At 52.4% G+C, this 115,343-nt stretch carries 79 protein-coding genes, 1 tRNA gene and 1 pseudogene (2 of these 81 cut by a window edge); 41 read left to right on the top strand and 40 right to left on the bottom strand.

The window, feature by feature from the left end; translation table 11 throughout:
- Window positions 1–238 carry the final stretch of a hypothetical protein gene (locus ABD971_RS01400; RefSeq protein WP_345318701.1) on the top strand. The gene continues 1,370 nt to the left of window position 1, outside the view, so the window shows 238 of its 1,608 coding nt (coding positions 1,371–1,608); its start codon lies off the left edge, out of view; its stop codon occupies window positions 236–238.
- 69 nt (window positions 239–307) lie between these two features.
- Window positions 308–2,398 carry a CehA/McbA family metallohydrolase gene (locus ABD971_RS01395; protein WP_345318699.1) on the top strand — a complete coding sequence of 697 codons (2,091 nt, stop codon included), beginning with the start codon at window positions 308–310 and terminating at the stop codon, window positions 2,396–2,398.
- Window positions 2,399–4,241: 1,843 nt separating this feature from the next.
- Here ABD971_RS01395 and ABD971_RS01390 read toward each other — a convergent pair.
- A complete protein-coding gene (locus ABD971_RS01390) occupies window positions 4,242–6,494 on the bottom strand; it encodes a redoxin domain-containing protein (protein WP_345318697.1) in 2,253 nt (750 codons plus the stop codon).
- Between the two features lie 1,147 nt (window positions 6,495–7,641).
- On the opposite strand from ABD971_RS01390, the gene ABD971_RS01385 reads away from it, so the two are divergent.
- The gene (locus ABD971_RS01385; RefSeq protein WP_345318695.1) at window positions 7,642–7,944 is read left to right on the top strand and encodes a hypothetical protein; all 303 of its coding nucleotides are present in this window, start codon (window positions 7,642–7,644) and stop codon (window positions 7,942–7,944) included.
- Window positions 7,945–9,279: 1,335 nt separating this feature from the next.
- Here ABD971_RS01385 and ABD971_RS01380 read toward each other — a convergent pair.
- The 16 genes from ABD971_RS01380 to ABD971_RS01305 all read right to left on the bottom strand — a co-directional run bounded on the left by ABD971_RS01380 (window position 9,280) and on the right by ABD971_RS01305 (window position 40,445).
- A complete protein-coding gene (locus ABD971_RS01380; RefSeq protein WP_345318693.1) occupies window positions 9,280–10,695 on the bottom strand; it encodes a sulfatase family protein in 1,416 nt (471 codons plus the stop codon).
- A 369-nt stretch (window positions 10,696–11,064) separates the two neighbouring features.
- A complete protein-coding gene (locus ABD971_RS01375; RefSeq protein ID WP_345318691.1) occupies window positions 11,065–12,573 on the bottom strand; it encodes a sulfatase family protein in 1,509 nt (502 codons plus the stop codon).
- A 4-nt stretch (window positions 12,574–12,577) separates the two neighbouring features.
- On the bottom strand, window positions 12,578–14,053 hold the full coding sequence (locus ABD971_RS01370; protein ID WP_345318689.1) for an alpha-L-fucosidase: 1,476 nt from the start codon (window positions 14,051–14,053) through the stop codon (window positions 12,578–12,580).
- Window positions 14,054–14,093: 40 nt separating this feature from the next.
- Window positions 14,094–15,605 carry an alpha-L-fucosidase gene (locus ABD971_RS01365; RefSeq protein WP_345318687.1) on the bottom strand — a complete coding sequence of 504 codons (1,512 nt, stop codon included), beginning with the start codon at window positions 15,603–15,605 and terminating at the stop codon, window positions 14,094–14,096.
- 105 nt (window positions 15,606–15,710) lie between these two features.
- Complete coding sequence (locus ABD971_RS01360; RefSeq protein ID WP_345318685.1) at window positions 15,711–19,262, bottom strand: GH116 family glycosyl hydrolase; 3,552 nt, start codon at window positions 19,260–19,262, stop codon at window positions 15,711–15,713.
- A 105-nt stretch (window positions 19,263–19,367) separates the two neighbouring features.
- The gene (locus ABD971_RS01355) at window positions 19,368–22,091 is read right to left on the bottom strand and encodes a GH116 family glycosyl hydrolase (RefSeq protein WP_345318683.1); all 2,724 of its coding nucleotides are present in this window, start codon (window positions 22,089–22,091) and stop codon (window positions 19,368–19,370) included.
- A 4-nt stretch (window positions 22,092–22,095) separates the two neighbouring features.
- Window positions 22,096–23,523: a sulfatase family protein gene (locus ABD971_RS01350; protein WP_345318681.1), complete on the bottom strand. Its 1,428-nt coding sequence runs from the start codon at window positions 23,521–23,523 to the stop codon at window positions 22,096–22,098.
- A gap of 205 nt (window positions 23,524–23,728) precedes the next feature.
- Window positions 23,729–24,670, bottom strand: a complete 942-nt coding sequence (locus ABD971_RS01345) for a family 43 glycosylhydrolase (RefSeq protein ID WP_345319046.1) — start codon at window positions 24,668–24,670, stop codon at window positions 23,729–23,731.
- Between the two features lie 581 nt (window positions 24,671–25,251).
- Window positions 25,252–27,762, bottom strand: coding sequence for a glycoside hydrolase family 95 protein (locus tag ABD971_RS01340; protein WP_345318679.1), 2,511 nt, complete (start codon window positions 27,760–27,762; stop codon window positions 25,252–25,254).
- 170 nt (window positions 27,763–27,932) lie between these two features.
- Entirely contained in the window at window positions 27,933–30,335 is a 2,403-nt protein-coding gene (locus ABD971_RS01335) for a glycoside hydrolase family 95 protein (RefSeq protein WP_345318677.1), read from the bottom strand.
- 76 nt (window positions 30,336–30,411) lie between these two features.
- Entirely contained in the window at window positions 30,412–31,794 is a 1,383-nt protein-coding gene (locus ABD971_RS01330) for a sulfatase-like hydrolase/transferase (RefSeq protein ID WP_345318675.1), read from the bottom strand.
- A 140-nt stretch (window positions 31,795–31,934) separates the two neighbouring features.
- Window positions 31,935–33,458, bottom strand: a complete 1,524-nt coding sequence (locus tag ABD971_RS01325) for a sulfatase family protein (protein WP_345318673.1) — start codon at window positions 33,456–33,458, stop codon at window positions 31,935–31,937.
- Window positions 33,458–35,095: a sulfatase family protein gene (locus tag ABD971_RS01320; protein ID WP_345318671.1), complete on the bottom strand. Its 1,638-nt coding sequence runs from the start codon at window positions 35,093–35,095 to the stop codon at window positions 33,458–33,460. Before ABD971_RS01320 ends, ABD971_RS01325 begins: the two co-directional genes overlap by 1 nt.
- A 119-nt stretch (window positions 35,096–35,214) precedes the next feature.
- Window positions 35,215–37,083 (bottom strand): glycoside hydrolase family 97 protein, encoded by a 1,869-nt coding sequence (locus tag ABD971_RS01315; RefSeq protein WP_345318669.1) that lies wholly within the window; start codon window positions 37,081–37,083, stop codon window positions 35,215–35,217.
- 246 nt (window positions 37,084–37,329) lie between these two features.
- Window positions 37,330–39,321, bottom strand: coding sequence for a hypothetical protein (locus ABD971_RS01310; RefSeq protein ID WP_345318667.1), 1,992 nt, complete (start codon window positions 39,319–39,321; stop codon window positions 37,330–37,332).
- A gap of 185 nt (window positions 39,322–39,506) precedes the next feature.
- On the bottom strand, window positions 39,507–40,445 hold the full coding sequence (locus tag ABD971_RS01305; protein WP_345318665.1) for a hypothetical protein: 939 nt from the start codon (window positions 40,443–40,445) through the stop codon (window positions 39,507–39,509).
- Window positions 40,446–40,924: 479 nt separating this feature from the next.
- Between ABD971_RS01305 and ABD971_RS01300 the strand changes: the two genes are divergently transcribed.
- Window positions 40,925–41,674 (top strand): oxygen-binding di-iron domain-containing protein, encoded by a 750-nt coding sequence (locus ABD971_RS01300; protein ID WP_345318663.1) that lies wholly within the window; start codon window positions 40,925–40,927, stop codon window positions 41,672–41,674.
- Window positions 41,675–41,795: 121 nt separating this feature from the next.
- Here ABD971_RS01300 and ABD971_RS01295 read toward each other — a convergent pair whose 3' ends face one another.
- On the bottom strand, window positions 41,796–43,220 hold the full coding sequence (locus ABD971_RS01295) for an AAA family ATPase (RefSeq protein WP_345318661.1): 1,425 nt from the start codon (window positions 43,218–43,220) through the stop codon (window positions 41,796–41,798).
- Between the two features lie 411 nt (window positions 43,221–43,631).
- Here ABD971_RS01295 and ABD971_RS01290 point away from each other — a divergent pair, with 411 nt between their 5' ends.
- The 4 genes from ABD971_RS01290 to ABD971_RS01275 are packed head-to-tail and all read left to right on the top strand — an operon-like array spanning window position 43,632 to window position 46,705.
- On the top strand, window positions 43,632–44,081 hold the full coding sequence (locus tag ABD971_RS01290) for an AAA family ATPase (protein WP_425571229.1): 450 nt from the start codon (window positions 43,632–43,634) through the stop codon (window positions 44,079–44,081).
- Window positions 44,071–44,850 carry a tRNA(His) guanylyltransferase Thg1 family protein gene (locus ABD971_RS01285; RefSeq protein ID WP_339946124.1) on the top strand — a complete coding sequence of 260 codons (780 nt, stop codon included), beginning with the start codon at window positions 44,071–44,073 and terminating at the stop codon, window positions 44,848–44,850. Before ABD971_RS01290 ends, ABD971_RS01285 begins: the two co-directional genes overlap by 11 nt.
- Window positions 44,850–45,590: an RNA ligase family protein gene (locus tag ABD971_RS01280; protein ID WP_339946125.1), complete on the top strand. Its 741-nt coding sequence runs from the start codon at window positions 44,850–44,852 to the stop codon at window positions 45,588–45,590. Before ABD971_RS01285 ends, ABD971_RS01280 begins: the two co-directional genes overlap by 1 nt.
- Window positions 45,587–46,705, top strand: coding sequence for an AAA family ATPase (locus tag ABD971_RS01275; protein ID WP_345318658.1), 1,119 nt, complete (start codon window positions 45,587–45,589; stop codon window positions 46,703–46,705). Before ABD971_RS01280 ends, ABD971_RS01275 begins: the two co-directional genes overlap by 4 nt.
- A 292-nt stretch (window positions 46,706–46,997) precedes the next feature.
- On the opposite strand, the gene ABD971_RS01270 is transcribed toward ABD971_RS01275, so the two are convergent.
- Entirely contained in the window at window positions 46,998–49,400 is a 2,403-nt protein-coding gene (locus tag ABD971_RS01270) for an ankyrin repeat domain-containing protein (RefSeq protein ID WP_345318656.1), read from the bottom strand.
- Between the two features lie 365 nt (window positions 49,401–49,765).
- Between ABD971_RS01270 and ABD971_RS35965 the strand changes: the two genes are divergently transcribed.
- The 11 genes from ABD971_RS35965 (at window position 49,766) to ABD971_RS01225 (ending at window position 58,017) form a co-directional block, all read left to right on the top strand.
- Window positions 49,766–50,269 (top strand): ArsI/CadI family heavy metal resistance metalloenzyme, encoded by a 504-nt coding sequence (locus ABD971_RS35965; RefSeq protein ID WP_425571228.1) that lies wholly within the window; start codon window positions 49,766–49,768, stop codon window positions 50,267–50,269.
- 1 nt (window position 50,270) lies between these two features.
- Window positions 50,271–50,843, top strand: coding sequence for an RNA polymerase sigma factor SigZ (gene sigZ, locus ABD971_RS01265; protein WP_345318654.1), 573 nt, complete (start codon window positions 50,271–50,273; stop codon window positions 50,841–50,843).
- A gap of 398 nt (window positions 50,844–51,241) precedes the next feature.
- Window positions 51,242–52,036 carry a PhzF family phenazine biosynthesis protein gene (locus tag ABD971_RS01260; protein ID WP_345318652.1) on the top strand — a complete coding sequence of 265 codons (795 nt, stop codon included), beginning with the start codon at window positions 51,242–51,244 and terminating at the stop codon, window positions 52,034–52,036.
- Window positions 52,037–52,785: 749 nt separating this feature from the next.
- Entirely contained in the window at window positions 52,786–53,154 is a 369-nt protein-coding gene (locus tag ABD971_RS01255) for a hypothetical protein (protein ID WP_345318650.1), read from the top strand.
- Between the two features lie 917 nt (window positions 53,155–54,071).
- Window positions 54,072–54,821 (top strand): hypothetical protein, encoded by a 750-nt coding sequence (locus ABD971_RS01250; protein WP_345318648.1) that lies wholly within the window; start codon window positions 54,072–54,074, stop codon window positions 54,819–54,821.
- Between the two features lie 581 nt (window positions 54,822–55,402).
- A complete protein-coding gene (locus ABD971_RS01245) occupies window positions 55,403–55,717 on the top strand; it encodes a hypothetical protein (RefSeq protein ID WP_345318646.1) in 315 nt (104 codons plus the stop codon).
- Between the two features lie 383 nt (window positions 55,718–56,100).
- Window positions 56,101–56,226 (top strand): hypothetical protein, encoded by a 126-nt coding sequence (locus ABD971_RS01240; RefSeq protein WP_339946131.1) that lies wholly within the window; start codon window positions 56,101–56,103, stop codon window positions 56,224–56,226.
- Between the two features lie 293 nt (window positions 56,227–56,519).
- Window positions 56,520–56,801, top strand: coding sequence for a hypothetical protein (locus tag ABD971_RS01235; protein WP_345318641.1), 282 nt, complete (start codon window positions 56,520–56,522; stop codon window positions 56,799–56,801).
- On the top strand, window positions 56,743–57,090 hold the full coding sequence (locus tag ABD971_RS35960) for a 50S ribosome-binding protein YggL (RefSeq protein WP_425571227.1): 348 nt from the start codon (window positions 56,743–56,745) through the stop codon (window positions 57,088–57,090). Before ABD971_RS01235 ends, ABD971_RS35960 begins: the two co-directional genes overlap by 59 nt.
- 50 nt (window positions 57,091–57,140) lie before the next feature.
- Window positions 57,141–57,539 carry a cytidine deaminase gene (locus ABD971_RS01230; RefSeq protein WP_345318639.1) on the top strand — a complete coding sequence of 133 codons (399 nt, stop codon included), beginning with the start codon at window positions 57,141–57,143 and terminating at the stop codon, window positions 57,537–57,539.
- Window positions 57,540–57,666: 127 nt separating this feature from the next.
- Window positions 57,667–58,017, top strand: a complete 351-nt coding sequence (locus tag ABD971_RS01225; RefSeq protein WP_345318637.1) for a hypothetical protein — start codon at window positions 57,667–57,669, stop codon at window positions 58,015–58,017.
- 485 nt (window positions 58,018–58,502) lie between these two features.
- Here the strand turns inward: ABD971_RS01225 and ABD971_RS01220 are convergent, their stop codons facing one another.
- The 4 genes from ABD971_RS01220 to ABD971_RS01205 all read right to left on the bottom strand — a co-directional run bounded on the left by ABD971_RS01220 (window position 58,503) and on the right by ABD971_RS01205 (window position 61,389).
- Complete coding sequence (locus ABD971_RS01220; RefSeq protein ID WP_345318635.1) at window positions 58,503–58,649, bottom strand: hypothetical protein; 147 nt, start codon at window positions 58,647–58,649, stop codon at window positions 58,503–58,505.
- A 264-nt stretch (window positions 58,650–58,913) separates the two neighbouring features.
- A complete protein-coding gene (locus tag ABD971_RS01215) occupies window positions 58,914–59,306 on the bottom strand; it encodes a hypothetical protein (protein ID WP_345318634.1) in 393 nt (130 codons plus the stop codon).
- Window positions 59,307–59,649: 343 nt separating this feature from the next.
- Window positions 59,650–60,357 (bottom strand): hypothetical protein, encoded by a 708-nt coding sequence (locus ABD971_RS01210; RefSeq protein WP_345318632.1) that lies wholly within the window; start codon window positions 60,355–60,357, stop codon window positions 59,650–59,652.
- 192 nt (window positions 60,358–60,549) lie between these two features.
- Window positions 60,550–61,389, bottom strand: a complete 840-nt coding sequence (locus ABD971_RS01205) for a hypothetical protein (RefSeq protein ID WP_345318630.1) — start codon at window positions 61,387–61,389, stop codon at window positions 60,550–60,552.
- An 833-nt stretch (window positions 61,390–62,222) separates the two neighbouring features.
- On the opposite strand from ABD971_RS01205, the gene ABD971_RS01200 reads away from it, so the two are divergent.
- A complete protein-coding gene (locus ABD971_RS01200) occupies window positions 62,223–63,287 on the top strand; it encodes a hypothetical protein (protein ID WP_345318628.1) in 1,065 nt (354 codons plus the stop codon).
- A gap of 164 nt (window positions 63,288–63,451) precedes the next feature.
- On the top strand, window positions 63,452–65,314 hold the full coding sequence (locus tag ABD971_RS01195; protein WP_345318626.1) for a hypothetical protein: 1,863 nt from the start codon (window positions 63,452–63,454) through the stop codon (window positions 65,312–65,314).
- A 628-nt stretch (window positions 65,315–65,942) separates the two neighbouring features.
- Here the strand turns inward: ABD971_RS01195 and ABD971_RS01190 are convergent.
- The 12 genes from ABD971_RS01190 to ABD971_RS01135 form a co-directional block, all read right to left on the bottom strand.
- Window positions 65,943–66,386 carry a hypothetical protein gene (locus ABD971_RS01190; RefSeq protein WP_345318624.1) on the bottom strand — a complete coding sequence of 148 codons (444 nt, stop codon included), beginning with the start codon at window positions 66,384–66,386 and terminating at the stop codon, window positions 65,943–65,945.
- Between the two features lie 68 nt (window positions 66,387–66,454).
- The gene (locus ABD971_RS01185) at window positions 66,455–67,096 is read right to left on the bottom strand and encodes a hypothetical protein (protein WP_345318622.1); all 642 of its coding nucleotides are present in this window, start codon (window positions 67,094–67,096) and stop codon (window positions 66,455–66,457) included.
- Between the two features lie 112 nt (window positions 67,097–67,208).
- A complete protein-coding gene (locus ABD971_RS01180) occupies window positions 67,209–67,463 on the bottom strand; it encodes a hypothetical protein (RefSeq protein ID WP_345318620.1) in 255 nt (84 codons plus the stop codon).
- On the bottom strand, window positions 67,447–67,581 hold the full coding sequence (locus ABD971_RS01175; protein WP_345318618.1) for a hypothetical protein: 135 nt from the start codon (window positions 67,579–67,581) through the stop codon (window positions 67,447–67,449). Before ABD971_RS01175 ends, ABD971_RS01180 begins: the two co-directional genes overlap by 17 nt.
- A 3-nt stretch (window positions 67,582–67,584) precedes the next feature.
- The gene (locus tag ABD971_RS01170) at window positions 67,585–67,863 is read right to left on the bottom strand and encodes a hypothetical protein (RefSeq protein ID WP_345318617.1); all 279 of its coding nucleotides are present in this window, start codon (window positions 67,861–67,863) and stop codon (window positions 67,585–67,587) included.
- A 77-nt stretch (window positions 67,864–67,940) separates the two neighbouring features.
- Window positions 67,941–68,354, bottom strand: coding sequence for a hypothetical protein (locus tag ABD971_RS01165; protein ID WP_345318615.1), 414 nt, complete (start codon window positions 68,352–68,354; stop codon window positions 67,941–67,943).
- An 82-nt stretch (window positions 68,355–68,436) separates the two neighbouring features.
- On the bottom strand, window positions 68,437–68,862 hold the full coding sequence (locus tag ABD971_RS01160; RefSeq protein ID WP_345318613.1) for a hypothetical protein: 426 nt from the start codon (window positions 68,860–68,862) through the stop codon (window positions 68,437–68,439).
- Window positions 68,863–68,911: 49 nt separating this feature from the next.
- Window positions 68,912–69,316, bottom strand: a complete 405-nt coding sequence (locus tag ABD971_RS01155; protein ID WP_345318611.1) for a hypothetical protein — start codon at window positions 69,314–69,316, stop codon at window positions 68,912–68,914.
- A 93-nt stretch (window positions 69,317–69,409) separates the two neighbouring features.
- On the bottom strand, window positions 69,410–70,345 hold the full coding sequence (locus ABD971_RS01150) for a tyrosine-type recombinase/integrase (protein WP_345318609.1): 936 nt from the start codon (window positions 70,343–70,345) through the stop codon (window positions 69,410–69,412).
- A 58-nt stretch (window positions 70,346–70,403) separates the two neighbouring features.
- Entirely contained in the window at window positions 70,404–70,814 is a 411-nt protein-coding gene (locus tag ABD971_RS01145) for a hypothetical protein (protein ID WP_345318607.1), read from the bottom strand.
- A 113-nt stretch (window positions 70,815–70,927) separates the two neighbouring features.
- Window positions 70,928–71,893 carry a Holliday junction DNA helicase RuvB C-terminal domain-containing protein gene (locus tag ABD971_RS01140; RefSeq protein WP_345318605.1) on the bottom strand — a complete coding sequence of 322 codons (966 nt, stop codon included), beginning with the start codon at window positions 71,891–71,893 and terminating at the stop codon, window positions 70,928–70,930.
- A gap of 435 nt (window positions 71,894–72,328) precedes the next feature.
- On the bottom strand, window positions 72,329–73,231 hold the full coding sequence (locus tag ABD971_RS01135) for an ArdC family protein (protein WP_345318603.1): 903 nt from the start codon (window positions 73,229–73,231) through the stop codon (window positions 72,329–72,331).
- A gap of 431 nt (window positions 73,232–73,662) precedes the next feature.
- Between ABD971_RS01135 and ABD971_RS01130 the strand changes: the two genes are divergently transcribed.
- The 17 genes and pseudogenes from ABD971_RS01130 to ABD971_RS01055 all read left to right on the top strand — a co-directional run bounded on the left by ABD971_RS01130 (window position 73,663) and on the right by ABD971_RS01055 (window position 103,961).
- Entirely contained in the window at window positions 73,663–75,171 is a 1,509-nt protein-coding gene (locus tag ABD971_RS01130) for a sigma-54 interaction domain-containing protein (protein WP_345318601.1), read from the top strand.
- Window positions 75,172–75,249: 78 nt separating this feature from the next.
- Window positions 75,250–78,645, top strand: a complete 3,396-nt coding sequence (locus tag ABD971_RS01125) for a DEAD/DEAH box helicase family protein (protein WP_345318599.1) — start codon at window positions 75,250–75,252, stop codon at window positions 78,643–78,645.
- Window positions 78,646–78,647: 2 nt separating this feature from the next.
- Window positions 78,648–80,246 (top strand): type I restriction-modification system subunit M, encoded by a 1,599-nt coding sequence (locus tag ABD971_RS01120; RefSeq protein ID WP_345318597.1) that lies wholly within the window; start codon window positions 78,648–78,650, stop codon window positions 80,244–80,246.
- Window positions 80,243–81,484 carry a restriction endonuclease subunit S gene (locus ABD971_RS01115; RefSeq protein WP_345318595.1) on the top strand — a complete coding sequence of 414 codons (1,242 nt, stop codon included), beginning with the start codon at window positions 80,243–80,245 and terminating at the stop codon, window positions 81,482–81,484. Before ABD971_RS01120 ends, ABD971_RS01115 begins: the two co-directional genes overlap by 4 nt.
- A 3-nt stretch (window positions 81,485–81,487) precedes the next feature.
- Window positions 81,488–82,429, top strand: a complete 942-nt coding sequence (locus ABD971_RS01110; protein WP_345318593.1) for a CBASS cGAMP-activated phospholipase — start codon at window positions 81,488–81,490, stop codon at window positions 82,427–82,429.
- Window positions 82,430–82,451: 22 nt separating this feature from the next.
- On the top strand, window positions 82,452–83,927 hold the full coding sequence (locus ABD971_RS01105) for a nucleotide-binding domain-containing protein (RefSeq protein WP_345318591.1): 1,476 nt from the start codon (window positions 82,452–82,454) through the stop codon (window positions 83,925–83,927).
- Window positions 83,928–84,045: 118 nt separating this feature from the next.
- A complete protein-coding gene (locus tag ABD971_RS01100) occupies window positions 84,046–84,957 on the top strand; it encodes a hypothetical protein (RefSeq protein WP_345318589.1) in 912 nt (303 codons plus the stop codon).
- 150 nt (window positions 84,958–85,107) lie between these two features.
- The gene (locus ABD971_RS01095; RefSeq protein WP_345318587.1) at window positions 85,108–85,416 is read left to right on the top strand and encodes a hypothetical protein; all 309 of its coding nucleotides are present in this window, start codon (window positions 85,108–85,110) and stop codon (window positions 85,414–85,416) included.
- A 106-nt stretch (window positions 85,417–85,522) separates the two neighbouring features.
- A pseudogene (locus tag ABD971_RS35955) lies at window positions 85,523–86,410 on the top strand (DEAD/DEAH box helicase family protein); the annotation flags it as partial.
- Window positions 86,411–86,425: 15 nt separating this feature from the next.
- Window positions 86,426–87,691: a type I restriction-modification enzyme R subunit C-terminal domain-containing protein gene (locus ABD971_RS01090; RefSeq protein ID WP_345318585.1), complete on the top strand. Its 1,266-nt coding sequence runs from the start codon at window positions 86,426–86,428 to the stop codon at window positions 87,689–87,691.
- Window positions 87,688–91,848: an N-6 DNA methylase gene (locus ABD971_RS01085; protein WP_345318583.1), complete on the top strand. Its 4,161-nt coding sequence runs from the start codon at window positions 87,688–87,690 to the stop codon at window positions 91,846–91,848. The genes ABD971_RS01090 and ABD971_RS01085 overlap by 4 nt, the downstream gene beginning before the upstream one ends.
- Window positions 91,841–93,445, top strand: a complete 1,605-nt coding sequence (locus tag ABD971_RS01080) for an AAA-like domain-containing protein (RefSeq protein WP_345318581.1) — start codon at window positions 91,841–91,843, stop codon at window positions 93,443–93,445. The genes ABD971_RS01085 and ABD971_RS01080 overlap by 8 nt, the downstream gene beginning before the upstream one ends.
- 44 nt (window positions 93,446–93,489) lie before the next feature.
- A complete protein-coding gene (locus tag ABD971_RS01075) occupies window positions 93,490–96,558 on the top strand; it encodes a DEAD/DEAH box helicase (RefSeq protein ID WP_345318579.1) in 3,069 nt (1,022 codons plus the stop codon).
- A gap of 3 nt (window positions 96,559–96,561) precedes the next feature.
- Window positions 96,562–99,801 carry a sacsin N-terminal ATP-binding-like domain-containing protein gene (locus tag ABD971_RS01070; RefSeq protein ID WP_345318577.1) on the top strand — a complete coding sequence of 1,080 codons (3,240 nt, stop codon included), beginning with the start codon at window positions 96,562–96,564 and terminating at the stop codon, window positions 99,799–99,801.
- Window positions 99,802–99,824: 23 nt separating this feature from the next.
- Complete coding sequence (locus ABD971_RS01065) at window positions 99,825–101,453, top strand: DUF3696 domain-containing protein (protein ID WP_345318575.1); 1,629 nt, start codon at window positions 99,825–99,827, stop codon at window positions 101,451–101,453.
- A gap of 8 nt (window positions 101,454–101,461) precedes the next feature.
- The gene (locus ABD971_RS01060; protein WP_345318573.1) at window positions 101,462–102,445 is read left to right on the top strand and encodes a hypothetical protein; all 984 of its coding nucleotides are present in this window, start codon (window positions 101,462–101,464) and stop codon (window positions 102,443–102,445) included.
- Window positions 102,446–102,656: 211 nt separating this feature from the next.
- Window positions 102,657–103,961, top strand: a complete 1,305-nt coding sequence (locus tag ABD971_RS01055; RefSeq protein WP_345318571.1) for a hypothetical protein — start codon at window positions 102,657–102,659, stop codon at window positions 103,959–103,961.
- A gap of 275 nt (window positions 103,962–104,236) precedes the next feature.
- Here the strand turns inward: ABD971_RS01055 and ABD971_RS01050 are convergent, their stop codons facing one another.
- The 3 genes from ABD971_RS01050 to ABD971_RS01040 all read right to left on the bottom strand — a co-directional run bounded on the left by ABD971_RS01050 (window position 104,237) and on the right by ABD971_RS01040 (window position 108,025).
- Window positions 104,237–105,733, bottom strand: coding sequence for a hypothetical protein (locus tag ABD971_RS01050; protein WP_345318569.1), 1,497 nt, complete (start codon window positions 105,731–105,733; stop codon window positions 104,237–104,239).
- Window positions 105,734–105,988: 255 nt separating this feature from the next.
- Window positions 105,989–106,061: transfer RNA gene (locus ABD971_RS01045), tRNA-Ala, on the bottom strand.
- A gap of 422 nt (window positions 106,062–106,483) precedes the next feature.
- Complete coding sequence (locus ABD971_RS01040) at window positions 106,484–108,025, bottom strand: sulfatase family protein (protein WP_345318567.1); 1,542 nt, start codon at window positions 108,023–108,025, stop codon at window positions 106,484–106,486.
- A gap of 265 nt (window positions 108,026–108,290) precedes the next feature.
- On the opposite strand from ABD971_RS01040, the gene ABD971_RS01035 reads away from it, so the two are divergent.
- Window positions 108,291–109,583: a 3-keto-disaccharide hydrolase gene (locus ABD971_RS01035; RefSeq protein ID WP_345318565.1), complete on the top strand. Its 1,293-nt coding sequence runs from the start codon at window positions 108,291–108,293 to the stop codon at window positions 109,581–109,583.
- Between the two features lie 249 nt (window positions 109,584–109,832).
- Here ABD971_RS01035 and ABD971_RS01030 read toward each other — a convergent pair whose 3' ends face one another.
- Window positions 109,833–110,798, bottom strand: a complete 966-nt coding sequence (locus tag ABD971_RS01030; RefSeq protein ID WP_345318563.1) for an ABC transporter permease subunit — start codon at window positions 110,796–110,798, stop codon at window positions 109,833–109,835.
- Window positions 110,795–111,835 (bottom strand): ABC transporter ATP-binding protein, encoded by a 1,041-nt coding sequence (locus ABD971_RS01025; RefSeq protein WP_425571233.1) that lies wholly within the window; start codon window positions 111,833–111,835, stop codon window positions 110,795–110,797. Before ABD971_RS01025 ends, ABD971_RS01030 begins: the two co-directional genes overlap by 4 nt.
- 192 nt (window positions 111,836–112,027) lie before the next feature.
- Between ABD971_RS01025 and argJ the strand changes: the two genes are divergently transcribed.
- On the top strand, window positions 112,028–113,221 hold the full coding sequence (gene argJ / locus ABD971_RS01020; RefSeq protein ID WP_345318561.1) for a bifunctional glutamate N-acetyltransferase/amino-acid acetyltransferase ArgJ: 1,194 nt from the start codon (window positions 112,028–112,030) through the stop codon (window positions 113,219–113,221).
- A 172-nt stretch (window positions 113,222–113,393) separates the two neighbouring features.
- On the top strand, window positions 113,394–115,343 hold the 5' portion of the coding sequence (locus ABD971_RS01015) for an NADP-dependent isocitrate dehydrogenase (RefSeq protein WP_425571232.1). 288 nt of this gene lie beyond the right edge of the window; 1,950 of the gene's 2,238 nt are visible here — the first part of the coding sequence; the start codon lies at window positions 113,394–113,396; its stop codon lies beyond the right edge, outside the window.

The raw sequence follows: 115,343 nt of genomic DNA, 5'->3' as shown, positions 1-115,343 counted from the left end.
TGATCGCAAAGTCTATATCCGCAGCTATCCCGAGCTGAAGCCGGTCGGTGAGTTGAACATGCATCTGCCGCCGTGGAACGAGAATACAGGGACTCGAATCTGGCCCAACATCATCCCCCTTCCCGACGGTTTCCCGGCGCCGTACATCGCGCTGATGATGGATCGCCAAAACTATCCTGGGATGCCGAAGAGCAACTGGACGTACGGTGCGATGTATCTGTACCACGCCCATCCCTAGCAGAATCGCTCAGACTTCTCGCTCGTACACGAGCCTGGAAACATCACCTTGACCGCAGATGGAACGAACATGCAGCTCAAAACAAATCTACTCTTCCTTGTGGCTCTGGTCGTCCTGCCGTGCTCACGCGTCCACTGCGAGCAAGTGTTAGTCAGTGGCCTTCGACATGTACGGATCGAAGGGCCGCCAGAATGGACAGAGTTCCCCAATTCACCCGATGAAAGATTCATCGACGTCAAATTCAAATCCTCCGAAAACAAGAGCGAACGAACGCTCGTTGTTCAGCAGCAGGATGTCAAGCAGCGTTGGGACGTGACAATCAACGGCACACAGATTGGCCGTCTTCGTATCGATGAAAACGACATGCGGGTCTACTTTCCCGTACCCGCAAACGTGTTGCGACAAAGCGAAAACGTTTTGCAAATCGAGCAAGCGGCTCAGCGAAATACTGTGACCGACGACGTCCGCATCGGGAATATCCGATTATTGGATCGAAAGGTCGACGACGTCCTTTCGGCGGCGTCTTGCGAATTGACCATCGTCGACGCGGTATCTGGCTTGTCGCTACCGTCGCGAATTACGGTTCTCAACTCGGACGGCGCTCTGCAGTCAGTGGCCGCATCATCAGGCGATCATCTTGCTGTCCGCCCCGGTATCGTCTACACGTCTAACGGATCCGCACGATTTGGTCTCCCCGTCGGTCGCTACACGATTTTTGCAGGCCGCGGTTTTGAGTATTCTGTTGACCGGATCGAGATCACTGTGACGCCAGGTCAATCGGTCCAGCGAACATTGAAGCTCACTCGGGAAGTCGACACGGATGGTTTGGTCGCTTGCGACACGCATGTTCATACGCTTACCCATTCTGGTCACGGTGACGCCACTGTCGAAGAGCGAATGATCACGTTAGCTGCCGAGGGTATTGAAATGCCCATTGCCACCGATCACAACTCGCATGTCGACTATCGCCCTTTCGCTCGACAAGCGAACGTCAGCGAATATTTCACTCCGGTCATCGGCAACGAAGTGACGTCCCGCATTGGGCATGTAAACATATTCCCGGTTGCGGCCGGTGAGCCGATTCCTGACCACACGTTGACGAGCTGGCAAGCTCTGTTGGACAACATTTATGCGACGCCCAACGTCAAAGTCGCTATCCTCAACCACGCTCGCGACCAACATTCCAGCGTCACTCCGTTTGGTCCACTCTTGCACAACGCGGTGGTTGGAGAAAATCTCGAAGGTTGGCATTTCGGTTTCAATGCGATGGAGGTTCTTAACTCGTCAGCCACACAAACGGATATCTTGCGACTGTTTCATGATTGGATGGCTGTCCTGAATCGCGGCTACCGTGTCACTCCTGTCGGTAGCAGTGATTCCCATGACGTCGGCCGCTATATCGTTGGACAGGGTCGCACCTACATTCGTTGCGACGACCGCGATCCCGGAAACATCGACGTGGATGACGCGGTCGATAAATTCCTGCAGGGCGAAGTGTTGGTCAGCTATGGACTTCTAACCAAGCTAGTTGTCGAGGATTCATTTCAGTCGGGACAAACTGCAACCGCCGGCGGAGAAACGGTTCGTTTGAAGGTCCATGTTTTGGGTCCCCACTGGACCGAGGCCAGTAGGATCATTCTCTACTGCAATGGTCAGCAAATTGAAGAGCGAGGCATTTCCGAGCGACGCCCCAATTTAGCGACAGGCGTAAAGGCGGTCGAGGAGTTTCGCGTCCCGAAACCGAAGCATGATGTGCATTTTGTTGCGATCGCGATTGGACCGGGAATCGACGATCTGTACTGGAAGACCGCCAAGCCCTATCAACCGATGTCCCCGGATTGGCAACCGCACGTTGTTGGATGCAGTGGTGCCGTCTGGCTTGATGCGGACCAAGACGGAAGCACAACGTCGGCTCATGAATATGCTCGTGATATTTTCATGAACGCAGGCGGTGATTTGAACACGATTCTAAAATCACTAGAAAACTTCGACGAAGCGACCGCGATCCAAGCCGCCCATAGGGTTCAGCAGGCGGGCAACTCGCTGTTAGATGATTCAAACCAAGCGGCCATTCGGAACGCGGCTCCCCAGATTCGCCGCGGGATTGCTCAGTACCTCAATGCCTGGCGAGAGACTCAGATGGCGAAGTTCAGACCGTAGAATCAATCGCCACTGAACCGCTCAGCACGAACGGAACCGGGGACTGTGGCCGCCCTTATCTACGGCTTCCGCCTATTTAAGAAATTGGGTGACACAGGGGACAGTGACACAGGGGACAGAGAGGGACAGGGACAGAGCATGTTTCTGAGGTGGGCGGCGATGCCTCCTGAGGGCTGGGGCAAGTGTCGTGGTCGGTTTCCGGTGTGCGCGTCCGATGACCGTCGCCGATCTCGAATCACTCGGCTGTGGTTCTCAGCGAACGTCTTAGTGCTTCGCACCATGTTGGTATCGACTGCGAGAGTCCGCTCGCAGTAATGAAAAGATGTATCGCCGGAGTAAGCAGAAACGATAGCGGCGGTGCACGGTACGATGCAGCGAATGAACCATCTACGAGCATGCTAGCAACCATAGAAAAAGGCTCGCCAGTCTCGCGTTGATCACGCCCGCTGCCCCGAGTTAGTGAGCGAGCATGGAGTCATGCTTGTGCTCTGTCCCCGGGCATCGGTCACCGGGCATCGTCGTTTTACCGAGTGCACTGTCGGTTACTGAATTGGGCAGGAAAATGATAGGGGCAGGAAAATGATAGGGGCAGGAAAATGATAGGGGCAGGAAAATGATAGGGGCAGGAAAATGGGACACCGCAGATGGTCTTTCAATCTGAATATTTTTGCCCCCCATCTTTTTGCCTTCCGGCGGTGCGGGCTTAGTGGATGTCGCGGAACGATGAGTCGGCTGAGCAGCGGTGATGTATCGCCGACGCCAACGTTGGTTACTGAAAAGGGCAAAAAAATGAAGGGCAAAAAATGGGACACCGCACATTGGTTGTACATTCTGAATATGTTCCTGCCCATCTCATCTTCCTGCCCGCCGGCGAGCCGGCGTTTGGTGGACGTGGTGGAATCATGAGTTGACTGAGCAGCGGCGTTACGTCACCAGTGGCAGCGTTGGTCACTGATTTTGGCAGAAACATGTAGGGGGCAAGAAAATGAAATGGGATGCCGCAGAGCGGTCCTGCTTTCTTGATATGTTCCTGTCCATCTCATCTTTCTGCCCGCCGGCGATCCGGCGTTTGGTGGACGTGGTGGAATCATGAGTTGAGTGAGCAGCGGCGTTGCGTCACCGGGGGCAGCCTTGATCACTGATTTGGGCAGAAACATGTAGGGGGCAGAAAAATGAAATGGGATGCCGCAGAGCGGTCCTGCTTTCTTGTTATGTTCCTGCCCATCTGATCTTTCTGCCCGCCGGCGAGCTGGCGTTGGGTGGACGTGGTGGAATCATGACTTGACTGAGCAGCGACGTTGCGTCACCGGGGGCAGCCTTGATCACTGATTTGGGCAGAAATATGTAGGGGGCAGGAAAATAAAATGGGATGCCGCAGAGCGGTCCTGCTTTCTTGATATGTTCCTGCCCATCTCATCTTTCTGCCCGCCGGCGAGCCGGCGTTGGGTGGACGTGGTGAAACCATGAGTTGACTGAGCAGCGACGTTGTGTCACCGGGGGCGGCGTTGGTCACTGATTTTGGCAGAAACATGTAAGGGGCAGGAAAATGAAATGGGATGCCGCAGAGCGATCCTGCTTTCTTGACATGTTCCTGCCCATCTCATCTTTCTGCCCGCCGGCGAGCCGGCGTTTGGTGGACGTGGTGGAATCATGACTTGACTGAGCAGCGACGTTACGTCACCAGTGGCAGCCTTGGTCACTGATTTTGGCAGAAACATGTAGGGGCAAGAAAGAAGGGATACCATACCAATCGGTATCAAATTAGGTGAGGCAACACGAAGTGAAGTTCTAGTTGACGCCGAACAAGCTAGTGTCCCTGCTGCGGACTCAACCTTGTGCGAGATCACTCGTCAAGTAACGCCACAACTGCCGCTTCAAGATCGTTCATCGAGGGATTTGCAATTCGTAGCACGCCATTTCGATCGATAAGATAGAACGATGGCCAATGCGGCACTGCATACGCGGTAGATGTCTGCTTTTTATCGTCAAGTCCGATTGCCCAAGAGATATCGTTTGCTGCGATGTACTCATTTGCCTTCTCCGCTGCTTTTGTGGAATGCAGACCGACAATCACGAGTCCACGTCCAGCATATTTCTCGTGTAATCCTCGCACTTTGGGCATTTGTCTCCGACACGGCCCACACCATGTTCCCCAGAACTCAATCAAGACCACCCGGCCGTGAAGCTCAGCCAAATCAAGACTTTGGTCGCGGTTCAACCAGTCTGTGACAGCCAATTTGGGAGCCGTCTCACCTTCAAGAGCGTTGAGCTTCACCCTCTCACTTTCGGTCCCCATTCGCCAAAACTTGTCCGCGTTGTCCTTGGCGCGAGAGACAGGAGAATCGCGGAGCAAGATTTCTGTCCGACGGATTGTAACCATTTGGGGATGACGGTCGTGAACTCGCTGCACGATCTCATCCGTCAAGTTAGGCGATCCTATCGTCACGTGTCGAATGCTTGAGGCCCGAGCTAACGCCTCTAATCCCTTCTCGGTCGCAAGGGAATTGATTCGAAGCCGACGAAGCGCCGGCCGTTTCATGAGCTCGGTTAATCCTTCGTCCGTAATGACGGTACTTGTAAGTTCAAGATAATCGAGTTTAGTGAGTTGCTTGAGATGTTTTACGTCTTCGTCAGTGATAGCACGGCCGCCTTCAATTCGAAGCGTTTTCAAATCTCGGAACTGAGCCAGTTTTGCGAAATCGGCTTTATCCAAACTGGGGCAACCGAAAAGCCATAACTCTGAAAGCGATGGCGCGAGCGTTTCGAGGCTCTTCCATATCGGTTCGCCATCCGCTCTTGGCTCAACGGCCATCAGTCCGAGTCGCCGCAGATTTGGCATGGTTGCTAGTGTTTCGATGCAGCGGGTCGTTACTTGGTTTCCAGTGATCTGTACATGCTCAAGCTTCGCGTTATCGGCAAGCAACGCAAATCCTTCATTGGTGATCCGAGTGTGTTCAAGAGCAAGATCTCGTAGGGAGGGCATCGCAGCGACCGACGCCATGCACGAATCGTCACACTTGCCCGAAAGTTTCAGCTCCTCCAGGCTTGGCAAGGCGGATAGAGCCCTGACTCCATCGTTGCTAATCTGCAGGTCTCCCCCGAGCTGGCGTAAGTTTGTGAGAGTTCCAAATTGCTTGACGACAGAGTCGTCGAGAACGGTTCCGTAACATTGAAACTGTTCCAATTGTTTGAACAATCCAATGTGACGCAAATCGTCCGTGGAGAGTGCACAATGGCTGACCACCAAACGCCGCAACTTGGGACAGTCGACGGCAAGACGTTCGAGTCCGCTGCCTGTGATCTCTGCTCCGGTGACATCGAGTTCTTCCAGATTGGGAAACCGCTTTAAGTGGGCAAGTCCGACATCACTGATTGAAGGGTTTGGAGCATCACCGCGAAATTCAGGATCACCTGCGTAGAGGTTTAGCGTCCGAAGGTTTCCAAGCGATGCGAGATTCGCAATTCCAGAGTCTGTGACTTGTGTGGAGCCGGCGTAAATAGCTTGCAGCGATGAACTACGCGACAGCGTCTCGAGCCCTGAATCCGTCACTGCCGTGCGGTCGAGACCGATCGATTGCAAGTGTGGCAGTGCAGCAATTGCGGCCATTGCGTCGTCCGACAATTGCTCATTCGATCTGAGCGACAGATATTGCAAGTTGCTGAGTCGGGGAAGGTCTGACGCAATTTCCGAGGAGATTCCGCCATCGGCCACAGACAGGTGTCGCAGACCGGTAAATCGTGTCAGCCGCCTAAATCCGTCATCGCCCAACGAGACATTTTTGGTGCGAATGTCGCTAATCAGACTGTTCGGTAATTCACTTAGCCAATCCAGATTGTTCGCTTCCACGTGCGAAATCTCCAGCCGAACGACAAATCCTTCTGGGATCTCCACTTCGCCTGCGGCCGGACCGAGGACTTGCCATCGATTGCGGCCAGACTCGTCAAAACCCTGTTCACCATAAACAGCTGATTCCTCAGGACAGATCGAAATTGAACCGACGGACTGATCGGGAAATCGCAAAATGTTTGCCGCGTAATTGGGTGTCGCGATCAACATCAAAGCAAGCGATAAACATCGGGATGTGAGAATCGGCATGTTTCATTCAACCTCTTACGAAGTAGCAGTGCATTTTTTCCTTCGAGCGATTGTAACGGGCATCCAAGACTGAGATCCGCAATTGGGAAGAAATATCATCCAACAAACGGCAACTTGTTGCACTCGTGAAAGCGGTGAGCGGGAGGTTGGCCGTTTTTCTTCTTGAAATGGGCCGCCGAGTCCGCCTATCTCGCTCTGCAAATGCAAATTCTTCCGAAAGGCCACCTGAGGACAGAGCATCTTATTTCAGCCTCCATCCGACCGAGGTGTTCGCGCATGAATCATTAATGTGTCATGTCGCCATGCTGGCCGCTGTATTGTCAAAATCTTCCTGCCCAACCCATTTTCCTGTCCGCCAGTTATCTGGCGTTTGGTGGAAGTGGCGGCACCATAAGTCGACTGAGCCGCCGCGTCGTTTTACCGAGTGCACTGTCGGTTATTAAATTGGGCCGGAAAATGATAGGGGCAGGAAAATGGGACACCGCAGAGTGGTCCTGCATAATTGATATTTTCCTGCCCTCTGCATTTTCCTGTCCGCCAGTTATCTGGCGTTTGATGGAAGTGGCGGAACCATAAGTCGACTGAGCCGCCGCGTCGTTTTACCGAGCGCACTGTCGGATATCGAATTGGGCAGGAAGATGATAGGGGCAGGAAAATGGGACACCGCAGATGGTCTTTCAATCTGAATATCTTTGCCCCCCATCTTTTTGCCTTCCGGCGGTGCGAGCTTAGTGGCTGTCGATGAATCGTGAGTCGGCTGAGTAGCGGTGTTGTATCGCCGAGGCCAACGTTGGTTACTGAAAAGGGCAAAAACATGAGGGGCAAAAAAATGGGACACCGCAGAGTGGTCCTGCATTCTTGATATTTTCCTGCCCAACCCATCTTCCTGTCCGCCAGTTATCTGGCGTTTGGTGGAAGTGGCGGAACCATAAGTCGACTGAGCCGCCGCGTCGTTTTACCGAGCGCACTGTCGGTTACTGAATTGGGCAGGAAAATGATAGGGGCAGGAAAATGTGACACCGCAGATGGTCTTTCAATCAGAATATTTTTGCCCCCCCATCTTTTTGCCTTCCGGCGGTGCGGGCTTAGTGGAGGTCGCGGAACGACGAGTCGGCTGAGCAGCGGTGTTGTATCGCCCACGCCAACGTTGGTTATTGAAAAGGGCAATAAAATGGGACACCGCACATTGGTTTTACAATCTGAATATTTTCCTGCCCAACCCATCTTCCTGTCCGCCAGTTATCTGGCGTTTGGTGGAAGTGGCGGAACCATAAGTCGACTGAGCCGCCGCGTCGTTTTACCGAGCGCATTGTCGGTTATTAAATTGGGCAGGAAGATGATAGGGGCAGGAAAATGGGACACCGCAGATGGTCTTTCAATCAGAATATATTTGCCCCCCATCTTTTTGCCTACCGGCGGCGCGGGCTTAGTGGATGTCGCGGAACGATGAGTCGGCTGAGTAGCGGTGTTTTATCGCCGAGGCCAACGTTGGTCACTGAAAAGGGCAAAAATAGGATACCGCACATTGGTCCTGCATTCTTGATATTTTCCTGCCCAACCCATCTTCCTGCCCGCCAGTTATCTGGCGTTTGATGGAAGTGACGGAACCATAAGTTGACTGAGCCGCCGCGTCGTTTTACCGAGTGCACTGTCGGTTATCGAATTGGGCAGGGAAATGATAGGGGCAGGAACATGGGACACCACAGATGGTCTTTCAATCTGAATATTTTTGCCCTCCATCTTTTTGCCTACCGGCGGTGCGGGCTTATTGGATGTCGCGGAACGACGAGTCGGCTGAGCATCGGTGTTGTATCGCCGATGCCAACGTTGGTCACTGAAAAGGGCAAAAAAATGGGACACCGCAGAGTGGTCCTGCATTCTTGATATTTTCCTGCCCAACCCCTCTTCCTGCCCGCCAGTTATCTGGCGTTTGATGGAAGTGGCGGAACCACAAGTCGACTGAGCCGCCGCGTCGTTTTACCGAGTGCACTGTCGGTTACTGAATTGGGCAGGAAAATGATAGGGGTAGGAAAATGGGACACCGCAGATGGTCTTTCAATCTGAATATTTTTGCCCTCCATCTTTTTGCCTTCCGGCGGTGCGGGCTTAGTGGCTGTCGATGAATCGTGAGTCGGCTGAGTAGCGGTGTTGTATCGCCGACGCCAACGTTGGTCACTGAAAAGGGCAAAAACATGAAGGGCAAAAAAATGGGACACCGCAGAGTGGTCCTGCATTCTTGATGTTTTCCTGCCCAACCCATCTTCCTGTCCGCCAGTTATCTGGCGTTTGATGGAAGTGGCGGAACGATATGTCGACTGAGCCGCCGCGTCGTTTTACCGAGCGCACTGTCGGTTACTGAATTGGGCAGGAAAATGATAGGGGTAGGAAAATGGGACACCGCAGATGGTCTTTCAATCTGAATGTTTTTGCCCTCCATCTTTTTGCCTTTCGGCGGTGCGGGCTTTGTGGATGTCGCGGAACGACGAGTCGGCTAAGCAGCGGTGTTGTATCGCCGAGGCCAACGTTGGTCACTGAAAAGGGCAAAAACATGAAGGGCAAAAATAGGATACCGCAGAGTGGTCCCTCATTCTTGATATTTTCCTGCCCAACCCATTTTCCTGTCCGCCAGTTATCTGGCGTTTGGTGGAAGTGGCGGCACCATAAGTCGACTGAGCCGCCGCGTCGTTTTACCGAGCGCACTGTCGGTTATTAAATTGGGCAGGAAAATGATAGGGGCAGGAAAATGGGATACCGCAGAGTGGTCCTGCATCCACCGCGGCAGGCCCTAATCTTTCGAATTTGGATTGATCAAACCATGAGGACGCTGGTCTGAGCCGGTGGCATTAACATCGCCGATCTCGGCTCGGATACGCTCGACTTGGCTCATCAATTTAGAAGCGACTTCCGGGTGCTGGGACAACACGTTCTTCTGCTCGCTGACGTCGTGATCCAGGTCAAACAATAAAGGTTGGTCTAGTGAGAGCAGTTTCTTCTTGGGGTTTCCTCCCGCTTTCTTTGCCCAATATGGTTGATCTGCAATTGTGCGTGGTAGATGCAGTTTCCACCTCTCATTCCGCACCGCTTGCAGGTTCAAGCCGTTGTAGTAGTAGAAATAGTGGTGAGGACTTTGGTTGGTTTTTCCCGTCAGCAGATCGATGATGTTCTTACCATCGATCGTTCGGTCGCTCGGCGGCTCAATGCTCGCCACATGACAGAACAACGGCAACAAATCCATGCTGGTGATCATTGCACCAGAGACTTGCCCCGCCGGAATACGACCGGGCCAATAGAAAATCGCTGGCACGCGATGTCCACCCTCCATCGTGACATACTTGCCACCGCTCAGCGGCTTGGCAGACCCATTTTTGGCGGGCCCATTGTCCGATAGAAAAATGACCAACGTGTTGTCCGCAAGTCCGGCGTCCTGAACAGCGGTCCGCACACGGCCGACGCTATGGTCGAGTTCCAGTAGAAAGTCAGCGTAGGCGGACGCACGACCTTTTCCGGAGGTGCCTTGGAAGGGCTTGCTGGGCAATATCGGTGAATGAGCAATGTGATGCGAGAAGTAGATAAAGAACGGCTCGTCTCTTTTCTCGTTGATGAAATCCACGACTTCGTCAGTGTAGAGCGTCGTTACTTTTTCAAATTTGATCTTGGCTTCCTGGACCTCGCGGTTCCGGTACAGCGTGTCGGCATCGCCGTGGCTGTCGGAATAATTGCTGTGCAGTCCCAAGTATTCATCGAAACCAGCGTCCAGCGGATGGGAACCGTCCACGTGAAATCCGAGGTGCCACTTGCCAACCATCTTGGTGTGATAGCCGGCCGATTTCAGTAGTTCCGCGAGGGTTAGCTCCTCAGCAGCGATCCCGTATTTTGCATACTTGGGGGTATTGTGCCTGGAGATCGGATGCCCACAACGCATTGGATAACGTCCGGTCATCATCGCTGCCCGCGAAGGACCGCACACATTGGCCGCCACCAGACAATCGGTCGATCGAAAACCCTCACGGGCCAACCGGTCGATCTCTGGAGTACTCAGAGACGAACCATAACAACCCAAGTCACCAAAGCCGACATCATCGGCAAAGATCAAAATGATATTGGGTTTTTGAGCTGGGCTCTCCGCAACGACTTGGCTCACAGCGGCCATTGATGCCAACAGGAAGCCACTGTAAATCAGCTTGCGAATCAACGTAAACATGGTGACTTCTTTTTCTTGTGTTTCGATGACGTGTGCGTGCCCTTTTATTTTTCGTCCCATTTTCCCATGGTAGCCGTGTCATCCGAGCGTCGGGGAGGAAGGATTAATTTAACAGGTCACCAAAACGTGTTTCCCACGTTCGTGCCGGCTGCTCGTCGGCCAAACGCTACCGTTGGTAGTAAAACTCTGATTGGCATTCTCGCCCACTTCCCGGTTGGGAGCGAGAAAAGTATTGCATACCGTGAACCCTCGCTGCGTCGCATCGTCAAGGCTCTCGCCGGAGTCACGATCTCTATCAGTTTTTTCACGATTGGGGGTCTTTGCTGTGATAGTGGCAAGCCGCATTAAATGATTCCTCAAACAAAATGCTTACTTGCCTTTCTTGCTCAAGCCCGACATTTTCAGTTTCACCGGGACGTCGTTCGAGAGTTCAGGCCCGTCGGTGCTGCGGCCTCGTTTTACATCCGATTGCAACTGTGCGAGCAACCGCTGGGCGACCTCTGGATGGCTGTTGTAGAGATTATTCTGCTCACCCGGATCCGCCGTCATATCGTAAAGCTGCGCTACGGTGCCAGCAGGCATTTTCTCTTTGGTCCATCCCCCGGAACCGGTTGCCAGCAGAAGTTTCCATTTGCCTTGACGATAAGCGAATTTTCCACCGATGGAATGGTGAATCACTCCCTTTCGAGAAGAGTCCATTGGTTCTCCTTTCAGAGCGGGCGCAAAACTGACACTGTCCTCACCGGCGGTCTCGGGCAACTTCGAACCGGCCAGCTCGGCAGAGGTAGCTATCAAGTCGGTCAAGCAGATCGTCTGATCGCTGACGCTTCCAGGATCAACTTTGGCCGGCCAGCGAACGATGAAGGGCACGCGATGACCGCCATCCCACAAATCCGATTTGTAACCACGGAATTCAGCACTGGAATAATGACCCTGCTGTTCTAATTCCTTGGCCTTTGATGGCTTGGCGGAACAACCGTTGTCGCTGGTCACGACGATCATCGTGTTTTCAGCAAGCCCCGATGCATCCACCGCAGACACAATCTCGCCGATCACCGCATCGGTTTGCATCACAAAATCGCCATACACTCCCAGCTCACTGTTGCCTTTCCAGTCGTCCGAAGGGGCAATCGGGGTATGCGGTGAGGTCAGCGCGATGTACATGAAGAACGGTTCGTCCGCGTTCTGCTGCTGAATGTACTCGACCGATTGCCGTCCGATTTCCGGCAATACGTCGACCGCCTCAAAGTCGGCATGAGCCGGCCCCTTACGATGAAAGGCTTTGGTGGTCGTGCACTCACCGACGAACCGATCGTTCTCGATGTAGATATAGGGAGGCATATCGAGCGAAGCGGAAATCCCGTAATAGTAGTCAAACCCCAGTTCGACCGGTCCGCCGCTGATGCGTCCCTTCCAATCCACATTCGTGGCCCGTTGCCCGCGAGTGGTTTTCCCATGAGTGGTGGGCAGCCCCAGGCCAAGATGCCATTTGCCGATTGCAGCCGTGCGGTAGTCCTGCGTTTTTAGAAAGCCGGCAACGGTCAATCGATCAGGGGGAATCAACGGCTGGTCAAACCCATACAGCACACCGTTCTGCAGCCGGGAACGCCAGTTGTAGCGTCCGGTCAAAATGCCATAGCGGGTCGGTGTGCAAACCGAGGAACTCGAGTGGGCATCGGTAAACACCATGCCTTGTGCCGCCAATTGATCCATCTGCGGTGTGGCGATCTTGCACCGCTCGGGATTCAGACAATGCACATCGCCGTAGCCCAGATCGTCGGCGAGAATAAAGATGATGTTGGGTTTATCCGAAGCGGCATGCGCCGCACCTGTAAAGCAGCAAAGCGTCAGCAGCAATGGTTTTAATATGCTTTTCATCATGTCAGTCTCCGGTCACGGCTTCTGGTAATTCGTGTCGGCCCGCATTCGCACTTCGGCGAATCTCGGTGTGGCGTTTACTTCGCGTGGTATACCAGTGGTACTTGCCCTTTGCATTGGGATCGACCACAACCGCTGAGTCGTATTCCACAGCGATCACTGTGTTCCGCTGGTCCGGCGCCGTTTCCGGCACCTTCACTTTGGTGCTATGAGCATCGGCGTCATAGGTCACCGGTAGAGGCGTCCGCTTTGGATCTGACAGGAAGTAAGCCTTCACCGGCTTACCCACAATTCCATTGAACTCGATGCCATTGGGTTTCCATTCCAAGACGTGTAGATACAGCGTCTGGTCCTTTTGAGTCATCGCGCCCCACCAGAAATCGAAATCAACCGGAGAAGAGGTGGTGCCGTAGATCGACTCGCCGTTTGCGTCCATCCACTGACCGACTTCTTTCAAACGTTCGATCTCTTCCGGAAGCAAATTGCCTTTAGGATCTGGACCCACGTTGAGCAGCAGGTTCACGCCTCTTGCGCCGCACAGCGCCAAGAATTCGATGATATCCTTTGTGCTTTTCCAGTGATCGTCGTTCTGGTCATAGCCCCAGTTGTGACGCATTGTCATGCACGTCTCGGTATCCTGCGTCATTCGCTCGGCCGGAAGCATGCGGTCTGGAAGCGATTCGAAATCAGCGTACTTGCGTTCGTCCTCAGGGACTTTGCGGCTGTACAGTCGACTGCAGATCACGGCATTTGGCTGTAGTTCGCGAACCCGCGCCCCCTGCTGATCCGCTTCGATCACGTTATTGCCGCCGACATCAAACCACAGGACCGCCATCTCGCCGTAGTTGGATAGCAGCTCGTCGAGGTTTTTCTCAACAAGCTCTAGGTATTCGTCGTTGCTCAACACGCCTTGTTTCCGCTGGAACGAACGGTGATACCAATCTTTGAACTGCGAATAGTAGACACCAAACTTCAATCCCTGTTTGGCACATTCTTCGGAAAGTTCCTTGATGATGTCACGTTTGAACGGAGTCGCGTCCATCACGTTGTAATCCGTTGCGTCGGTATCAAACAGACAAAAGCCGTCATGGTGTTTGGACGTGATGACCACGTATTTCATACCGGCTTGTTTGGCGATCGACACCCATTCTTTTGCATCAAAATCGGTTGGATTGAATTGCGGTGCGAGCGTGTCTCGGTATTGCTTTCCAGGGATCTTCGCGCTGTTCATTAACCATTCCGCGCTGGCTCCGCCTTGTTCTTTTCCATAATCCTTGCCCTCCCATTCTCCGCCAGCGACCGAGTAGAGCCCCCAATGAATGAACATGCCGAAGCGGGCGTCACGCCACCACTGCATGTGGGAATCGTCTGCGTGGTTGGAGGTGGTAGTGCCGTTTGCTGGCTCGCCGGCGACCGCCGTAGGAGCGATGAAGAGGCACGCCTGAAGCACTGCCAGCAAGATGAATTTGTTTGTTTTCATTTGTTTTCCTATGTTGATATTTGTTCGTTTAGGTCGGACGTTATTGTTTTTGCTCGATAGAAAATCCGACAACCAAAGTGTCCGGCAGTTCGTTGGGAAGGGTGATCGTCAAACCATCGGTCGAACGTTCCCATTTCATTTTCTCGTCGCTGCCCAACAGCCGAATGTCGACGATCTCACTCTCGAGCAATCCGCCGCTGGCCAGCGTTTTGATCACGATATCTTGGGTCGGCCGAGACAGCACGAACGCATACAAGACTCCGTCTTTGGTCGTGAAACGGATGTCCTGTTGCGAAAACTCTTTGCGGTTTTCTCCCTGACGCCCATCTTTCATCTCTAACGGCCCTTCGCCGAAGGTCTTCCATGGCCGGGTGCCGTAAATGCCTTCGCCACTGGTTTTCAGAAAATCGCCAAAGGCCGTCAGATAGGCAGCCTGCTTTTCCGGGATCGTGCCGTCCCCCTTGAGCGCGACGTTCAGCATGACCACTCCATTTTTGCTGATGGCGTCCACCGCGTTGCCGACCATTACCGGGATACTCATTCGGTTGACGGCGGTCGCGCGGTAGAACCAGCCTCCCGAAAGATCAGTTGCCCACATCCACGGCTCAGGCTTGATGTCCCCCGCAGCACCCCGTTCGAGGTTGTAGGTAAACGCGGCACGGTCCGCATTTGCATCCTTGCAGGAGAAAACAACCGTTTGCGTCCCGTCGTTCTCTTCGAGATCGCGGTTGATGAAAGACGAGAACAGTTTGATGCCCAATCCTTTGCCACCATTCTCCTTCTCGTTCGGAAACGGAGCATCGTTGTTGAACATGTCGGGATCATACTTCTCGATGATTTCCCAACAGCGGGCGTACCAATGTTCGTTCCAGCTGTCTTGCGTGGCATACCCTCGCGGATCGAAATCCATATTGAACAGCGTCCACTCGGGCGTGCCGGGTTTCTGGTACTTGCGGGCATTGGCAAAGAAGCGAGGCGACCAATAGAGATGGGTGGACACACCGAATTTGAGTCCATGTTTCGATGCGGCCGCCTTCCATTCCTTCAGTGTATCTCGCTTCGGTCCCATCTTGACCGAGTTCCATGGATGGAAGGAGTCGTACATGTCGAAGTTATCGTGATGGCAGGCCACTGGCATGATGAAACGCGCCCCGTTGTCTTTGACAAATTTTACCAGAGCATCCGGATCCCATTTCTCAGCTGTGAACAACGGAATCAGGTCCTCGTAACCAAACTCCGACGGATGCCCGTAACGCTCGGTGTGCCACTTGGTCAGGGTCTCGGACATACCCATCTCGCCCGAGTAATCGTCGGGGACCACGGAATACATGCGGCGTCCATAGTGAGATCCATCGTTGGGACGGTTCTCATCGGCGGCCGATGAAATTCCCCAATGAAACCAGACGCCGATTTTGCCGTCTTGGAACCACTCGGGCACGCTGTAATGTTCCGCCATCGATTGCCACGTTGGCTCAATTTCTTGGGCCACGGTTGTTCTGGCCAGCAGTCCGACGGCCAACAAAGCGAAGAGTATTCTGTGGATTCGATTCATCAATTTCGCAGTCCTATTTTCGTGAGGTCGATTAGCACGATTTGTATCATTGGAATGAGTGAATTTGGTTTGAGCTCTGCGATTGGCGCTACGGCGGGGCTTCGCTTACAAGGACGTGGGATTCGTAACCTGGATATCGAGACGTTGGGTCGGCTTTAATACAAGTGGGCTGCTGAATACCAATCGGAATTCCCCGTTCATGGCAACAAAACGGGCTTCAACCTCTTTGTCTGCCAATTGCGCCTCTACGGACTTAGGATTGTTCCCATCCGTGATTGCCAGTACCACCTCGTTCAGTCGCAGCTGTCCTTCTTTCAAATCAATGGACACTTTCAGATGATTCGTATCGCGAGTTTGGGTAAAGAGCCCATAGCCTTCGGCGGCGGTAAAGAAGCTGGCGTGGTCTTCGGGATTCAACACAGGCCGAAAGCCGATGCGTCCCGCCGGGCCGTCGTAGATGAAACCTTGTAAAGCGATCAAGGCCGACCAAACGCTCAGCGAGCGACCGTAAAATTTGCCACATTCATCGTCGCCAAACGGATTGCCGGAGTAACCCCAGGCACCGTTCGCAAAATCGCTGACTCCCTCAGTGCGCAAGCGGCCGTTGTAGCGATCGGCAATCACCTTCAGCACCATCAGTCCCTGACGCAACATGCCGTTCTGAATCAGGGCAACCGCCGCGCTGTATTCGAAACCGGTCATCACCTCATCGCCGTATTTCATGCCGGGAATCGGTTGCGGGTTCCTCGGCCATGTGATCATCTTCATCCCGCCATCGTCGACTTCGCAGTACTGACGCGGCTTGAGCGATTGACCGTGGAAATCGGCGAGGAAATTGTATTTTAATAACGACTCCATCGCTTGGCGGGAACGATCGGCGGGGAAGTTGCGGTCGATGCCAACTTGGTCGGCCCACCACTCACCGAGGATTTGATCGATGTGGCAGCCGTCCAAATAGTCCTGGATCCGCTTCTCTCCAACTTCCTGGATGTAATATTCGCCGTTCCACAATCGCTCGTTCTGCAGCTTCTTGCCGGACTCACGAATTCTGCGGTATTCGGCTGCAGCGTCCGGATCACCCATGATTTCCGCCATGCGAGCACCCGCTTCGAGCGATGACAGATACAAGCTACCAATCCACGAAGAGCAGCCCGTCATGTCGCCATCGAGCGTGTTGTGTTGAACGGTCTGCAGAAAGCCGTCGCGTTTGGGATTCCAATGATCGATCCCCCAGTCGATCGCTTTCTTCACCTTCGGCCACTGTGACTTGAGCCAACGATTGTCGGCAGCGCACAGGTGCTCACGATAGGTATTGAGGATCGTCCCAAAGTGACCGTCCGCAGCCGCATTCTGATTAGTATGTCGATACGGCGTCAGCCCGCTGGGAAGTTGCATCGAGTAATCCTGCTCACGCATTTTGCGACCAAGCTCAGGCAACAGCCGAGCATGTGCCTGGGCATAGTGCCAAACGTGTGTGCAGTTGCCGGCGCAACATCCTTTGGTTGGATTACAGCCTTCCCAAACACCGAAGTAACCATCGGCAGCCCACCAGCACGTTTGGCTACGTAAGACAGCCAGTTGAGAGCTGATTCGATCCAACAACCAAACCGGAAGGTTGGATGCATAAAGCGTGTCGTGAAAGAGACGGGTGCGATTCGTCAACTCATCTAGGTTGTCCCGCAGATACGCCGCCACGCCCATGGCGCTGGGCCACCAGTTGGTATAGTTTTGGCCCGCGCGATTCCATTTGCCTCCTTGCGTTCGGCCTTCTCCTTCCAGATTTCTGGTCGCTTTTCCTTCGCCATGTCGGCCGCCTTCAAAATACCAGGCTAGCACAAAGGTAACCGACTTGGTCTCACCCGCCCCGAGTTCCAAAGGTGCCGAGAGTGCGCCGTTGACCGATTGTCCAGCGGCGGAAACTTCTGACGTTGCGGGCCCTTTGCACTGGCCGTCGGCGTCAAACGCACCGTGAAGTTCCGGCAATGAATCCCAAGTGGCACATCCCGATGCACCGGATGCCATTGTCATCAGCACCATGTCCGAACCGGCGACTCCACTGCGGGTCATGTGCAGCAGGGTCGATTCCGTCGTGGGCTTTGCCGGAAGTCCTTCGGGGTCGTGGGGACTCGTTGCCTCGTCCACTACGTTGTCATCGGAGCTGTGGGGACTCGTAGCCTCGTCCACTACGTTGTCATTTGCCGCTTGGATTAGAATCTGGTTTTGATTCTTGCCAAAATTGCCATTTTTGCCTTCGGCGTAACCGAGTGCATTGCGCTGCGTGGCCAGGACGTCGACCTGGACGGCGGATGACGATGGATTGGTCACCGTCACGGTATAGATCGCACAGGGGATCGCCGAGTTCTTGAGGTCCAGCGGTATGAACGGGTTGAAAACTTCTAGTTCCACTTCGACAGGTAACGCCGGTTCTACAAAGCGGTATTTGGCCAGCGGATATTCGCCTTCGAATTTCAGTGATGATATCGCCTTGAACGGTCCGACTGGTTCGGTCTGCAACACGCGAACAGTAGGCGTGCCGCCTTTGGGTTGCGCCCGTACCGCAAGGAAGCTGTCGGCGATGCGTTCTTCGGAGTAATTGCACGCGATCTGCCAAATCGCAGGCTCAGCCTTGCCGTTGAACTGGATGCCGCCGGCACCGATGCCGCCAACGGTGAAGTTGATCGCACCGAGATTCTCGCCTTCATAGACACGTGTCTTGCCCGGAGCTGTCAGTGCGGGATCATTCAGGATCGCCTGCTCTTTTCGCGCACGACGAGCGGTGCGCTCCGCTTCGACGCGGGCGACGATCTCGCCGGTCTCTTTCAGACGTTGTTCCCATCCCGCAGCCTTCAAATGCTGATGGAAATCAGCCAGCGTCAAACCTTCCGCGTAGCAGGCGACTTCGTCCAAGCAAATATCCGCCGAACCCCATCCATTGACCGTGGTTGACCCAAAGGTCATGGTCGATTTATTCGGCCCTCGCCGCGTGAATTCAAACGCACCGCCGCGCAGACTGCACTCGTATCCATCCACGTAGGCCCGCAGGTCGAGATCAAAACTGGTGATCGCCAAGTGATACCATCGCCCCACTTCGATCGGCTGGTCGGTGGGCAGATGGATCGTCGTCAGCACGTCGCCATTGACGTTGCGATAGATCAAAGCGGATAGGTCGTTTTTGATCCCGACGATATAACGAGCCTGTTGTCCGGCGGTTTGCGCGATGATCACCGCATCCTCGTTCCCCTTGAGCGGCGAGGCAAGTTTGAAGAACATTTCGAGCGTCGCCGAGCGGCCTCGCAAGTGATTCGTGTTCTGTACCGAAACCGCCGGTTTCGATAGAGGCTGTTTTGGGATGAGGCAAATCGCTTGTCCGTCGACGACACCATCGACATAGGATACAGATCCGCCGCCCTTCCCGTGGGCCTTGCCCATCACATCGGTCAAGTTGCCATCAAACCGCCAATAGCCACGCAACGAATCGTGCGACTGGATCGCGTCGGCATAGCTTTCCCGTCGACCGGCAGCCAATAGCGGTTTGCCAGTGAGCGCGGTGCTCAAGACGCCCGCCGCAATCAAGAAACGTCGCCGTGACAAGTCGAAATCGGAAGCGGGCTGACAACAGGATTCTTCCGACGGATTGTTGATGATGTTGAATTGCATAATGAATGAATCGGTTGGCGGTTGGCCTGAGTTGCTTTCGCTTGTGGCCCAAACGGCATCTTTCTCGTCACCATGAAACGATCATTGAAACTTCCGATGCCTTGCTTACGGCGTGTAATCAAGCGTCAATTTATCTCCGGCACTGACGATCACCGGTTTAGCGAAACGCAAAACGTACTGGCCTGCGTTTGAATGAAACGTTGCAGGAATCTCGTTGCCGCCGAGCTTCACAATGGCGCCGCTTGCCGTCGTTCCCGGGACCGCATCGAGCGTCAACTCGTTCAGGGTGAGTTTGCCGTAATGCAGTTCAACGGCGGCCGACTGTTCGCCCGATTCGACTTTTTGGGAAAAGCGGCCCCAACCTTCCGCCGTCGTAAACGCTGCCCGGAAATTCTCGGGACTCAGCCGCGGGCCGAAGGCCAACTTGCCTGCAGGGCCGTCATAGCGATAACCGCACACCGCCAAGTAGGCACCGTAACTGGCCATTGCACGCGAGTAGTGATCGCTGCATTCGACTTCGTTGTAAGGGTTGCGAGCGTCCGGCGAGTAGCGGTCATAGATCGCTTTGCCAATCGCCAAACCTTCTTGGAGCATTCCTTCGCGGATCATGTGCGCGGCGACTTGCCATTCGAATCCGGTCATGCACTCGTTCAGATAGCCAGCATAGCTGGCCTTGCCGCTTTTGGGTTCAATCTTGCCATTTGGGAAGCTGCACATCACTAGCCCCGCATCGCCAGCCGCAGCATACCAGCGGCCATTCGTCATCACTTTGCGGAACTCGCCCACGTTCGGTGCAAAGTTGTACTTCCACAGCGATTGCAGTGATTTTCGAATCTTGTCCTTCGGCAGGATCGGATCGAGCCCGACTTCGTGCAGCCAGCTTTCGCCCAGAACTTGGTCGATATGACAGCCATTGGTCGAACCGTGCTTTTCACTATCCGCATCCCCGGGAATGTGAATGAAGTAGCCGAAATCTTCCTTCCACAGCAGATCCACCATCGCCGGTCCGCCCTTGGCGACAATCCGTTCATAACGCTCGGCCACGACCGGTTGATTCATCTGACGTGCCATCACCGCCGATGCCTTCAGCGCGGCGTGATAGACGTTGATCAGCCAATGCACCTTGCCGTACCAAGGCTCGTCCAAAGTGTTGTGCTGGGCACCGGCCAATAACCCGTCTTCATCCGGATCCCATTCCTTGATGACAAAATCCATCGAACGTTTGACCCGGTCCCACATGCTCTCGAGGAAGCGGTAGTCCGTCGTCATCTGGCTCTCGCGCAGCACGCGAATGATCGTGCCGCAGGTGCCGTCCAGGGCATCGTCTCTGCCGTCCTTTCCTGCTCTCATGGAATAGCGGAAGTAGATCATTCCGGTGGACTCATCGAAACCGAGACCATATTCGATCTTGTCGCGGCACTCGCGTTCGATTTCTGGAAAGACCCGCGCCAAACCTTGGGCGTAGTTCCACACGTGCGTACAATTGCCGGGACAGCATCTGACGCCTTCTTCTAGATTGTAAATCTCGGTGTCGTTGCCACGCGGATAGACTCGCTGTGCGACTTGGGTTTGCATGCAGTTGATGGGAATAAACGCACGCTCCAAAAACCAATACGGCAAGCTGGAATCGTACCAAGTATCGACCCATTTCTTGCTGGTGTCGTACAGCTCGCTCTCACGGCTGGCTACTTGACTGGAAGCTTCCGCAGCGTTTGGCCAAACCGTCGCGTAGTGATTGCGGCCGGGCGAGGTCGACCTCGGTCCGACACCAAAGGCGGTGCCATAGCGAACCATCGGGAACCTCCAGGAGACCGCGAAGGAGACGGTCTTGGATTCACCGGGGCCGAGCGAAAATTTGCGGCCGATCGAAGCGAGGGCGGGCCGTTTGGCATTCATCTCGGCTCGGACACCATCCTCTGGACTGGAACCCGAGTCAAAAATGCCGTTGGGACCCGGAGTGGTTTTTGCCAAATCCACCAGCTCCGGCTTCTCGTTGCCAAAGACACCAAGTGCCATGGAATTGGCGTTTTCGAAATCTGCCGTGCACTCGACGGTGGCAATCTCGTTCAGTTCACGATACACACAGACTTTCTTTCCCTTCGAGCCATTGGTGCTGTTATCGATCCAGCCCGCGATCGCCACCTCTTGGGAATCCGGCGAGTGGTTGATCACCGTGTACCGCATCACGATGACCGGATAGCTGGACTCATCACGGCGAAGCGGAATGAAGGGCGTGTAGGCTTCTAGTTGAACGTTTAGCGGACACGATTCATCCGCGTAGTCCACCCGCCCCATCGGATATTGATTGGTGAACTTGACCTCCTTGAATCCGCCGGCGTCCAGCGTGTGGACCTTGCCACCGACTTGCAGTGCAAACCCTTGATCCTTCGACGAACGGGCCACATCGGGTTGCAGGTAGCGAGCGCCTTTTGGGTTATTCTTTCGGTCCTTCGCGGCGGTGAGGTTCCAATACCAAAGCCTGCCATCGCCGGCGAGATAGACTTGCCCGGTACAGAGTCCACTGATCGGCATGCCGATGTATTTCAGAGCGTCGCCGGTCGCGGTCAGCGGCTCGCCCCGTGCATACAGACTGGCGATCCAATCTTTGCTCAGCTTCTTGTCGGCAGGAATGACGTGATCGATTTTCGCCGCTTCAAATGGCCCGGCCATCACATCGCTGCGAACCGCCATCATCATCGCTGCGGTCAATCCGGTTGCTTTGACGAATTGGCGACGTCCCACCAAGGCATTCGCGCCTGCGCAGCAGCCGGACGTGGAACTGCAGTCGTCGAGAACGTTAGAGGCTTGATTGTTCGTTTCGTTTTGCATGGTGTTATTTCGCTAGCTTCAGTGGTGTGGGGGCGTCCACGAATGCCGCGGACCGGCTGTTTTCAGCTAACCTCTTTTCGAAGGCTTCGACAGACGCACGAAGACGCGCCACCACCTCGGGGTGTTCCGCGATGACATTTCGCTTTTCGCTGATGTCCGATTCCAGGTCATACAACGCCGATTTCGGTTGACCCTTGGCACCATTGGCTTGCGGCAGCGCTAGGTGCAGCTTCCACTTGCCCCAGCGGACGGCCTTCAAGTCGTTGTCTCGATAGTAGAAAAATGTGTCGTGCGGACTCGGTTCATTGCCGGTCAGGACGGGCCAAATGTCCTTGCCGTCAATGATGCGATCCGCTGGCAATTCGGCTCCGGCAAGCCCCGCAAACGTCGGCAGCAGATCCATCGCGGTCATCAATTCATCGTTCTCGCGACCGGTCGGAATTTTGCCAGGCCAACGAATTACCGCTGGAACGCGAGGGCCGCCTTCGAACGTGCTGCCTTTCTTGCCTCGCAGCGGATGAGCTTTCCCCGTCGCAGGGCCGTTGTCGCTTGTGAAAATGACGAGGGTGTTTTCATCGAGTCCGTTGGCTTTGATCACATCAAGAATCTGGCCGACGGACCAATCGATTTCATCGATCGCATACTTAAACAGTTTGGTGCGAGTCCCGTAATCGACGCGTTTCCCTTCCTTGGCCAACTTCGCTTTGATGGCATCGGGCGCGTCCTTCATAAACGGCGGCGACACATGCAACGGACCATGAGGCAGCGGGTGCGGCACATACAAAAAGAATGGTTCGTCTTTGTGTTGTTCGATAAATTGAACCGCACGCTGCGTGAACCGTTTGGTTAAGAAATCCGCGTCGGGATCCTGCTCGACAACCGTTTCCCCGTCCAGCAGTGGCAGCGGAGGAAATTGGAAGTGTTTCTGCCGCGGATGTTGCGGATGGATATCATGGCTGTAGGGCAGCCCAAAGAACTCGTCAAAGCCCTGACGCGTGGGCAGGAATTCTGGCTGATCGCCGAGATGCCACTTGCCAAACATGCCGGTGGCATACCCCGCCTCTTTGAGCACTTCTGCGATTGTCACTTCCTCTGGATTCAATCCCTTGCTGTCGCCGGCCAATAAAACGGCAAAGTCAGAACCGTACGCCATATCAATCCGACGTGGATAACAACCGGTCATCAACGCCGCCCGCGAAGGCGTACATAGCGGTGCCGCCATATAGAAGTTGGTCAACCGCGATCCTTCGGCCGCCATTTGGTCGATCCGCGGAGTATGCACATGGTCTCCGCCGAAGCAACTCAAGTCCGCATATCCCTGATCGTCAGTGAAAATGATCACAAAGTTGGGACGCGCCGGGGACGCTGCCAACAAGGCCGTTGCTCCCCAACACACGCTCGCGATCAAACCGATGATGTTTCTTGTATTCATCTACTAAGATCCGTTTGTGGATGTTGGCCAGCGCCGTTTAATCCCATTAGGCAACGCTGTGAAGCATTTTCTGGTAGCGACCTTCGCCAATGGGGTGATTCGCATTTGCGCGGCAACCATCCACGCTCTGGCGAGCGTAGCTACAAAACGCAAATGTCGTAATTTGCCGCCTCTATCGGGGCCTACTCCATGATCGAACACAACATCAGGGGGCGACGTTGCAATCAAAACGTCCGATGAACGGCAGCTGCCCCTTGGCTCTACCAATTTCGACGCCCCACTCGGGAATCTCTCCGGTGCCGCTTTGTGTAAACGCTTCTGGCCGATAGGCTCCACCGGCCCATGGCCCGTTTTTCACATCATGCGTTTTGGAAAAATGGATCCCGTCTTCGGCGTACTGAATCGTGTTCGTGATCTCTTTTGGCCCGGTTGTTCCGATCATCGCGGCCACGCCGTTGCCCTGTGGCCAAACCAAAACTTCGTGGTTGCCGGGGATCACGGGATTCGATTCGTGTCGGACATACGGACCTTGCGGATGCTCGGCGATCGCCAATCCCATCTGCGTCTGGCCTGGACCTTTGCCCAATTGACGCCCCTTGTAGTAAAACCAGTATTTGCCTTCACGGACGATCAGACACGCGTCGTCAACGAGGTGGCTGTCAAAGGCATTGGGATCGTCACTATTTTTCAGCGCCGGGTTGGTGTCCAGTCGCTGCCAGGGACCATCGGGCGAATCCGAGACTGCGATGCCGATTTTCGAATCTGGGTTGAATCCCTTGCCGTAATCTTTGGAAGTCCCTGTGTAAAACAGCCAATACTGATCTTCGGCAACGAGAATATTCGGAGTGAATACACTCGCCCCTTCCCAGCTCCCTGGCTCGCCCTTGGCCAACGCTTGACCTTTCTCCGTCCACTCGCGGCCATCGGTTGACGTGGCATACCAAACGGTCGCATCGTAGCCAGGTGAAATCTTACCTTTGGAATACCACACGTAGTAAAGGTCGCCGACCTTGATGATGTCGCTCGGATCACGCCGCATCACTCCCTTTTCGGCACCAATGCCCTGCAGTGCAGAATGGGTCACTTTGACCGTGGCGGTTTCCTCCGCAGCAACCACGGTTGGAATGACAAGTAGTGTGAACAGCATCGCAACTGTTTGCAGAAGTTTTTGATGAATCGTTCCAAGCGTGATTCCGTGTTGGTGATCACGTTGTTTGCAAAATCGTCTTGTCAATTTAGGACTCCCATTATCTTTTGCGATGCGTCAATCAAGTGTTGGCTGATCGGGTTAAAGTCCATCGACCGCACCCTTGGTATCGAGTGGTTTGCCAGCGTTCAATTTAGGGTAGTGGACGAGGCGACGAGTCTTTTTGTGCTAATTTGGCGTAACGGAAGTCGTCAAGACTTTCGTTTTCATGACGTATGCCCCCGAAACTCTTGACGAGTTCCGCTACAGGAAATACTCCACGGCGTTGGCCCAAACGGTTAACGGGATTTCACCTAATGGTTCCTGCCTAACTGCTTAGCGGAGCGACTCATCGCCTCGTCCACTATGGATAACCCTAACGTTGCTTCGTGACGAACCACGAGTTTAGGTTGGGTGAGTGGCTGTTAGGTGACCTATTCTAGTCCCTTGAATGGGGCGGTTGTTAACGATTTGCGACACGCCGTTGCGGCTTTGCGGCATGGAGTTGCGATCGAAAAAATGGACTTAGCCTATCCGTATTATTATCGACTTGGCGGCCAATCCAGCGACTCTCCTTCCTCGAGCGAAATCACTTCGCTCAATGTATTTCCCGCGTAAATACGAAACTCTCCGCTCCGAGAGGCCCGAATCGTCGCCTGAACAAGACGGCCGTCGCTCCACTGCATATCGACTTCGAATCCGCCACGTGCCTTCAGCCCTTTGACTTCTCCACTCGGCCAAGCCGATGGAAGCGCAGGCAATAGGTGCAGGATATAGGGGGCATCTGCGAGTCGTTCGTCTGGAACGACCGGGACAAAATGATTCGGTTGCTTCGGATCCTTCTGGTACGCCACAAACGCGGCCTCTTCGATCGTCTTTGCATCGGCATTCACGCTGCGCAAGTGGCTTTGCAGCAACATTTCGCAGACGCCGGCTGCGCCGCCAAAATTACCATCTATCTGGAACGGCGGATGGAAATCAAATAGGTTCGGATATGCCCGTTTGGAGGTCAGAAATTGATAGATTTTGTGCGCGCGGTCACCGTTGTGTAGACGTGACCAAAAACACGTTTTCCATCCGGTGCTCCAGCCCGTGGATTCGTCGCCGCGATGCTTCATCGTTACCAAGGCCGCCTGATGCAACTCTTTCGTTGTCAGCGGCGAGATATCGCGACCGGGATGCAGCGCGATCAAATGTGAGATATGGCGGTGCGTGTCTTTGGGGTTGTCCCAGTCTTCGGGCCACTCCTGCAGCTGACCATACTGACCAATTTTTTGAGGGCAGAGATTCGGGATCATTTCCTGCAGGGTTTCGCGAAACTCTTCATCGCGCCGGAGGATCGTGGAAGCTTCGATACAGTCTGTGAAGAGATTCAGCACGAGCTGCTGATCCCAAGAAGCTCCGTAAGCCTGCTTGTTCAGTTTGCTGTACTGTTTGACAAGGTAACTGTTTTCGGGTGACCAGGTGGGATAGACGACCAGGGTGCCATCCTTCCACGGAGCGAGGTACTCGACAAAGAATTCTGCCGAGCCTTTGAGGATCGGATAGATCTCTTCGAGATATGCACGGTCTTGGGTGAAGGCATAATGATCGAACAGGTTCTGACAAAGCCAGTGCCCACCCTGTTGGTTGCGGCGTCCATGTTCGTTCTGCGCGGTGAAGCCAAACACATTGCCGTTCAGCCCCATGCTCCAACCTTTTTCAACACCAAAGGTCTCGCGTGCCGTATGCGAGCCTGATTCAGCAAGAATCTTCGTCCACTGGACAAACGGATGAAACGATTCCGATAAGTTCGCTGGATCGACCATCCAGTAGTTCATCTGCACGTTGATATCGGTGTGATAATCGCAGTTCCACGCCGGTTTGAGGTCAGCGTTCCAAAGCCCCTGCAGGTTGGAGGGAACCGGTGCACTACGCGAACAGCACAATTGCAGATAGCGGCTGTAATGGAAGTACAGGTTTTCCAGTTCCACACTTCCATCACCGGATACCAGCTTGTCGGTGGTCAATCCGGACGGTTTAAAATCGAGCTCCAACTGACAGCGGTTCACCATCGTCGAAACATCGTCGACATGCGATTTCTTGAGCGAATCAAAGCCAAGTTTTGTTGCCGCGGCGATCGTTTTTTCGCAATCCGCTTGATAGCCGCGTCCTTTGAAGGACGGATAGATGGGCAGATAATCGCAATAGCCCGCCAGTACAATCGTCACATCGCTTGCGCCAGCGATTTTGAGCGAGCCATCGGGCTGCGGCGTCACGTCTGCGTCGCCGGCATCGATCTGTACGATCTGCATGAACTCGACATCGTCTTGAACCATCTTCGCTTTGCCGCTCAGGATGATCCGGTTGTCGGCTGCACTGACTAGCGCCCCCTTGTGCCGGGACGTGGTGTGAACCGTTAGGTTCAACTTTGCACCCTCGGCCGTATAACGGGCCACCACCACATCGTGCGGATAGCTGCAAAAGAATTCTCGGGTGAACGTTCCCTCGCCGATCGAATAGCTGACGGTTCCCAGCCCCGTCCGCGAATCGAGAGAGCGGCGATAGTTGCGAACCTGTGCCGGATCGTGACCCGAGGAAATCATCAGGTCGGTGAAGGGGGCATAGTTCCCCAGTGGCTCGGTACTGCTGAGATACTTCGTGGACAGGCTTTCCATACTGTCCGGCTTGGTGCCGTATTTCCCCTCGCGATAGGCTTTCCGAACCGTCTCGAAATCATCCGAAGCAACGTTTCGTGTGCCGGACTGCGCCGCCTCGTCCAACCCACGTTTGGAATTCATCCACAGCGTGATGTCATTGATCAGCAGATGTTCGGTATCGATACCGCCGGAAAACATGGCTCCCAGTCGACCATTGCCCATCGGCAGTGCCGTCTGGATGTAGCCGATTCCCTTGGCTCTTCCTTTGGACGCCTCCAGCAAATTGTCTTTGGCCGGCGCGTCATATCGCAGTACATAGCGTTCATCGGCCACGGCTATCGCATCGGCGTTTACGCACAAGAACACTCCTAGCAGCCATGCAAACTTTACAGTTTTTATATCGCGATGGTTCATTGATTGGGTTCCGTATTCTCGATCGTGGGCGCAGCCAGAGTCGATAACGCCATGACGGCACTGATGAAATAGGCGAGTTTTACGATCATATGCATCGTCTTGTTGCGTAAAGTCAAATGTGGGGCAATCCAGTGAAACCTGTTTGCGAAGTCATAATTCCACCGTGCTTTCTATATTCCATCCCAGTCGAAACTTTCTGCCTTGGCGAGAACCGGCTCGCGAGTTTCACTGCCGTAGCGGACCTTCAATGGATTTCCATTGAGCGAACGAATCGTTGCCTTCGTCAGCTGGCCATCCTTCCATTGCATGTCGACTTCAAAGCCGCCGCGAGCACGTAGGCCCTGTACGGAGCCTTCCTTCCATACACTTGGCAAAGCAGGTAAGAGATGCACTTCGCCGTCATGGCTTTGCAAAAGCATTTCTGCGATCGCTGCCGTACCGCCGAAATTGCCGTCAATCTGGAACGGTGGATGCGTGTCAAACAGGTTGGTCAGCGTCATCTTGCTCAACAGGTTGCTTAACAACTTATGAGCGCGGTCGCCGTTATGAAAACGGGCCCAAAAATTCACCTTCCACGCCATGGACCAACCCTTGCCGCCATCCCCACGTGCTTCCAGTGATTTCCTCGCCGCTTCATACAACTCGGGTGTCGCGTTCTTCGTGATCTGCTTGCCCGGATGAAGTCCATACAGATGCGAGGTGTGGCGATGATGTGGATCTTTTTCCTTGTAGTCTTCAATCCACTCCTGCAAGCGACCTGTTTTGGGGCTGATCTGTAGCGGCTGCAGTTTGGCTAGCGCCGTTTCAAGCTCGTCACGGAACTCTTTGTCAAAATTGCCCGTCGGATCGATCGCCTGATTCGCTTCAAGCAGACCGGTAAACAGGTCGTGAATAATTTGCAGGTCCATTGTGGACGCATAGGTGAACAACGATTCCGTTCCGTCCGCTTTGATGAACGAATTCTCGGGCGAGTGAGATGGATTGGTGACCAATCGACCCGCCGCCGGCGTCCCTGCAGGTGCTTCGACCAAGAAATCCAACAAAAACTCGGCGGCACCCTTCATCATCGGATACGCCCGCTCGGTCAAAAACTGTTTGTCGCCATTAAAGCGGTAGTGCTCCATCAGACCGCGGCTGGCCCAGGCTGCGCCCATTGGCCAAATGCCGTGCACGCCATCGGCCGGCGCCGTCATGCCGAAAATGTCCGAGAGGTGATGCAGCGTCCAGCCGTCCGCGCCGTAGTGCACCTTGGCCGTTTTCTCACCAAACGGCACGAGGCTTTCCACGTAGTCGAAGTACGGCTGGTGGCATTCAGACAGGTTGGTGGTCTGTGCCGGCCAGTAATTCATTTGGAAGTTGATGTTGAAGTGATAATCGCTGTTCCAAGCCGCGTTGTATTGCTGTGCCCATTTGCCCTGCAGGTTGGCGGGCAGATATCCGGGACGAGAACTGCTGATCAACAAGTAACGCCCAAATTGGAAGTACAAAACTTCGAACTGCGGATCATGTTTCCCTTTCTTGATTTCCTGCAACCGCTGGTCGGTTGGTTTGTTGACCGCGTCGGTTGTCCCTAGGTCCAACTGCACGCGATTGAACAGCTTTTGGTAGTCGGCGACATGCGTAGCACGCATCTCCGCGTAGGACTTGTTGCCGATCGCTTGCAGGTATTGCTCGCAGCGTGCGGTCGCGTCACCGGAAATGTCCGTGGCACTGTTGTAGCTCGTCGCTCCCACCACCTGCAGCGTGACTTCATCGGCATCGGAGACCTTCAGTACTCCGTCAGCGAAACGGACGCTGCCGCCACTCACCACAGGACGGAGCTGCGCCTCGTAATCAACACCGAGTTTGCCACGCAGGATCAAACGGTTGTCCGACGCAGATTGTGTGGTGGCGTTGTCGCGAGAAAATCGGGCCGTGAAGTTGATCTTTCCCGGCCGGCTCGCGCTGAGGTGGATGACGATGGCTTGATCCGGTGCGCTCACAAACACTTCACGCGTGAACTCGATCCCATCCACGCTGTAATGCGTCCGGTTGATGGCCGTTGTCAGATCCAGGTCACGCCGGTAGCCCGAGACCTTTTCGGCGTCGGGAAAGTCCAGGAACAAATCGCCCAGCGTCTGATAGGATTTGATTCGATGCGGACTCCCCATCATCGTCTTTCCCGCCAACCGAGTCGCCTCGGCGTTCTTACCCTCGAAAAGCAGGCGACGAACCTCCGGCAACGCTTTCAGCGCCCCGGGATTGTTGTAATCGGTGGGCACGCCATCCCAGACGGTCTCTTCGTTGAACTGGATCCGCTCGTTATTCACCCCGCCGAAAACCATCGCGGCCAACCGGCCGTTTCCCACCGGCAACGCTTCGGTTTCCCACTTGGTCGCCGGTTTTCGGTACCACAGCGTCAACGGCTCTTCGGGAGCAGCAGCCTCGTTGACAAACGCCATGTCCGCCTTTGGGTTGTTGCTCTCGTCGACATCGTGACGCGCTGCCAGAGATGATTCCACGGCAATCCAGCCCACCATCACAAGGGCCAATAAAACTCGATGCATGTTGATTTCCAATTTTGTAAATTTCATCGTGTTCTTGCTAGAATTTGAGCTGCGAACTCGGCGTGCCAAGATCATCAGCGAGGATGAAGACAAAGTTGAGGCGTTAGTAACTCAGCTTGCCGCCTTTGGCGGGTTTCTGTCGTTCGTTCTCCCACCACTCATTGGGGCCTTCCTCTTCGATGTCCGCCCAAAGTTTGAAGAGAACGTTTTTCATCTCCTCGGTTTTTTCAGGCATCTTGGCAGACAAGTCGTTCTCTTCTTTCCAGTCCTTTTGGATTTCAAACAGCTGAAACTCGGTCAGCGTTTCATTGCCGACGATTTTCCAGTCGCCGATTCGCATCGCAACACGATCGGATGGCGAGGAAACGTGGGTACGCCAAAACAGCGGAATTTCTCGCTCGATCGGTTTGCCGGCGAAGGCGGGCAGCATGCTGACGCCGTCGATCGTACGATCCGTGGGCAGCGGAATGTCAACGATGTCCAACAGCGTGGCAAACAGGTCGGTGCCGATCACCGGCACTTCGCTGGTGGTGCCCGGTTCGATATGCCCCGGCCAACGCGCCAGCCCTGGCACCCGGATGCCGCCTTCGTGATCGCTGCGTTTGTTGCCTCGCAGGCCGCCAGACGAGCCGCCAAATGCGGGCACGGGACCGTTGTCCGATGTGAAGAATAGAAACGTATCATCACTGACTCCTTGGGCATCCAGGGCATCCATCACCATTCCCAAGGCGTTGTCCATTTGCGTGATGTTCCCCATGTACTTGCTGTTCTCGTGTCCCTTGTACAGGTCCGAGAATCGTGGGTCGGTGGCGATCGGCGAATGCGGCTCATGCACCCACACCGTCATCGCAAACGGCTTTGCAGGATCACGGATATCTTTAAGCCAATGTGCCGCTTCGGATGCAACCAGCTGAGCGGAATAGCCTTCGAGCTTTCCCACCGGCTCGCCATTGCGAACAAAGTTGTCGGGGTTCTTGTGGCTGGGGCTGGCGTTGTTTTGTGTGCACATCCAATAGTCGTAGCCATGATCGCCCGGCTGAGGAAACTGGGATGTGTTGAATTGTTGTCTCGAGAGTAGATGCCACTTGCCGACATGGCACGTTTCATAGCCAGCATCTTTCAACAGCTCGGGAAAGGTGATTTCGCTCTCACGCAGGTGAGCTTCATGGATTCCCGACAAGTGTCGCCAAACACCATTGCGATACGGCGTCCGCCCGGTAAGAATCGCCGACCGTGATGGCGAACAGACACCACATGCCGAATAGCACTGTGTGAACTTCACGCCCTGCGACGCAAGCTTATCCATATTCGGCGTCTGAATCAGTTCATTGCCGTACGTTGCCGAATCACCCCAGCCCATATCGTCGGCGACAAAGATCACGAAATTAGGTCGACTGGACTTCGGTTCTTCCGAATGGGCCGCTGCCGGCCAAGCGATCGACAGCAGCAGTACAAGTACGAATTGTTTTCTTATTGATAAGCTCATCGTGTTTCCTTTAAGTACATTCTCGAAAATGTCTTCAGAGTAGTGATGGTTCACACCGCATTTCGTAGAACCATGGCCCTACCATTTCACGACCCACTTCGATCGTGTGGCAACCTTACCGAGGCTTTGGCTACAGGGAATTAATTCGCTGCTTCCTGTTGTTTCCGCTTCTTGTTTCCTGCTTTCTTCGTGGCAGGTTTCTGGTTCAATTCAGGATGTCGCTTCAGCCGCTCTGCGTGGATCGCGTCGCGGGTGTCGGCGTCGACGGTCGGCCAATCTTTGCCGTGACTGATGATCGGAGCACCCGGGATCGCGGACCCGGTGGCCCGTTGGCCGCTGCCACGCTGCATGAATTCACCCAGCTCTTTGCGAGTCTCGTCCGCCATGCGAACCATCTGCTGCACCACTTCGGGGTTCGCAGCGGCAACATCGGTTGATTCGGCGATATCCGATTCCAGGTTGTAGAGGACTGGCGATTCGATGTTGGTAAAGGTCTTGTTTTTGTCCCAAAAGGGAAGCTGTTTGGTGGTGCGCGGCAGATGTAGCTTCCAATTACCATGACGAATCGCTTGCAGATTCTCGCAGTTGTAATAGTAGAAAGGTTCATCGTCGGGACGCGCCAGCGGTTTGCCTTGCAACAGTGGCAGCAAACTCACACCGTCGAGTTTTCGTTCCGCTGGCAGAGGCTCGCAAATGATTTCGGACAAGGTCGGGAACAAGTCCATCGCGACCACGGGGGTGTCGGATTGCACGCCTTGCTTGATCACCGCTGGCCAATAAATGATAAATGGCACTTGGTGGCCACCTTCGAAGGTGACATATTTAGTGCCTCGGTAGGGCGCGGCGTATTGCGGCTTCACAGGTCCGTTGTCCGACGTGAAGATGACGATCGTGTTCTCAGCGATGCCGGCCTCTTCGATCGCCTTCATCATTTCACCGACACCCCAATCGAGTTCCTGGATCACGTCGCCACGGACGCCGTCCTTCGAGGACCGCACAAAATCCTTGCCAGCTTTGTACGGTGTGTGGGGATAGTTGTGGGCAAGGTACAGGAAGAACGGTTGGTCGCCGTGGTCGTGGATGATCTCGACGGCGCGGTCGGTGTACAGTTTGGTTAATTGGTCCAACGGCGTTTGCGTATAGATTTCTTTCTCGCCGTCATAGAAATGGGATGAATGGCCGGCGTTGTTGGGCATGCCGTAGTAGTGATCAAACCCGTGCCGGAAAGGATGGAACTCGGGCTCCTTGCCGAGGTGCCACTTGCCAATCATGAAAGTCTGGTAGTCCTGTTTCTTGAACTGTTCAGCCAATGTGACTTCATCAGGATTCAGTCCCAGAAACCAGTGCTCATCACGGATGGGGTTGATGCCCATGTAAAGTCCGCATCGCTGCGGATAGCTACCCGTCAAGAACGCCGCCCGCGACGGCGAACAAATCGACGCACCGGTGTGGAAGTCAGTGAACTTGACTCCGTCGGCCGCCAGCCGGTCGAGGTTCGGTGTCTTGACCTTCGTCGCGCCATAACAACCAATGTCCGAATACCCAAGGTCATCGGTCAAAAAGAAAATAACGTTCGGCCGGGCAGGCGTCTGGGCGATACCTAAACTCGGGATCAGAAGTGGAATCAGAATCCCGGCCAACAATAACCAATTGCAAACCTTCATTACTTGGTCACCTTCGGCTTACGAACGCGTTGTTGCTTTGCGTCCGCGGGCGTCTTAGGTCGATACGAATTCAGCAGCGTCTTCATTTCCTGAACGACTTCGGGGTATTGGTTGTAAAGATTTTGGGTTTGCCGTACATCATTTTCCAGGTCGTACAATTGAGCTGGCGGCGCCCCCGGTTTGAACTTTCCATTTTCGATGTCGCTGTTTTCGCCGCCAACAAAGGCCACCGCGGGTGGACCGCCCCAGGCGTGCTGGTTCGGCTTGGACCCGCTGAACCCGCCGCTTCCTCTTGCCCCGATATACATCCACTTGCCTTTGCGGATGGCCAAGTTCGCTGGTTTGTTAGGAGCCAGAAGCAACTCGGTGCGAAGTGGTTCGGCAGGATTCTCTAAGAACGCGGGCAACACGTTGACGCTGTCGGTGTCTTCCACCGCATCCAAGTCTTGGCCGGTTAGTGCCGTAAACGTGGCCAACATGTCAACGTTACAGATCAACTGATCCGAGGTGCTGCCGGCTTCGATCTTTCCAGGCCAACGGGCGATAAAGGGCACGCGATGCCCGCCCTCCCAGACACCGAATTTGAAGCCCAGCAGATCGCCGTTGATGCGATGTCCCGCCTTGACGGCATTGCGTCCGCCGAGATTCAGCATCGCGCCGTTGTCGCTGGTGAAAATGATCAGCGTGTTCTCGCTCAAGCCCTGCTTCTCGAGGCAGCCGGTCACTTCGCCAACCATCCAGTCCAGCTCTTGGATGAAGTCGCCGTAAAGCTCCGCATCACTCGATCCTTGGAACCGCTTGCCGGGGGTGAAGGGGTGGTGAATATGCGTCGTGGCCATATAGAGAAAGAACGGCTTCTGCTTGTTCGCCGTGATCCAGTCTACTGCCTTTTCCGCCAAAACCGTTCCGACCGTATAGTCGTTGTAATTTTTGTGAGCTTCCACGGCTCCCTTAAACATATTAGGAGTGCGCTGCGAGGCTTCAGGTGGAATTTCTGTGATCGGCGTTGCCTCTTTTGCATGCCCGCGGCCGATATAGACCAGTGGATCGGCAGGGTCGCTGCCCACGATGCGATCGTTTTCGACATAGACAAAGGGCGGAGCGCTGTTCACCACCGGCAACCCAAAGTAGTAATCAAAACCGAGATCTTGAGGCCCTGGCCGCAGCGGTTCTTTCCAGTCGTTTTGTCCCTCTCCGAACCCCAAGTGCCATTTACCCAGTGCCGCGGTTGCGTAACCTTTGTTCTTGAACACGTCCGCAATCGTCAGCTGATCCGTGTCAATGAGCAGTCCGGATGTGACGGGCGCGGGCCCCCACACGCCTTTGCCACCATTGCCACGGATGGGATATTCACCCGTCAACAAGGCGTAGCGTGAGGGCGTGCAAACGGCGGATGCGGTATGGGCGTCGGTGAACCGGCGTCCTGCTTTGGCCAATGCGTCGATGTTCGGCGTCTGGACTTTCGTTGCCCCGTAGCAACCCAAATCGCCGTAGCCCAAATCATCCGCCAGGATGTACACGACATTCGGATTCGAGGGGCTCGCGTTGGTGCTAGGTTGTGCACTCACACGATTCGACGATCCCACATGCAGTGGCAAGGTCAGCAAGAAAGCACCGATATAATGTTGTAGTTTCATTATTTTGTTCAGCGGTGAGGGGATTGGGTTGAAGAAACAAGATCGATTGATTCCTTCGATCCAAAAAGGTTGCAGCCGGATCCTCCGGCGACATCAAAGGCTCTTTCTGCTCAGCATGCTCAGGGTTTACGGTGGACCGGACGCAGGATCATGGCATGTCCGCCGCCGACCACCATTTTGGCTGGAAGCACATCGTGGCGTTTCACGGTCGCCGTGGTGATTTCATACGCTTCGGGATTCTTTACACCATGTGCGTCGGGCAAATCCTGATAGATCGTGGCTTCATAGGTTTCTCCGGGCTCAAGGAAATTAAGCGGAATGTCAAGCGTTTGAGCGGTCTGGTCGCTGACCGAACCGACAAACCATCGATCGCCTGTGCGGCGAGCTACCGTGATGTAGTTTCCGATCTTCGAATTCAACACTCGAGTGTCGTCCCATGTCGCAGGCATCTGTTTTAGGAACTCAAACAGATCTGCTTTTTTTAGGTACTCCTCCGGCGCGTCGGGCAGTGTCACCAATCCCGTATAGATCACCAGATTGCGAGCCACTTCGCTGACCACGGTCGAGATGTAGCTGTTCCTTTTCTTGGGCCCTTTCTTACGCTCACCCGCATTAATGCTGTTGATCCCGAAGTTTCCATTGGACATGTCGAGCGGACCGGTGAGTGCACTGACCATTGCCATTTGCAGGAAGGTTTCGGGCGTGAACGCACTCCGGCTGTCTTGTTGACCATGACAGTATTCGCGGGTGATCAAGTTGGGCATCGTTCTCTCGACACCCGCCATCGGCACCGGTCCGTCATGGAAATTGATCAGCAACTTGTTTTCCGCGGCTGCATTGATGGCGTCTCGGGTGAAATCGGCCTTGTTGCCCATGAAGCCGTACTTCATGCCCGTCGCACCCAGATCGGCATAGTGACGGAACAGTGTTTCATCGCCGAAGTTTCCTTTCCTGCGATCGTAGTAGAGCATGATCATCACGCCTTTTTCCTTGGCGTAGCTCATTACCTTGGCAATATCAACCTCCGGTGCGACGGTCATCTTTCCATTGCCCGCTTTGGTGAACCAAAAATCGTCGACGGTAAAGTACTCGATGCCTTGTTCGGCACAGAAGTCGATCAAATGAAAATAGCTGCGGGTATCGATGCCATACACAAATTCTCCGTTGTGATAGCCGTGAATCCGCCAGTCCCAGAGACCTTTGCCAGGCTTGATCCAGCTCGTATCGGCTAGTTTGCAGGGGGCCGCGAGATTCAGCGAGACCGTATTCACTGTCAAATCGCCGGCAGTTTCGTCGATCAAAATCACTCGCCAAGCCGTCACCTGTCCCTCGCCAATCGAGACAGCAGAACTTGACGCCACCAGTGACCCTGAGGCAGCGGCAAAACGGATTCCCATGATCTCAAACCCGGCGGCGGAATACAGATCCGACTCCAGCAACGCGACATGCAGCCCATCGTCGCGCTGCGTCACCAAGGGGACGGCGACCCGTTTTGCTTTGGCGAGATTAGCGATTTTCGCACCACGCTGGCCTGCATAGTGAGCCGCACCGCCGCGCAACTTGTACTCGCTGGTATAAGTCATCTTCTTGCCTGCAGATTCTTCTGACAGCACAAAGCGGAATCCGACTCCGCAATCAAACACGCGGCAAATCAATTGCACCGGCACTGAGTCCGCAGTCAGCGAAAGAGTCAGTTCGCGGTGGTGATCGCGGATACTACTGAACTGGCCATAGACCGGTTTCCAGCTCGAATCGCTCTCGCGAATCGACTGCTCAACCACCGCCATCTTCGCACCGGCGAAAATCTCGACTTTGGACGGATCAACGACCGGCCTATTTTCCCTGGAAATGGAATAGAACAATGCGTCTTCGCGAACCTCAAACGAAACCGCGAGCTGGCCACCCGGAGATTGCACCGTCACGGGATCCGCATACAGACTCGTCGCCGTCAGCACGCCCACCACCAACCAGGCAAAAAACCTCGTCATTTTAGTTCCTTTCCTTTTCGTCGAATCGCTGAATATGGGGCCGCCGTCCTTTTGTCTTCGGGATCAGCTTGAGTTTCATTATGGGGGAATGGCCACGTTATTTGGGCGTATGGCCGCTAAGAAACCCATTGTCATTGCTGAAATCGCGGAGATGAGAATGATTTGCGACACGGCTCTATGGATTTGCGACATCCGTAGGCCTTATTTCCCACCGTCTTCGATCACACCGACTGGCCTTATGTGTTGTCACCCAGCGTCGACAACAAACCATCGATCAAACATCGAGAGAAGCACATACTTTCCTCGTGGGGAGACGTCGATCTTTTTGATTTCGCCTGGCAGCCATTGCTCCCACAAAATCTTTGCATCAGGGCAACTGATGACCTTCAGCAATGTTTGTCTGCGAGGCATGACATGTTCACAACAAAAAGCCGTTTTCCCATCGGGCGACAAACCCACGATCAGTCTGTGATCGTCGTTGGTTTGCAGCAGTGTCTGTGGCGACGCTACGGGGCTTTCATACCAAAGAACCTTGCCTGAATGTGTTCCGACCACCATCGCTCCGCTTGCGCTCACCGACTGACTGTAGTGCTCGATGCGGATGCTGCCCGTTTTATTCACGCTTGTTGGCGAGATGGAGAAATGCGAGATCCCGGTCCTTGTTGAGTACGTCATCCGCTCAGCTGGAAAAATCGGATGCCTAAATATCTCGAGATCGCTGGTGTTGAACTCGGCAATTCGTTTTCCCGTTGGTAACGAAATCAGATCCGTCGGTGCTGTGACGGTTGACGAGCCGCCGAAGAATCCTTCCAGAAAACCGCGTTTCGCCTCCTGGCCCGGGGACGTGGGCTTGCTCTTGTAACGAATGATCACGCGGTCTCCCAATTGATTGACCCAAACGGAATTCGCCTTAGAGTCACTGCGTGTCTCGATCTTGATCTCTTTGTCTTCCGCGAGATCCATTAGTTTGACGCCATCGGATTTAGTCAGCCACGCGAGTAAACGACCGTCGCCGGAAAGCCAGTGTTTGCCCATGTAAGGAGAAATGTCGTCAGGCAGATCCCTCACTCGTTGAAACGGTTTCCCAAGATCAGCGACACACACGCTCGATTGGCTCGTCACGGTGACGCGTCCGTTGTCGTCAATTCCGCAAGCTGACGGGCCGTACGGAATTGCATTGGCGAAGTGGGGTCGCCAAGTATCGGCATTCCAAATTTGTACCCCGTTCTCTTGATTGACGAGTCCAACCAAAAATTCGCCGCCAGCAGAGAACTTCCATTGGTCGAGCCATTCGCAACGACCAATGGTGGTCACCTCTGCTGAGTTTGTCGTTCTCATTAGCATATCCACGTTGCGAAAAATGACGGTGTCGTGACTCACCGCAATCGAATCGTCGGATGTGCCGATTTGCCACTTCATGTTGCCTTGGGTATCGAATTTGGCCGCGAAATAAGTGCTGTCTTGGTAATTCCCGCTCATGATTTCGATGGCCAAATTCACCGAACGAATTTTTTTGAGTGTGGCGAAGCAGTGACCCTTGGAAACACAAACGTTTCGCAGTTCCAAGCCTTCAGGTGTAGCGAAACAAAATTCAGGAGGTTCGCCATTGGATTCGGATAACCAAACACCTGTTGAACTGAAGACGCCGAGTTGATCGACGTCGCTATAAAAGACGATGGGTTTTCCTGAATTAATTTTGTACTGATGCAAACGTTTTCCGGTTTGGCAATCGTAGAGCGTCACGTGCTGATGTGATCCTACCGCGAGTTGTCCACCGTCATTAGACAACGAAATGCTGGTAACTTTACCCGCTTCTGCAGCGATGCGATGTTTTACTTCACCGGCAGTGACGACGTCGCGGATTTCAATCGTGTCGCCCTGCAAGATCGCGATCCGCGAACCGTCTTGCGAGCCGGTGGCATGTTCGATTTCTTCGATCGGCAACGCGATGGCTACTTTCTCGAGCACCTCGCCAGTCGGAAGTTTGATTACGGTTAGATATTGACGGTCCCCGTAGTAAGTCTTTCCTATGATCACAAAACGAGTTTGGTTTACCGACAGAATCTCGCCATCGGCTGCGATTCCATGTAATGGACTCAGCGGAATCATCTTGATTCGAGGATCAAGTTTGGGCACGGTTGACTCGTCAGCGTGTAGCGTCGTCGCAGCTAGAATCGAAGCGAGAATGACGACGACAGCAATCGGATGACCGCAACCTGGGTTCGCTAAAACTCTCATTTAATTTGCCTGCTCTGGTAAAATGTAGAATGACTGAAACGCTTTGCGTGGGGCAGGTTTGAAACCTGCCATCGTGAATCGCTACCATTATCCCTAACAATCCGTCGCATCAGGAAAGACAGGTTGCAAACCTGCCCCACGGCGAAGGGTTGAATTTGGTCCTGATGAAAACAATCTGGATCGTTCTACACCGTTTCGATCAACGTTCTCTTGCTGTCCTTCAGTGTCTTGATCTCCGATCTAACCGAGTCTCTGCGATGCTGACATCCTCGCATCGCGGCCTTCACACGAGAGATGATGCGGGAGCATTCAGCCTTCGCTTTCTGGATTTTTGATTGCACAATCCAATCGGAAATCAATCCATCAAAGAAGTAATCTGCAAACTTGGAGAATCCATCGATTTGCAGCGATACCTGAAGACGCTCGTCTGCATCGGCAAGTTCTTCTTCAAAACGCAGTAACCTCCTTTGCGCGAATCGGGCTTGATCCTTAGCGGCGTCGATCTTTGAGTGCTTTGCCATCGTCGTTAGCATGCCGCCGCCGAACATATCCAGAACGCCCCAGTTGGCAGCGGAAGCAAGTGTGTCTCGGATTCTCTCAACCGATTGAAGTGCGAACTGCCCCGCCTCGACAGCCTCATCAAGTTCTTGTTGGTCTGCCGCTAAATCCGCGATCCGCTGCGTTAGTTCAACAAGCTTGCTTGCAACGTCACTGTCGTTGTCCGAAAGATATTGCTCTTTTTCGACAAGCACACGTTCGTACTCCGTGCCAGCGTTTTCCAGTCGTGATGACTCGTCCGTCAATCGCTGCACCTCCTCGCGGAGATCATCCACGGTGGCGGTGGCTTGATCAAATTTCAGCTTCGCGGCGACAAACTCTTTTCGCTCTTTATCAAGTCTCTGCTCCTTGCTGCCAAGCATGGCATGAAGCAACCCCGTGAGACTCAGGCCTTCCAGAGCAGTGAGATCCGAATGCTCTTTCTCTGCGATCTGCCTCAGACTCGTCTGCTCGTGCTTTGCTTCTGTCAGCAAAACGCGAGCGGAACGCAACATCGATTCAAGCTTTTCTTTCTGTCGGAGGTTCGCTTTGGCAATCGCAAGCCGTTCGTTGAAATCGTTTAACATTCAGGCTTCCTAAGTTTCGAACAAGGCAACACGTCGCAATCCGGCGACATATCAACATTGACGCTCGGTTTCATTTAAAGTCAGGCTTCATTCCTCGACCAACAGGGCGCTGATGAAAGTGAGCACTAGAATTGCGACACTGCCCCTCGTCCAATCAATCAAAGCACTTCCCGAGTTAGTGGCGGGCTACGACCAAACGTGCTGTGGTTGCCGTTTGGGAATCGCACAAGCCGCTTCTGACGTGACCGATGCCCACTTGTGATTGCGTGCGGCGAAAGGAATCACATCGTCCCGTCTTGAGTGCAAAATGCATGCATTATTCTGATTCAGTTTAGCATCGCCGATCCGAAACGCGAGCGACATGAAGACTTGGTAGAATGAACAGGTTACATCAATTTCAGGAAGGACGAATCTGGATTTACGACGAACAAGGCAGATAATACGAAATAGCGACCATTCATTCTCAACGGAAACACGTCATGCAAACGAATGCTCACACCGGAACGACAATCGACGAGGTTGCAGAAGGAATTTACCGCATCAATACTCCGCTGCGGAGCGATGCTATCCCCGGTGGTTTCAATCTCAGCCAGTACCTCATCGTGGACGATGAACCGATGATCTTTCACACGGGCTGGCGTCGATGGTTTCCGTTTGTATCCGAAGCAATCTCGAAGGTCATTCCGCTCGATCGCATCCGCCACATCGGTTACTCACATTTCGAGGGGGACGAATCGGGTGCCATGAATGAGTTTCTGGCTGTAGCACCACAAGCGGTTCCGTTCGCCAGCAACATTGGTCTAATGACATCGCTCAACGATCATGCCGACCGAGAGGGCCGGGGGTTGGCTGATGGCGAGACTTTCTCGACGGGTCAGAAAACGTGGCAGTGGATTGATACCCCGCATGTGCCGCACGGTTGGGACTGCGGCGTGCTGTTTGACCAGACAACTAGTACGCTCTTGTGTGGCGACCTCTTCACCCAGCCTGGTGCGGACACAATACCGATCACAGAATCAGAGGTTTTGACTGCCAGCGAAACCATGCGCAAACCAATGGATTACTACGCCCATTCAACGAAGACCGGCACAATCTTGGAGCGTCTGGCGTCGCTCAATCCCACGACGCTTGCCTGTCAGCATGGAAGTGCCTACCGAGGCGATGGGGCTACGCTGTTGCGAGAGCTCGCTGCGATCCTCGAAAAAGAACAGCGGGCTGCGTTGACGTAACAGCGGCTTCGCCAGTCAATATCGGACTGATTTTCGAGACCGGTCGCCTTCCTCGATAAGACAAGCGATAGCGAGCGAGCGTCAAAGGATGAGATCCTGCTGATACGACAGCAACGATAGTTTACTCGATGCCAGATCCGCCGAGTAGTTTACGATTTAGCGATCCGCCACTGACAAGCATTTCGTCCAGTGCGTTGGAGACATCCTCGCTGTTGATCTCTCCAGACCCATTGCGCTCAATGTGAAACTGTACCGATCGCCGCATCAGTTCCTTGATAAAAGCAGCGCTAACGCCTTCCGTACGTCGAACGACATCTGCGACAACTTCGCCTGATAGTGAAATGCCTTCCGAGTAGAGTCGAATGAGCTTGTTACGGCCAGAATCATCGGGAAGTGGAAACTCAATCGCTTGATCGATTCGTCCTGGTCGAGAAGCCAGCGCTGCTTCGAGTGACTCCGGTCGGTTCGTCGTAAGAATGAAAAGGATGTCGGCATCTTGCTTTAAACCGTCCATTTCGTTGAGTAGCTTGTTGAGCAAGATTTCATCGCAGGGGCTGTTCATATTGGCACGATCTCGGGCAATTAGATCGACATCTTCGAGTACGACCATGCTCGGTTGCAACAGCCGGGCCAATGTCATGTATTCGGATAACAGTCCCACTTGCTCCGCGGAAATCAATAGCGTCGTATGATCTTCCAACGCACGTGATAGATAGTGAATGGTGTGTGTCTTTCCCGTTCCCGGAGGCCCATAGAACAGAATCCCCTTTTTTGTCGATTGCTTGAACTTCGAGAGACGCTCTCGCTGTTGAACAAACTGAATCACATTGCGTTCAAGTAGTTTGAGTGTCGATTCAGGCAGAATGACGTTCTCTCGTTCAACCAACCGAAGCTTGTGAACGGTGATGCCAGTCGATTGTCCGGTGTAGGAATGTTCAGACTGTTCAAGTGACAATGTTTTGCCACGGTAAGACTCTGCCTTCAGGATTGCGTCTTCCAGGTGCTTAAAGAAGCTCTGGACGATTTTTGTACCCTCGGGAGAATTCGGCGTACCGACTTGAAATTTCATTCCGGTAATCTGGCCGTATTGCCCGGTGGGGGTCAATAGAACAACAAACCGACTCTGGTTCTTTTCGAGAAGCCAAAGGCCGACTTTGAGAACTCGGACTGGATTTTCGTCACCAATGTCGATTTCCTCGAACTCGGGTGGGATCGAAACAGGGGGATAGTGTTCACTTTCGATCACACAGTCGGCCAGAGACACGCCTTCGTGAGAGTATTCTTTGCGGACCCCACAGAAGTGCAGCACTTCGGTGTCGTCGCCGAACAGCCTGTCAATCGCTCGTTGAAGGTCGGCACGAACTCGGAATGGAAATTCTCGTTCAGAGATCGTAATGCTGTCCATCTTGATTGGATGAAAATGGGAACGCAGCAACGCAGCGACGGTACTACGATCGTCACTTGCGGCCTTGATGCACCTCGTCGCGATGTACGAAATCCCGCCTCCCATCAATAGCCCCACTAGCAGCCACCCTAAGTATTCCATTTTTGACTCTCTTTGTCGTAGGCGATCAACGGACAGTTCTGTCGTACAAGATTCTGCGGTGGTGCGTCCCTAATGGTTCCGGCACAACAGATCGAAGACACAACGGATCGACAGCATGTTCACAGGCTATCTGTAACTTGTTCATCAATAGCACGAGTGGTGAAACGTTGCGAACGGAAATTATAGCGAAAGTGCTTCGCCAGATTCGCGAGCGAACCTTTTTGTCACGCAAAGTGTCACCTAAGCAACTCGAGACCGAAAAGGAATGTGCGTCATGCCTCATGCGAATCAACAACATTCTGAAGAACTGTCATTTTGATGGCGTAATCCGGCACTCACCTATTGAGACTCAACTCAAGCCCACACGGTGCAGGTCAACCGTGTGGGCTTTTTTTATTGGTTGTGGCACGAGTGAATGAGATGGAAGCTGTTGTGTTTACTGGTCTGCAAGGGTCAGGAAAGTCTTCGTTCTTTAAAGAGCGATTCTTTGCAACTCACGTGCGGATCAGCCTCGATCTTTTGCGAACTCGGAATCGGGAAAACCGTATTCTTGAGGTTTGCATAGAGACGCAGCAGCGGTTTGTCATCGACAACACGAATCCGACTTGCGACGAACGAGCCAAGTACATCGGTAAGTCACGGGATTCAGGATTTAGAGTGATCGGCTACTACTTTCGCTCAAAAGTGGACGACTGCTTAAGAAGGAACAAGGAACGGACTGATCGAGTGCCAGAAGTAGCGATTCTTTCGACTGCAAAGAAGTTGGAGCTTCCAAAGCTGGACGAGGGCTTCGACGAATTGTGGTACGTGAGAATTGAAAACAGTGGGTTTGCGTTAGAGGAATGGAAAGATGAAGTTTGACGATCTTGACAAGAAAATGCGGGTCTATGAAACCGCCGCCGATTTATGTGTGTTGCCGGGCATGTTTATGGTTGCTCGCATCGACGGTCGCAGCTTTACCCGATTGACGAAGAATGCCTGTCAATTTGAAGCACCGTTCGATGTTCGATTCCGCGATTTGATGGTGGCAACAACCAAATCGCTGATGAATTGTGGATTCAAAGTGATTTACGCTTATACCGAGAGCGATGAAATCTCGCTGCTCTTCGATCCTGATGAGCGAGTGTTTGGTCGCAAGTTGCGTAAGTACAATTCAACGTTGGCCGGTGAGGCGAGTGCCCAGTTTTCAGTAAGGTTAGGTCAAGCTGCATCCTTCGATTGCCGCATTTCGCAGTTGCCTAACATCGAGCTGGTTGTCGATTACTTCCGCTGGCGAAATGAAGATGCTTCTCGAAACGCCCTGAATTCATGGTGTTACTGGACATTGCGAAAAGACGGCTTCAGCGAACAGCAGGCCACAAAGAAACTGCTCGGAAAATCCGTAAGCCAAAAGAACGAGTTGCTGTTTCAGTACGGTATCAACTTCAACGATATTCCAAGTTGGCAGAGACGGGGCGTCGGCTTGTACTGGGGAAACTACGCTAAGACTTCGATCAACCCAATGACAAATACGAAGACGGTCGCTCGCAGAAAACGCATCCAAACGAACTACGAACTTCCGATGAAGAGCGATTACGGCATTTTCGTCGAATCGATAATTTCACAATCACGAACAGCTGGAGCGACATGATGGGTGCCTCAAACGGCAATTTCGTCAAATATCCTCGCACTCCTCACTTGTTCGGATCCAAGGGAACCGCAGACGACAAACATCTAGGCGAAGCAGAATCGTGTGAATTCATTGCGGACGAATCTCTGATCGTCGAAGAAAAAATCGACGGAACCAACGTCGGGATTCACTTCTCGGACGATGGTGAAATCGTTCTACAGTGCCGAGGCCACTTGATCACTGAGGGAATGCATCCACAGTACGACTTGTTCAAACAGTGGGCGGTGGTCAAACGAAATGTCTTGGAAGAGCGGCTGCAGCAGCGTTATATCCTGTTCGGTGAATGGGCCTACGCACGTCACTCGATCTTCTATCGTCAGCTTACGCATTACTTCTTCGAGTTCGACATCTACGACAAAGAGGCGGAAGCGTTTCTCGATCTCCAGAAACGATTAAGTCTGCTTGAAGACACAGGAATTGAAACTGTTCCCGTTTTGCACACGGGCGTCCTGAAACGAAAAGAGATGGAAACGCTAATTGGTCCGTCGAAGTTTGACAGTCGGTTCGAGAACCCCGAAACCAGTCAGACGGACAACTTGATGGAAGGGCTGTACTTTAGAACGGAAGCAGAGGGATTGGTAACTGGGCGAGCCAAGTTTGTTCGGCCAGCATTTGTCGAGAAAATCAAGCAGAGCACTCACTGGCAGCAGCAGGTGATGGTGCCCAACGAGCTTGCAGATGACGTGGATATTTGGTCATGAATTGGGAGCAACTCAAAAATCAGACGCTTGACGACATCGTGGCATGGGCAGAAACAAAGCCATGGTGCCAAGCGATGGCGGACTGCGCACAGGATGCCGAGTGGCACTCCGAAGGAGATGTCTGGACACATACCAAGATGGTTTGCACGGAGCTTACAAGGCTGGATGAATGGTCTGATCTGTCTGCTCACCAGAGAACATCGTTGATCTTCACTGCACTATTCCATGACGCTGCCAAACCGCTGACCTCTCAGGTCGATCCCGACACGGGACGTATCACTTCGCCAAAACATGCTGTGAAGGGTGAGCATCTCGTCCGAGCAGTTCTGCGAGAATTGGCGTGCGATCTGAAAACCCGTGAGGAGATTGCACGACTCGTCCGATACCACGGTCGGCCAGCCTTTTTGCTGGAACGCACAGAACCGACACACGAGGTGGTTCGACTGTCGTGGCTTGTCGAGAACCGGTTGCTCTATTTGTTTGCTCTTGCGGACACTCGTGGGCGAAACACCGATTCGATGACTCGTCCTGAAGAGAACCTGAATTATTGGAAGCTGCTCTCGGAAGAGTCGGACTGCTACGACAAGCAGTATCCGTTCGCCAACGACCATGCTCGATTTCTGTTCTTTCAGCAACGTCATCCCAATCTGCACTACGTGCCTCACGAAGAGTTTTCCTGTCAGGTGACGGTAATGGCTGGCCTGCCCGGTAGCGGCAAGGATTCTTGGTTGTCTCGAAACCGCGGTGACTTACCTGTGGTCGGCTTGGACGACATTCGTGGAGAACTCAACGTCGATCCGACCGATAATCAGGGCCACGTGGTGCAACTGGCGCGTGAGCGATGCCGTGAGCACCTTCGAGCCGGAAGGTCATTTGCCTTCAACGCGACGAACACGATGAAGCAGACCCGCGGACGCTGGATCGACTTGTTCACCGACTACAACGCTCGTATCGAAATTGTTTATGTTGAGCCGTTATTCAATGACTTGCTCAAACAAAACAAGAGTCGGGCGAACCCGGTTCCCGAGCAAGTCATCAGGAAACTAGCGGCAAAGTGCGAGCCGCCAACTTGGGCCGAAGGTCACTCTGTGAACTTCTCAACCGGAGATTCGTAATTCCATTTACGTCTCTCGTCCGCCGTCAGCACTCGCAACAGCAAACCGCGTGAGACAATTCAAGATCAACTTTCCACGCCCCCAATCGAGACGCAACGACAGGGTCAGAATAATCTAGACGAAAGAGGAGGTTGCGTGCTTCATCTTCTTACCTCCATTTTCCTACCAATTCTTTTCTCGGGTATGCACTCACCACCGAGGCGACGATGATGCGTGGAATATCGCCGGAATCCTGGGCCGACTACTATAGACGAAGCGAGGTGGATGAACGCTTGCGGATGAACGACGCACCCTACTTTGTTTGCAGGGCTTGGCGAAATGATTGCGGCATATTTTTGTAAACCTCTACGACGGTGCCGCTGAACGATGTATAAGTCGTGCTGTTGGTCTTGATCTCAGGATCCGCGCCATGCTCGAGCAACAACGTTAGCACGGAAAACGCCTTTGTCTGTGTCTCCTTGTTTTGAAGATGCTCTGCGTGAATGGCCCAGCGACCAAACAATTCAAACAGCGGTGTTTGCCCACGCTGGTCTCTCGCGTTGACGTCCGCACCATTAGTGATCAGTAGTTCGCACATTTCAAGATGATGGAAGCGGGCAGCCTGATGGAGTGCAGTCGACTTTTCGAAATCTTCCGCGTTGATGTCAGCGCCCCAATCCAAAAGTTGCTTGATGCGGTCTTGCCTGTCAAATTTTGCTGCGGAACACATTAAGTTGCCTGCGTTCTGCACCAGGTTTGGATTGGCGTCATGATTCAGCAACGCATCGTAGACTTCGTAAAGGTTCTTTGCTGCTGCTTGACAAAGGTAAGTCCGAGCCGCGGGTGCATCTGGTTGAGTGATGTCTGTTCCGTTGTCCAGCAACGTCACACAGGTCGCGATGTAGCGTTCTTTTGCTTCCGTGGATAGATATTCGTTTGCGCCGTCAAGTGCATGGTGCAGAGGTGTTCTGCCGTGCTGGTCGGTCGCGTTGACATCAGCGCCGAGTTCGATCAATTTCTGGCAAATCGCAGGATGTCCGGCTCGAGCATGACGGTGAAGAATCGTTTCTCCGTTGTCGTTCGTGCGATTGACCCAAGTCTCATTTCCATTCGCCATCGTTGCGGCGACCAATATCGGAAACGTCTTCGACATCGCTTCGGGCATTGGAATGTCCGAATGATGGTGAGGAATCAAGTGTCGTTGCATGGCAATGTGCAGCGGCGTGCAACCGTCATTTCGAGCAATCGTTGGGTCGGCGCCCGCAGACAACAGCAATTCAACGCACCGCGAGGCTCCGAAGTTCACGGCTTCGTGCAAGACCGTATGGCCGACACCGTTCTTGGCGTTGATGTCAACGATCGGCTGCTGGCCGGGTCGCTGCGTGTATCGCAAAAGCAATTCGAGTGCTTCGACGTTGTCATCAAAGACGGCCGCAAACAAGATCGTGTTGCCTTTTTGGAAGAATTGGATGTTGGATTCGTATTCATAGGGCTCGTAAATGAGTGATCCCCAAAGATTCGGATCGAACGAAAACTCGCGAATCAGGTAGCGACAGAGCGTCAAGTCGTTTGCCATCGCGGCATGATACAGCGGATGAGCAAAGTCTCGGAGGTTGCAATACGAGGTGGCTGCATCGCTTTGAACGCAGTACTTTTTCGGTTCACCCGCCTCGATCACGACTTCCGCCAGTTCGGGTGAACGATGGTCAATCAAGGCAATTCGCAGTAGCTCGTTGCCGACCGCGGGATCGGGTTGCGCCCGCACTCCCTTGCACAGCATGTACCGACAGAGATCGAGATTGCCCGACTGGACCGCTGCTCGAAGATGCGGCTCACTGTAGTCGATGGGCAGTTTGTCTTCCAAAATCTGCAGCAATTTTAAGTCGCCAGTCGCGATTGCCGGCGCGAACAGGTCGGGCGTCTGTGGCTTGAGGTTGTCTGCAGCGCCGGCGGCAAAAAGACGCTCGACGAATTGACGTCGCTGCTCTGGCACCATGATCTGCACGATCGCCTGGTGTAGGAACGCGACATCATCGGCTGCTTCACCTTGATCAATGATGAAATCCAACATGTCGAGATTACCCGAGGAAATCGCCAGCGACACCGGCGACGGCTGAGGTCCGTCGCGTTTGATCGACACGTCACTCGGCGTGAGCTCAGCACCGTGGGCAAGCAGTAGTTTGACCGTCTGGACCGACCCGGATTGGATCGCCGCCTGAAGCGGCGTTTTCAGAGGGCTTGGCTCTTGATCGCTTGTCCCATCGACATCGAGTCCCGCGTCCAGCAATAGTTCGCAAATCTCGGTCTGGCCGCGTTTGGCAGCGAGGTGCAACAAGTTTTCACCGTAGTAAGTTTCGTCGGCGGGATGACCCGACCGCAGCAGTCGACGCGTTTTTTCGACTTCGCCGTTCACCACTGCCTCGGCAAGCGGTTTGGCACTGATCTTGATGTACGGTTGCGAGTCTACTTGTACCGGGGCCGGATTTGGTTTGTCAGATGGTGTCGAAAGCGGTAGCGTGTAATCGGGGAAATGTTCCCTCAGCACATGAAGTATTTGCGGTGAAAGGTCCGGCAAAAGTTCATCCGGCTCGTTCGGCAGTCGTTGGGCTATCACATTGTCGGCTGACGATTGCTGCGACGCGGTTTGTGATGGCGACGGCCGTTTTGTTTCTTGCGGTTCCTTGCATCCAATGACAGCCAATGCAATCGCAAACATTGCGATTTTGTAAACGCGACTACCACGTAGGAGATGAACGCGAAACATGATAATGCTGACAAATGGTCGATGAATTTGCGAATGCCGGTGTCTCTTTAGTTTAACAGAGAGGCTTAATGATAGCGGGGCGATGTCCAGGTGAAAAAAATCGGGCGAGGATAGCGGAAAGACAGAATTTCACGGTCAGCCCACCAATCTAAAGCACTCAGCCATTCTGCTTTGAGCTGACAGAACGGCACTGGATCCTCATTTGCACTTAGCATGGCGGAAGACGAAATAATCCGGAGTTAGATTTGCGTCTTTTTTCGAATCACTCCGTGTGAGTTATTGAATACAGGTTTCACCCCAAGCTCAGGAGTTCCAATATGTCTCAATCCGCCGTACATTTCGCGACAGCCCGTCGAATTCACATCAGTTTGGCAGTTTCGAACGTTGACCGCTCGACCGAGTTTTATCGTTCGCTGTTCGAGGCTGAGCCGACGAAGAGTCGTCCCGGCTATGCTCGGTTCGAGGTCGCAGAACCGCCGTTAAATCTCTCAATCATTGAGTCCAGCGAGGCCAAGGGACCTGCCGATCCTACTTCTCATTTCGGAATCCAAGTAAAATCAACCGATACAGTCGGCGATATGCGACGGCGGCTGGAGACAGCGGGATGGGTGACCCGAATAGAGGATTCGGTCAACTGCTGTCACGCCGTGCAGGACAAAGTCTGGATCGTAGACCCGGATGGGTGCCGCTGGGAAGTCTTCGTGGTTCTCGACGATACGCCAACTGGCAAAGCCGATCCCGATAATGAATGCTGCCCCGCAACACACAGTGATGTGTGTTGCACGGTTGGCAGCGAGCCATGCTGTTCAGAGAAAGCGTGACATGAGTGATACCCAACAGGTCTGGGACGACTTCGGCACCGCGCTTCGTGCGTTCATTCGGCGGCGGGTCAACGATGATCACGTCGCCGATGATTTGCTTCAGGATGTATTCGTTCGGATCCATGACAAGCTTGGTTCATTGACCGATGAAGATCGTCTGGCGGCATGGCTGTATCAGATCGCTCGAAACGTCGTGACGGACCACTATCGTCGCCGTTTCGAGTTCACGTTCGACGAAGCTGAGATTCAGGTAGATCAAGTCACTGACGATCAGAACCTCAACGAACAGGTCGGGCAGTGGCTCGTCAATCGCATCGCTGAGTTGCCCGAAGACTATCGTGAAGCGGTCACGTTGTCAGAGTTGAAGGGGGTTCGTCAAACGGAGGTCGCCGAGCGAATCGGCTTGTCCGTATCCGGCGCAAAGTCACGAATTCAGCGAGGACGTAAGATGCTCAAAGACATCTTGCTCCAGTGCTGCCACTTCGAGTTTGACAAAAGAGGCAATGTGATTGACTACCAAGTCAGAGCTGACTGTATCGCTTGCTGTGAATCAGCAAGCGGCGAGTACAGTTAAACGAAATGTCGGAGTCACCCCTGCCAAACAGCGTTTGAGAAGGATGATGGACTGGACTGGCTCTACTCGGTCCCAAATTGGACTTCGGGCCGACAGAAAGATTGATGCGACAGAAAGACTGGAAAGACGGAGAAGCGAGAGCCCCTATTTTTTCTCTTCATGTTTCTGTCAAACCTTTGTTTGCTTGTGTTTGATCATCAGGGGACCAAGCGTTTTATTGAGATCGTGGTCGCCAATTCGCGTCGTCTATTAATGCGTCGATCGCTGGTGCCGCTACTGCGGCTAGGATGCATGTGTCGGTGATTTGCGCTCACGACTTGAGTCGCTTGGCAAGGTCCGGGTCGTAGAATTGATTACAATACGTTGCCTTTGACATTCTTTACAAACGTGAGCCGTTTATGAAAGTGCCATTATTTCAGGTCGATGCCTTCGCTGATCGCCCGTTTTCGGGCAATCCTGCTGCGGTATGTCTTTTGGATGCGGAAGCAGACGGCGATTGGATGCAGTCCGTTGCTTCCGAGATGAACCTGTCCGAAACGGCTTACATTCGACCGGTTCAAAACGGCTTTGAACTCCGCTGGTTTACGCCAGCGTTTGAGGTCGATCTGTGCGGACACGCCACCTTGGCATCAGCTCACATTCTGTGGACTGAGGGGCTTACCAAAGTAAGCGACCCGATTCATTTTCACACACGCAGTGGCGTGCTGGCCTGCAAGCGCGAAGGCGACCTCATTGAACTCGACTTTCCGGCCACACCGCCTGAACAAGCTGAACCTCCATCCGGCTTACTGGAAGCTCTTGGGATCCATTCGTCTGAGTTCGTTGGGGAGTCGTGTTTTGACAATTTCGTAATCGTTGATTCCGAAGCGACTGTTCGCGCGATGCAACCTGACTTTGGACGGTTGGCTCAGATTCCGATGCGTGGCGTCATTGTGGCTGCCGTATCCGACGATCGAGCATTCGATTTTGTCTCTCGTTTCTTTGCTCCCGCCGCTGGCGTTAATGAAGATCCGGTAACAGGCTCAGCTCACTGCTGCCTCGGGCCGTTCTGGCAGGATCGCCTCGGTAAGTCTGAGATGATGGCATATCAGGCATCAAAACGAGGTGGCGTTATTCAGGTTCAGGTCAAGGATGACCGGGTTCTCCTCGGAGGCAAGGCGATCACGGTCATGCGAGGGGAGTTGTGTGTCTGACCCACTCCTAAAATTTCGCTGTTGATTTTGCTTTGCGTTTCTCTGCATCCTCTGCGTTGAAAATGATAAACGCGGAGATCGCAGAGACGCAGAATGCCGCAGAGTTGGTGACAGCGAAGTAGTGCTCGGTCGATGATTTGATCGCAACATCGTGAAGCGGATGCAGTGGTTCGCGTTGGGACCCTCAACGCTCGAAATCATTGGACGTCGCAGACGTTGTGAATCGGACGTCGCGCCGTCGAGACTTTTTCTCCACTACATTGCTGGCAAAAACATGTGGGGCAAAAATATGCGTGACGTGTGGAAAGAGTTCAGTATTGCGATCGCCTTGGATTCAATCTCTATTTTTTGCTGGACTTTTTTCCTCCAAGACGATCAACGCGGTCGGATTGAACATCAGGTCACAGAGTAAACGGAGCAGAGAAAACGGATTCGATGGTCAGTACTCCTCTGTTCTCTTCGTTTCCTCCTGTTCGTTCATTTCTTCTTGCGGCAAACAGCCCATACTCTATCGTTCGAGGACAAATCTCGCGCTTCCGATCGAACTCTGGTATCCTTTTGGTGTGCACTTGTTCTGCTGATGCGGGGCAACAGCTTGCACGTTCACACACACCCAATGATGGGTAGGCATGCGGTTGCAACAGAGGAGGCGTGATAGCCGTTTTTCCGATGGAAGGTCGCTCGCGCCCGCCCGCTGAACCGTTTGATTACCCGAATAACAAATTCGCTCTTGAGTCACGAGCATTGCAATGCTAACACCTGATGATCGTAAGGAACTCGACTTCGAAAAACTCGGCCCCGTGCTCGAAGCACTTGTCAATTCTGATCGAGTCTCTGACGAGGAACGTCGCGCCATCGAACTATGTGCACGCGCTGCCGTCGACTTACTTTCGATCGAACACGAACAAAAGATGAAGGACTTTTACAGCAGACCTAAAATTCAGCGTATCGAAACACAGCAACTAGAACGATGGCTTGACGCCAATAAAAATGCCGCGGCCGGCGTGTCTGTTCTGGCTCACGGACGCTGGTACGTGTCATCGTATGAGCCGGATGGTAAGCTACAGCTAACTCCAATCGATCCACCTTGGCCGCTTTTTCCGGATGACCCTGAATGATCGGATAGCCAGCCCGTGCGCGTGCGGACTGGAAAGGTCTTGAAAACTAGCTGGCGAAAGCAAGACACGGAGACAAGGAGTGAGTGACGGGGGGATCGGTTAGGCGGATTCATCGTGGGCAAACGTCTCAGGAAGTAGCGTTTGTAAGACAGAAAGATTGTTGCGACAGAAAAATTTGAAAGACGGATCGTGGAGTGCCTTATTTTCCTACCTCCATCTCTTTTCGCTCCCGCTCGATCCGCAAGTGGCTTCCCGTCGCCGCCTGCATATCACTGCCGTTCTGGTATGGAAGATGTTACGCAGTCGAATCGGTGCGCGTGATCTGCGTAGTCGATGATTTGATCGCAACATCGTGAAGCGGATGCAGTGGTTCGCGTTGGGACCCTCAACGCTCGAAATCATTGGACGTCGCAGACGTTGTGAATCGGACGTCGCGCCGTCGAGACTTTTTCTCCACTACATTGCTGGCAAAAACATGTGGGGCAAAAATATGCGTGACGTGTGGAAAGAGTTCAGCATTGCGGTCGCCTTGGATTCAATCTCTATTTTTTTGCTGGACTTTTTTCCTCCAAGACGATCAGCGCGGTCGGATTGAACATCAGATCGCAGAGAAAACGGAGCAGAGTAAACGGATTCGATGGTCAGTACTCCTCTGTTCTCTTCGTTTCCTCCTGTTCGTTCATTTCTTCTTGCGGCGAACAGCCCATACTCTATCGTTCGAGGACAAATCTCTCGCTTCCGATCGAACTCTGGTATCCTTTTGGTGTGCACTTGTTCTGATGGTCGGGGCAACACCCGCACCAAAACAGCCATAACCAAGTTGCGCACCCGAGTCCTCGGAAATACTTTGCTTGATGGTGGCTCGTCCGCTCGGACCGAGTGACCTCGGACGTTAACCGACTGAAATCGAAACTAGCATGACACACGTCTTTGGCGATCTAACAATCGTTGATGCAACTGCCGGTAGCAGTTCATATGGCCATACCTTTGGCGGGCCAGTCGATCGATCGGACGCTCTCCCTGACCAGACCAACGGCATTCGCTTGCACATGCTCCATCGGTTTGACATGAACGATCCGCTGATGCCAATCCAGTTGCCTGGCCTACGTTGGCTTCCTCTCTACTACGTGTTCGACTTTCGAGCTAATGAGGTTGGCTACCAACTCACTTCTGACTCCAAGATGATCACGTTCTTTTCTGATAATGAACCAAATATCTCGGACGCGGAATCATGGCCGGCCGATGATTTCCCGCTTGAGTTCTCACCCCACCCGATCCGCCTAGCGTTACACGATTTCGATCCGACTGATTTAGACGACGTTGCCCGCTGGGCTGGCATCTTTGGTATTCGCTACTTAGACGACGATCGACTTGCTGAGCTCAAACGCAGAATTGACACCGATTGTGATGAAATCGGCGACTATCGCCCGGAAGGTGACGACTACTTTGATTACTTATCCTCGCCACTTTGGCAAGGGACACCTAATAATCCGTGCATCAACCCCGAGTGCTCCAACCACCAAATCCCCCGGTCGCTAAAGATGCTTGCCGTCGTTCCCTACAAGCCCATTGAGGGACTGGAGATTTGGGGTGGTGCTTGCGTCGACACCTTGTTTGAGATTTGCCCGCTATGCCGGACGATTCGTGCATCTAACCAATGTGGATAACGATACTATGTGGTTGCTGGTCCTGGGCTCGTTTGTCTTACAAGCGACATGGACCGTCGAATGGCGTCGGGGCGCCGATACGCAACCGATGAACCAGAATTTTACCTGTTCGGCTTTTCGATCACGCCTGCTACGGTATTTGCACGCCTCAGGAAATAGCGGATGGCAGACAGAAAGATTGTTGCGACAGAAAGATTAGCAACGATCGCCGTCGCCGCCGAATGATACGCTTGGTGAGCGGCCCAACTTCATTCGACTGTCCCCCAATTCGTCTGTCCTTTGCTCATCACGACTCATCTGTGGACTTGATCGCGATTGAAGAGTGCGAAGTGATGCCAGGTGAGAGGTGTCCGTTGGGAGTCGGCGGCGTTAACTGCGTCAGTCCGGTTCTGAGGCCATTCAGTGATCCAATGGACAAGGATCCAATGTTGTGACACGCCGAGGAGAAATTGGTGGCATTCCGGAAATACAAAGCGTATCCTAACATCCGAGAGACATTGTTCTACTCGCCCGGAGCCGGGCTTGCGAGCGTTTTCTCTGCTTGCAAGACAACTATTCGACTCCATGCAACCCGATCGATCATGCTGCTAATTGTCATCGTCGCTCTGATCGCAACGACGGCCTTCTATCGGCAGGCCAGACTTGCGGGCGTGCACCCCGGCAAGGCGGCAAGCGTTCCTTTCATCGCCGCTGGATTACTGCTTGCAGTTGCATACGTGGCATCGCTCGCGATCACCAAGTTCGCAGTCGCTGTTAACGCGTCAAGTAACGCGATGAACTCGATGCAGTTCATGCTCAATGCCTTCGTGTTGGCCGCGTACATGATGCTGATTCGGCGTAACTGGTTGGTGCTCACCAGTGTTCCGGCGCCCGATGGCAGCATCCCTGGTGATTGAGGTTTGAACACAGGCCTTTGGTGCGATTCGATCGCGTTTTAGAGAACGTAACCGCCATCGACGCTGTTTTTTCTCGCTGGGCCAGACGGTCAGGAGCCGGCAGCGATAATGATCGGAGCGATCCACGGAATGTCGGTCGCTTGCGGTACATTTTGCAAGCGGTACACGACGGTTTCGTGTCGGCCAGAATCAGGAGTAACCGAGCGATGACCGGAGATTGTCGCCCAGTCGTGTTTGAGAATTAGGACCGCGAGCGACCGCGCCGAAGTGGGGTGCATCGTAAAGCCAAGTCTGGACTAAGGGTGAGAACATCCCAAAACGACTTAATTCTCACCCTTACCGACCGCACAAACATAAGTTCCCCGACGGGCGATGATGACTTGATGGCAATCGTGTCGGCGATTCACACGGTCTTTATGCGTGATGGAACCGGCGTTAGTTATCCAGCGTTTCTTGCTGAGGCAATCGTCAACTCGTTGTCGCAAATGCCCCCGCGGTCGATCGATTGACAAAATGATTAGGTGGCAAAATGATTGACGCGAGCTGATTTATCATTTTGCCTCACATCATTTTGCCAACAAATTTCTTCTTTGTTTTTGCGGTAATAAACGGATTTGCTGGCGGTCGTTGCGCTCTCTATGATTGGATCAACGTCAACCGTCGTAGTTAGCGACATCCCACTACAGCAAACCGGGGAACCAGGCGATGGTGACGGAGCGGCGGCATCGTTATTCAATGTGGTCAGTCGCCGTTCGCCGCCCGCACATCGCTACCGTTCGCCAACTGAAATCTTGAGACCCTAATGATCGAAACTTGGTGCTGGCGATGCGGCGTCGAATACCCGATGCTCAAAGACTCCGAATGGTCTGTGATTCAAACCGCACATGCTTTGTTGCACGAAGACAATTACGCGCCAATGCACCAACTCGCCGCTGACGCAAAACGCCTTGGTCTGCCTCGGCCGCGACCAGTCGATACGAATGCACCACTCATGGCACAACGTCCATGGCACATGATTGCTGGCTATGAGATGTTCACTGGCATTCTTGAGACGTCGCCTCCGCAAGAAACGGCGTCTTGGTGAGTTCACGGAGTTTTGCATCGAGATATCGGCAAAGTTCACTCCAGGAACCACCGAGGCCGAAGCCGATGATTTGATAAACAAATTTATCGACTACATTGAGGCACCGAGCCTGAAGTTCGGAGGCGCTCACACAACCGACGGCATGGCGAGTATCGTCGACCGTCGCGGTCGACCGTACGTAACCGACCTTGATCGAGCAGCTGTCATGGACTGGCTGGATTCTCAGCGAATAGTTAAAACGGCAAGATCGCAGGAGCTTCGGAACGCGTGGTACGGTTGGTCGGACTAAATCGTCGGGTACCGTTCCTCGACCAAGATCCTTTTGGGGCATACGCATCGTTGACTGAAATCAAGCTCGTTCAAGCCGCCATCGACTTTGCAAACCAGCGGTATCCAAACCAATCATCGGTCGTTGCCGCCATGCTCACCGATTGCGACGACATTTACACCGGAGTTTGGAATGACGCGTCCGTTGACGCAGCCGCGTTGTGTGCTGAGACGGGCCCGATTTGCCAGGCTCATGCAACCAATCGCGAAATTGTTGCGTCCATTTGCGTCTGTCGCGATACAAACGATGCATCGTTGCGCGTTCTGCCAGCGTGCGGTATATGCCAAGAACGATTGGCGTACTGGGGACTCGACGTTTTGATCGCCGTTCCCGGCAATGTTGTTTCGGGGATTTGTACGTTTGTGTCACTTCGCGATCTGCGGCCGCACTACTGGCTTCCAGACTCGTAGCGTCGACCGACGTCCCATCAACCCGGCGGGAAACCATCGGATGCAATAAAGGTCGGGTGGTAGAGTATATTGAAGTGGTTACCAATTCACCGGACCTCACTGATCCGCAACGTTCACCGACAGATTCATGCTGACCTTTCTGACATTCGTTGCCTCTGCCGCCTTCTTCTATTTGGTGCTCGGTTTCTCGCATCTGGAGACGGTGGTTGGGGTGGTGCTTGTTGCTGCGTTCGCTTTTCTGCCGCCCCTGGTTGAAGACGTGGTTGCCCGTGTGGCAAATCGTCGACCGATTCGCGACTCAAAGCATTATGAACGTCAGGAGTTTTACTACACATTCCTACTTGCCGCTTCGCTCATCTACCTACTGCCAGATTGGGGCAACCTCCGATTCTTTTCATTGTTAATTGTCTCGGTGGTGGTCGGCAAAGCGATTGCGCAGGTCACGCTCGGAGAACCCCGAATCAAGCAATCAGCGTAACCGCAGGCGTCTGCTGGGATTTGGAAAATTGAATAGTTTGGGGATTGCAGACCAACACAATCGTTGTTTCTTATGGATTGGCAAATGCGGTGATCCATCGCGTGCACATGGAGTCCCATTGGTTTGTTTTCCCAATGGAATGTTTAACTCGCGGTCCCCGGTGATGCGGGCCGATCTGCGGTGCGCACCAAATCCGACGCTACGCTCCACCTCCACATTTGGGCCGCAATCGTAAAATGCCGTAAATCGTTGGTGCTCAAGGAGATCGGCGCACGAAAAAAGCCGCTTGTGAAATCACAAGCGGCTTTCCGAGTGGAGGATAACGGAATCCATAACTCTCCAAAAACACGGTGGTTTTCGGCATTTTCGATCCTTGTAGCAACAATTGTAGCAGCACTGTAGCAACAAGTTTGAGTGGGATCTGAATCGTTGCGCCTCACCAGCAGCTTCCTGCTGGTCGTCCAGATTCCAAGTCAAATTTCATCCTAGTAAGTGCGAACAAGCAACAATTCCGTGACGGAAGCCGTCTCCAGTTCGCCCAATCCCCTGACCGCACTGGTCCCATTGGGTAGCTCAAATCGCTCATCGTAGATTTCGGGCACAGAGTCGTCACCATCTACGGAACCGTTCATCGAAAGTGCCTATCCGGCACATTGCTTCTTCAGCCAGCCATCGTCCCTCGGCCAGTCTGCAATGTTCCTCAGTCGACAATGAGGAGGATGAATAGAATCTTCTCCGCTGAACTGACCCTCGCACAGCCGCGTGGCATAAACTCGTGGAAACGCGTTGGCTGGACCAGTGGCGACAGAGGTTCATCACTCCAGCGAAATTATTCCGAAGCGTCTCAAAATGCGCATCTAAACAACTGATTTCAACGAAGCAACTGTGGCGTCCGGCTAATTTACTCTCGACTGAAAGTCTTCCTTCGCCCATTCAATCAGCAGGGCCCACAATGGCTCGCAGTCTCCAGCAATGCGGAACGCGCGGTAGAGATCTGACGGAGGCTCGCCATGGGTATAACCACCAGCGACGAGCACCTCGTATGAGAGCTCTGGAAGCCTGACGTGATTAACGTGACGCCAGTATTCCTCTGCTGATCTAATTAAGTCAATTTGGTCGTGTAGAATCCTGACCAGCTCAACGCGATCATGGTCCTCTGAAACGAGTGTATCGTTATCGAATTCAAGATCTTCGTCAGTCAACCTGTCAATTCGATCATGAAGTGCTTGGACTCGGAGGTCGTTCAGCTGCGCATAAGGGACGCACGCAACCGCAAGTTCAATTCCCATTGCTCTATCCTTTTAGTGTTTACTTGTCAGTGCCAATAGCGATGAAGTAACCGCAGCATCTTCCGCTGAAATCGATCAACGACTTCCGCACGGGGGCGGCCCATGCCGTTTAGTTAGCCTTCAAAGCGTCTACTCGACCTGTTCTCGTCTGGTGTCAGTGGATCGAAACGGAGGAGAGCACCAGTCAGTGGTTGATCACCAAGCTCGGTCATGTCACGACATCTGACGAAGTTCATGTCGTCGATGCCCCCAGCAGTCAAAAGTCACCGGAATAAATGACATCCCGAATCCGTTAGTTGTCACAGGGCATTATTTTGAGTGCTCGGTGATCATCCTCGCGAGATCAGAATCGGTAAGTCTTCACTTGCTGCGTTCGATCTGGGATGGCTGGTGCGACTCCAATGAAGTGCTTGGGCTCTGCGTCAGCATCCTGCAGATGATAGGGACGCCAGTATGCTATCTCTATCTTTACGTCAGGAAATCGCTCCTTGAGCCAAGGCAGCACGTCATCGGATCTTCGATATGACAAATACTCATTGCCGTAAATCTCAAGAATCCCGTCCCGCACCAAGGCGTCGACGACTTTTTCGCCCTGAGCTTTGTCCGCGATGGACAGCGACACGAGCCAGTGCTCTATCGGTTCGGTTTCCGTTGCGTCAAACTCATAGTGTTCATAACAATGGTAAGTTAGTCGTCCCTCTCCCCGCTTGTACTCGACCACTCGAATTCCTTCCTCAGCTGCGTAGTCATCATGGTCTAACGTGAATTTCAGTTTAATTGTCACGTCAGGGAAACGCAAAGAGAGTTGTTCGGCAATACTTCCGGGGAAGGAACTTAATTGGCCGCCCCACAACACTTCGTTGCCGTCCTCTCCTTCAATTGATCTCCATCGATATCCTATCACGCTGGAGTCAGTTAACTCTTCAAAATAAGTGTATTCGCCATCGTCATCGTCGTTGGCGTGAGTGTGTTCATTGATCAAGCTCTGTATCTGATCGATGGAATATGAAGAGCCAGAAGCACAGATCATACAGTTGAAAAAGTCAGTCATTTTGTTTTGTCCTTTTAAATTGGAGCACTTGTGTCATCGAGAAACGCAATCAACTTATTCGGCCATGATTTGTTTGGATTCGCCGGGCTACTGTCGATATCTAATCCACGCCGATTCTCGCTTGTTTGTTGCATTGTCATACAACTGATTTGGAAATCCGCCGATTGAACCACTATCCCATTGGCTGCACGACTAGTGTTCATCCCCTCTTGAATACAGAGCAAATGAAGCTCGCCTAATAAGTGTCTCGGTGGTAACTTGCACATCAATATGTAGGTCGTGTCCGTCAATCGATGCGCGATAGATGCACCGTTCTTTATCGTGCGGTGCCGAGTAAAACCATGCACTGCCATTTTTTGAGGCGGACTGTCCATCTCTCAGCCGCAGAAACTCTTCAAAGAATTCCAAGGGTAAATAGCAGCCGTGTTCCTCATTCGGCGTTAAATTGATGAATGTCTTTTCACCATTCAAGCCGACGGCTTCAAGTGTTAACTCATCTCGTCTGAGCTCAGCATCTGGATCGTCACCAAGATTCTGACCTGATTCGCGACGTGCTTCCAATCTTTCTTCGCTCGCGATGGATGGTCCACTCGGCGAAAAGCAATCGGGGAAGTCAGTGCGTCCAACGCCTATTGGTTCAGGCTCGGGACCACAACGCTCGAATCCTTCGTCACGTCCATGAAGCAACCGACTTTCTCCAGACTTGAATTCATAGGTCGCAGAACTGCCTGCACATTCATTGGTGAACATCATCTGGAACGTGACTTCGGGAAAACGAACTGACATTTCCTTGACGAATTCTGTTGGTGGCTCCCAGTCCAAAGAACCCGCCCAGATGATGTCGCCTTCGGTTTCCTTGGAACGCCATCGCAATCCCATGCTGCCTTCGAGAAACTTATCGACGATGTTCATGAAGTATGTCACCTCGTCATCGCCTCGATGATGAGCGTTGGAATCCAGAAGGTGTTTGATTCTCGATATATCATGGTCGGGGCCAGTCGCGCGAATCACGCTTTCGCAGTCGTTAAGCATTAGATTTTACTCCCTAGTATGTAGAAAAAGGTTAGCTAAAAATTGCACCAGACAGATTCAGTCATGATGCGTTTCGTCTTCGCGTCAGAGGCTTTGTTGCCGGTCTCAGTGTCGTGTCGATTCCATTGCGACAGTGGGTCATCATTCCCCCCAAAGCGGCACTGGCCGTTCCAACCGTGGAGTCGAATTGCTCAAATGTTTGGTTGAACCGTTTGAAATTCGCTGTCCTGATGAACTGCTCGTTACCGACCACGACTTCAATTCGGAGAGTACCGTTCTGAACAGATTCTGCCCAACTCTTCAGTAGCTTGGTGGCGAACGCTGGATGCAAGGATTTTATGGGGTGCTCCGGACAGACAAATTGAACCACGCATTTGTCCGACGCACCGAACGACGATGTCTGCCGAAAGTGCCTGTTTCGATGGACTTTGAGCCGGTCAAGAATTAATAAAAAAACCTGCGATGGGCGTTGACTTGGTTTTTGATTTCTATTTGTCCGACGATAAGTTCCAACTTTTTTGGCCGCAAAACACGAAGCTAGTCCACGATGAGTCAACTTCTTGACTTTTTGGTTCATCTCGATAAGCTTTTGCTACGACATGAAAGTTGTCGTGCATCGAGTTCTCTATTGAGCAAACTTGAACGCCTTACGTGTTCCCCACCTGCTCCCGATGTACCTCATGTCGGTCCAGACTCTGTTGAGCGATTGCCTTGCAATCGACCGCTGATGGTCTGGTTTCATCTCGGCTCGCTAGAGCCATTCAAATCCCGTTTGCGATCACAGTGCGTTGCTGCGCTGTTGGTTCGCCGACAAGAGCAGGTGAGGTAAGAAAATGCCGCAAGTTCATTCATTGAAAACAAGAAGCAACGATAAAGCGTTAAATCGCTATGAGGCACTGCGTCTTCAACTCGCAGAGATTGCTATCCAGTTTTTTGAGGCTGCACGGCATTCTCCCGGCGTTCATTTCCAGCTTCTTCAAGCAGACCACAACATGGGAAGTGATGGGTGGTCTCGAGAACTTGACGAATGGCACGAGTTTTTGGATGTCTATCCGGCGACATGGGCCAGCAGTAATTGGACTCATGATGACCTTGTTTACATGGAAGGACAAACCTCACAATTTTGTGGACTCTACAAAAGTGTTTCTGGGAACCTTCTGTCAGCGATCCCCGAATTCAAGCGGTTGTCTGAGCGCGCAAATTCCGTTCTTCTAGCACTTAAACAGGAAGCAGATCGACATCCAAAGCTCGGTCGCTTCGCCAGCTTCGGTCAGCTGTGTCCGGGCAACCGGGGATGGCTTGATTCCGTCATAAAAACGGCGGCACTGAATCGAAACGCGTATGTCGATGTTAAGCCCCGCATATTCGGTGTGCCTGATGATTTGCCGTCTGTAATCAGGGCGATGGGTTCCAGGAAAGCGGAGGCGGCTTTGGATCGCGGGCTTGCCCCACCATGCGGCGTCGTTACCTTCGAAATTTCCCCGGACGTGTTTACGGCGAGCGGGAACGCGATTCGCCTGTGGCTGCACGGTGGGATTGCGGAGAACGTATTCTCGCCGACGTACGACTTTGAACCGATTTGCATTCCTTGCTCTGGTAGCTCCGATGAGGCGACTGAGGTGTTTAGAACTTTCAGAACGCCGCTACCATCGATTCCTTGCAGTTCAAAACCTCGGCGACCCAAGAAACGAGGCCGGACAGGGCTAAGCGAGCAAGAGCGAAAAGAGGACAGGCGAGTCTTGGAAAGCTGGATGACAGAGGAATACAAGACGTATGTGGAGTTGGCTTCGACTATTGGGTGCAGACCGAACGAGGTTAAAAAAAGAATCGAACGCGAACAGAAAAGACGGCAAAGAGCGAGGCTAGACGCAGCAACGCTTAGCGACCGAAGATGCTGATCGCAGCTTACTCAGACTGAGTGAGCTGGCTCGTGGTTGTTTACCCATTGCATTTCGATCATTTTTGTTCCCGAATTGCACCCAAAAGTTTCGGCCCAGAAAAAAGCACTTCCAAATCAGAAAATGTTGTTCTGAGAATTTGTTCGCGTTTACTAAGTTATTGCATGGCTGCTAATTCAAAACCGTTTGGTGTTCTACGGTCGTGCCTTGCCGCGTCGGAAACGGCCGAGCTTGTGGCTGAGGGAAGTGTTTTCTGTTTCTCTGGAACCGAATACAAGACATTTCGCTCTCACTTTATGTCGTCAGCAGCAGCGGAGAGATCAGGCTTCTGTTCAAGTTCGAAATGGAAAAGATCTGGTCGCGAGCCTTTGCCCATCGAAAAATCTGTGCTTTGTGTTGCCAAGGCTTGGACAACTTTCAGTCCAAAAGATGACGAGTTGATTCTTGGATATAGCCAAATGAACAATTATTTGGTCACGAGCCCGAAATATTTTAAGGACGCTGGGTCGATGGGCTGCTGGCCCGTGTTCAGTTCTTCCGAAACACAACCCATCCAAAAAAACGACACGAACGGTTCAGACACGTCAGAGGTAGAGAATGTCGGTTGTTTTGCGTTCCAAAAGTCACCGAACAACAACCAGAGTTCGAAGATCACAACCCAAAAACAAGAACTTAACTCTTCATCAATATTAAATAGTTCTAATTCAATTACTTCATTCATAATTACTCCCTCGTATGATGGTGGAACCGACACAGAAAAAGACGTTAAGTCGTTGCAGCAGAACAACATAAGTCACATTGAACCGCGTTCACAGTTAATAACATCCCAGAAACAAACTGATCTGCCAGCAAAGGGTAGTCGTCGCGACATTCAAGTCTATTTCCCAGAAGGCTTTGACTGGAGTAGCTACCCGGAACTTGCCCCTTATCGATCTTCTGTCCTCTGGTTTGCCCACAACTTGCATGAACGCCGATTTGTAAATGCAGATGGGCGCGTTTACGGCCCTGATGACTACATCACCATGAAGTCAGAATTTGCCCGTAAGATCGACCCAAACTTTCGACATGCCATCAAGCTTCTCTTGGGCTTGGACATCATTCAGCGAGACTTTTACGATCCGGGTACTAAGAGCTACGGATATCGTTTCGTTGATCCCCGATTGAGACATGCGACTCGAAGGAGAATTCCCCTCGATGACAAAAAACTGGCTCGACGAATTGATCAACATAGAAAGAAGCAGGCATCAACGCGGACTGACCGTTGGCTTCGGTCAAATCTCCTGAAAATTGGATTGGCTGAGATCGATGAGGAGTTCTTACAGCAAGTGGCTCTGTCTTCGGTCTCAGAGCATGGAGGACGGTCGCAGGACAAGCTCGATTGCTACCGATATGTTTTGGATCGCATCGACAGGAAAGAGCATCTGTGGACTCCAGATGATCAAGGTCGTCGGTACAGTCTTGTCACCAATCTCAAGCGTGAACTGAGGTCGCTTTTGCTTGTCGATGGGAAACGCCTACAGCAAATTGATATCGCCAACTCTCAGTTGACATTCTTAGCGCTGAAGATGCGGAGCGAAGGGGTGGAGTGTTCGGAGTTTCTGAAATATTGCGAACGGGGACGGCTTTATGAACATGTCGCCAAACATTCAAAAAGCACGCGTGCAGCGGTGAAGAAGGCGATCACACAGCGTGCATTGTTCTCGACAAATGATGCCGCTTGTCAGAAAAGCAAAATCAAGAAGACATTCGACCGACTCTTTCCCGAAGTCGCGGCGTATTTGGAGCGGGTTAAGTCCGTAAAGGACGGCAACAGCAAACTCGCCAAGGCATTGCAGTTTGCAGAAGCGGACCTGATTGTTGGCCGGGTTTGCGGCAGGCTACGGCGTGAAGGTCAAGTTGACTTTGTTTCGCCGATCCATGACTGTTTGGTGTTTCTGCCAAAAGACGCCGATCATGTGAAATCCGTAATGGCCGACGAATTTGCAAAGCTTGGCCTCCAGCCGCTACTAGAGGTCAAAACGCTTTGAAATGATGGCGATTGGGTTCGACCGGAAACGTGGATGCTCCGTCCGATTGACGCATACCAAAGTGGAATTGCCAGTCATTTTTCGCCATCGGCTACGTTCGAACATCATGACGACTCCTGATTGACGACTCCTGATTTCGGCCCAATCGCCTTCACTGATGTCTGGCGGCTTCTTATCGCCAAATTGCTGAAAGTAGGCTGTGCTGAGACTGTCGGCCCCGTAACCGCAATTCCAGCAAACACAGATCCTTGAGGGTTGTCGTGCCCCGCAAGCGGGACACTGAAACTGCCAACTCGCCGGTGGCCTGAATGCGGTTTTCGGTTCTCGGATTCCTGTTTCTCTCGTGATTTTTGGATCTGAGTTCAATGGCCAAGGCAGACTGTCGAAGTATGGATCGCCACCTGTTTCTCGATACGCGCGATATTGAGAGCTTCTGCCGAATAGCAGTCCCATTCCAAAATTTGTAGCGGCCCACGCGAATCCACCGAATATCAGCACCGTGAGCACGGTACTGATGGCCATTTCCCAAGGCTTCCAGAAACTCGTGTTCGTCATAGAGTTCCATGCCCATGCCATCGTCATGTAAATGACAAACACGATCACGGTTGCTCGGATGAAAATCGTGAACTTACTGGTTCTCATTTTCGTCCTCCAATCCCCACTCAACGGCAGGGTCATCTGGTTTACCATTTAATGCAAGTTTCAATTCCTTGATGAAGCCCCAATGAATTATGGGCAACACCAAACATTCTGCTGGTCCGTTTCCGAACTCTTCTGATCTAATGCTCAAGATCGATGCCCGGTGCAGGTATTCTGCAATTTCCTTTGGTGAAACACTGCCATAAACTTCGATTTCAACAGGGACAACAAAACGCCGCCGTCGAAGCTGGCCATAATGTTCCCGCAAAATGTCCTGCATGTCAGCGCAGGCGTCTGACGGGTGCCAATACTTTCTGGCTTGATCAAAGTCGTCAACGAATGACTCGCCATCCCACATCAAATTGTTCCGCACATTGAGGATAAAAAATCGAACCGATGGGTGCTCACCCACCGCTTGCGCTCTCAAAATCATGTTTGTTCCTTGTTGTTTCTGAATTGAATTGAGTTCTCTAAAACGACTTAAGCGAGTGACAGTTTTTTCTAGCCGGGATTTTCAGGGGCCTGCTTTTTCCCCAATCGATTTCGGCGTTTTTCACCCGGCGTGATTTTTCGAGGCCCGCAACTTTTGCAGCGCCAAGCTGCACGATGAAAAACATCGTGGTGTATAAAAGAAACTTTGCGACGTAGTTGCTGGGGAGGGTGCTCTGGTGGTAGCGCCCGGCGTAATCGATGAATAATTGTTTTGTTTTCAATTTTGTTACACGCTCGCCTTTGCCAAAATAAGTCTGATGCGATCACTTGATCGATCATGATTCGACTTCCACTTTGAATGGCAACAAGTGGCAACAAGTGGCAACCGAACGGGCAAACCCATGCGTCCCAGCCACCATTGGTGCAAGTGGCAAGTTCGCTGCTCCAGTTCCAGATGTCGCTGGCCAGCTTTTGGTAGCCTCGTGATTCACCCTGTCGTTTGGCCCGTGCGATTGCTCGCTCGTACTTCTTTAGATCGAGATCCGTTGTCACTCGATCCTCCCGCCAATCGCTGGCGATCCAATCGGCCCAGACCGTTTGTAACCAGATCGCACTTTCGATGTCGCCGTTGTTGGCTGCTTCAGCTTTGAGTTGATGTTGCTCTTCGACCGCTGTGTATGCTTCATTCATGTGTGACCATGACCATGCCATTGTTCTTCTCCGCTTGAGTGATGTGGTTGACTAAAACCAACAAGCGGGTGTTAGTCGGCGCATGGAGAAAGGGACCACCGAGCTTGTCGATGGCCCCTTTGTTTGGTGTGAATCACTCTGGCTTAAAGCTGAAGTAGAATCTCGGAGAGTGAGTAAACATCAGCGAACCACGTTCACCTGTGTCACGTTTGCTAACAATAATGAACGGGGCCATGAATCCGAGAGCTTCGAACTCTTCCTGCATCTCGGAAGTGGTCCAGACTTTGCCGTGCTTGGCTTCAAGCTCTGCCTTTGTGTTGTCCGCTGAATTCAGTTCAGCGACTAATTGTTTGCGAATTGATTCAGTTGCGTCAGTTGTGCCAGCCATTGTCGGCTCCTTGAAAAGTGGAAATGTTTGTTATGCTCTTCAAGCGGGTGTTAAACGTGGTGTTCGTGAAAACAACCGTGTACAGCGTGTCGAATACGCTGGTTTCAATTGGGTTCATCGATCAATACTCCTCTGGAAGCAGGCAGCAAGTGCTCGACCTGTCGGCTTCTGTGATGACCCAAAGTTTTTCCATTTCACTGATCTTGTAGGACGACAAGATTCGTTCGCGATTCCAGATGCCTTCGTCGTTTGCCTCTTTATCTTCAGCACAAAGATCACCGAAATCGCCAGTGACATGCCGTTGCAAAAATTGCATCGGGGTCATTGAGTGACGTTCCAAGAGTTCCAATGCACCGGGGGTGGCAACAACCTGACCGAGTTCAAAAAGTCGTTTGCTCATGACGTTCTCCGTTGTGTGTGTTGAAGAAAGAGCCAAGGAGATTGCCCTTGGCTCTGGTGTTGATTCACAAGCGGGTGTTAGCCGTAAACGGCGATCATGGCTGACTTCACTCGATCCCAGTCACGTTCATCGCAGTCCTCACGAACAAGTGGCGTGACGTAGGCGGATTGAATTACATCAGGATCTCGGCTGGTGAAGCTGATCGCTGATGCCCAACCGAAGCCGCAGCAGGATGCTCCGATGCTTCCCGGCGTTTCGGTGTCTTCAGCCTGCATACCACAGCGTTCGATGAATTCATCAAACTGTTCACGATTCAGAATTGCTGCCCATTTGCGATGAGAACCGTTTTCCCAACGGCCTTCCAAGTAGCCGTACTCGTATTGGTCGTCGTCCTCGGTTTGATCCCAAATCTCCTCGACTTTCGGTGGAGCGTAAAGATCGATGTTTTCGTCTTCAGGACAATCGACGGAATAAATGATTGAGAACTGCATGTGACACCTCGCTTCTGGATCGGTGAGAGCCAGTCTTGTCGGCTCTGATGATTCACAAGCGGGTGTCAATGGTCTTTAACAATCAGACGATGATCGCTTGTGATCGTAGTTTCTCGCGTTTGCGTTCGTGATGTTCAATCACTTGCCTTCGCCAGTCGGCATTGCCGCCATGTTCATCGATTGGCACCAGTTCCAGATACTTCAAGGGACACGAGTAATAGTACGGCCCCATCGATTCATCCATATCCTTGTATCCCCATCCAGAATCACGGCGATACTGAATCAAATCGCAAGTGATCCATCGTTGTCGCGGTTCAACATCTTCGCCATCCCTGATGAATCGACGTTGCCACACCGCCCAAAGAACCCCTGAAAATCCACCGCCACGAAAGCAGTTTGCCAAGCACTCGGACTGAACGATTGTTTCACCCGATTGCCGCTCCCATGACTCGGTGCGTTCAGCGATTAGTTCCTTGCGAGTGATGTCTTGCCTAAAAAACCAGCCCATCTTTGTTCTCTCTTTTGAGTGAGTTTGTTTGATGACAATCAAGCGGGTGTTAATCCGCATCGACGTGCTCAAACTCGGTGGGGAGAACGCCTTCATCGGGAAGGCCATCGCCGTGATAGCGGCATGGGAAAGGGATCTCGGCACACTCTTGGCCGTAAGCCATAAGATGATCGAGATCGAGCACTTGCCCACTTGGACCGTAGTGGCGATCATCTTCGGGATAGTCGCCAAGGTCGTTCTCTTCAACGATGATCAAGTGGCCATATTTTGCGTTGTCGGCTAATTCATCGATTGCGTCTGACATGCTGTTGGCTTCGACGATCAGGTACAGCGATGAATAGCTGCCCCCGATTTCGATCAGCCACGTTTTGCCAAACCAGTCTCCCGGATTCAGGACCGGGATGTCGGTCAGGTCGTGGCCATGCAAATTACCGTTTGCCTTGATCTCGCTCATTGCTTGCTCCATGCCAAAAGTTGTATTGGGTTTGATGCCAAGCAAGCGGGTGTCAGAGCGGGATCGCGTCGTATTCGGCAGATTCACCTACGTTCAATAGCTCAAGTTGTCGGACGCTTCACCAAGCTGATGTTGTGTTCGCAAAGTGTACCGGCTGGTCGTGTTCAGATTCTCGTGTCCCAATATCTGAGCCAGACTCACCAGATCATTGTTGTTGTCGGCCAAAAACTGATGACTGAATGTGTGCCGCAAAAGATGCGGGTGAATCTTGAAGACGCAAAACGCCGAATACTTGTCGCAAAGATTGCGGACGCCACGGGCAGTCAGTGGGCCGCGCTCACCAACGAACACTCGGTCTGAATCGATTGGTGGCCGAATATCCAAGTAGGTGTGAAGTGTTTGCCGAGCAGGCAAAGGCAATGGAACAGACCGTTGCTTGTTTCCTTTGCCCTGACGGAAAATTGCCGTGCCACTTCTCACCCCGATCATCAGATCGTTGAGTTCCAGTCCCACCAAGTCACCAACTCGACAGCCAGTAAACAGGAAAAGATTGAAGATCGCTTGGGCGCGAATGTCAGGCCGCAGTTCGACCTCTCGCAACAGCTTTCTGACTTGGCCTCGTTCCAGCCCTTTTGGAGCTAGTTCTTGCTTCCGCAATTGCTTCACAGCTTTGGCAGGATTCGCTGGAACGTGTCCGTTTTCCGCGAGCCAACCGAAGTAACGGCGGAGCGTCACTAAGCATCGGTTTACGGTGGCGGTGGCCTGCCCAAGATCCCGGCGGAGATATTCCCGGCAATCGGCAATGTCGCGGGAAGTGACTCGTTCAAATTTGAGCCGCTCGCGATTGACATCAGTGAACCACTTGGCGAATTTTCGCAGGTCATTGCCAAACGCTTTAAGTGATTCGGCGGCGTAGTCGGTTGACTCGATGAATTGGTTGGCGAGAGGGATCACTTCGTTGCCGACCGGGATTCCCTCAAAAACATTATCGCCCCAATTCTTGCGGGCTTCTGGACTAGAATTGGACATGAATTGGACTCCGATGGGGTGAAATTGGGCGGATATGCTGTGTTATTGGCCGAGGTTATCAGCCGTGTTCTTGACGTTTGATGTGCAGGAACACGGCTCGGATGACTTCAGCCGATTCCAAATTTTGGATTCCATCAGGGAAGACTTGATGGACTGCTGCCTCAACTTGAGCAGCAGTCGCGGAAACGCCGAGCGCATCAAGACCATCGATCACTTCCGGGTGCTTGCTGGTCTGCTTCGGTTTGGCTTTGGCTTTTCTCACCGGCCTTTCCTGCTGACCAAGCGGGTGTCTTGGCGAGTAAAACAAGACCGGCTTGCCATCGATGCCACAATTTCGACGACGAACATCCAGACAAATCTGTTGAAGCTCTCCGTCGTAAAACGGTCGGTTCGTTTCGGGATCTCGCATAGGTTCTGGGAAGGTTATGCCCTTTAATTGATGAAATCTTTGGCGACTGAGGCCGACCATCCGGGCCATTTCTGAGATGCTGACGGCGACTTTTATTGGTTTGTTCATGATTGTTGGCTCATTGAATTGGACGCCTCACAAGCGGGTGTTATGCGACGAGAATTGGACAGCAATTAGTTCGCAATTGAACGACAACTGGCCAGATATTCCCGGCCTTCAGCGGTCAAAAGACGCTTTCCCTGATCGTCTTTGCTCAGAAGTTGAGCACGAATTAAGAAGGGTTCAACAACCTGAGATACTGTGCGTGCAGGCAGTCCCAAGATCGAGGCGATTACGTTCAATCGGGAATTTCCGTCGCCGATGATCTGGACATATTTCTGCTCGGTTGGACCAAGGCCCAGATCGCCTTGCAGTTGTTCCAGTTGGCAAGCTCGTTTCAGGTGATGGCCAGTGATTGTTGTCTCGCCTTGACTGCGTGCGACGCGGCGACAACTTTGCAATAGGCGTAGCGCCAATCGAGGTGTTCCCCGTGATCGACTTGCAATCTGAGACAATAATTCTTCGTGAGTGTTCCAGCAAAGAAATCGAGTTCGCTGAAGAAGAACGGTTGTCAGTTCCTCGACGGTGTAGAACTCGAACCGCAGAACCAATCGGCACCGATCACGCAGCGGTTGAAGCAATCCGTATTCGTCCGTCGTACTGAGTAGAAGCGTAAAGTCAGCAAGCGGGATCGTTTGTGGTGACTTTCCATTCTTGGAACTCAGGACGAGGCATCGTTTATCAAGTGCGAGATACAAAGCGGTTTGCATCTGTTTTGGCAACTCATGGCATTCATCGATGTGGATGATGTCCTTGTCTTGGGAAGCGAGCAGCAGAGCATTTAGGTCCGATGGGTGACTGATTGTTTGGCCAAGGACTTCGTGGAAGTTCGTTGCCATTTCCAGTGCGATGACTGAGGCCAGTTGTGACTTGCCCAATCCCGGACTGCCTACCAACATTGAGTGATCAAGTCGGCGGTTGTCGATCTGGCAAGCATCCAGTGCGACGGATACTTGATCGATGACGCCACGTTGTCCAATTAGGTGCGACAACGAGGATGGCGAAACATCGTTGACTTCATTTGCGGGTTGTTGATTCACAGTAGTCTCCGTTTGGTGATGTTGTTGTTGATGAATGACAAGCGGGTGTCACTCGGTGTTCATCCCATGAAAGACATGGAAAGCAACCAGAGCCATCACGTCCCGCGTTGGGCAATCGCTCTCCATCAATCGCCGCCATGCTGAACCGGTGGGCATCAGTTGACTCCATTACAGGTTGGAAATAGAAAACTTGAAAGCACCGAGCGGGTCACTCCGCAGTGATCCTCTGCAACTTCAAGCCCCGTTTATGCACGAGTTTGCCATCGCTCACTGGCCAGAGCTTTTGCGATGGTGCTCGTTGCGTTGCGGTTGTCGAAGCTGAGGAGGCAGATCGATCACGTTTGGAGTGCCCTCACTCGGTCGTCCCGATCAGGAACAATTCACCAAGCGGGTGTTACAGAGAGCGGACGGTCATTGCCGCAATCGCGATGTTGATTAGGTGAGGAGTGGTTCAGCCTTGTCTTCAGTGGTGCGACTAAAAGACAGGAGAAAATCCGATGCTTTGCTCGCCTGTGCGGAAGCCTTAAAAATAAATTTCGAATCTTCGGCCATGGCCGACAACCAAGACTTCAGGTAAGCGGCGTGGTTTTCTAGGTTGTCCGTTGTGGGCAATCCAAGTTCACCCATTAAGAAGCAGCTTCCCATTTCAGCCACCAGTTCGCCAAAGCTGTAACTGTTTTCTGGCTTTGTTCGGTCGAACCCGGTCCTCGATTCGGCGAAATGACATAGCTCGTGGAAGCACGTTTCAAAGAACGCTTCAGGCGTTTCAAATTGGTGCCTGAATGGCATCGAAATGGTGTCATCGCTCGGGCTGTAGAACGCTCTGTTGCCGCCATAGTTGATGGTTGCTCCAGTGGCATCAATGACATCGTCGGCGTGCTGATAGCGGGGAGCGGTGTCATTGTCGGGCTTTGTGTGGCCGACACGAAACTCATCGAGTCCCGTGGTTTGTTCGCAGTTGAAAACGGCGAACTCCCGCATCACCATAAAGTTGTCATCAGTATCTTTGCCGTGCTCGTCAACACGAGTTCGTTTGATCGGTTTCCAGAGGACAATCTTTGTGGATTTCTGGCCTTTGCGAACGCAAGAACCGGCATGTTTTATCTGGTTGAAAGTCCCCCACCACCTCGATTTAAAGCCCTGTTTCATCGCGGAACACTGGAGAATCAGAGTGTTTATTCCAGCGTAACGGCGTCCGGTTGAGAGGCTTGTTGGGAGACCAGAGTTTGGATCATCACACCATGGTTTTCGCCATGGCGGCAGTGAGTCTGGATTGTTTTGCAGGGCGTCGATGATTGCGTTAGTAATGTCGTGGCGAATGTCGGTTTGGTTTCGCATGGCGGCTGCTCCTCAAGTTTGAAAGTTGAACAGGCAGCAAGCGGGTGTTAATCGCAGTCGGCGCGTAACCTCACAGCAACCCAAACCAACCAACCGACCGACCAGCTCAGACACATTGCAGGGCTACAGCGCTATGCCTGCGCATTCGCATTTCCCGCCCTTATCGCCTTGCTTTGCTCCGTTTTTGGCACTGCCCTCTGTGGCACGGTGGATTGACCTCATTTCGGCAGTATCCCCGCCAAATCATTGGTATCTGGCCAACTGAGTCTCAGGTGGTTGCAGATCACGCCCAAGAGTGGTACAAAAGGATTTGTTGTTTTCACAAACAGGATGGTGCAATGCCCCGCAAAAAGATTCTCGTCCAATGGATCGGTCATTCCGACCTGCGATCGCTGGCTGCGAATAGCTCGCAGACGCGTTGCGAGAAGCTTATGGCCGCACTTGGCGGGAAGCTTCCGAAGAAAGAAGACTTAGGGCCAACTAAGACGTTAATAACGACACGGAAATTCGATGAAGTGCGACTGTTGACGAATTACTCGTCGGAATTCAACGGCTGGTTCGCCAAGTGGCTTGGTGGGAAGCCAGCTATTAGTGAGGTCAAACTGAAGAAGCCGACCGACTATGCGTCGATCTTCGAAATAGCGAATCAAGAACTCGAATCTCTTAAGTCATCAAAAGCTTGGGCAGAGACCGATCTGTGCCTCCACTTAAGTCCCGGTACTCCCGCGATGACCGCAGTTTGGCTGTTACTTGGAAAGACTCGGTTCCCATGCACTTTCTATGAAACTTTCGGCGGGAAATCATGGATCACCGATGTGCCATTTGATTTGATCGATGTTATTCCAGAAGTGCTTCGTGATCCTGATGCCCACCTGCAGCACTTAGCAGCACAGGCTCCCGCTGAAATCGAAGGCTTCGAGGACATCGCTGGTGACAGTCGAGCCATTCGTGACGCTGTTGGCCGCGCAAAACGTGCGGCCATTCGGAACGTCACCGTTCTGCTTGTCGGAGAAAGTGGAACCGGCAAGGAGATGTTTGCTCAAGCGATTCACAAGTCGAGCAATCGAAGGGATAAACCGCTTCGGTCAGTCAATTGTGCCGCGCTGGCAAAGTCGCTGTTGGAGTCTGAGTTGTTTGGGCACAACAAAGGCGCATTTACGGGTGCGGACTCTGACCGGAAGGGATTGTTTGAAGTTGCCGATGGAGGCACCGTCTTCTTGGACGAGATCGGCGAATGTGACTTGGAAACACAGGCCAAGTTGTTGCGAGTATTGCAGCCGGTAACGGGTGAAGGCCCCTCTGTTCGATACATTCAGCGTCTTGGCGACGACAAAGATCGCCGTGTTGATGTTCGAATCATCGCGGCGACGAACAAGGATCTATTTGCGGCGATCAAGAAGGGCGAATTCCGCGAGGACCTGTATTACCGGCTGGCTGGTATCTCAATAAGCCTTCCGCCACTTCGGGACCGCAAGACTGATATTCCCAAGATCGCGGAACGGTTCATGGGGCTCTTGAATACGCAATTCGAAGCCGACCAGCCGGGCTATGAGCACAAATCCCTTTCTGCTTCCGCAATTGCATTTGTGAAATCGCAGTCGTGGAAGGGAAATGTTCGCCAGCTCTACAACGCCTTAATGCAGGCTGCGGTACTTACTGATGGAAAAAGTATTGGTCGCAAAGAAGTGGCTGCTTCGATCGCAGAAATGCCCGATTCAGGCGGACCTTTTTCCGGCTTTGCCGATCGTCCGCTGGGTGATGAATTCGATCTTGAAGAGCATCTTAACGACATTCACAGTCATTACTTACGACGCGCAATGGAAGAGTCGGGCGGCGTGAAAGCCAAGGCGGCTCGTCTGTTGGGAATGAAGAACTATCAGACACTCGACGCACAGCTGAAACGACTTGATGTCACCGGCAATTGGGGCACCGAGACATGACCAAAACTACAGCTCAAAGACCAATTGGCACACCCCGTGCTTTAGCGGTCCGGCATGAAGACGGAATGTGACCTACTCATGAAATCACTCAACTTCGAGTTCTTAAGACCGAAGTGGCCGGAGCTGTCAGGGCTCGGTGGCTTTGCGGAGGCGTACGCACATCCGGATCCTGTTGGCGCAATTTCAAAGCTGCGAGTCTTCTGCGAACAGGTCGTCGACTGGATTCATCATGATCAGCGACTACCAAAACCGTTCCGTGCCAATCTGAATGACTTGCTTCACAACCAGCCATTCAAAGATGTCGTACCTGAAGTCGTTCTGTCCAAACTTCATGCTCTTCGCATGGAAGGGAACAACGCGGCTCATGGAAACAAAGGAGATACGACCACGGCGCTCCGATTGACGCGTGAAGCGTTTAACGTGGCTCGTTGGCTGCACGTCAGCTACGCCGGTGGCAATGTCACTGACTGCCCCGAATACACCGAACCGCCAACAGGTGGTGTCGAAGGTTCGAAGCAACGACGTGAAAAACGGGCGATCCTTGAACGGGTTGCCGCGCAAGAAGCTCAGCTGCAGAAGCTTCTGGCCGACCTCGACAATGAACGGTCACGCGCTGAGCAGGCAGAGTCTACGGCGGAAGAACGTCAGGCAGCATTGGAAGCCGCATTACAGGCAACCAGTGCATTAAAGTCCGTGGACCCGATGGCGTTTAGCGAGGAAGAAACTCGCAAGTATCTGATTGACCAGATGCTGGCCGATGAAGGCTGGGATGTTGGCAAAGGCAGCACTAACACCGCTGAGGTCGTCAAAGAGGCACCGGTCAAATATCAGGTTGGTGCATCCGGCACCGGCAAAGCTGACTATGTGTTGGATGATGACAACGGCAAGCCATTGGGGGTTATCGAAGCCAAGAAGACCGCAGTTGATCCGCAGTTGGGAAGGAAGCAAGCGGAGCAATACGCTGACGGACTCGAAAAAGAACACGGGCAACGTCCAGTCATCTTCTACACCAACGGCTATGACCAGTGGATCTGGAATGATGCTGCCGGTGAACCGCCGCGCAAGATCTACGGCTTCTATTCCAAGGACAGCCTACAACACCTGCACTTCCAACGAACAGCGAAGAAGCCGGTCAGTGAAGTTTCAGCCAATCCTGATATCGCTGGCCGCATGTACCAAATCGAAGCGGTTCGTCGAGTTGTCGAGCAGTTTGCCGAAAAGAAGCGCAAGGCATTGCTCGTGCAGGCAACAGGCACCGGTAAAACCCGCGTCGCGATCTCCTTATGCGATGCAATGATTAAAGCCAACTGGGCCAAACGGATTCTGTTCTTGTGTGATCGCCGTGAACTTCGTCGTCAGGCCAACAATGCCTTCAACGAATTCCTGCCCTCGCTGCCTCGCACCTACGTCAGTGGAGCATCAGCAGGCAACACGAAGGACCGTATCTTCCTGTCGACTTATCCGGCGATGATGAAGGTCTACCAGTCCTTTGATGTTGGTTTCTTTGATCTGATCATCGCCGATGAATCACACCGCAGTCTCTACAACCGATACCGTACCATCTTCGAATACTTCGACAGTTATCAGCTCGGGCTGACCGCTACGCCGGTTGATTTCGTGTCGCGGAACACCTTCAAAATCTTTGAATGTGATGAAGGTGATCCCACATCCAATTACGACTATCCGACTGCGGTTGCACAGAAGCACCTTGTTCCGTTCGAAGTCGATACGCATACCACGCCATTCCTGCGATCGGGCATCAAGTATTCCAAGATGACCGACGAGCAGAAGCGGCAGTTGGAAGAAGACGAGGTTCTGCCACAGGCGATTGAGTTTGAACAGGGGCAAGTGGACAAGGTCGTCTACAACAAAGACACCAATCGTCACATTCTGCGAAACCTGATGGACTACGGCATTCGCGTTGGCAGTCGCTTGGGCAAGACAATCATTTTTGCTCGCAGCATTAAGCACGCTCGCCTGATGGAAGAGCTATTCAACGAAATGTATCCTCAGTACGGCGGCAAGTTTTGTCAAACCGTTGTTAGCGATGATCCGCGTGCGGAATCAATGATCGACGACTTCAAGGGCGACGGTACGAATCCCGATCTGACCATCGCCATATCGGTGGACATGCTTGACACAGGTGTGGACGTTCCCGAATGCGTTAATCTCGTGTTCGCCAAGCCGGTGTATTCGTACGTTAAGTTCTGGCAGATGATTGGACGTGGGACTCGGTTGTGTCCCGATCTGTTCGGCCCGGACCGAAGCAAGTCACACTTTCAGATCTTTGATCATTGGGGCAATTTCGAGCGATTCGAACAGGACTACAAGCCTGCGGAACCTGTTCGTCAGAAGTCCCTGTGTGAACGAGTCTTTGAAGCTCGCATTCAGCTGGCCGAAGCCGCTTTGGAAAAACAGCACAATGCTGGCTTCGAGATCGCGACTGGTCTGATCAGCAAGCAGGTCGCCGACCTTCCTACGGGCAGCATTCCCATTAAGGAAAAATGGAAGCAGGTGCAGTCCGTTTCCTCCGACCAGACAGTTCGTCAGTTCGATGCTGCCACCAAGGCAACCTTGCAGCAGGACATTGCTCCACTGATGCAGTGGGTGGACATCGCCAAGCATGAAGAAGCCTACAAATTCGACCGGCTTATCGCTCAGCTACAAGCCGACTTGATTCGCGGCGGCGGCAAGTTCTCCGACATGCGAGACGAAGTGATCAATTTGGTCAGCAGTCTGCGGATCAATCTATCGCAGGTGAAGCTGAAGTTGTCGGTCATTGAACGAGTCAAAAGCGATGAGTTTTGGGATGAAGTCACCGTTGCCGACCTCGAAGAGATCCGGGATCAGCTGCGTGGCATTGTTCAGTTCCGTCGTAAGGACGAAATACCGAGATTGGATCCGGTCGTCATCGATGTAAAGGAAGACGAAGCCGACGTTGAACGCAAAAAGCATAAGGTCCGTTTAGATCGGCTCGATGATCTGGACATGGTGGCCTACCGCAACCGTGTCAACAACGTGCTACAAGCGATCATCGATCAGAACGAAACACTGCGGAAGATTCGACTCGGCCAGCCCGTCACCGAACACGATTTGGAAGACCTTTGTTCGCTTGTGTTGACGCAGGAGCCGGGTCTCGATCTGCACAACCTGATGGACTACTTCACGCAGGCCGAATCGCTTGATCAAGCCATCCGCGCCATCATCGGGATGGATGCCGATGTCGTTCAACAGCGATTCACCGAATTCGTGCAGGCTCATCCGAATCTGGCATCACACCAGATCAAGTTTTTGGACTTGTTGCAAAATCACATTGCCAAATTCGGCTCCATCAAGACAGACGATCTCTACGAAGCACCATTCACCACGCTGCACAGCGACAGCTTGGACGGACTCTTCGATGAGTCACTAGCTGACGAACTTTTCGACATCATCGGCTCATTTCAGCCGCAAGGACGTGAGGACAAAGCATAACCATGATTACAGGACCATTACGCAGCAAGATCGACAAGCTCTGGGAAGAGTTCTGGACGGGCGGCATCACCAATCCGCTGACCGTCATTGAACAGATTTCGTTCCTGATGTTTGCGCGGCTGCTCGACATGCGAGAGAGCACAGAGGAGAAGAAGTGGTCTCGCAAGCACAAGGGTAAAAAATTTCCCGGCGTGTACTTCCCGCGTGACAAGCAGCACTTGCGTTGGAGTCAACTGAAACAGGAAGCGGATGGCGAAAAGGTTCTGAAGATCATTCGGGATGAGGTCTTTCCGCACTTTCGTACGCTGGGCCAACTGGAAGATGCGTCGGAGAGCAATGGGCCGAAGAATACCTTCGACCAGTACATGAAAGACGCCACGTTGATGATCAACAAGCCGTCGCTGTTGATCTCGGCCATCAATATGATCGAAGCGTTGCCGTTGACGCAGGGCGACACGAAGGGCGACTTGTATGAGTACCTGCTCAGCAAACTGACCACGGCTGGAATCAACGGGCAGTTTCGTACCCCGCGACACATCATCGACTTGATGATCGATTTGGTGATGGAAGGCAACGAACAAGAGGCCCTATCATGGACAGTGGGAGATCCATCCTGTGGTACTGGCGGATTCTTGGTGCAGTTCATGGAGGCGTTGCGCGAGCACTTCACGTCGTCGAAAGGTGTTCATGTCGATGAAGAGACTGGTGGCAAGACCTACACAGGCGATCTAATCGAGCCGCATCAGTGGAAGCATATCAAGAGCGAAATGTTCCACGGCTTTGATTTTGACGTGACCATGCTTCGCATTGCCGCGATGAACATGATGTTGCACGAGATCGACACGCCCGACATCAACTATCAGGACACGCTCAGCACCAACTTCACCGACCGCAAAGAAACAAAGCGTTGGGCACAAGATGCGTTTGATCTGATCCTTGCCAATCCGCCGTTTAAGGGTTCTCTGGACGAAGAAGATGTCCACAAGACGCTGACCGGAAAGCTTAAAACAAAGAAGACCGAATTGCTGTTTTTGGTCCTGATGTTGCGAATGTTGAAGCTCGGTGGACGCTGTGCGGTGATCGTTCCCGATGGCGTTACTTTCGGCTCGTCTAAGGCCCACAAAGAGCTTCGCAAGATGTTGGTCGAGGAGAACCAACTCGAAGCGATCATCAAACTTCCGTCTGGTGTATTCAAACCTTACGCTGGAGTTAGTACCGCGATCTTGCTCTTTACCAAGGGAGGTCAGACTGACAATGTCTTCTTTTTTGATGTGCAGGCAGACGGCAAGACACTCGACGACAAACGCGACAAGATCGGAGCTGCGGATGACTGGCAGGACTTGGATGTCCTGCGGAAAGCGTGGCCCAAATGGAAGGGCGGTGCCGGGAAGAAACACTTCAAGAATCGCACTGAGAACGCCTTTTTCGTTCCGAAGTCGGAGATCGAAGAGAACGCGTTCGATCTCTCCATCAACCGGTACAAGGAGGTCGTTCACGAGGAAGAAGTTTACGATTCGCCCAAGATTATTCTTCGTCGGCTGAAGAAACTGGAGGCAGAGATCGCGTCTGATCTCGACCAACTGGAGGCACTACTCGGATGAGTACAACCAACGGTTACTACGCTTCACCGATCAAGACGCGACTCAGCAATAATGAACCTATTCCAAAAGGCTGGCGTTGGGTTGATCTTCAAGAAGTGGCGCGCCTCGAAAGCGGACACACGCCAAGCCGGAAAATTCCAGAGTATTGGATGGATGGGGATGTTCCGTGGCTATCGCTAAAAGACATTCGCGGCATGAAGTCTCGATATGTCGAAGACACTATCGACAAGCCTACGATGCTCGGAATTGACAACTCGTCGGCTCGAATGCTTCCTAAAGGTACGGTTGCTTTTTGCCGGACGGCCTCGGTAGGCAATGTTGCGATACTGGGTCGCGAGATGGCTACGAGTCAGGATTTCGTTGATTGGGTTTGTGGGCCAAATCTTTTGCCGGAATACCTGTACGAGGCATTCAAAGCGTCGGGGCCAACATTCGCGAGCGAGATGCAGGGCAGCACGCACCAGACGATTTACATGCCCACGGTTAAGCGGTTCAAAGTGCTGCTACCGCCGCTATCGGAGCAGAAGCGGATCGCCAACATCCTCGACAAAGCCGACGCCATCCGCCGCAAGCGGCAAGAAGCCTCGCTCATGTTCGCGACGTGCATTCCTAGTCTATTTTCGGAAATGTTCGGATTCGTCGTCACAAATACAAAGAACTGGCCTGTTGTACCTTTTGGTGATGCTTGTGAGTCGAGGCTTGGGAAGATGCTGGACGCCAAGCAGCAGACTGGAAAACATCTGCGGCCCTATTTGCGGAATACCAATGTCCAATGGAATCGATTTAGCCTCGGTGAAGTTTCCGAGATGGACTTCAATGGAGCTGATCAAGAGGAATTCCGCCTGCTGAACGGTGACCTCTTGGTCTGTGAGGGCGGTGAAGTGGGGCGTGCAGCGATTTGGCGTGATGAACTTACCGAGTGCTACTTTCAAAAAGCGCTTCACCGAGTCCGTCCCAAACCTGACATGGCTGTTCCCGAGTACGTTCTGCACTTTCTGTGGCAAACGGGGCGCAGCGGTGGCTTTGGGTTCCTAACATCACAGGCAACGATTGCCCACCTCACTGGCGTAAAGTTGAAGCAGTTGCCACTTCCTCTGCCACCAATCGCACTCCAAAAAGAGTTCGCCGCTCGCGTCAGCGAACTTGAACGACGAAAAGAAAAATACGCTGATGCGGAACGGGAGGCAGACAACCTCTTTAATTCCCTGATTCAACGTGCTTTCAAGGGGGAGTTGTAATTCATGGACGAGCAACGCTTTCAGATTCTGTCCTTAGACGGCGGCGGCATAAAAGGACTGTTCTCAGCCGCTGTTCTTGCAGCAATCGAAGAGGATCTCGATATTCGAATCGTTGATCATTTTGATCTTATTACCGGAACTTCGACAGGTGGGATCATCGCACTCGGTCTAGGCATTGGAATGCGTCCGCGTGAGATTGTAGAGTTTTATCTCTCCAAAGGGCCGAAGATCTTTCCGTCCGGATTTAGAGTGAAATGGCAGCACTGGCTCAAGAACAAATTCGCTCAGGAACCTCTAAAGGCTGCTCTTGAGAATTGCTTTAAGGACAAACGTCTGGCTGACTGCACAAAACGAATTGTGATTCCGTCATACAACTTGGGTGAAGATGATGTTTATATCTTCCGAACGCCACACGCCGAACGACTTAAACGGGACTGGAAAGTTCCACTCTGGAAGGTGGCTTTGGCTACCAGTGCAGCGCCCACTTTCTTTCCATGCTCCCGCCATGTGGACAGTTTGCGGCTGATTGACGGTGGCGTCTGGGCCAACAATCCGACGATGGTTGGTGTCGTCGAAGCTTACGGGACTCTCAATATCCCTCTTGAAGCAATCCATGTTTTCAGTGTCGGAACGTCAGATGCTGTTAACCACCGACATAAGAAGCTGAACACTGGCGGCTTATTGTCTTGGGCGAAGACAGCGGCTGACGTGATCATGCGAGGCCAGAGTATTGGCGTCCACAATCAGGCATCTTTCCTTCTTGGCAAAGAACGCGTTGAACGGTGGAATCCTCAAGTTGCTTCCGATGAATTCTCATTGGACGGCGTCCACAAGGCAGATGACCTCGTTGGAAAGGCCGCTCACGTTAGTCGTATTTTGATGCCCAGATTTCAGGACAAGTTCGTTGCTCACACGGCAGCTGAGTACGAACCGCTTTATTCGTAGCAATCTAAAAGGAGGCTAAGCAATGCAAATGGTAATGAAAGAACAACTCGATGATCTCCTTCGGGCAATCGCTGACGATCTCGACATCCCAGATCACTTGTATGAAGACGCCGTCCTAAAATACACGGACGTTGGCGAGTGGTTGGCTCAGGAGGATTCGGAGCTGGCTCAGTATGAGCCAGATATTTTCCCGCAGGGGTCGTTTCGTTTGGGGACAATGGTCAAGCCAATCAACGACTCAGACGAGTACGACATCGATCTAGTCTGTCATCTGAAGATTAAAAAGGAAAATACAACCCAAAAAGAGCTTAAGGAACGTGTCGGCAAGCGTTTGGAAGCACGCGCGGACATCAAAAAGATCCTTAAACCGTCCCGCCGGTGTTGGATTTTGGATTACGCCGAACCGTTCCACATGGATGTACTGCCGGTGATTCCCAACGTGGATCGACTTCCGAACGGAATATTGCTGACTGACACGGAGCTGCGACTTTGGCAGTACAGCAATCCCATCGACTACGCAGAGTGGTTCAAGGAACAGATGAAGGTTGTGTTCCGAGCAAAGCGTGCCGCGATGGCGAAGAGCTATCAAATGAGCATCGAGGAGGTGCCTGAGTATGAGGTGAAGACTCCGCTTCAGCGAGTCGTCCAGCTGCTGAAGCGACATCGTGATATTCACTTTCTGGACGATTACAAGAACCGGCCCGTGTCCGTCATCATCACGACCTTGGCCGCGCACGCATACTCCAATCAGGCTGATCTATTCGATGCACTTACTGATATCGTTCAGAACATGCCCAACTTTGTTGAGCGTCGTGAAGACGGTAAATGGTGGGTGGAGAATCCCGTTGATCCCGACGAGAACTTCGCAGACAAGTGGAATGAGTATCCCGAACGCCGAGAGGCTTTCTTCGGCTGGCTCGAACAGGTCCACGATGATTTCGTGTCAGCGTCACAGAAAGAGTCGATGACGAAATCGGCAAGTGCACTGTCAGGACCGCTTGGCCGAAATTCTGTTTCACGCGCTGCGTCAAGCCTTGGGTATCAGCCAAGTTCGTTGATGATTAAATCAGTTTCGTCTGGGATCTCAGTTCCAGCATTGGCTGATACAAGTCATTGCCAGCCACCTGTGTTCAGGGAGATTATCAATCCGCAAGCTCGTGTCAGTGTCAGTGGAGATGTCTATCGCCGGATCAATGGTCGAAAGAAACTCTGGAAGCTCACGAGCAAGCCAGTCCCAAAGGGCGTCGCATTGAAATTCGTAGCCAGTACGAACGTTCGACAGCCCTATGAGGTCCGATGGCAGGTTGTAAACACTGGGGCTGAAGCTCGTTCTGTCGATGGGCTGCGTGGCGGATTTGATCGCCTCCCTTTTGACTCAGGCGATGTGCGTTGGGAAGAGACGGGGTACGCCGGAACACATTGGATTGAGGCTTTCATTATCAAGGACGGTATTTGTGTTGCTCGATCAAAACCAATTTTTGTTCGAGTACGAGGATGAACGGTGCGGGCATGATTACGAAGACTGCGAAGAGATTGGCTAACGGTGTCGGTTACTGGGTGAAATGTGTTTTTTGCTCGGTTACGTCGCTTTTCGAAAATGTTGTGGGGATTGGGCCATGACTGAAAAGCAAGAACGCCCAACCGCAAACCTTCTTCATTTTGCACCACAGCACTGGGGTGAAGTTGAGCGGTTCACCCAGTTTTGGAGCACGACCTATTCATTCGACAGGATGACGCAAAAACGTCTTCGTGGAATTGTCGGCCACTACAGCAAAGCAGGTTACCTGTTCCAGCTCGCGCAACGGCTTGCTCCGGGACTGGATCAGGATGAGAAGCAACTCAAAGAGCACGGCTATTCACCAGCCCACAACGCTAAAGAACTCGCAGCCGTCATTGAGTCGGTTTTCTGTGAGCAGTATTCCGTTCTGGACTGTTGTCGAGCTGTGCTGTGCGGTGTCTTTCCTAGCCACGGAGGAATTAGGAAATCGACGCGAGGAACCTTTCAGAAAGCCTTCAATGGCGAAATTGATGAGAAGGTGCCAGTCGCAATCCGTGAAGCCCTTGCGAAGACCAAGGACTGGTATTTCGACTTGCTCAAGCTTCGCGACGAGATAACGCACTCGAACGTTGGGTCTTGTCATCGGCAGGACAAATCGGACTGCGTTACCTACATGCACGACGGACTGGGCTCGCCGGGCAAGAGCTTAGTCATCGAAAACGTGATGGGGGTGATCAAGAATTACTTCGATGTAATCAATGAGTTGCTCGGCGCTGTCTTTCATGAACTGAATCGGACATTGAACGACGAGCCCATTGAACAGATGTGTGGAATATTTGGCGGACGATTCTACCAGCGAGTGGTCCGCCCGAGCGAGGCAATTGATACGAACGGTGGCGTGTGCAAGTCCTATAAATGGTTTGATCTTGAAGAGAATCCAGATTGCCCGCTCAAGGACAGTTGCCGAGCCTATTCTCGTGCAAAATCAGACGGTGCCGCAAATGAACCAACTGATGCAGATGATCAATGAACTTGGCAAAATCACAACGAGGATTATGTCAGCACAACTACAGTTGTATGTCACCGCATTGAACGAAATCGAATGCGGTCGAAAACACGGCATTTGCCTGACTAAACATGTTTGGCACAGCGATTGCCTAAGGAACACTTAAGACTCGAATTGATCGAGTTGCAAATCAAGAAATCACAGGATCAAAGAATCATGGCAAAGAAGAACTCGAAAGTGACAAGCAAGCCGGTGGCGAAGAAGGCATCGAAAACGTTGTCATCCGGTTCGACCGGCAAGGCATCAAAGTCAGCCGCAGGAAGCGCGTTGTCACAGACCGGAGCACCAAAGCGACAGACGAGCCAAAAGGCGGCCTCAGCAGCTTCTAAAACTCTGACAGACGGTCGCACAAGCAAGGCATCTAAGTCAGCGGCAGCAAGTGCGTTGGCTCAGACACCATCAAAGAAGAAGGGCGAGAAGTAGGCTCAGGAAGTCAGCCACCGGTTGACTGAACCCGACCCGAAAATCTTGTTAGCAATAGTGATAACTTCAATCGGCCACGAAGTGGTCGAGCACACTGGAAACTGAAATGTCGTTGGACGAACAAAACCACCTCCGCAATCAGATCGAACAAGCACTGGCGAATGCCGGTTGGGAGTTCGAGCGTGAGGCTATGGTTGTGCCGGGACGATTTCGGATTACCGGTGACGATCAACGTGAGCGAGTCTCTCGTGCAGATTATCTGCTGCGATTCCAAGGCATCTCACTTGCCGTCGTAGAAACAAAACGCGGAGCGGTTGATCTGCAAGCCGCTACGGAACAAGCAACCGCAATTGCTCGCCGTGCTGGAGTGGTATTTGCGATTGCAACCAATGGTCAGCGCTGGTCAGTCAGTAACCTCACATCCGGTGAAACTCACCTGCTTGACGCCCCGCCATCGCCCGAAGAACTGATCAGCCAGTCAAACATTCCGTTGAAGTCAACCGGTTGGGGACAGGCTATTGCAGCGGAGCCTTTCACCGATGAGGCTCACCCGACAACGATCCAACGGTATCAAGAACAAGCCATCTTGGCGACGTTGCTGCACTTTGCGAACGGGAATCGCCGTGCCAGCTTGTTGATGTCGCCCAATGTTGGTTTAACGTTTACCATCTTCCAGCTGATCTGGAAACTGTTGAGTACTAACGTGCTCAAGAATCGTCGAGTCTTATTTGTTACGAACCGTCGTCACCGCGTCGATGAGGCATATCACTGCTTCGCAGGATTCGGTGATACCCGATTCATTGTGGACGGGCATTCAACGCCTGACCCCCACCACAGCGTTTTCTTCAGTACGTTGCAGATGCTCTGTCGTGATGGCGGTTCGGGAAAGTTGTACGAGAGTTACAGTAACGACTTCTTCGATCTGATTGTCTTCGACGACTGTCAATCCGCACTCGGAAGCTGGGGAGGAATCCTTTCGCATTTCCAGAACTCGCTACAGCTGGGGACGATGGATGCGCCTCATCTGAAGGCATTTGAGTATTTCGGTGAACCTGTGTTCGCATACAGCATGGCACAAGCCATCAATGACGGATACTTGCTTCCTTTCCTGCTCGAATCCCGCTTGCCAACTCTGGAAATCCCCGACGGTGAATTTCTGCTCGACGAACAGTTAGAGCGGAGCATTGTGACAGCCGAGCAGACGAGAACAATTGCGTCTGATTTGTGGAAGGCATTGAGCCGCTTTGACGAGAATCAACGAAAGTCAATCGTCTTTTGCGTGAACAACAGTCACGCGGAGATGATGGCAGCGGAGTTGCAACGGGTATCACGAGACCCCTCGTTTGCAGCACATGTCTCAGCTTCACATCGCGATAGCCAAACGCTGATCGAACAGTTTCAAATTGGTCACGAGGGTAGTCCTCGCGTGGCGGTTTCAGTGGACCTGCTTTCCAAAGTCAGCATTCCTGATGTAACGAACGTCGTGTTGGCTCGTCCGATTGCCAACTCAGCAGTTTTCAGCAGTTTGGTTGCCCTTGGTGCTTTGCCTTGTGACGCAATCAGCAAGCGATACTTCACCGTTTTCGATTACTGTGATTCCGTTCGCTTTCTTGACACAGATTGGATGGGGGCTCCCGAGAACGACCGAGCGATCGTCCAACGCTCGGAGCGAAGTGTTATTGTTGACACTTCGGATCATGTACCTGAGATGGTTGAACCAAACGATCTTCGAGAACTTGGTCAGTCAATTCGTAATCTATCCAAGAACAGTCGTCAGCATCTGCTTAAGATCTGGGCGTCACGGGATCAGCGTTCAAGATTTATTGAGGAGTTAGGAGGTCAGACTCTGATTGAGACGCTGACCCATCGGCTAGGGATGCACGGGGTTGATGATGTTGACGTTCTGGCCAAAGTTGGATTCGGAGTGGAAGACGTTGCTACTCGTAAGGATCGTGTCAGACAATTCTGGGGTTTTGAAGGAACGTGGCTTCGAAAAAAATTGGAACTGAAGGAAAACTCTTTTGAGAGCGATGGAAACGCTGGCTCTTGGAAGCTCGCATTCTGGCGGGTCGCCCTCGACCACTATTCTCTCTACGGCATCGATGCGCTGGAACGCGGGAACACTTACCAACTCCCGCCATTCGTCGGTCAATTCGGCAGCTTCCAGACACTGACATCAAAATATGGTGGCCCAAAGAAACTGCGCGCAGACCTTGAAGCAATCAAAGAAAAGATTTACGGACCGGTTGTCTCCAGCGGAGGCGATACCGAATGAGCAGACAACACATTCCCAAATCTGAGCTGGATTCCTTGCTAATGCTTGGTAGCATTCGCGGCAATATGACAACAGCCGAGTTCAATGTAGCGTTCGCTGCACTGGTTTTTTTGCGTTGGGCGTATTTCGAAGAAGCGGAGTGCGAAGCGGTTGCTGCGTTTGAAGATCCTAGTTATCAGCCTCGGTCAATTTCACGAATTAAATGGCAGGAGCTGTCCGATCAATCACGGTACAGATTCGAGGAAACAATTCGACGCTTGCCGGACATTGTGGGGGACTTTGCACTCTCCCGGAATCGGATGATTGCCAATACTGCTCGCCACGCAGCGAATGCGATCGTTCAACTTTCACAACATTCAGTCGAATTTGCACGAAGGATGGTTGAATGGTTGGCTCATCAGCCTTTTGAGACGCCAGCCGATCGTCGTGCTATTCGTAACATGTTGGATGAAGTTCTGAAGAAAAATACCGACCGATTTGCCGGTGAATTTTTAACACCAACTAAAATCGCGAACCTGATGGTTCAAATGGCGAATCCGCAATGTGGCGAATCGGTTTATGACCCATGTTTCGGTTCCGCTGGTTTGCTGACTACCGCACTGGAGAGTGTAAAGAAACGCACCACGCATCCAGTCGATCGTGCGACTTTCGGCGAAATTCAGCAGCAGTTGGACATCGCAGGTATGGAGATTAGCTCCACCGCATTCATGATCGGTGTCACACGGCTTGGATTGTCAGGCATCAGTGACTCACATCTTGAGCACGGTAACAGTCTGGCGGAGCCAGAACGTTATCATGCGACCAAAGGAATCGATGTTGTATTGGCGAACCCTCCATGGGGCATGAAGATTGACTTGCACGGTCAGGAGGAACGCTACCCGATTCACACCAAGGACTCGTCGTCACTGTTTCTTCAACACTCGCTTTCAAAACTGCGCCCTGGAGGACGGTGCGTCATGGTCGTCCCACCCAGCCTTTTGTTTCGTGGTGGACGTGAGCAACATCTTCGCAAGTGGCTCTTGCACGAGCATCGTGTCGAAGCCATCGTCGCAATGCCCAAAGGAGCGTTTAGCCCCCACACTTCGATCGAAACGTGCATCTTGCTGATCCGCAAGGGTGGCTCAACCGAGCGTGTGCGGATGGTTAAGCCAAGCCTCGACAAGCATGAAATCGATGAGCGAACGGCAGGATCGTTCTTGGAATATGGCGAAATTGTTGACGCAGTTCAGTCATCCAAGACTGACAATCTTCACTCATGGGACGTAACGATCTCTGAAATTGCAGAGAACGAGTATGACTTGACACCCAAGCGGCGGAACCGCAGCGGTCTCGAACGAATTCTCGATTCGATTCCAAAGGAAGCTGAACTTCGTCTGTTGGGCGAGTGCTGCGAAATCATAACCGGACGAAACATTCGGGCCAATGATCTAATGCAGTCGCCGCCGAAGTCGAACTACGAACCTTCCGGCCAAACGCTTTTCCCAGATGTAGAGCGTGAGGAAATCAACCCTCAGCGTCCGTTCGACTTCGCCGATACACCGGTTCCGTATGTTCGCATCAAGGATGTAGAGAAGGGACAGGCGACACGCGGATCTTCTTGGTTGATTCCAGCCGTAGCTTCTACGATCGACGAAAAATGGAGACTTTGCGCAGGCGACATCCTGCTTTCCAAGTCGGGAACAATTGGTAAAGTCGGAATCGTGCGTGACGGTGCAGTCGGTGCTATCGCAGCCAGTGGCTTCTTTGTCCTGCGTGTCAAGGAAGGAACGATTGATCCGCATTATCTGTTGGCATACCTGCGAGGCTCGGAAGCCAACGCTTGGATGGAGGATCGTTCACGCGGTTCAGCCGCAAAGAATCTGTCTGTCCGCGCAATCAAAGATCTTCCAGTGGCATTGCCTCCCCTGCAGATCCAGCAACGAATCGCCGATCGGCATCGACAGTTTGGTGTTGATGCGTTGACGTATCTTGCTGAATTGCTGAGCGAAGACGATTCACAGTCATTGGCTTCGGAACTTAACGACTGGGTGTCAAGCCGCCTGAGAAGCGTGGAGGGCTACGAAGGTGATTTGGCTAGTGGAAGGGTGCTTGAGTTGCTGGAGGACGTTGCGGGGTCTGAGTGTCCTGTGAGGGTCTGTAAGGAGTGCAAGCATCCATATCACTTGGATTACACCTCAAATTACTTGAATGCCCCGGAGAACTATTCTGCTGGCATTTCCACTCACTGCCTAGCTTGCTGGCTTGATGTCGGGCCGGGAAGCGACACTGTCGAAAGCCTTAGCGAGCAAAGCCCATTGGTTCCATGGGCGCTGGACTTTTGCGAGGCCGCACAGCCGTTGAAGGGCGTTTCAAAGATTCCCGATCCGGCTGCGCTGATCAGCGTCTTGCAATCAATCGAAGTCAAACTGTTTCAGTCAACTCATTATATCGAGGGAAATCTCCCCAATCAGGAACGTGCTAAACAGTTGACTTTGCGTGTTCTGAATATGATCGATTCGTACACAAAACATCTGATCGCAGATTTTCAGATCGTTACCAACGTTGTGAATGCAACTGAGGGCGAGGACGGAACGCTGAGGCTTCAGCTGACGGTTGAAAATAAAGGACGTGTACCACTCCGCGATGTGTCCTTTACCCTCAATCCTCCGATGACCGCCGTTCTACCAGCGGAGATTACGTTCTTCTCACCCGGTAACGTCGTTGAATTGGAATTCGAAGGAAGTGATCAATCCCATTCAGACGACACTGTCACTGCGTTGCGATGGAGCGATCCCGAATGGTCCCTGAATTGGACCGCACGAAACCTCGCGGGAAACTTAACAGCGGATAAACGTGAACTTGGTATCGAGTTCGGCAAAGTCGAACTCGAACAAGGCACAGTAAATGAACTTCCAACCGAGCCGTTGAAACGAAGCCCCTACATAACGGGCAATCCTGTCAAGGTTGACCGGGAAGATGTATTTGTTGGACGTGACCAGCTACTTGATGATATTCGGCACCAAATCGGCGACAGCGGCAATGTCGCATTGCTGGAAGGGAACCGAAGAGCTGGGAAGTCCTCCATCCTGTGGCATCTCGAAGGCTGTGAATCGATACCGGGTTGGATTGGTGTCTACACCAGCTTTCAAGGAACCGAAGGCGACAGCGAAGAGAAAGCCAAGGGTGTACCTACCGTCGAAGTGTTTCGTGGCATCGCCATCGAAACAGCCAAATCGATTCAGCGCAATGTTGGTGAAGTGCTTTTACCAGACGGCTCGGAACTGAAACGCGGCAAGCCGGGCATCGTGGATACTGTCCGTGCGGCAATTAAGGATGACGCTCCTTTCACCTATTTCCGTGAATACATGGAAGTGCTCTTGGACTGGCTTGAAGCGCGCAATCTCCGGCTGCTCTTACTGCTGGACGAGTTCGACAAATTACAGGAGGGCATCGACAGTGGCATCACTTCGCCGCAGGTTCCAGAGAATCTGCGATTCCTGCTTCAGTCAGAATCACGTCTGACGGCAATTCTCACATCAATGAAGCGATTTCGAAGGATTCGTGAAGAGTATTTCAGCGCCCTCTACGGCCTTGGCACACCATTCGACGTGACATCCTTGTCCAAAGAGGACGCACGGACGCTTGTTACGAAACCCGTAGCGGGACAACTGGTTTACGCGCCGAACGCCATTGCACGCGCTATTCACTTGGCAGCTCAACAGCCTTACTTGTTGCAATGCTTGTGTGAAAGCATCTTCCGCACCGCCAAGTCAACTGGCATTCGTTCGATTACGACTGACCATGTTAACGACGCAGCAAAAGAGGTGCTGAAGAATCGGCACTTCAACGACTTATTCAAGTACGCAGGCACGGACCGAAGGCGATTCATTCTTGCGCTATGCCATCGAGAGGCGGACGGACCAGACCCACTCCGCTTGCAGGTTATTCGTGAGAAGCTCAGTGCTCATGGCATTGAGGTTCCCGAAGAAGACCTAACCGCTGACTTGGAATGGTTGACGGATTTGGAGCTGTTGGATTTTTCAGGCGCAAATGATGGCGAGAGCTATTCGCTTACGGTTCCACTAATGGGCCTGTGGATCGACACACTGGATTACACGGGATTGATGAGCAAGGCACGCGCAGAGAGTGCGGAAACGGAGGACGCAGAAGATGAATGACGCAGTTTTTCCCACTGGTGGTGATGGCATCCATCCGATGCTTGCGAGGGTGGGCTTCATGGACGAGGTGTGGGGTGCTTTGTCCAAGGCAACACCTAGCAACTTGTCAGTAATCGGACCTCGTTGGATCGGCAAGACAGTTCTTTTGAAGGCGATTGCCGATCGAGCGGTCGATCTCGATGAGTCTCCATATTCACTGGTCGTACATTGGCACCTTGGTCATGTTTGCCCAACAACCGACGCAGAATTCATCTCCGGGCTGTGTAGGCAAATTCACGACGTGATGCAGAGTCACCCCAAAGACTATTCGGACTACCAGAAGTATTTGAAGGAAGAATCGTTTTCGCATCTCAAAGAGATCACCGACCTTCTGGATGAGGGTAATGAACCGCTGTTGATGTTGTGGGACGGGCTGGACAAACCTTTGGGGCAGGAAAACTTGTCTGTCCATCTATGGGACCAAATGCGAAGCATCATCGACGGCAAGAAGCATAAGATCGTGACTGCCACGAGAGCCCCGCTGGATCTGTTGATTCGTAATGAGCAAGCCAGCACGAGCGAGTTTTGGAACATTTTCGACGAAGTCTACGTCAAGCCATTCGATGAGATCGATCGAGATGCACTGTTGGAAATTTCGAACCTGAACTTAACCGGTGGAGGCAAAACGGAAGTCACCAACTGGACTGGTGGGCATCCAAGGTTGGTAATTGAACTGTTGAATCGCCTAGCCGCTGGTGATTACTCGGCTCCGATCGACAATGACAGCGTTGTTGAAGCCGCTACTGGCATGGTTCAGGAAGTCAGGCGGTCGTTGCATTCCATTTGGAATGAGTGTCCACAGGAGGTTCAGGAAGCCTATCGGACACTTGTGCAAAACGGTGAAGCAACAACCCAAGCAATTGGCACAAATACCACGGATGCGTTGAAAGCTCGTGGCTTTGCAAACGTGCATCGCAACAAGTTAAAGCCAAGTTGCCACTTGATGCGTGAGTATCTCAGCCGAACATCCGGTGACTCGGGTAGCCTTGTCCGGCTCTTCAAAGCCCCAGATGACTTCCGTTCCAATATTGGTGACGTACTGCGGATTCGTCTTGGACAGATTCCTGTAGTTGACAATGACTTGCACCGGTGGGTTTCCAACGCTATGCTAGGAATCCCAGATAATCCGGGAGATTGCTTAATCAATCTGACTGACATTGAGGACAAAGCACTCGATTTGATTATGAATCACGAAATCGGTGTAGATCGAATCGTCTCGGAAGATCTTCTCGAATACTGGCGAGATGCTAATCATCATCAGAACAAAGTCGTTTCCCAGCTATTAGGGCAGAAACAACGGGGCGAGCTGCTTACACTCTCGCGTGATGATAGAGCACTCCAGTGTGGGCTCCTCGAATTACTGACTGGAAGCAAAGAGCGAGTTCAACGTAGAACAAAGTCAGTGTCAATGGATACGTATGCGTTGATAAATGCTATTCATTGCCTACGGAATAGAAAGATGCACGGTTATATTGACCCGGTTACGCTCGATGTGGCAATTTCAACGATGATGCTTTGCATCTCTTTGCTCGACCGGTTGGCCTGCGAACTAAGCTGATACTTCCGGTCGCAATAATTGCAATTTTTAATCTGAATACATTTATGAATCGATATCTCAACTTTGAACGCGGCCAAGTTGTTCGATTGCAGTCCCAGCCTGACAAGTGCGGGGCCGTAATTGACATCAATGATTCTGGCCCGGAAGTGCAATACACGGTGTTCCTTGATGGTAAGTCTCGGACGTTCTTTGCATCACAATTGATCGCCGACGAGAGCGGTGTTGGTTCGAAGAAGACGCTGTCTGCCAGTGAATGCCGCGCTTTGCTGACTGCTCGCTATATAAACCATCCGGGAACTTCAACGCTCTATTCGTTGAATGCGGCACGCATAGATTTCGTCGCTTACCAATTTCGACCAGTGTTGCGATTCATTCGGGCGGATCGACCAAGGCTACTGATCGCAGATGGTGTTGGAGTAGGGAAAACCATCGAGGCCGGTCTAATCCTGCGAGAGTTGCAAGCCAGACAGGATATCAATTCGGTGTTGATCATCTGCCCAAGACCATTGATCACAGAGAAAAAATGGCAAACGGAGATGAAACGATTCGATCAAACTTTCGAACACTTCGATGGAGCGATGTTGCGACATTGCGTTTCGGAATGTGATCTCGATGGCGAGTGGCCGGAGAACCATCGATTCGGAATTGTACCTTACTCGATTCTCAATGAGCAGATCATCAGCGGTACTCTAAAGGGCAAGAAGACTGGCAAACCATGCCTGATTGATCTCGATCCAGCACCCAAGTTCGATCTCGTCATTGTTGATGAAGCCCATCGCATTTCGAACTCGGATACCAATGCTCACGAAGCCGTCCGTTTTTTCTGTGACAATGCCGAAGCAGCGGTGTTTCTCACAGCCACGCCGTTGCAACTAGGCAACAATGACCTTTACAGTCTGTTGAATCTACTTCGACCGGATGTAGTGATTGATCGTGACAGTTTCAATCACATGTCAGAACCCAATCCGATGATTAATGCCGCAGCCAGTCACGCCCGGACTACAACGAAGGGCTGGAACAACTCGGCACAGGAGCAGCTAAAAAAGGCTCAGGCTACGCCTTGGGGGCAAACGATGTTTGCTGACAACCCGGAAGTTGACGAAATCATGAAGACCCTGGCATTGCCAAAGATCACTGACCATGATCGCGTGCGTTTGATAAGCCAAATTGAAGGACTACACACATTTGCCGGAATCATTAACCGAACGCGACGTAGAGATATTGGAAATTTCACGAAACGGACTCCCACCACTGTTTCTATTGAATTCACTCCACCACAACGTGCTCTTCACGATGCGTTACTGAAAGTGCAGGCAGAGATTCTTGCTAACCTGCACGGATCAATGCACGTGAAATTCATGATGACGACCATCCGTCGCCAAGCGGCAAGTTGTTTGTTTGGGTTGGCACCATTCATCGAAGACATCCTTTCTCGATATGTCAGCGAAGAAGAACTTTCAGAAGTTGATGTAGATGAGCTTAGTCCTGATTCAGATGAGTTGGAAACAATTGCCGAGAAAATCAAAGCTGTAGTGGCTATGGCAAAGAGTCTGGTGCCGGATGACCCCAAGCTAAAGAAGGCCGTCGAGCTTGTTCAACAGAAACAGGATGGCAAGAAGTACAAGAATCATCGAGTGATGATCTTCAGTTCGTTCAGACATACATTGGCCTATTTGTACGAAGGCTTAAAGAAAGCTGGAATTCGAGTTGGGCTTGTGCATGGCGGAATACCAGACGAAGAACGAACAAAGGTTCGAGCACGATTCGAGAAACCGAAAGATGATCCTGAGGCACTTGATGCCGTCTTGTTTTCTGAGGTCGGGTGCGAAGGTTTGGACTATCAGTTCTGCGACTGCATGATCAATTACGATCTGCCATGGAATCCAATGCGAGTAGAACAACGAATAGGACGTATTGACCGAAACGGCCAACAAAGTGATTTCGTCAGCATCTACAACATGATTACCCCTGACACTGTTGATGCAGAAATCTACGAACGTTGCCTCATGCGAATTGGGGTCTTTGAGGAGGCCATTGGTGCAAGCGAAGAAATCCTCGGGAAGATCGCCAGTAAGCTGCAAGACATCGCGGTTAAGTCAGAGTTAACCGAAGAAGAAGTCCGCGAACGCTTACAGCAACTTGAAGACAATGAGATTCGTCAAATTCAGGAAGAGGAAAAGCTGGAAACACGACAGCAAGAGCTATTCGGAATTGAGTTGCCAGCGAAGCCAAATTTTGAGGAAGAGGTTCAGGATGCTTCTAGTTTTTGGCTAGAGCCGACGGCCATGAGCAACTTGATTTCGAACTATCTTGCAACCTTCGATGGCTCGGCGACAATACTTGGTGAGAGCCCGATGAAAACGATGCGAGCGAACGAAGCCGTTCGTAAACAGTTATTGCATGACGCTCGCCAACTTTCGGGCAAGGGAAGCAATGCCATCCGAGATTGGGAAAAATGGTTAAAGGGAAGCGAACCGCATTTGGCAATCACTTTCGATGGAAAATGCGCAAACGAAAATAGGTCCGCGCAGCTTGTTACTCCCGTCCATCCACTTGTGCGTCAAGCTGCCGGTGCCCTTGATGCCGTGGATAATGCGGAAGTGCATCTAACGGTTACAGACCCTGACCTTCCCGTTGGCGTTCATCCATTCGCCGTCTTTCAGTGGGAGTTGATAGGACTGCGGCGAGACTTGGATATCCGAGTCATCGCGAAAGACGAGAGCGTAGACAGCCGGGTGCTCAGCTTACTTCAACGGGCGGTAGATGCAGAAGACATTGAGCGATCTGTCGATGATGCTGACATTGAAGAGTTGGAAAAGCGGCATTACGAATTATGGAAAGGTGAGCTGGATGGTTATCGCAACAAGATCATTGATTTGGCACGATTTAAATTGCAAAGCCTGAACGCAAGCCATGACGGTCGCATTGCGATGTTGCAAGATCGCCTGCGTACAGCAACGGAAGAAAAGATTCGTCGAATGAGACAATCAGAAATCGACCGTGCAAACCGGGAATACGAAGAAAGATCAGCAGAGCTAACCAGAAGCTCGGAGCAAGCAGACATCACGACGGAGCGCATCATGATTGGAACCATCGAGATAAAGCGGGGGTAAGGCATGCCACAGCCAGCAGTTTCGGCAAACATACTCAACCAAATTGCCGCTCTTTCAGATAAGCGTCAACGGTGGGTAAATGCAAACGAAGAAAACAAATTTGGGGAAGGAATACGTAATCTCCTAACTGAGCTTTATCCCGAGAACGCCCATTTTATTTATGAGCTGCTACAAAATGCAGAAGACGCACGCGCAACCACAGTCGAGTTTAAGTTATTCAATGATCGCCTACAGTTCGAACACAACGGGAAGCGAGTATTCAGTTTCGCCGACGTCGATTCGATAACAAGCATTGGAGCGAGCACGAAACGGAACGACCCAACTTCAATTGGCAAGTTCGGCGTCGGTTTCAAAGCGGTCTTTGCCTACACAGAAACACCTGAGGTTCACTCCGGCTCGGTGCATTTTAGTATTAGAGACCTTGTGGTACCGGATACTGATAACGTAATTCCGGTTGGATGCGATGGAAAAACTGTCTTCGTCTTCCCGTTCAACCATCCAAAGAAAGCGCCCACCGCAGCAGTTCAGGAAATACAACGTGGGCTGTGCGACCTTCAAAACACAACTCTTCTTTTCCTCTCATACATCAAGTGCCTTAAATTCGCATTGCCTGACGGCAGGCGCGGTAGTATTGAACGATCTGCATTGCGAGAGGGCATTCTTCGAATTGAATCGACGCTGCCACAACTTGAGCACTCACCCAAACAGCGACTTGCGAAATTGCGTACTGTTAAAACGGGCGAGAGCGAACCGCAGGACTCGTCAGCAGACAGTGATCCTAAGGAAATGAAATGTGAAAGCACTTTTTGGCTTAGATTCGATGGTGAACGTGTCATTGTGGACAACGAGAATCAAAGCGAACCGAAAAGCTGTAGGATCTCTTTCGCGTTTCAGCTCGAGGAATCTGAGTCGGACATTCGAAAACAGCAATCGTTGATTAAAGATGCCGACACACATCAATGGAAGATAGTTCCTGTTCGTTCCGGAAACGTAAGTATCTATTTCCCAGCGGTAAAGGAAACCTCGAAACTACACTTTCACATGCACGCCCCTTTTGCTTCAACCGTAGCGCGGGACAGCGTTCGCGATTGCAATGTTAATGAAGAACTGCGCGATGCGTTAGCTGATTTACTTGCACAAGCTATGCACCAAATACGAGACGCGGGCTTGCTTACAGTCTCATTTCTAAGCCTACTTCCTCTACCATCCGATGAACTAAGCGATTTCTATGAACCAATTCGTCGTCGTTTGGTTCATGAGTTTCAGACCTGTGCTCTTACACCGACAAAATGCGGTAAGCACAAGCGGGCTGTTGTCCTCCGGAAAGGGCCAAGAGACATTGTTACTCGACTTGGCGACCAAGATCTCGCTGCGCTTTCTGAGTTTCAGTATCTTCGCTGGTCCGCGCAGCCAAATCAGCAAAACTCTCGCGAAGATCGTTTTCTAAGCAGCTTGGACATTGATGAGTGGTCCTATGCGGAGTTGCAAGAAGCTGCCGAACACATGGACGAAGCTGTGTCCATGAGTTGGCTCAGCAAGCAACCCGATGATTGGTTCATCCAATTGTATTCCCGCCTATCAAAACTAAATCGCTCTCACGAAGCATTTTACGCTGTGGAGCAGTATCCGATCATAAGGCTTGAAGATAATGCACATGTCCAGCCAAAGAGGCAGCGCATTTATCTATCTGCAAGTGGCAAGTTCACTCAAAACCTGAAGATAGTAAAAAAAGCAATTGCCGCGAATGAAGAGGCGAAACAATACTTACGTCTCATTGGAATCAACGACTTTGATCTTGCATCTCAGGTCGAATTGCTTGTTATCCCCAAATATTCTCAGAGGGAGGCAAATGTTACGTTTGAAGAGAACGTTAGCGATCTCCTGCTAATGGCTAAAGTATTTGAGAATCCGGAGACCGGTGATAGGTATAAATCGGCGATTAGAAGAGCGGCCTGCCTCCTTTGTAACAATGCAAAAGATGGGAAGTGCCAATTCAAATCTGCAAGCGATGCTTACATTAAATCGCTAGGACTCTTGACGTACTTTGATGGCAACCCAGACACTTGGTTTGTTTCTCACAAATACGATGGGCTCGCGGCGGATACCAGTTCGAAACTCAAGAAGTTTTTTACTGCAATTGGTGTCGCGAGCGGCAAGCCTCGCGAAATTGGACGTGAATTTTATCGTGGTGATTGGCATGGTTGGCATGTTCGTGGCCTGAATGGATTCAACCCTGAATGGACATTCGATGGTTTAGAGTTCGCGCTGTGTCATCCAACTCTGGAACGTAGCAGATACATATGGAACATTTTGCTTCGTGGTAGCGCAAATCGTATCTGTGGAAAGGTACAACAGTCGTCGAGGCAGGGGTTTCCCGCTTCATCGACAACTGAGAAGGTGGAAGTTTCTGAAGCAGGTGTTCTACTGCAAGAGAAAGCGTGGATTCCCACAAGCTCTGGAAGTTTCGTCTTCGCGAAAGAACTTGGTGAAGTGAGCAGTTTACATGACTCCTTGACGAAGGATGATGAGTTGCTTTCCAAACTGGATGGTGGAATCTCGCTTAAATCGAAAGAAGCTGCGTCTGCATTAGGTATCTCGACTGAAGAACTCGCAATCGTTCAGCAATGGACACCCTTCCTCTTAAAGAATCGAGATGAGGTTGAGCTCATAGTTAGGCAGATGCAGAATCGTGAATTCAATCGTACAAGAATCTCGGATTCGAGTGATTCGAATCGCGAACGCAGAGGTAAAAAGCTTCGTCAACGATTGGCCGATGCTCCGCATAAAAACTCCGTGGAAAAGGTTCGGTCTGTCGCTCTGTCCTATAGAACGGAAATCGATCGCGAAGCACTTTTTGCATTGTACCAAGATGAACAGGAAGCATTGTTCTGCCAAATTTGCTTCGACCCCATGCCCTTCATAAAGTCGAACGGAAAACTAGCGGCGCAGGTCATTAGTTTGTTCTCTCGCAAATGGGGCGACTTTAGCGGCAAGAGGTTGAAAGCAGTTACAGCCTTAAATCTAGTTCTCTGCCCCGTATGCGCAGATTTGTATCAGGACTATGTGCATGACGACGTGAATTTGCAGCAAGATCTTTTCGACAGCATTATTGGTGGGGAACTTGTCGAGTTTGAGATCTGCGATGTAGGGGTCCGTTTTGATGGTAGAGATACCACGGTGAAATTTAACAGGAAGCATCTTGGTGATATCAAAGATTGCCTTGAAGACAAGAATCCGAACTGATCGGCAGAAAAAGGTGTTTAACAATGCTCAAAGCAATCGAACTCGAAAATTTCAAGGCATTCGGTGATCGCAGCCGCATCGAGTTTGCACCGATAACGCTAATATTTGGCGAGAACAGTGCCGGAAAGAGCTCTATTCTTCAAGCGTTGAATTTGCTCAAGCAATCTCGTGAAGGTCGGGATACGGGAGCAGTTGTTCTTCCGCGTGCAGACTCAGGGATCGTTGATCTAGGTGGGTTCAAGGAAATGGTCTTCGATCATGACCTTGATCGCCGCATTGCTATACGTGTTGACCTTATCGATTCGGGCTCACGTCTTCAAAGAGAGGCACGAGATGGAATGCGTGGCGACACTGCTTTTCAAATCGAGTTCGATAGACCATCTAATTGTAAAGAGATTCAACTCAAATCTATTTCTTTGTATGCGTCCGAACTCGCTCAGTTGGTGGCAACATTTGAACCAATCGATTACTCCGACGTAGAGCAGCAAAAGCTCAGCCATGGACTACTGCCTGTTCGCAACTACCGTCCAGAATCCACGAACGAGACTACATTTGCACAATGTGTATTTCTTAGCCCCCACCCGTCGCTATGGCAGGAAATCTACGAGCGTACCAAGCGTAGGTCGGAAAAGATTGCGGATGAGCTTCGGCAGTTGCAATCGGAAAGCCAGGATTCCACTACACAGCTTTCAATCTTCAACGTGGACGATAGTGAACGACAGACTTGGTCATTACAAGTTGATGAAGCCATTCAGTTTTATGACTCTAACTTCTCCATAGTGGAGTTTGTTAAACGGATGATGCGTGCGGAATCACAAACCAAGGTTGCATTAGATGGCTTTATTCCGCTTCCTTTACGACATCGTGAAACAGCGGGATTGCCAGAACTTGAGACCTTCCGACGTTACGGACCATCTCGATTGAGAATGAGAGAACTTACCCTTGACCTAATGTCGTACGCTGTCGAGTCCGGCAGGCGGCTTGAGGGGATGTTGGATAGCGTCTACCCACTTGGTCCATTCCGCAGACCTCCTGCTCGATTATACGCGTTTGCTGGCAAGAGCCCACATGACGTCGGTTACGCTGGAGATCAGCTACCAGACTTGCTTTTTCGCCGACCGGAAGTCGTACGGGAAGCGAATCAATGGATGGACCGTTTGGAGATCGGTTATCACATCAAGGTGCAGCCAGTAGGCGAAGATTCCCGCGACCTTTACGAAGTTAGATTGGTAGATCGTCAGCGTAGCACCGAAGTCGATGTTGCGTTAACGGATGTCGGTTTTGGTATTAGTCAGATCTTGCCTTTGATTATCCAAAGCCTTGCTGGTGACAATCAGATCATCACCATTGAGCAGCCGGAGGTTCATATTCACCCTCGGTTGCAGGCAGACCTTGGCGACTTGCTTGCTGCAACCATTCAGGAACCGCGTGGTCATCGATTCATTGTTGAAACGCATAGCGAGCATCTGGTGCTAAGAATGCAGCGATTGATTCGAGAAGAGATTCTATCCCCTTCTGATGTCTCCATACTCTACGTTCGCCGTGGTCCAAAAGGATCGCAAGTCGAGCGATTGCGACTCGATGAAAGTGGCGAGTTTATAGATGACTGGCCGGGTGGATTTTTCCCAGAACGTCTACGTGAATTGATGTAGGGAATGCCATGATCGTAAGTGCGGTAGCTGACCCCACTGGTTTTGGACCAGCGGGCATCACTGATGAACTTTCTAAGCGAGAAGCAATCGCGTTCCTCAAAGGCATCGTCTCCAATGGCGTCCTGCTAGACGAACCAACTCAGGAGCTCATCCGATCTGCAATTCTTGAGGTGGCTAAGTTACCGACCAATATGGGGCAAAGAATCCAATTGCTCCTTACGGAAATCAAGAAGCAGCACAAGAAGTTTGTTGTGACCTGCGACCGAACTCGTTGGCAGCAGCAACCGACAGTGACCATTCCAGAAAAGTGTTCGGCATTGGCGGTGGCCCTGCAAGCGGACGTAGTGGTCACGCAGCCGTCAAATCTTGCCGCAGTGCAGGCTGCTACTGGCGCTGCTGCTGAGGTCTGTCTTCTTGCTGATGCCAGTCAGAGCAATTACGAGGCGTCGCGAAACAGACTAATGCAGATTCACAAGCCGCTGGATGAGCTGTCCCTGCCTGAAGTCGAAGAGTTTGTGGGCAGAGCGGTCAAATATGCAACTACCATTCGTTTCTTCGACTTCCGAATGATCGGGTCTCCGAAGCGAACAACAAAGTACGTTGCTGGAATGCAGTTCTTTATCACGATTTGGGATAAATGGTGTGTTGCGGGGGAACCTGCATCACGACGTGTCGAGGTCTACACGCTGGGCAACACAACCACGCTCAACGGCTTCATTAGTGGAGCTGATGCTGATGCGCTGCTTGAATCGAATATTCAGGCCCCGCTGAACGCGGCAACTTCAGCCACGGTTTATCGGTTTGTTAAAGAAGATCGTCAGCCAGCCATCTTCCATGCTCGTGGATTTGAAGCTCGATTGAGAGCATTCACGATTGATCCCGGATTTGATGCTGTTGATGCCAGAGGAGCGATTCGCCGGTGTCTGTTGAAAGCTGACCTCGCAGCTGAGAGTCACTTCGCCGATTGCCGCAAGCTCAAAGACCTTCCGTAGTTGCCCTAAGACCATACGCCGACTTGTTGCATCACAAAAGCGATTGTGCTTCTTGAGCGGCAATCGTAAACGGTGAAAATTGCGAGGTCGCGTTAAAGCCTTTTGGAACAACAGGTTGCGTCTCAAGTCACTGTTCCAAGGCACATATGGCACACTCGTTGCTTTGCTCCCTTTCATGATCAAGCCACAAACAAATGAATAGGGTAACAGCATGTCAGTTCAATTCGACGCCAACGAAGTCATTTCGGATCTCGATCTAAACCTTGTCATTACCGACCGAAACATCCTGTCTTACCTCGCGCAGTTCGACGACGAAAATACGCGCTCGGAGAAAGCAGTTGAGGCGCTGAAGGTAGGAGTGATTGCCATTCAGTCCGCGAGCCCCACATTAGATATCACGGTTGTCCAATCGCACTTTGGTGACCTTGAATCGCAGATGCGTGATTCCCTGACGACGTTTCAACGCGACGTGAAAGGCGATCTGACGCGATACTTTGCCGATGGCGAAGGGATTGTCCCGAAGTCCATCGAGGACTTCTTCGGAGAGTCAGGGAAACTTGCCGGTACGTTCCAACGGTTCTTCGATCCTGAAGACGGGCGACTGTCTCAGCTCATCCGAAATCAGATTGGACCTGACAGCTCGTTTGGAAAATCACTAGACCCGGAAAACAAGCAAGGCGTCATAGCAGTCCTTGAAGCTCGCGTACAGGAATTGGTTGAAGCCAAGCTGGATGATGTTTTGAAGGAGTTCTCGCTGGATGAGGATGGGTCCGCAATGAACAGAATGCAGTCCTTACTTTCGACCTCCTTCGAGAAAATCAACAGAGCCTTGGGGCACATCGACGGTACAGCGGAAGAATCCGAGAAGGGGCATGTCAAAGGTATCCGGTTCGAGAAAGAACTTTACGATGATTTCTTCGTGAATCAGTGTTTGAATCTCGATGACGAACCTGCCCTTGTGAGAGGGAAGCCCGGATTTATCGACGGATGCAAAACGGGTGATCTGCTGGCAACGCTCGGTGAAACCACTGGGCCTCCCGGCGAGAATATTGTCGTCGAAGTAAAAGAGAAGTCGGTCAGGTTCAAGGACGCGATTGACGAGTTGCAGGAGGCCAAACGCAACAGGCGTGCTTCAGTCGGCATCTTCGTTTTTGCCAAAGGCCATGAGCCCGATGAAGTCGGCGACTTCCGCCGAGTCGGCGAAGACTACTATTGCACTGTGGACCGCGATGATCTCGCAGCTGGTCGAGCACTGACGTACTTCGACGCCGCCTACAAGATTGCCCGAACCATGGCGGTTGCAGCCGCGAGAAAAGACTCGGTCGAAGAGGTTGACTTGAAGTTCATCGAGGAACAGGTGGATTCACTGATCGCTTGGTCAGACCGAATCGAGGACATGTCCACCAAGGCAAGAACCATTCAGAAAAGTGGCCGCCTCATTGAAGAGCTTGCCACAGATCTGAAAGCTGAGTTCGACCGAAGGTTGAAGGACATTCAAAAAGCTATTCGCTGCTAGGATTGAACTGGGATGTACGCCGCTACGTCGTACCCCATCTCGTTCAGTTCTTTCTTCATGGGTTTTGTGATGGAAGCAGATGATTCGTGGTTGTGGTAGCTCAGCATGTCGACGCCGCTATTCAGCGGCAGAGTCACGCTCGTCGCTTGACATCACGTTCTTTTAAAAGATGTTGGTAGGTTCGGATCACGGCGAGTGAGATGGTGTGGTCGCCGATTAGGTTAGGCTTTGAATGGGCGGGGCGACAACCAGCCGCAAACCATGTATCGTATTCATTAATTCCGAGTTGCGGATACTTGTTTCGGAGAGTTTTGCTCAAAGAACTGATGCCGAAATTCTTGCTGATACTCGAACAGTCTGACCCACGGTTTGTTGGAGTAATGGGCAAACAGGATCTTGTCATCAGAGTGTGGCTTGCCATGACCTAAAGCCAACGATGACACAACAGCATCAGCTTTCTTTGTGGCAATCCAATCAGACAATTGCTTCCGCAGTCGTCCGAGGGTTATTCTCGTAATGCCTGTAACTTCAACGTGGTAGTTGAATCGTTCTGCAAATTTGCTTTGACCGTTCTTGGAATCCTCGTTGTACAAGGAGTTTCCCTTGCCATTGATGATCAGCCGGTCATCGTCTTTGACTTTGCGTTGTAGGATCTCTTCTGCCTCTGGCTTCCATTGTTCCAAAAGTTGAATTGTTTCTGGCCACAACTGCCACCATCCAACAACACTGGACTTGTTCCGTAAAAACCCCACCCAATTACCGCCAGGTTCAACCTGCAAGCCTTGAGATTTCCATGGGTGATCCTGATTGAGAAACAGATCGCCCCATTGAACACGCCCAATCTCGCCAGCACCATGACTACAGTTGATGCACCATGTCGCAATCAGTCGTTGTATCACGCTCCCTTGAGTCATCAGCTTTTTGAGATCGGCAACCGGAACTAGCTTGTGCGTGATGACTGAAACAGATTCTTTCGATTTGTCTTTGGCTACTTTGCGATTGAGCAAGTCGAAGTCTTCAGGCTTTCTCCAAGCAAAATCAGTGGAGACGTGAGTGTGAGTAAAAAAATTGTCAAGCTCATAGAGTTGCTCCCTGCTTCGCTTTGCTGAGTATCTGCCCTTCTTGTCTTGTCGTTCTGGGCGTGAACACCAGTAGTCAATCAAGACTCTGCACTGCTCAATGTCCAATGTTGCAAGCGGAATGTCCGGGTGCCTCTCAATGAGTTGTTTGATCTTTCCATGACGGTCCCAGTTTGTAGGCTGCGATTTCAGGACATATGCCTCGTATGCCTTCAACGCCTGCTGCAATGTGCCTTTAACGGGAATTGCAGTTGTTGACGGTCGGCTGTCAATGCTTGCCACAGTATCAGCCGACTGTTGCAGAACTGCCATCTGCTCACTTCTAAGTCGCTTGAGCACTTCAAGCGGAGCGCTTTGACCAAGTGAAGCCCAGTTAATACTCGGCAGATGTCGCCGTAGGGTTGCTTCCCAATATGGCAACTCAATCTCTGGCAATGGCACACGACTTACAGAAAAGCCAAATTCGTTCAGTGGCGTAATCGAGACTTTTTGGCGTTGAACAAGATCCTGCAAAAGCCATTCAGGAAGGTCTTCCAAGACAGGGGTTGGGATCGGCACAGGATTCACGCCCTTCCGCAAGCTGTCGGCAACAGCGTTGCTGCTGGCGTTCCATTTCCCCCAGAAATCGAACACGTCTTTGAGTTGTTGCTTCACTCTGTCAACGTCAGCGGACGACCAAGAGCGATTGAACATGAAGACTCGGTTGTCGCTTCTCGTTCCTACTCTGGCTGATTGGCGACCGTGTTTGTCCCGGTAGTTGCCCTTGCTCTGCCTGCTCATTTAAATACTCCTGCAGCAGTTCAGAATTGTTGCTTGTAGCAACAAAAATGTACCTTGTAGCAACAGTTGTAGCAACAAAAACGGGGGCGTGTTTTAAGGCAAAACAGGCGTTATTTCGGTAAGTGCAATAAAAAAGCCACGTTACGAAAATCGTAACGTGGCTTGAAGTGGAGGATAACGGACTTGAACCGATGACCTCCTGCATGCCATGCAGGCGCTCTCCCAACTGAGCTAATCCCCCGGAAGGTCGTTTTGTCTGTCGCAAAGCGTACTGACTGCCCCAGCCCCTCGTCAAGTCCCGCTCGTTTTCTTCGCCAAAAAAACAGCCCGCGAATCCCGCAAAACCGTTTACCGCCCACTCGGAGGAGTGGATCGCACCGGTTTTTCTGAATTTATCACCCCGGCAACCCGCTCCAACATCGAAGTTGGAGGCGGTTTGAAGCGGGAAGGTTCGGTCGGCAGTCGAGAGCGGTATCGAGGGACAGTCGAGCTGGCGGAGTTCCAACGTTTTCGCAACGGGCGTTTTGTTCGCGGAGCGATCAACGACTATGTGTCCGCCCAGTTGCTCGGTCGGCCCTCACCCGAACGAGGCCTGAAGGGCCCGTTCGACCTCTCCCGAGCTAAAGAGCTCGGGAGAGGTAACTCGAGCGGTCCACGGCTTTGCTATTTGCGTCGCTTGCGGATGGGCTGGATCGGGTCGAGCGTTTCATCGTCGTAGTGCTTTCGCAACCGAGCGAGCTCGGATTCCATCTCTGCCCGAACGCTGGCGTATTCGGGGTTCGCATAGACGCTGTTGAGCTCGTTGGGATCCTTTTCCAAATCAAACAATTCCCAATCATCGATCGCCTCGCCTTCGAGTGCGTAAAAGCGAATCAGCTTGTGACGGCCATTGGTCACACCATAATGCCTCGCGACATTATGAGCTCCCGGATTCTCGTAGTAGTGATAGTAAAACGACTTTCGCCAATCCGCGGGGGTGTTGCCTTTGAAAATCGGCACCAAACTGCGGCCTTGCATGTCGCTGGGGATGTCGGTTCCGGCGATGTCCAAAAACGTTTCGGCGTAATCAAGGTTTGATACAACGTCGTTGTTGACCGTGCCCGGCTTCACCACGCCTGGCCAACGGACCAACAGTGGCGTTTTGAGCGATTCTTCGTACATCCATCGTTTGTCGAACCAGCCGTGTTCGCCCAGGTACCAGCCTTGATCCGACGAGTAAATGACGACGGTGTTGTCCGCCAAACCGGCTTCGTCCAAATAGTCCAGCACTTCACCGACGCTGTCGTCGACGCTCTTCACGCAGCGAAGGTAATCTTTGACGTAACGTTGATACTTCCACTGGACGATCTCTTTCTCGGTCATCGTGGCCTGCGCCTTTTTGAACGCTTCGTTCTTAGGTCCATAAGCGGCATCCCAAGCCTTGCGTTGTTCGGCGTTCATCGTTCCATAGCCGGTTAGTTTCAGGTCGTTGGAATTGAGATGTTCCTTGATCGTCATCTGTTGACGTGCCGCGGATCGAGTACGCCCCGAGTAGTCATCCCACAGCGTCTCGGGCTCGGGGATCGTGACGTCGTCGAGCCAGTTGAGATATTTAGGGCTGGGCATCCAATTGCGATGCGGTGCCTTGTGTTGGCACATCAACATGAACGGCTTGTTGGGATCGCGTTGCTCTTTGAGCCACGTCAATGTTTTGTCGGTGATGATCTCGGTTGTGTATCCGGTGTGAGGCCGCATGACAGGATTGCCATCAGGTCCGGCGGTCAACATCGGCGGATTGTAGTACGGGCCTTGCCCCTTCAGGACGTCGTAATAGTCGTAGCCTTGCGGGGTGGAAACGAGGTGCCATTTGCCGACCACGGCGGTTTGATAGCCGTTGGCCTTGAGCAGTTTTGGAAACGTTTGCTGGTCGCCGTTGAAGCGATCGCGATTGGTTTTGAAGCCGTTGATGTGGCTGTATTTGCCTGTTTGGATCACCGCTCGACTGGGGCCACAGATCGCATTGGTGACGTAGCAGCGATCGAACCGCATGCCTTGTTTGGCGATGCGGTCAAGGTTCGGGGTGGTGATGCGGGCCGGATCGTAGGCACTGAGAGCTTGTTCACAGTGGTCGTCGGTAAAGATGAAGACGATGTTTGGGGGGGCCGCCGCTTGCGTTACCGCAGTGGCGACAAGTGTAAACAGGGTCGCTAGAAGGGTGGATTTCATGCTGTGTGTGGTCGGTTGGAGGGGCCGAGACTAGAATTCTTCGTCAAAAACATCTTAACTGGAAACCGATGCCCTAGTACGGCTCTACAAAGCGAATCTTCGCCAAAACGATGGCTTTGCGGCAAGAAATCACGGCAAAACCGTAGCCCGCAAGCGACCTGCCAACTATTTTAGGAGCGGTCCAAGATCGTAATCGCCGATCGCGATTTCCCGCTGACATTTCTCACCCCCACCACTCTCTTTCCCCCGCAGAAACGAAACCAACATGATCTCTCGGTCACGATACACGCTCGCGAGCGTCTGTTTTGCTCTCCTGATCTCGGACGGCTTGTCCGGAAGCACCCCTGTGATGGCCGCTGGCCCGAAGGGACCCGTCTACACCGAGACGCCGGATTCGGAACCCAATTTCCCGTTGATGGGCGAGTTTGTTGGTCCAATCAAGACCGACAGCGAGGACAAAAATGTCGTGGCGCTGCAAATTCGGCCCGTCGGCAACGATACGTTCGAGGCGATTCAGTACCTCGGCGGTTTGCCAGGCGAAGAGGGGCACAAGACAGAGATCGTGCAATTGATTGGCCGTCGCAGTGACGATTTTGTCGTGCTGTCGGGTGGCCCCTACGCCGTGTTCGTGGAAAAAGATGGCTGCTTGGTTTTGGACCGCAAGGGAAACCGTATCGGTGAACTGAAACGAGTCGAGCGTGAGAGTTCGACACTGCACGCTCCGGCGCCCAAAGATGCGGTCGTGCTGTTTGATGGCACTTCGACGGACCAGTTTATCGACGGCCAAATGACCAAAGATGGGTTGCTGATGCATGGCACGAAGATCAAGCCGATGATGCAAGATTTCAATTTGCATCTCGAGTTTCGCTTACCGTACATGCCCGAAGCACTCGACCAAGCTCGCGGCAACAGTGGCATCTATTTGCACGGCCGCTACGAATGCCAAGTGCTTGATTCGTTCGCTACCCCAGCCGTGTTCAACGGATGTGGAGCGCTCTACCGTTTTCGCACTCCCGATTTGAACATGTGTTATCCGCCACTGCGTTGGCAGACCTATGACATCCAGTTCACCGCAGCACGCTGGGACGCTGAGGGCAACAAGATCCGTGGCGCTCACGTGACCAGTTGGCTCAACGGAGTGAAAATTCAAGATGACGTCGAGTTGCCAGGACCCACCGGTGCTGGAAAAGCCGAAGAACCCAATTTGCTGCCCACCTTGTTCCAAGACCATGGCGATCCGGTTCGTTTCCGCAACGTGTGGATTGTCGATCGTGGATTGGCCAGTGGCACGTTCCCGATCCGCCCGACCAAAGAAGAGCTCGAAGCTTTAGAAAAAGAAAAGCAAGCGAAAATCGAACGTGAGAAAAAGGAACAAGAGAAGAAGGCTCGAGAGCTGAAGGAAAAGAAAGAAGCGGAAAAGAAGAAGCAAGCGGAGATGAAGGCTGCTGCTGATAAAGCAGCGGCAGATAAGGCAGCTGCAGACAAGGCTCAGGCGGAAAAGGCAGCGGCGAAGCCGGAGGCCAAAGAGGAAGCCAAGCCAGCCGAAGCGGTGAAGTAGCTCGAGGAAGTTTGATCAGTGTGAGCCGACGGCGCTAGCCGCGGGCCTTTTGATTTGGAAGCGATCGTGCCGCTCCGCTAAACCACGCAAAGTTCGCAGGAGATGCGAAGCAAACACCGGTGTAGTGGATCTTGCTAAAGATCCTGCATGAGGGATCTTTAGCAAGATCCACTACGGGGCATGCATGACGAATTTGTCTATGATCGCGGAGCGATCAGCGACATTGATCATAGACATTGATCAGCGACATTAGAGCGGGGCGGGGAGGTCGCGGCGTTTGAAACAAACGATGGCGGCGGCGTAAAACGCTAGCCCGAAGCCAATCAAGATCAACGGGTATACCAGCGGCGGCAGCATCGTGTCGCCCACCGTGTGCGTCAGTGTCCACGGCGTGTAGAGCGAGTCGTTGGTGACCATCGATGTCATCTTTTGTGGCTTGTAGCAACTGAAAAAGGTCATCGACAGCAGGAACTGCAGCGACTCGGCCGCTTTGCCCAATCCCAGCATCACCAGCTGGAGAATATAAATCGCCACGGTCACTCCGATCGTTCGCCAGCGATAGCGATCAATACTGCTGAGTAACGTCGACAACCCGAGCACAAAGAAGCCAAACGCGAATAAGTGAAACGTGGACGCTGCGAAGATTCGCACATCCACTCGATCGCTCAAGTGCAACGTCTGCATCTCGGGTTCGCCCATCGTCAGCGGCAAATCAAACTCGATGATGGGAATGCGAATCGTTGGCGGAGGCACGGTCTCTTTCACGCTGGTCGTCTGCACGCCGGCACCGATCCCCGCCCACACCAACATGCACAGCAGCGCCAGTCCGACGACCGAGACGGTGGCATGGGAAAGCAGCAGCCGCGTGCGGCTGATCGGCTGCGAAAGCACCATTTCCAAGGTCCCGCGGCCCAGTTCGCCGCTGACCACATCGCTGCCACGCGAGATGCACCAAATCACAATGCACAAGATGACGATCGGTTCGTCGTACGTCATGCCAACGCGACCGGGATAGGTGAACAGCGAATCGAATTCGATCGGGGCGAACTTTTCAAATTCACGAAACTGTTCCAAAATCGTTTGGAATTGGCCCATGTCCAAAAGACTGACTACCCAAACACGAACCCATGCAAACGCGAACAGGGCTAGCCCACACGAGGCGAACAACAAAATCGATTGCCCGATATATTTCTTTAACAAAATGCGGTCGATCATGATCTGGCTCCCGAGTTTTCAGCAACCGAGTTCTCAGCAACCGGGGCATCGGTGATCAAAGCGGTGGCTACCGGTTCGCCGGCATGGACCGCTTCGTAAACCGTACGAAGTCCATACGGTTCAAAGCGAATTTGTTTCAAGTCGAGAGAATCAATCCATTTGAGAATCGGTCCAAGATCGCCTGCGGTATCGATTTGAATTTGATGATACGCATGCGTTGACTCGCGTGTACGAACGTGAACCGCCCCTTTGAGCGAATCGGGGATCTCGATCGAGGCTGCGCGGGTGAGGGCCGTCATTCGGTGCCGCTGGAACAGATCGCTCATCCACATTTCGTGAGCCAATCGGCCGCGCCGCAGAAAGGCGACTCGGTTGCAAGTGTCTTCGATTTCGCTGAGCACATGCGACGACAGGATCACGGTGCGGCCATTGTCGCGAGCATCCAAAACCAACTGCAATACGGCCGTTCGAACGGTGGGGTCGAGATTCGCGGTCGGTTCGTCCAGGATCAGCAGCGGTGTTTGAGGCCCGAGCACGACGGCGAGTGCCAGTTTTTGACGCATTCCGGTCGACATAAACGCGACACGGGTTTTTAGATCAAGTTCCAACAACTCGGCGACTTCACGACTACGCTGCAGATCGCCGTAGGGATGCATTTCGGCAAAAAATTTCAGCACCCCATCGCCTCGCATGTGACGTGGCAAACGGGCGTCGCCGGGCAGGTAGGCGACTTGGCGACGGACCGCAACGCTGTCGTCTTCGGCGTCAATTCCGAGCACGGTGGCCCGGCCATGGGTCGGGTGCAGGTAGCCGAGCAGTAGACGAATCAGAGTAGTTTTGCCCGCTCCGTTGGGGCCAAGCAGCCCAAAAATGTCGCCTGCACCGACACAGAGCGAGCAATCGCGGAGTGCATCAAAGTCGCCATAGCGTTTGCCAAGTCCTTCGCAGCGCAGCACGATATCGCCCGCGGACTCGGGATCTTGGGCCAATTTCGTGCTCTGCAGGTCATCGGCGCAAGGGGCGATTGGATTTTTGATCGGATTCAAACGCGTGGACTCGCCATGGAGAGGTAGAGGAAGCGGTGGTCGAAGTTCGGAATCAACGCAAATTTGCGGTCACTGGGTCGCTTGTTGTACAGCACGACGCCCTTTATTGTTTGCAAAGGTCAAATCGTAGGAAGTCGGCTTTCGGCGATGGAAAATAGCAAACTAATTTAACAGGCATTTCAGATGTCAGACTCACCCCTGTTCCTGCCACGTGGTTTCCGTTTTGCCGGTGCGACTTGCGGAATCAAGGCCAGCGGAAAACCGGACATTTCCTTGATTGTATCGGATCATCCGGTCGTTGCTGCGGGCGTTTACACGACGAATAAAATTGTCGCCGCGCCAGTCGTGCTATCACGTTCGCGAACCCCCTCGGCGGCGATTCGAGCGGTGCTGACGAACAGCGGCAATGCGAATGCCTGTACCGGCGAACAAGGCATGGAGGACGCCAAATCCACCTGTGCCCAGCTCGCTTCGTTGGTCGGTTGCGACGAATCCGACGTGTTGGTGATGAGCACCGGAGTGATTGGCAAGCGATTGCCGATGGACAAAATCCGTTCGGGTGTCGAACAGGTCCACGGCAAACTCGCTAGCAGCGAAGCCGCCTTTGTGGACGCGGCCGAAGCGATTCGCACCACCGATGCGGCACGCAAAACGGAAACGTGTGAATTGACACTCGCAGGCAAGACGATCCGGATCGCGGCGATGGCCAAGGGAGCGGGGATGATCGCGCCCAACATGGCGACGATGTTGTCGGTGATGTGCACTGACGCTTCGATCAACCAAAACGACGCCCGAGCGATGCTGACTCGTGTCGCAAACGTTAGCTTCAATCGAGTCAGTGTGGATGGTCACACCAGCACCAACGATACGTTGCTGCTATTGGCTAGTGGCACCGATGAACCGCTCTCCGGCGACGCGTTGGCCGAGTTCGAGGCGGCACTGACGAAGCTAGCGATCAATTTGGCGAAACAGCTTGTTGCCGATGGCGAAGGGGCGACGCACGTGATGCAGATCCACGTTTTTGGAGCCGAGAGTGATGCTTCGGCCGAAGTGATCGCGAAAACCGTCGCAGCAAGCCCGTTGGTCAAATGCGCGATCACGGGTGGTGATCCGAATTGGGGCCGCATCGTTTCGGCAGCCGGATATGCAGGTGAGCCTTTGGAACCGGCCAAGGTTTCGTTGTCGGTGTGCGGCCAGGCGATCTACGAAGATGGCACGCCGCTCGACTTTGATGCCGCGTCACTTAGCCGCACCATGAAGGGGCAGCCGCAAATTGATGTCGAACTTCGCGTGGGCTCGGGCAAAGGCCAAGCGACGTATTGGTCGAGCGATTTGACGACCGATTATGTTCGTTTCAATTCGGAATACACGACTTAATTGATGCCCCGCGGCACGCTTTGCGTAAGAGAATCACGGCCAAAAACCTAAATTTGGCCATCTTCCCTTCGAGCGGTTTCAACACGATGATGGGGCATCAGCTGATCCCCGATTTACCGTGCTCGATCGACTTGCGACGTCGATCGGTTACCGAATGCAACGAAGGAAGATGATGTCTCAAAACGTTTCAAAAATTGTTTATACCCACACGGACGAAGCGCCAGCACTGGCGACTTATTCGTTGTTGCCGATCATCCGCGCGTTCACATCGGCGGCGGGGATCACGGTCGAAACCAAAGACATCTCGTTGGCCGGACGGATCCTGGCTAACTTTTCGGACGTGCTTCCAGCGGACCAACAATACCAAGATGCCTTGGCCGAACTCGGTGAGTTGGCGAAGCAGCCCGAAGCGAACATTATCAAACTGCCAAACGTCAGTGCTTCGATTCCTCAGTTGAAGTCGGCGATCGCGGAACTGCAAAAAAATGGTTTTGCTGTTCCTGATTTCCCCGATGAACCCAAGACCGATGCCGACAAGGAGACTCGGGCTCGCTACGCCAAGGTGCTCGGCAGTGCCGTCAACCCAGTGCTTCGCGAAGGCAATTCGGATCGTCGCGTTGCGGCGCCGGTGAAAGAATACGCCAGACAAAACCCGCACTCGATGGGTGCATGGTCATCGGATTCCAAGACGCACGTGGCTTCGATGAGCGAAGGCGATTTTTATGGCAGCGAGCAATCGTATGTGATGAGCGAAGCGGGCGATGTGCGGATCGAATTGGTCGCTGCGGATGGCACAACGACCGTGCTGAAAGAAAAACTGTCGCTGTTGGCTGGCGAAATCATCGACGCATCGCGACTGCAAAAGAAATCGCTGCAAGAATTCCTGGCTCGTGAAATCGACGAGGCCAAAAAGCAGGGCGTTCTGTTATCGTTGCACATGAAAGCAACAATGATGAAGGTGTCCGACCCCATCATCTTCGGCCATGCCGTTCGGGTTTTCTTTAAAGATGTGTTTGCAAAGCACGCCGAATTGTTTAACGAATTGGGTGTGAATCCCAATAACGGAATCGGCGACGTTTACGCCAAGATCGAAACATTGTCCGAAGCGAAGAAGCAGGAAGTGTTGGCAGATCTGGATGCCGTCTACGCGGATCGTCCAGCGCTTGCGATGGTCGATTCGGACCGCGGGATCACCAACCTGCATGTCCCCAGCGATGTGATCATCGATGCTTCGATGCCTGCCGCAATCCGGTCTTCCGGCAAAATGTGGGGGCCTGATGGCAAGCTGCGTGACACCAAGGCAATGATTCCGGATCGTTGTTACAGCGGTGTTTATCAAGCTACGATCGATTTCTGTAAAGAAAACGGTGCATTCGATGTCACCACGATGGGCAACGTTGCCAACGTTGGCTTGATGGCTCAAAAAGCCGAAGAGTACGGTTCGCACGACAAAACGTTCGAAATCCCCAGCGCCGGCGCGGTACGTGTGGTCAACAGCAAGGGCGAAATCCTGATGCAGCATGCCGTCGAAGAGGGCGACATTTGGCGGATGTGTCAAACCAAAGATTTGCCCGTGCGTGACTGGGTGCGTTTGGCGGTCAGCCGTGCTCGCGCGACCGGTTCGACTGCGATCTTCTGGCTCGATGAAAATCGTGCTCACGATGCAAACTTGATCGCCAAGGTCAAAGAGTATTTGCCGTCGCACGATACTTCAGGACTCGATATTCAAATCATGTCACCCGTCGATGCGACCCGTTTGTCGTGCCAACGAGCGAAAGATGGGCTCGATACGATTTCGGTGACTGGCAACGTGCTGCGTGATTACCTGACCGATTTGTTCCCGATTTTAGAATTGGGAACGAGCGCCAAGATGTTGTCGATCGTTCCACTGTTGGCGGGCGGCGGATTGTTTGAAACCGGCGCAGGCGGATCGGCGCCAAAGCACGTTCAACAACTGCTCGAAGAGAATCACTTGCGTTGGGATTCGCTTGGCGAGTTTTTGGCGTTGGCAGTTTCGCTGGAAGACCTCGGCGGAAAAGCGGACAACCAAAAAGCCTTGGTGCTGGCAGAAACCTTGAACGAGGCAACCGGCAAGTATTTGTCGGAGAACAAATCGCCGTCG

The sequence above is a fragment of the Novipirellula rosea genome (genome assembly GCF_039541335.1).
Lineage (GTDB): Bacteria > Planctomycetota > Planctomycetia > Pirellulales > Pirellulaceae > Novipirellula > Novipirellula rosea.
This window is presented reverse-complemented; position numbering and strand designations above follow the sequence as displayed.

What these genes read in the sequence shown, in the direction of transcription:
- ABD971_RS01200 (WP_345318628.1), top strand. Translation starts at nt 62,223, where the DNA reads ATGCCGCAAGTTCATTCATTGAAAACAAGAAGCAACGATAAAGCGTTA.
- ABD971_RS01235 (WP_345318641.1), top strand. Translation starts at nt 56,520, where the DNA reads ATGATCGAAACTTGGTGCTGGCGATGCGGCGTCGAATACCCGATGCTC.
- ABD971_RS01190 (WP_345318624.1), bottom strand. Translation starts at nt 66,386, where the DNA reads ATGATTTTGAGAGCGCAAGCGGTGGGTGAGCACCCATCGGTTCGATTT.
- ABD971_RS01195 (WP_345318626.1), top strand. Translation starts at nt 63,452, where the DNA reads ATGGCTGCTAATTCAAAACCGTTTGGTGTTCTACGGTCGTGCCTTGCC.
- ABD971_RS01035 (WP_345318565.1), top strand. Translation starts at nt 108,291, where the DNA reads ATGATCTCTCGGTCACGATACACGCTCGCGAGCGTCTGTTTTGCTCTC.
- ABD971_RS01155 (WP_345318611.1), bottom strand. Translation starts at nt 69,316, where the DNA reads ATGAGCGAGATCAAGGCAAACGGTAATTTGCATGGCCACGACCTGACC.
- ABD971_RS35960 (WP_425571227.1), top strand. Translation starts at nt 56,743, where the DNA reads ATGAGATGTTCACTGGCATTCTTGAGACGTCGCCTCCGCAAGAAACGG.
- ABD971_RS01170 (WP_345318617.1), bottom strand. Translation starts at nt 67,863, where the DNA reads ATGAGCAAACGACTTTTTGAACTCGGTCAGGTTGTTGCCACCCCCGGT.
- ABD971_RS01295 (WP_345318661.1), bottom strand. Translation starts at nt 43,220, where the DNA reads ATGGAATACTTAGGGTGGCTGCTAGTGGGGCTATTGATGGGAGGCGGG.
- ABD971_RS01210 (WP_345318632.1), bottom strand. Translation starts at nt 60,357, where the DNA reads ATGACTGACTTTTTCAACTGTATGATCTGTGCTTCTGGCTCTTCATAT.
- ABD971_RS01340 (WP_345318679.1), bottom strand. Translation starts at nt 27,762, where the DNA reads ATGAACCATCGCGATATAAAAACTGTAAAGTTTGCATGGCTGCTAGGA.
- ABD971_RS01345 (WP_345319046.1), bottom strand. Translation starts at nt 24,670, where the DNA reads ATGCTGTTCACACTACTTGTCATTCCAACCGTGGTTGCTGCGGAGGAA.
- ABD971_RS01390 (WP_345318697.1), bottom strand. Translation starts at nt 6,494, where the DNA reads ATGCCGATTCTCACATCCCGATGTTTATCGCTTGCTTTGATGTTGATC.
- ABD971_RS01135 (WP_345318603.1), bottom strand. Translation starts at nt 73,231, where the DNA reads ATGCGAAACCAAACCGACATTCGCCACGACATTACTAACGCAATCATC.
- ABD971_RS01070 (WP_345318577.1), top strand. Translation starts at nt 96,562, where the DNA reads ATGCCACAGCCAGCAGTTTCGGCAAACATACTCAACCAAATTGCCGCT.
- ABD971_RS01305 (WP_345318665.1), bottom strand. Translation starts at nt 40,445, where the DNA reads ATGTTAAACGATTTCAACGAACGGCTTGCGATTGCCAAAGCGAACCTC.
- ABD971_RS01380 (WP_345318693.1), bottom strand. Translation starts at nt 10,695, where the DNA reads ATGTTTACGTTGATTCGCAAGCTGATTTACAGTGGCTTCCTGTTGGCA.
- ABD971_RS01205 (WP_345318630.1), bottom strand. Translation starts at nt 61,389, where the DNA reads ATGCTTAACGACTGCGAAAGCGTGATTCGCGCGACTGGCCCCGACCAT.
- ABD971_RS01310 (WP_345318667.1), bottom strand. Translation starts at nt 39,321, where the DNA reads ATGAGAGTTTTAGCGAACCCAGGTTGCGGTCATCCGATTGCTGTCGTC.
- ABD971_RS01215 (WP_345318634.1), bottom strand. Translation starts at nt 59,306, where the DNA reads ATGGGAATTGAACTTGCGGTTGCGTGCGTCCCTTATGCGCAGCTGAAC.
- ABD971_RS01160 (WP_345318613.1), bottom strand. Translation starts at nt 68,862, where the DNA reads ATGGGCTGGTTTTTTAGGCAAGACATCACTCGCAAGGAACTAATCGCT.
- ABD971_RS01250 (WP_345318648.1), top strand. Translation starts at nt 54,072, where the DNA reads ATGACACACGTCTTTGGCGATCTAACAATCGTTGATGCAACTGCCGGT.
- ABD971_RS01330 (WP_345318675.1), bottom strand. Translation starts at nt 31,794, where the DNA reads ATGAGCTTATCAATAAGAAAACAATTCGTACTTGTACTGCTGCTGTCG.
- ABD971_RS01270 (WP_345318656.1), bottom strand. Translation starts at nt 49,400, where the DNA reads ATGTTTGCGATTGCATTGGCTGTCATTGGATGCAAGGAACCGCAAGAA.
- ABD971_RS01060 (WP_345318573.1), top strand. Translation starts at nt 101,462, where the DNA reads ATGATCGTAAGTGCGGTAGCTGACCCCACTGGTTTTGGACCAGCGGGC.
- ABD971_RS01355 (WP_345318683.1), bottom strand. Translation starts at nt 22,091, where the DNA reads ATGCAAAACGAAACGAACAATCAAGCCTCTAACGTTCTCGACGACTGC.
- ABD971_RS01255 (WP_345318650.1), top strand. Translation starts at nt 52,786, where the DNA reads ATGCTAACACCTGATGATCGTAAGGAACTCGACTTCGAAAAACTCGGC.
- ABD971_RS01030 (WP_345318563.1), bottom strand. Translation starts at nt 110,798, where the DNA reads ATGATCGACCGCATTTTGTTAAAGAAATATATCGGGCAATCGATTTTG.
- argJ (WP_345318561.1), top strand. Translation starts at nt 112,028, where the DNA reads ATGTCAGACTCACCCCTGTTCCTGCCACGTGGTTTCCGTTTTGCCGGT.
- ABD971_RS01280 (WP_339946125.1), top strand. Translation starts at nt 44,850, where the DNA reads ATGGGTGCCTCAAACGGCAATTTCGTCAAATATCCTCGCACTCCTCAC.
- ABD971_RS01180 (WP_345318620.1), bottom strand. Translation starts at nt 67,463, where the DNA reads ATGGCTGGCACAACTGACGCAACTGAATCAATTCGCAAACAATTAGTC.
- ABD971_RS01225 (WP_345318637.1), top strand. Translation starts at nt 57,667, where the DNA reads ATGCTGACCTTTCTGACATTCGTTGCCTCTGCCGCCTTCTTCTATTTG.
- ABD971_RS01115 (WP_345318595.1), top strand. Translation starts at nt 80,243, where the DNA reads ATGAGTACAACCAACGGTTACTACGCTTCACCGATCAAGACGCGACTC.
- ABD971_RS01090 (WP_345318585.1), top strand. Translation starts at nt 86,426, where the DNA reads ATGGATGCGCCTCATCTGAAGGCATTTGAGTATTTCGGTGAACCTGTG.
- ABD971_RS01315 (WP_345318669.1), bottom strand. Translation starts at nt 37,083, where the DNA reads ATGACGAGGTTTTTTGCCTGGTTGGTGGTGGGCGTGCTGACGGCGACG.
- ABD971_RS01260 (WP_345318652.1), top strand. Translation starts at nt 51,242, where the DNA reads ATGAAAGTGCCATTATTTCAGGTCGATGCCTTCGCTGATCGCCCGTTT.
- ABD971_RS01175 (WP_345318618.1), bottom strand. Translation starts at nt 67,581, where the DNA reads ATGAACCCAATTGAAACCAGCGTATTCGACACGCTGTACACGGTTGTT.
- ABD971_RS01240 (WP_339946131.1), top strand. Translation starts at nt 56,101, where the DNA reads ATGGCAATCGTGTCGGCGATTCACACGGTCTTTATGCGTGATGGAACC.
- ABD971_RS01365 (WP_345318687.1), bottom strand. Translation starts at nt 15,605, where the DNA reads ATGAATCGAATCCACAGAATACTCTTCGCTTTGTTGGCCGTCGGACTG.
- ABD971_RS01185 (WP_345318622.1), bottom strand. Translation starts at nt 67,096, where the DNA reads ATGGCATGGTCATGGTCACACATGAATGAAGCATACACAGCGGTCGAA.
- ABD971_RS01325 (WP_345318673.1), bottom strand. Translation starts at nt 33,458, where the DNA reads ATGAAGGTTTGCAATTGGTTATTGTTGGCCGGGATTCTGATTCCACTT.
- ABD971_RS01370 (WP_345318689.1), bottom strand. Translation starts at nt 14,053, where the DNA reads ATGAAAACAAACAAATTCATCTTGCTGGCAGTGCTTCAGGCGTGCCTC.
- ABD971_RS01275 (WP_345318658.1), top strand. Translation starts at nt 45,587, where the DNA reads ATGAATTGGGAGCAACTCAAAAATCAGACGCTTGACGACATCGTGGCA.
- ABD971_RS01110 (WP_345318593.1), top strand. Translation starts at nt 81,488, where the DNA reads ATGGACGAGCAACGCTTTCAGATTCTGTCCTTAGACGGCGGCGGCATA.
- ABD971_RS01320 (WP_345318671.1), bottom strand. Translation starts at nt 35,095, where the DNA reads ATGAAACTACAACATTATATCGGTGCTTTCTTGCTGACCTTGCCACTG.
- ABD971_RS01150 (WP_345318609.1), bottom strand. Translation starts at nt 70,345, where the DNA reads ATGTCCAATTCTAGTCCAGAAGCCCGCAAGAATTGGGGCGATAATGTT.
- ABD971_RS01375 (WP_345318691.1), bottom strand. Translation starts at nt 12,573, where the DNA reads ATGAAAAGCATATTAAAACCATTGCTGCTGACGCTTTGCTGCTTTACA.
- ABD971_RS01080 (WP_345318581.1), top strand. Translation starts at nt 91,841, where the DNA reads ATGAATGACGCAGTTTTTCCCACTGGTGGTGATGGCATCCATCCGATG.
- ABD971_RS01360 (WP_345318685.1), bottom strand. Translation starts at nt 19,262, where the DNA reads ATGCAATTCAACATCATCAACAATCCGTCGGAAGAATCCTGTTGTCAG.
- ABD971_RS35965 (WP_425571228.1), top strand. Translation starts at nt 49,766, where the DNA reads ATGTCTCAATCCGCCGTACATTTCGCGACAGCCCGTCGAATTCACATC.
- ABD971_RS01335 (WP_345318677.1), bottom strand. Translation starts at nt 30,335, where the DNA reads ATGAAATTTACAAAATTGGAAATCAACATGCATCGAGTTTTATTGGCC.
- ABD971_RS01220 (WP_345318635.1), bottom strand. Translation starts at nt 58,649, where the DNA reads ATGAACGGTTCCGTAGATGGTGACGACTCTGTGCCCGAAATCTACGAT.
- ABD971_RS01395 (WP_345318699.1), top strand. Translation starts at nt 308, where the DNA reads ATGCAGCTCAAAACAAATCTACTCTTCCTTGTGGCTCTGGTCGTCCTG.
- ABD971_RS01125 (WP_345318599.1), top strand. Translation starts at nt 75,250, where the DNA reads ATGAAATCACTCAACTTCGAGTTCTTAAGACCGAAGTGGCCGGAGCTG.
- sigZ (WP_345318654.1), top strand. Translation starts at nt 50,271, where the DNA reads ATGAGTGATACCCAACAGGTCTGGGACGACTTCGGCACCGCGCTTCGT.
- ABD971_RS01040 (WP_345318567.1), bottom strand. Translation starts at nt 108,025, where the DNA reads ATGAAATCCACCCTTCTAGCGACCCTGTTTACACTTGTCGCCACTGCG.
- ABD971_RS01130 (WP_345318601.1), top strand. Translation starts at nt 73,663, where the DNA reads ATGGCCGCACTTGGCGGGAAGCTTCCGAAGAAAGAAGACTTAGGGCCA.
- ABD971_RS01055 (WP_345318571.1), top strand. Translation starts at nt 102,657, where the DNA reads ATGTCAGTTCAATTCGACGCCAACGAAGTCATTTCGGATCTCGATCTA.
- ABD971_RS01100 (WP_345318589.1), top strand. Translation starts at nt 84,046, where the DNA reads ATGACTGAAAAGCAAGAACGCCCAACCGCAAACCTTCTTCATTTTGCA.
- ABD971_RS01165 (WP_345318615.1), bottom strand. Translation starts at nt 68,354, where the DNA reads ATGCAGTTCTCAATCATTTATTCCGTCGATTGTCCTGAAGACGAAAAC.
- ABD971_RS01145 (WP_345318607.1), bottom strand. Translation starts at nt 70,814, where the DNA reads ATGGTCGGCCTCAGTCGCCAAAGATTTCATCAATTAAAGGGCATAACC.
- ABD971_RS01245 (WP_345318646.1), top strand. Translation starts at nt 55,403, where the DNA reads ATGCTGCTAATTGTCATCGTCGCTCTGATCGCAACGACGGCCTTCTAT.
- ABD971_RS01120 (WP_345318597.1), top strand. Translation starts at nt 78,648, where the DNA reads ATGATTACAGGACCATTACGCAGCAAGATCGACAAGCTCTGGGAAGAG.
- ABD971_RS01300 (WP_345318663.1), top strand. Translation starts at nt 40,925, where the DNA reads ATGCAAACGAATGCTCACACCGGAACGACAATCGACGAGGTTGCAGAA.
- ABD971_RS01085 (WP_345318583.1), top strand. Translation starts at nt 87,688, where the DNA reads ATGAGCAGACAACACATTCCCAAATCTGAGCTGGATTCCTTGCTAATG.
- ABD971_RS01285 (WP_339946124.1), top strand. Translation starts at nt 44,071, where the DNA reads ATGAAGTTTGACGATCTTGACAAGAAAATGCGGGTCTATGAAACCGCC.
- ABD971_RS01075 (WP_345318579.1), top strand. Translation starts at nt 93,490, where the DNA reads ATGAATCGATATCTCAACTTTGAACGCGGCCAAGTTGTTCGATTGCAG.
- ABD971_RS01050 (WP_345318569.1), bottom strand. Translation starts at nt 105,733, where the DNA reads ATGTTCAATCGCTCTTGGTCGTCCGCTGACGTTGACAGAGTGAAGCAA.
- ABD971_RS01350 (WP_345318681.1), bottom strand. Translation starts at nt 23,523, where the DNA reads ATGAATACAAGAAACATCATCGGTTTGATCGCGAGCGTGTGTTGGGGA.
- ABD971_RS01065 (WP_345318575.1), top strand. Translation starts at nt 99,825, where the DNA reads ATGCTCAAAGCAATCGAACTCGAAAATTTCAAGGCATTCGGTGATCGC.
- ABD971_RS01105 (WP_345318591.1), top strand. Translation starts at nt 82,452, where the DNA reads ATGCAAATGGTAATGAAAGAACAACTCGATGATCTCCTTCGGGCAATC.